Annotated in this window: 120 protein-coding genes, 1 tRNA gene and 2 pseudogenes (2 of these 123 cut by a window edge); 92 read left to right on the forward strand and 31 right to left on the reverse strand. The window is 56.8% G+C overall.

The features are described from left to right. The 44 genes from RA28_RS02340 to RA28_RS02560 all read left to right on the forward strand — a co-directional run. Positions 1-116 carry the 3' end of a 50S ribosomal protein L23 gene (locus tag RA28_RS02340; RefSeq protein WP_039523333.1) on the forward strand. It extends 181 nt beyond the left edge of the window, so the window shows 116 of its 297 coding nt (coding positions 182-297); its start codon lies off the left edge, out of view; it ends in the stop codon at positions 114-116. Further along, the gene (locus RA28_RS02345; RefSeq protein ID WP_039523335.1) at positions 113-745 is read left to right on the forward strand and encodes a hypothetical protein; all 633 of its coding nucleotides are present in this window, start codon (positions 113-115) and stop codon (positions 743-745) included. Before RA28_RS02340 ends, RA28_RS02345 begins: the two co-directional genes overlap by 4 nt. Before the next feature lie 199 nt (positions 746-944). Then, positions 945-2,630 (forward strand): AIPR family protein, encoded by a 1,686-nt coding sequence (locus RA28_RS02350; protein ID WP_039523338.1) that lies wholly within the window; start codon positions 945-947, stop codon positions 2,628-2,630. Positions 2,631-2,801: 171 nt separating this feature from the next. Then, positions 2,802-3,644 carry a 50S ribosomal protein L2 gene (rplB, locus tag RA28_RS02355; RefSeq protein ID WP_039523341.1) on the forward strand — a complete coding sequence of 281 codons (843 nt, stop codon included), beginning with the start codon at positions 2,802-2,804 and terminating at the stop codon, positions 3,642-3,644. A 3-nt stretch (positions 3,645-3,647) separates the two neighbouring features. Next, positions 3,648-3,926, forward strand: coding sequence for a 30S ribosomal protein S19 (rpsS, locus tag RA28_RS02360; RefSeq protein ID WP_005980699.1), 279 nt, complete (start codon positions 3,648-3,650; stop codon positions 3,924-3,926). A gap of 3 nt (positions 3,927-3,929) precedes the next feature. Continuing rightward, positions 3,930-4,310: a 50S ribosomal protein L22 gene (rplV, locus tag RA28_RS02365; protein WP_039523348.1), complete on the forward strand. Its 381-nt coding sequence runs from the start codon at positions 3,930-3,932 to the stop codon at positions 4,308-4,310. Continuing rightward, positions 4,310-5,020 carry a 30S ribosomal protein S3 gene (gene rpsC, locus RA28_RS02370; RefSeq protein ID WP_039523351.1) on the forward strand — a complete coding sequence of 237 codons (711 nt, stop codon included), beginning with the start codon at positions 4,310-4,312 and terminating at the stop codon, positions 5,018-5,020. The genes rplV and rpsC overlap by 1 nt, the downstream gene beginning before the upstream one ends. Before the next feature lie 12 nt (positions 5,021-5,032). Further along, positions 5,033-5,446 (forward strand): 50S ribosomal protein L16, encoded by a 414-nt coding sequence (gene rplP, locus RA28_RS02375; RefSeq protein ID WP_010437070.1) that lies wholly within the window; start codon positions 5,033-5,035, stop codon positions 5,444-5,446. 265 nt (positions 5,447-5,711) lie between these two features. After that, positions 5,712-6,200: a CBS domain-containing protein gene (locus tag RA28_RS02380; protein ID WP_082029701.1), complete on the forward strand. Its 489-nt coding sequence runs from the start codon at positions 5,712-5,714 to the stop codon at positions 6,198-6,200. 23 nt (positions 6,201-6,223) lie between these two features. Then, on the forward strand, positions 6,224-7,591 hold the full coding sequence (locus tag RA28_RS02385; protein WP_039523360.1) for an ArsB/NhaD family transporter: 1,368 nt from the start codon (positions 6,224-6,226) through the stop codon (positions 7,589-7,591). A 73-nt stretch (positions 7,592-7,664) separates the two neighbouring features. Further along, entirely contained in the window at positions 7,665-8,285 is a 621-nt protein-coding gene (locus RA28_RS02390; protein ID WP_039523363.1) for a TIGR02466 family protein, read from the forward strand. Positions 8,286-8,463: 178 nt separating this feature from the next. Continuing rightward, positions 8,464-8,649, forward strand: a complete 186-nt coding sequence (locus RA28_RS02395) for a hypothetical protein (protein WP_152611990.1) — start codon at positions 8,464-8,466, stop codon at positions 8,647-8,649. A gap of 76 nt (positions 8,650-8,725) precedes the next feature. Further along, positions 8,726-9,025, forward strand: coding sequence for a type II toxin-antitoxin system death-on-curing family toxin (locus tag RA28_RS02400; protein ID WP_052261236.1), 300 nt, complete (start codon positions 8,726-8,728; stop codon positions 9,023-9,025). A 185-nt stretch (positions 9,026-9,210) separates the two neighbouring features. Beyond that, positions 9,211-9,417 carry a 50S ribosomal protein L29 gene (rpmC, locus tag RA28_RS02405; protein WP_010437082.1) on the forward strand — a complete coding sequence of 69 codons (207 nt, stop codon included), beginning with the start codon at positions 9,211-9,213 and terminating at the stop codon, positions 9,415-9,417. 4 nt (positions 9,418-9,421) lie between these two features. Next, positions 9,422-9,652: a 30S ribosomal protein S17 gene (gene rpsQ, locus RA28_RS02410; RefSeq protein WP_039523369.1), complete on the forward strand. Its 231-nt coding sequence runs from the start codon at positions 9,422-9,424 to the stop codon at positions 9,650-9,652. 76 nt (positions 9,653-9,728) lie between these two features. Further along, positions 9,729-10,097: a 50S ribosomal protein L14 gene (rplN, locus tag RA28_RS02415; protein WP_039523372.1), complete on the forward strand. Its 369-nt coding sequence runs from the start codon at positions 9,729-9,731 to the stop codon at positions 10,095-10,097. Positions 10,098-10,099: 2 nt separating this feature from the next. After that, entirely contained in the window at positions 10,100-10,411 is a 312-nt protein-coding gene (gene rplX / locus RA28_RS02420; RefSeq protein WP_039523375.1) for a 50S ribosomal protein L24, read from the forward strand. Further along, positions 10,404-10,964 (forward strand): 50S ribosomal protein L5, encoded by a 561-nt coding sequence (gene rplE, locus RA28_RS02425; RefSeq protein ID WP_039523378.1) that lies wholly within the window; start codon positions 10,404-10,406, stop codon positions 10,962-10,964. The genes rplX and rplE overlap by 8 nt, the downstream gene beginning before the upstream one ends. A 19-nt stretch (positions 10,965-10,983) precedes the next feature. Beyond that, a complete protein-coding gene (rpsN, locus tag RA28_RS02430; RefSeq protein WP_010437098.1) occupies positions 10,984-11,289 on the forward strand; it encodes a 30S ribosomal protein S14 in 306 nt (101 codons plus the stop codon). A 13-nt stretch (positions 11,290-11,302) separates the two neighbouring features. Beyond that, positions 11,303-11,695: a 30S ribosomal protein S8 gene (gene rpsH / locus RA28_RS02435; RefSeq protein WP_039523381.1), complete on the forward strand. Its 393-nt coding sequence runs from the start codon at positions 11,303-11,305 to the stop codon at positions 11,693-11,695. Positions 11,696-11,706: 11 nt separating this feature from the next. After that, a complete protein-coding gene (rplF, locus tag RA28_RS02440; protein ID WP_039523384.1) occupies positions 11,707-12,240 on the forward strand; it encodes a 50S ribosomal protein L6 in 534 nt (177 codons plus the stop codon). 11 nt (positions 12,241-12,251) lie between these two features. After that, the gene (gene rplR / locus RA28_RS02445; protein ID WP_039523386.1) at positions 12,252-12,611 is read left to right on the forward strand and encodes a 50S ribosomal protein L18; all 360 of its coding nucleotides are present in this window, start codon (positions 12,252-12,254) and stop codon (positions 12,609-12,611) included. 173 nt (positions 12,612-12,784) lie between these two features. Continuing rightward, positions 12,785-13,363, forward strand: a complete 579-nt coding sequence (rpsE, locus tag RA28_RS02450) for a 30S ribosomal protein S5 (RefSeq protein WP_039523389.1) — start codon at positions 12,785-12,787, stop codon at positions 13,361-13,363. A gap of 12 nt (positions 13,364-13,375) precedes the next feature. Next, positions 13,376-13,564, forward strand: coding sequence for a 50S ribosomal protein L30 (rpmD, locus tag RA28_RS02455; protein WP_039523392.1), 189 nt, complete (start codon positions 13,376-13,378; stop codon positions 13,562-13,564). 167 nt (positions 13,565-13,731) lie between these two features. Next, positions 13,732-14,064: a hypothetical protein gene (locus RA28_RS02460; protein ID WP_039523395.1), complete on the forward strand. Its 333-nt coding sequence runs from the start codon at positions 13,732-13,734 to the stop codon at positions 14,062-14,064. 183 nt (positions 14,065-14,247) lie between these two features. Then, complete coding sequence (locus tag RA28_RS22385) at positions 14,248-14,670, forward strand: GFA family protein (protein ID WP_082029703.1); 423 nt, start codon at positions 14,248-14,250, stop codon at positions 14,668-14,670. A gap of 181 nt (positions 14,671-14,851) precedes the next feature. Continuing rightward, positions 14,852-15,067, forward strand: a complete 216-nt coding sequence (locus RA28_RS02470; protein WP_039525558.1) for a DUF1127 domain-containing protein — start codon at positions 14,852-14,854, stop codon at positions 15,065-15,067. A 213-nt stretch (positions 15,068-15,280) separates the two neighbouring features. Next, positions 15,281-15,754: a 50S ribosomal protein L15 gene (gene rplO, locus RA28_RS02475; RefSeq protein ID WP_039523401.1), complete on the forward strand. Its 474-nt coding sequence runs from the start codon at positions 15,281-15,283 to the stop codon at positions 15,752-15,754. A 109-nt stretch (positions 15,755-15,863) separates the two neighbouring features. Continuing rightward, positions 15,864-17,228, forward strand: a complete 1,365-nt coding sequence (secY, locus tag RA28_RS02480; protein ID WP_039523404.1) for a preprotein translocase subunit SecY — start codon at positions 15,864-15,866, stop codon at positions 17,226-17,228. Continuing rightward, positions 17,225-17,800: an adenylate kinase gene (locus RA28_RS02485; RefSeq protein ID WP_039523407.1), complete on the forward strand. Its 576-nt coding sequence runs from the start codon at positions 17,225-17,227 to the stop codon at positions 17,798-17,800. Before secY ends, RA28_RS02485 begins: the two co-directional genes overlap by 4 nt. A gap of 572 nt (positions 17,801-18,372) precedes the next feature. Further along, positions 18,373-18,741: a 30S ribosomal protein S13 gene (gene rpsM / locus RA28_RS02495; RefSeq protein ID WP_039523412.1), complete on the forward strand. Its 369-nt coding sequence runs from the start codon at positions 18,373-18,375 to the stop codon at positions 18,739-18,741. A gap of 15 nt (positions 18,742-18,756) precedes the next feature. Then, positions 18,757-19,146 (forward strand): 30S ribosomal protein S11, encoded by a 390-nt coding sequence (rpsK, locus tag RA28_RS02500; RefSeq protein ID WP_008757289.1) that lies wholly within the window; start codon positions 18,757-18,759, stop codon positions 19,144-19,146. Positions 19,147-19,261: 115 nt separating this feature from the next. After that, positions 19,262-20,278 (forward strand): DNA-directed RNA polymerase subunit alpha, encoded by a 1,017-nt coding sequence (locus tag RA28_RS02505; protein WP_039525561.1) that lies wholly within the window; start codon positions 19,262-19,264, stop codon positions 20,276-20,278. A gap of 163 nt (positions 20,279-20,441) precedes the next feature. Continuing rightward, on the forward strand, positions 20,442-20,864 hold the full coding sequence (gene rplQ, locus RA28_RS02510) for a 50S ribosomal protein L17 (protein WP_039523418.1): 423 nt from the start codon (positions 20,442-20,444) through the stop codon (positions 20,862-20,864). A 180-nt stretch (positions 20,865-21,044) separates the two neighbouring features. Continuing rightward, positions 21,045-22,100, forward strand: coding sequence for a TauD/TfdA family dioxygenase (locus tag RA28_RS02515; protein WP_039525563.1), 1,056 nt, complete (start codon positions 21,045-21,047; stop codon positions 22,098-22,100). A gap of 77 nt (positions 22,101-22,177) precedes the next feature. Further along, positions 22,178-23,563: a trypsin-like peptidase domain-containing protein gene (locus RA28_RS02520; protein WP_039523421.1), complete on the forward strand. Its 1,386-nt coding sequence runs from the start codon at positions 22,178-22,180 to the stop codon at positions 23,561-23,563. A gap of 3 nt (positions 23,564-23,566) precedes the next feature. Beyond that, a complete protein-coding gene (locus RA28_RS02525; protein WP_039523426.1) occupies positions 23,567-24,880 on the forward strand; it encodes a replication-associated recombination protein A in 1,314 nt (437 codons plus the stop codon). Between the two features lie 108 nt (positions 24,881-24,988). Next, on the forward strand, positions 24,989-26,032 hold the full coding sequence (locus RA28_RS02530; protein WP_039525565.1) for an RluA family pseudouridine synthase: 1,044 nt from the start codon (positions 24,989-24,991) through the stop codon (positions 26,030-26,032). After that, the gene (locus RA28_RS02535) at positions 26,029-26,712 is read left to right on the forward strand and encodes an HAD-IA family hydrolase (RefSeq protein ID WP_039523429.1); all 684 of its coding nucleotides are present in this window, start codon (positions 26,029-26,031) and stop codon (positions 26,710-26,712) included. The genes RA28_RS02530 and RA28_RS02535 overlap by 4 nt, the downstream gene beginning before the upstream one ends. Further along, positions 26,705-27,412, forward strand: coding sequence for an ATP12 family chaperone protein (locus tag RA28_RS02540; protein WP_039523431.1), 708 nt, complete (start codon positions 26,705-26,707; stop codon positions 27,410-27,412). Before RA28_RS02535 ends, RA28_RS02540 begins: the two co-directional genes overlap by 8 nt. A 206-nt stretch (positions 27,413-27,618) precedes the next feature. After that, positions 27,619-28,635, forward strand: coding sequence for an amino acid ABC transporter substrate-binding protein (locus RA28_RS02545; RefSeq protein ID WP_039525567.1), 1,017 nt, complete (start codon positions 27,619-27,621; stop codon positions 28,633-28,635). Between the two features lie 125 nt (positions 28,636-28,760). Further along, complete coding sequence (locus tag RA28_RS02550; RefSeq protein ID WP_039523433.1) at positions 28,761-29,993, forward strand: amino acid ABC transporter permease; 1,233 nt, start codon at positions 28,761-28,763, stop codon at positions 29,991-29,993. A 3-nt stretch (positions 29,994-29,996) separates the two neighbouring features. Then, positions 29,997-31,295, forward strand: coding sequence for an amino acid ABC transporter permease (locus tag RA28_RS02555; RefSeq protein WP_039523436.1), 1,299 nt, complete (start codon positions 29,997-29,999; stop codon positions 31,293-31,295). 12 nt (positions 31,296-31,307) lie between these two features. Continuing rightward, positions 31,308-32,099: an amino acid ABC transporter ATP-binding protein gene (locus tag RA28_RS02560; protein ID WP_039523439.1), complete on the forward strand. Its 792-nt coding sequence runs from the start codon at positions 31,308-31,310 to the stop codon at positions 32,097-32,099. A 45-nt stretch (positions 32,100-32,144) separates the two neighbouring features. On the opposite strand, the gene RA28_RS02565 is transcribed toward RA28_RS02560, so the two are convergent. From RA28_RS02565 to rpmH, 13 genes are all read right to left on the reverse strand, one after another. After that, positions 32,145-32,642, reverse strand: a complete 498-nt coding sequence (locus RA28_RS02565) for a SixA phosphatase family protein (RefSeq protein WP_039523444.1) — start codon at positions 32,640-32,642, stop codon at positions 32,145-32,147. Continuing rightward, positions 32,639-33,316, reverse strand: coding sequence for a ferredoxin (locus RA28_RS02570; protein WP_039523447.1), 678 nt, complete (start codon positions 33,314-33,316; stop codon positions 32,639-32,641). Before RA28_RS02570 ends, RA28_RS02565 begins: the two co-directional genes overlap by 4 nt. 17 nt (positions 33,317-33,333) lie before the next feature. Further along, on the reverse strand, positions 33,334-34,197 hold the full coding sequence (gene argB, locus RA28_RS02575; RefSeq protein ID WP_039523450.1) for an acetylglutamate kinase: 864 nt from the start codon (positions 34,195-34,197) through the stop codon (positions 33,334-33,336). A 105-nt stretch (positions 34,198-34,302) separates the two neighbouring features. Continuing rightward, positions 34,303-35,706, reverse strand: a complete 1,404-nt coding sequence (locus RA28_RS02580; protein WP_039523453.1) for a PepSY-associated TM helix domain-containing protein — start codon at positions 35,704-35,706, stop codon at positions 34,303-34,305. A 68-nt stretch (positions 35,707-35,774) separates the two neighbouring features. After that, entirely contained in the window at positions 35,775-36,143 is a 369-nt protein-coding gene (locus RA28_RS02585; RefSeq protein WP_039523457.1) for a hypothetical protein, read from the reverse strand. Next, entirely contained in the window at positions 36,140-36,793 is a 654-nt protein-coding gene (gene yihA / locus RA28_RS02590; protein WP_039523460.1) for a ribosome biogenesis GTP-binding protein YihA/YsxC, read from the reverse strand. The genes RA28_RS02585 and yihA overlap by 4 nt, the downstream gene beginning before the upstream one ends. Beyond that, positions 36,790-37,527, reverse strand: coding sequence for an MOSC domain-containing protein (locus RA28_RS02595; RefSeq protein ID WP_039523462.1), 738 nt, complete (start codon positions 37,525-37,527; stop codon positions 36,790-36,792). The genes yihA and RA28_RS02595 overlap by 4 nt, the downstream gene beginning before the upstream one ends. Next, complete coding sequence (yidC, locus tag RA28_RS02600; RefSeq protein WP_039523464.1) at positions 37,524-39,326, reverse strand: membrane protein insertase YidC; 1,803 nt, start codon at positions 39,324-39,326, stop codon at positions 37,524-37,526. The genes RA28_RS02595 and yidC overlap by 4 nt, the downstream gene beginning before the upstream one ends. A gap of 126 nt (positions 39,327-39,452) precedes the next feature. Then, complete coding sequence (locus RA28_RS02605; protein WP_039523467.1) at positions 39,453-40,994, reverse strand: bifunctional diguanylate cyclase/phosphodiesterase; 1,542 nt, start codon at positions 40,992-40,994, stop codon at positions 39,453-39,455. Between the two features lie 70 nt (positions 40,995-41,064). Then, positions 41,065-41,958 carry a tRNA 2-thiocytidine(32) synthetase TtcA gene (gene ttcA / locus RA28_RS02610; protein ID WP_039523470.1) on the reverse strand — a complete coding sequence of 298 codons (894 nt, stop codon included), beginning with the start codon at positions 41,956-41,958 and terminating at the stop codon, positions 41,065-41,067. Positions 41,959-42,001: 43 nt separating this feature from the next. After that, positions 42,002-42,238, reverse strand: a complete 237-nt coding sequence (gene yidD, locus RA28_RS02615) for a membrane protein insertion efficiency factor YidD (protein ID WP_039523474.1) — start codon at positions 42,236-42,238, stop codon at positions 42,002-42,004. Continuing rightward, positions 42,235-42,660 (reverse strand): ribonuclease P protein component, encoded by a 426-nt coding sequence (rnpA, locus tag RA28_RS02620; protein ID WP_039523479.1) that lies wholly within the window; start codon positions 42,658-42,660, stop codon positions 42,235-42,237. The genes yidD and rnpA overlap by 4 nt, the downstream gene beginning before the upstream one ends. Positions 42,661-42,688: 28 nt before the next feature. Next, positions 42,689-42,823, reverse strand: a complete 135-nt coding sequence (gene rpmH / locus RA28_RS02625) for a 50S ribosomal protein L34 (protein WP_005980833.1) — start codon at positions 42,821-42,823, stop codon at positions 42,689-42,691. A gap of 296 nt (positions 42,824-43,119) precedes the next feature. Here rpmH and RA28_RS02630 point away from each other — a divergent pair, with 296 nt between their 5' ends. The 5 genes and pseudogenes from RA28_RS02630 to RA28_RS22390 form a co-directional block, all read left to right on the forward strand. Next, positions 43,120-43,851, forward strand: a complete 732-nt coding sequence (locus tag RA28_RS02630; RefSeq protein ID WP_039525570.1) for a TVP38/TMEM64 family protein — start codon at positions 43,120-43,122, stop codon at positions 43,849-43,851. 3 nt (positions 43,852-43,854) lie between these two features. Beyond that, a complete protein-coding gene (locus tag RA28_RS02635; protein WP_039523488.1) occupies positions 43,855-45,273 on the forward strand; it encodes a dihydrolipoyl dehydrogenase family protein in 1,419 nt (472 codons plus the stop codon). Positions 45,274-45,291: 18 nt separating this feature from the next. Beyond that, positions 45,292-46,674 (forward strand): ATP-binding protein, encoded by a 1,383-nt coding sequence (locus RA28_RS02640; protein WP_039523492.1) that lies wholly within the window; start codon positions 45,292-45,294, stop codon positions 46,672-46,674. Positions 46,675-46,738: 64 nt separating this feature from the next. Next, positions 46,739-46,815: transfer RNA gene (locus tag RA28_RS02645), tRNA-Arg, on the forward strand. Between the two features lie 337 nt (positions 46,816-47,152). Then, positions 47,153-47,329: pseudogene (locus tag RA28_RS22390) on the forward strand (IS5/IS1182 family transposase); the annotation flags it as partial. Between the two features lie 115 nt (positions 47,330-47,444). On the opposite strand, the gene RA28_RS02650 reads toward RA28_RS22390, so the two are convergent. The 3 genes from RA28_RS02650 to RA28_RS02660 all read right to left on the reverse strand — a co-directional run bounded on the left by RA28_RS02650 (position 47,445) and on the right by RA28_RS02660 (position 48,993). Continuing rightward, positions 47,445-47,765, reverse strand: coding sequence for a c-type cytochrome (locus RA28_RS02650; RefSeq protein ID WP_039523496.1), 321 nt, complete (start codon positions 47,763-47,765; stop codon positions 47,445-47,447). Positions 47,766-47,861: 96 nt separating this feature from the next. Continuing rightward, positions 47,862-48,587 (reverse strand): VIT1/CCC1 transporter family protein, encoded by a 726-nt coding sequence (locus tag RA28_RS02655; protein WP_039523498.1) that lies wholly within the window; start codon positions 48,585-48,587, stop codon positions 47,862-47,864. Positions 48,588-48,723: 136 nt separating this feature from the next. After that, entirely contained in the window at positions 48,724-48,993 is a 270-nt protein-coding gene (locus tag RA28_RS02660; RefSeq protein WP_039523500.1) for an HlyU family transcriptional regulator, read from the reverse strand. 611 nt (positions 48,994-49,604) lie between these two features. Here RA28_RS02660 and RA28_RS02665 point away from each other — a divergent pair. The 3 genes from RA28_RS02665 to RA28_RS02675 all read left to right on the forward strand — a co-directional run bounded on the left by RA28_RS02665 (position 49,605) and on the right by RA28_RS02675 (position 52,418). Further along, on the forward strand, positions 49,605-50,588 hold the full coding sequence (locus tag RA28_RS02665; RefSeq protein WP_039523503.1) for a C4-dicarboxylate TRAP transporter substrate-binding protein: 984 nt from the start codon (positions 49,605-49,607) through the stop codon (positions 50,586-50,588). A gap of 69 nt (positions 50,589-50,657) precedes the next feature. Further along, positions 50,658-51,119 carry a TRAP transporter small permease gene (locus RA28_RS02670; RefSeq protein ID WP_206539609.1) on the forward strand — a complete coding sequence of 154 codons (462 nt, stop codon included), beginning with the start codon at positions 50,658-50,660 and terminating at the stop codon, positions 51,117-51,119. A 15-nt stretch (positions 51,120-51,134) separates the two neighbouring features. Continuing rightward, positions 51,135-52,418: a TRAP transporter large permease gene (locus RA28_RS02675; RefSeq protein WP_039523506.1), complete on the forward strand. Its 1,284-nt coding sequence runs from the start codon at positions 51,135-51,137 to the stop codon at positions 52,416-52,418. Between the two features lie 277 nt (positions 52,419-52,695). Here the strand turns inward: RA28_RS02675 and RA28_RS02680 are convergent, their stop codons facing one another. After that, entirely contained in the window at positions 52,696-53,844 is a 1,149-nt protein-coding gene (locus RA28_RS02680) for an aromatic ring-hydroxylating oxygenase subunit alpha (protein WP_039523509.1), read from the reverse strand. A 93-nt stretch (positions 53,845-53,937) separates the two neighbouring features. On the opposite strand from RA28_RS02680, the gene RA28_RS02685 reads away from it, so the two are divergent. Next, positions 53,938-54,549 (forward strand): TetR/AcrR family transcriptional regulator, encoded by a 612-nt coding sequence (locus RA28_RS02685; RefSeq protein ID WP_052261237.1) that lies wholly within the window; start codon positions 53,938-53,940, stop codon positions 54,547-54,549. A gap of 3 nt (positions 54,550-54,552) precedes the next feature. On the opposite strand, the gene RA28_RS02690 is transcribed toward RA28_RS02685, so the two are convergent. From RA28_RS02690 to RA28_RS02700, 3 genes are all read right to left on the reverse strand, one after another. Further along, positions 54,553-55,515: an ion transporter gene (locus RA28_RS02690; protein WP_052261238.1), complete on the reverse strand. Its 963-nt coding sequence runs from the start codon at positions 55,513-55,515 to the stop codon at positions 54,553-54,555. After that, complete coding sequence (locus tag RA28_RS02695) at positions 55,508-56,698, reverse strand: low temperature requirement protein A (RefSeq protein WP_039525580.1); 1,191 nt, start codon at positions 56,696-56,698, stop codon at positions 55,508-55,510. Before RA28_RS02695 ends, RA28_RS02690 begins: the two co-directional genes overlap by 8 nt. Before the next feature lie 516 nt (positions 56,699-57,214). Then, a complete protein-coding gene (locus tag RA28_RS02700; RefSeq protein ID WP_193747339.1) occupies positions 57,215-58,075 on the reverse strand; it encodes a LysR family transcriptional regulator in 861 nt (286 codons plus the stop codon). Positions 58,076-58,204: 129 nt separating this feature from the next. Here RA28_RS02700 and RA28_RS22135 point away from each other — a divergent pair, with 129 nt between their 5' ends. Together RA28_RS22135 and RA28_RS02710 are read left to right on the forward strand one after the other, a co-directional pair. Further along, on the forward strand, positions 58,205-58,849 hold the full coding sequence (locus RA28_RS22135) for an NADPH-dependent F420 reductase (RefSeq protein WP_052261239.1): 645 nt from the start codon (positions 58,205-58,207) through the stop codon (positions 58,847-58,849). 12 nt (positions 58,850-58,861) lie between these two features. Continuing rightward, positions 58,862-59,593 (forward strand): SDR family oxidoreductase, encoded by a 732-nt coding sequence (locus RA28_RS02710; RefSeq protein WP_039523514.1) that lies wholly within the window; start codon positions 58,862-58,864, stop codon positions 59,591-59,593. A 185-nt stretch (positions 59,594-59,778) separates the two neighbouring features. Here the strand turns inward: RA28_RS02710 and RA28_RS02715 are convergent, their stop codons facing one another. Then, the gene (locus tag RA28_RS02715) at positions 59,779-60,807 is read right to left on the reverse strand and encodes an L-idonate 5-dehydrogenase (protein ID WP_039523517.1); all 1,029 of its coding nucleotides are present in this window, start codon (positions 60,805-60,807) and stop codon (positions 59,779-59,781) included. Positions 60,808-60,814: 7 nt separating this feature from the next. After that, positions 60,815-61,762, reverse strand: coding sequence for a 2-hydroxyacid dehydrogenase (locus tag RA28_RS02720; protein WP_039523521.1), 948 nt, complete (start codon positions 61,760-61,762; stop codon positions 60,815-60,817). 108 nt (positions 61,763-61,870) lie between these two features. On the opposite strand from RA28_RS02720, the gene RA28_RS02725 reads away from it, so the two are divergent. Genes RA28_RS02725 through RA28_RS02745 form a run of 5 tightly spaced genes read left to right on the forward strand, consistent with a single transcriptional unit; the run spans position 61,871 to position 65,371 of the window. Further along, positions 61,871-62,635 (forward strand): SDR family oxidoreductase, encoded by a 765-nt coding sequence (locus tag RA28_RS02725; protein WP_039523524.1) that lies wholly within the window; start codon positions 61,871-61,873, stop codon positions 62,633-62,635. After that, positions 62,635-63,135 (forward strand): gluconokinase, encoded by a 501-nt coding sequence (locus RA28_RS02730; protein ID WP_039523527.1) that lies wholly within the window; start codon positions 62,635-62,637, stop codon positions 63,133-63,135. Before RA28_RS02725 ends, RA28_RS02730 begins: the two co-directional genes overlap by 1 nt. Then, positions 63,132-64,019: an NAD(P)-dependent oxidoreductase gene (locus RA28_RS02735; RefSeq protein ID WP_039523531.1), complete on the forward strand. Its 888-nt coding sequence runs from the start codon at positions 63,132-63,134 to the stop codon at positions 64,017-64,019. Before RA28_RS02730 ends, RA28_RS02735 begins: the two co-directional genes overlap by 4 nt. Beyond that, on the forward strand, positions 64,016-64,348 hold the full coding sequence (locus RA28_RS02740; protein ID WP_039523534.1) for a hypothetical protein: 333 nt from the start codon (positions 64,016-64,018) through the stop codon (positions 64,346-64,348). Before RA28_RS02735 ends, RA28_RS02740 begins: the two co-directional genes overlap by 4 nt. Before the next feature lie 15 nt (positions 64,349-64,363). Then, the gene (locus tag RA28_RS02745) at positions 64,364-65,371 is read left to right on the forward strand and encodes a LacI family DNA-binding transcriptional regulator (RefSeq protein WP_039523538.1); all 1,008 of its coding nucleotides are present in this window, start codon (positions 64,364-64,366) and stop codon (positions 65,369-65,371) included. On the opposite strand, the gene RA28_RS02750 is transcribed toward RA28_RS02745, so the two are convergent. Next, a complete protein-coding gene (locus RA28_RS02750) occupies positions 65,368-66,405 on the reverse strand; it encodes a LacI family DNA-binding transcriptional regulator (protein ID WP_039523542.1) in 1,038 nt (345 codons plus the stop codon). The two genes, RA28_RS02745 and RA28_RS02750, sit on opposite strands and share 4 nt — an antisense overlap. Positions 66,406-66,528: 123 nt before the next feature. On the opposite strand from RA28_RS02750, the gene RA28_RS02755 reads away from it, so the two are divergent. The 13 genes from RA28_RS02755 (at position 66,529) to RA28_RS02815 (ending at position 80,652) form a co-directional block, all read left to right on the forward strand. Then, entirely contained in the window at positions 66,529-68,055 is a 1,527-nt protein-coding gene (locus RA28_RS02755) for a sugar ABC transporter ATP-binding protein (protein WP_039523546.1), read from the forward strand. Further along, positions 68,042-69,064, forward strand: coding sequence for an ABC transporter permease (locus RA28_RS02760; RefSeq protein ID WP_039523550.1), 1,023 nt, complete (start codon positions 68,042-68,044; stop codon positions 69,062-69,064). The genes RA28_RS02755 and RA28_RS02760 overlap by 14 nt, the downstream gene beginning before the upstream one ends. Before the next feature lie 26 nt (positions 69,065-69,090). After that, a complete protein-coding gene (locus RA28_RS02765; RefSeq protein ID WP_039523552.1) occupies positions 69,091-70,140 on the forward strand; it encodes a substrate-binding domain-containing protein in 1,050 nt (349 codons plus the stop codon). Between the two features lie 148 nt (positions 70,141-70,288). Beyond that, positions 70,289-71,047, forward strand: a complete 759-nt coding sequence (locus tag RA28_RS02770) for an ATP-binding cassette domain-containing protein (RefSeq protein ID WP_052261240.1) — start codon at positions 70,289-70,291, stop codon at positions 71,045-71,047. After that, the gene (locus RA28_RS02775) at positions 71,047-72,165 is read left to right on the forward strand and encodes an ABC transporter permease (protein WP_039523558.1); all 1,119 of its coding nucleotides are present in this window, start codon (positions 71,047-71,049) and stop codon (positions 72,163-72,165) included. The genes RA28_RS02770 and RA28_RS02775 overlap by 1 nt, the downstream gene beginning before the upstream one ends. An 86-nt stretch (positions 72,166-72,251) precedes the next feature. Beyond that, positions 72,252-73,391, forward strand: coding sequence for a substrate-binding domain-containing protein (locus RA28_RS02780; RefSeq protein WP_039523561.1), 1,140 nt, complete (start codon positions 72,252-72,254; stop codon positions 73,389-73,391). Positions 73,392-73,523: 132 nt separating this feature from the next. Next, positions 73,524-74,528: a LacI family DNA-binding transcriptional regulator gene (locus tag RA28_RS02785; RefSeq protein ID WP_052261241.1), complete on the forward strand. Its 1,005-nt coding sequence runs from the start codon at positions 73,524-73,526 to the stop codon at positions 74,526-74,528. 102 nt (positions 74,529-74,630) lie between these two features. Then, positions 74,631-75,719 (forward strand): ABC transporter ATP-binding protein, encoded by a 1,089-nt coding sequence (locus RA28_RS02790; protein WP_039523564.1) that lies wholly within the window; start codon positions 74,631-74,633, stop codon positions 75,717-75,719. Between the two features lie 31 nt (positions 75,720-75,750). After that, positions 75,751-77,079 carry an extracellular solute-binding protein gene (locus RA28_RS02795; protein ID WP_039523565.1) on the forward strand — a complete coding sequence of 443 codons (1,329 nt, stop codon included), beginning with the start codon at positions 75,751-75,753 and terminating at the stop codon, positions 77,077-77,079. 79 nt (positions 77,080-77,158) lie between these two features. Further along, positions 77,159-78,070 (forward strand): carbohydrate ABC transporter permease, encoded by a 912-nt coding sequence (locus tag RA28_RS02800; RefSeq protein ID WP_039523568.1) that lies wholly within the window; start codon positions 77,159-77,161, stop codon positions 78,068-78,070. Beyond that, positions 78,070-79,005, forward strand: a complete 936-nt coding sequence (locus tag RA28_RS02805; RefSeq protein ID WP_039523570.1) for a carbohydrate ABC transporter permease — start codon at positions 78,070-78,072, stop codon at positions 79,003-79,005. Before RA28_RS02800 ends, RA28_RS02805 begins: the two co-directional genes overlap by 1 nt. Then, positions 79,005-79,766, forward strand: a complete 762-nt coding sequence (locus RA28_RS02810; RefSeq protein ID WP_193747340.1) for a cytochrome b561 domain-containing protein — start codon at positions 79,005-79,007, stop codon at positions 79,764-79,766. The genes RA28_RS02805 and RA28_RS02810 overlap by 1 nt, the downstream gene beginning before the upstream one ends. Next, positions 79,726-80,652: an SMP-30/gluconolactonase/LRE family protein gene (locus RA28_RS02815; protein WP_039523572.1), complete on the forward strand. Its 927-nt coding sequence runs from the start codon at positions 79,726-79,728 to the stop codon at positions 80,650-80,652. Before RA28_RS02810 ends, RA28_RS02815 begins: the two co-directional genes overlap by 41 nt. Here RA28_RS02815 and gndA read toward each other — a convergent pair. Continuing rightward, complete coding sequence (gene gndA, locus RA28_RS02820) at positions 80,641-82,065, reverse strand: NADP-dependent phosphogluconate dehydrogenase (protein WP_039523574.1); 1,425 nt, start codon at positions 82,063-82,065, stop codon at positions 80,641-80,643. The genes RA28_RS02815 and gndA overlap by 12 nt on opposite strands. A 73-nt stretch (positions 82,066-82,138) precedes the next feature. Here gndA and RA28_RS02825 point away from each other — a divergent pair, with 73 nt between their 5' ends. After that, the gene (locus RA28_RS02825; RefSeq protein ID WP_039523577.1) at positions 82,139-82,549 is read left to right on the forward strand and encodes a GlcG/HbpS family heme-binding protein; all 411 of its coding nucleotides are present in this window, start codon (positions 82,139-82,141) and stop codon (positions 82,547-82,549) included. A gap of 55 nt (positions 82,550-82,604) precedes the next feature. Here RA28_RS02825 and RA28_RS02830 read toward each other — a convergent pair whose 3' ends face one another. The 3 genes from RA28_RS02830 to RA28_RS02845 all read right to left on the reverse strand — a co-directional run bounded on the left by RA28_RS02830 (position 82,605) and on the right by RA28_RS02845 (position 86,160). Continuing rightward, on the reverse strand, positions 82,605-83,360 hold the full coding sequence (locus RA28_RS02830; protein ID WP_039523579.1) for a sulfotransferase-like domain-containing protein: 756 nt from the start codon (positions 83,358-83,360) through the stop codon (positions 82,605-82,607). Positions 83,361-83,362: 2 nt separating this feature from the next. Continuing rightward, positions 83,363-84,079, reverse strand: coding sequence for a hypothetical protein (locus RA28_RS02835; protein WP_241481046.1), 717 nt, complete (start codon positions 84,077-84,079; stop codon positions 83,363-83,365). A gap of 770 nt (positions 84,080-84,849) precedes the next feature. Then, positions 84,850-86,160, reverse strand: a complete 1,311-nt coding sequence (locus tag RA28_RS02845) for a serine hydroxymethyltransferase (RefSeq protein WP_039525588.1) — start codon at positions 86,158-86,160, stop codon at positions 84,850-84,852. A gap of 99 nt (positions 86,161-86,259) precedes the next feature. Here RA28_RS02845 and RA28_RS02850 point away from each other — a divergent pair, with 99 nt between their 5' ends. From RA28_RS02850 to RA28_RS22620, 8 genes and pseudogenes are all read left to right on the forward strand, one after another. After that, positions 86,260-87,132, forward strand: coding sequence for a LysR family transcriptional regulator (locus RA28_RS02850; protein ID WP_039523590.1), 873 nt, complete (start codon positions 86,260-86,262; stop codon positions 87,130-87,132). 598 nt (positions 87,133-87,730) lie between these two features. Beyond that, complete coding sequence (gene budA, locus RA28_RS02855) at positions 87,731-88,519, forward strand: acetolactate decarboxylase (RefSeq protein WP_039523591.1); 789 nt, start codon at positions 87,731-87,733, stop codon at positions 88,517-88,519. A 63-nt stretch (positions 88,520-88,582) separates the two neighbouring features. Beyond that, positions 88,583-88,720 (forward strand): annotated as a pseudogene (locus RA28_RS22615) (IS5/IS1182 family transposase); the annotation flags it as partial. 35 nt (positions 88,721-88,755) lie between these two features. Then, the gene (locus tag RA28_RS02860; protein WP_241481047.1) at positions 88,756-89,172 is read left to right on the forward strand and encodes a GNAT family N-acetyltransferase; all 417 of its coding nucleotides are present in this window, start codon (positions 88,756-88,758) and stop codon (positions 89,170-89,172) included. 237 nt (positions 89,173-89,409) lie between these two features. Beyond that, positions 89,410-90,600 carry a winged helix-turn-helix domain-containing protein gene (locus RA28_RS02865; protein ID WP_039523593.1) on the forward strand — a complete coding sequence of 397 codons (1,191 nt, stop codon included), beginning with the start codon at positions 89,410-89,412 and terminating at the stop codon, positions 90,598-90,600. Between the two features lie 120 nt (positions 90,601-90,720). Further along, on the forward strand, positions 90,721-91,380 hold the full coding sequence (locus RA28_RS02870; protein WP_039523596.1) for a peroxiredoxin: 660 nt from the start codon (positions 90,721-90,723) through the stop codon (positions 91,378-91,380). Positions 91,381-91,402: 22 nt separating this feature from the next. Next, a complete protein-coding gene (locus RA28_RS02875; protein ID WP_039523597.1) occupies positions 91,403-92,293 on the forward strand; it encodes a sulfurtransferase in 891 nt (296 codons plus the stop codon). 318 nt (positions 92,294-92,611) lie between these two features. Next, a complete protein-coding gene (locus tag RA28_RS22620; protein WP_152611994.1) occupies positions 92,612-93,049 on the forward strand; it encodes a hypothetical protein in 438 nt (145 codons plus the stop codon). A 351-nt stretch (positions 93,050-93,400) separates the two neighbouring features. Here the strand turns inward: RA28_RS22620 and RA28_RS02880 are convergent, their stop codons facing one another. Continuing rightward, on the reverse strand, positions 93,401-94,573 hold the full coding sequence (locus RA28_RS02880) for a calcium-binding protein (protein ID WP_193747341.1): 1,173 nt from the start codon (positions 94,571-94,573) through the stop codon (positions 93,401-93,403). Between the two features lie 513 nt (positions 94,574-95,086). On the opposite strand from RA28_RS02880, the gene RA28_RS02885 reads away from it, so the two are divergent. The 6 genes from RA28_RS02885 to RA28_RS02910 all read left to right on the forward strand — a co-directional run bounded on the left by RA28_RS02885 (position 95,087) and on the right by RA28_RS02910 (position 101,414). Beyond that, entirely contained in the window at positions 95,087-96,169 is a 1,083-nt protein-coding gene (locus RA28_RS02885) for an N-acetylneuraminate synthase family protein (RefSeq protein WP_152611996.1), read from the forward strand. A gap of 3 nt (positions 96,170-96,172) precedes the next feature. Next, positions 96,173-96,892: an acylneuraminate cytidylyltransferase family protein gene (locus RA28_RS02890; RefSeq protein ID WP_052261242.1), complete on the forward strand. Its 720-nt coding sequence runs from the start codon at positions 96,173-96,175 to the stop codon at positions 96,890-96,892. 50 nt (positions 96,893-96,942) lie between these two features. Further along, positions 96,943-97,992: a UDP-2,4-diacetamido-2,4,6-trideoxy-beta-L-altropyranose hydrolase gene (gene pseG / locus RA28_RS02895; RefSeq protein ID WP_241481085.1), complete on the forward strand. Its 1,050-nt coding sequence runs from the start codon at positions 96,943-96,945 to the stop codon at positions 97,990-97,992. 96 nt (positions 97,993-98,088) lie between these two features. Next, positions 98,089-99,174, forward strand: a complete 1,086-nt coding sequence (gene pseI, locus RA28_RS02900) for a pseudaminic acid synthase (RefSeq protein ID WP_039523605.1) — start codon at positions 98,089-98,091, stop codon at positions 99,172-99,174. A gap of 250 nt (positions 99,175-99,424) precedes the next feature. After that, positions 99,425-99,928 carry a GNAT family N-acetyltransferase gene (locus RA28_RS22140; protein WP_052261243.1) on the forward strand — a complete coding sequence of 168 codons (504 nt, stop codon included), beginning with the start codon at positions 99,425-99,427 and terminating at the stop codon, positions 99,926-99,928. 328 nt (positions 99,929-100,256) lie between these two features. Continuing rightward, complete coding sequence (locus RA28_RS02910; protein WP_039523609.1) at positions 100,257-101,414, forward strand: flavin monoamine oxidase family protein; 1,158 nt, start codon at positions 100,257-100,259, stop codon at positions 101,412-101,414. A gap of 59 nt (positions 101,415-101,473) precedes the next feature. On the opposite strand, the gene RA28_RS02915 is transcribed toward RA28_RS02910, so the two are convergent. Beyond that, positions 101,474-102,388: an AraC family transcriptional regulator gene (locus RA28_RS02915; protein WP_241481048.1), complete on the reverse strand. Its 915-nt coding sequence runs from the start codon at positions 102,386-102,388 to the stop codon at positions 101,474-101,476. A 135-nt stretch (positions 102,389-102,523) separates the two neighbouring features. Here RA28_RS02915 and RA28_RS02920 point away from each other — a divergent pair, with 135 nt between their 5' ends. Beyond that, entirely contained in the window at positions 102,524-103,474 is a 951-nt protein-coding gene (locus RA28_RS02920) for an SDR family oxidoreductase (RefSeq protein WP_039523612.1), read from the forward strand. 75 nt (positions 103,475-103,549) lie between these two features. Here RA28_RS02920 and RA28_RS02925 read toward each other — a convergent pair whose 3' ends face one another. Together RA28_RS02925 and RA28_RS02930 are read right to left on the reverse strand one after the other, a co-directional pair. After that, the gene (locus tag RA28_RS02925) at positions 103,550-106,693 is read right to left on the reverse strand and encodes an efflux RND transporter permease subunit (protein ID WP_039523614.1); all 3,144 of its coding nucleotides are present in this window, start codon (positions 106,691-106,693) and stop codon (positions 103,550-103,552) included. Positions 106,694-106,705: 12 nt separating this feature from the next. Beyond that, positions 106,706-107,866 (reverse strand): efflux RND transporter periplasmic adaptor subunit, encoded by a 1,161-nt coding sequence (locus RA28_RS02930; RefSeq protein ID WP_052261244.1) that lies wholly within the window; start codon positions 107,864-107,866, stop codon positions 106,706-106,708. A gap of 87 nt (positions 107,867-107,953) precedes the next feature. On the opposite strand from RA28_RS02930, the gene RA28_RS02935 reads away from it, so the two are divergent. From RA28_RS02935 to RA28_RS02945, 3 genes are all read left to right on the forward strand, one after another. Continuing rightward, positions 107,954-108,595 carry a TetR/AcrR family transcriptional regulator gene (locus RA28_RS02935; RefSeq protein ID WP_052261245.1) on the forward strand — a complete coding sequence of 214 codons (642 nt, stop codon included), beginning with the start codon at positions 107,954-107,956 and terminating at the stop codon, positions 108,593-108,595. A 383-nt stretch (positions 108,596-108,978) separates the two neighbouring features. Continuing rightward, positions 108,979-111,054, forward strand: a complete 2,076-nt coding sequence (locus tag RA28_RS02940) for a hydantoinase/oxoprolinase family protein (RefSeq protein WP_241481049.1) — start codon at positions 108,979-108,981, stop codon at positions 111,052-111,054. Beyond that, on the forward strand, positions 111,051-111,675 hold the beginning of the coding sequence (locus tag RA28_RS02945; protein ID WP_039523619.1) for a hydantoinase B/oxoprolinase family protein. Its footprint extends 1,025 nt past the window's final position; the window shows 625 of its 1,650 coding nt (coding positions 1-625); it begins with the start codon at positions 111,051-111,053; the stop codon falls past the right edge of the window. Before RA28_RS02940 ends, RA28_RS02945 begins: the two co-directional genes overlap by 4 nt.

A 111,675-nucleotide genomic window follows, 5' to 3' on the forward strand; every position in this document is an offset into this window, starting at 1 on the left:
TGACCAAAGGCAAGGTCAAGCGGTTCCGCGGCCAACTGGGCAAGCGGAAAGACGTCAAAAAAGCATATGTGACCCTGGAAGAGGGCAACACAATCGACGTGAGCACCGGTCTTTGATCCGACGCTTACTGCGACTATTCACGGCCCCGGCGGTTCAACCCGCCGGGGCCGATTTCGTTTCAGACCCTGAATCTGTGCGTGCGCAGGTTTTGGACCAGATGCGGGATTTCAGCGTCGAGCCCTATTTTCAGATTGCCGATGAGAAGCTGGGGCTGCTTTCGGTTTTCGATGATCTGAAATATGACCGGGCGGATGTGGACATGATCTCTCCGGCGATGCGCAAGCATGTGGTCGGTAAGCTCGCCCCGCTTGGGTTCCGCCAGATTTCAGGCACGGTTCTGGAGCATGCCGAGTCAGACATGCGCGTCCACATGCCCAAGTTCCACGCCCTCGGCGCGTCGCCCTTCGACATCACGCGCTATACCGAGAAACGCCCGCAGGATTACTGCCTGCTGACGCCCACGCAGGTGGCCTGTCAGTACGTGGATCACTACGCGCTGGACGACGCGGTGCAGCGGATCGAGGGGTTGATTGCGAAACACCCGATCAACCTGCTCAAACTGGCGGACTATCTGGAAGGCAAACCCAAACACCGCGCCTTTCGCGAGGTTCTAGGGCATATCAAACTCAAGCAGAGGATCGCGGTGGAGTCCGAGCCGCTGTGCCGCAGGCGATCCCTCGGATAAGAGCGCAAGCCGCGCCAGCAACTGCCCGTGGGATGGCGCTGCACGGGCTGATCAGAGCGCTTTATAGTGCCAAGTACATCCTACGCTAAAGTCTATTTCTTAGGGTTGATCCATGTTTTTAGTATTTCAACCTATTATCATTGCACCCATTCCAACATTCTGCGAATAAAAGCAAAATCTCATGTTGATAGGTTGATATATGTCTTCGAACGCAAAACAAATTTTGGGCGATATTGTAGATCAAAGAAGGCAAGAAAGCTTACCTGACATGTCTCTTCAAGACTATTTTGAAGTATTTGCTGCAGAACAAATTACCAAAGACTTCTCGCTTACATTTGAGGAACTTGAAAACGGTATTGTTGATGGCGAGCACGACGGAGGCATTGATGCCGTCTATGTTTTCGTAAACGGTGATCTGGTACGAGAGGACACCGACGTAACAATTTACAAAAAGAACATTGAAATTGAACTTGTCGTCGTTCAAAGCAAAACGGCCGGTGGTTTTTCGGAAGATCCGATCAATCGATTGAAATCATCTCTTAGCCGTCTTCTAGACCTGACGTCAGACTACGACCAACTTCCGCAGTATAGCGCGACTGTTAAAGAGGCGCTGGAGTTGTTCCGCACAACTTATCGCAGGTTGGCGGCGAGGTTCCCTCGCCTGAGCATCCGAATGATCTATGCCGCGATGAACGCCGACAGTGAAATTCATGCGAATCTCGGATTAAAGCGAGATGAGATTGTCGCTGAAGTGCAGGCGATGTTCGAAGAAGCCTCAATCGACTTTTCGTTCCTCGGAGCGCGTGAGCTACTGGCGCTTGCACGACAGCAGCCCAACCAGTCCTTTGAACTGAAGTTTGTCAAAGCAGTGCCCGGCGACAACGGCTACGTGGTATTGTCGCTTTTGAAAGACTACAATGGGTTTTTGAGAAACGGTGGGGCAACCGTTCGTAACGATTTGTTCGATGCAAACGTCCGCGACTACCAGGGTTCAACGGAAGTAAACTCGGAGATCAGTCATACGCTAGAAGGGCCAAAAGATGTGGACTTCTGGTGGTTAAACAACGGTGTAACGATACTTGCCAGCCAAGCTACCCAAGCGGGAAGCGGTGTGACAATCGAGAATCCACAGATTGTAAACGGACTGCAAACCAGCTCTCAAATTGCCAAGTACTTTGATGAGGGAGGCGAAGATGATGACAGGATGGTGATGGTTAAGATCGTCGCCTCGGAGGACGAAGCGGTTCGAGACCAGATAATCAAAGCCACGAACAGCCAGAACGCTGTTCCTCCAGCTTCATTGAGAGCTACGGACAAGGTTCAAAGAGACATTGAGCATGCGCTTAAAATGGGTGGTTATTATTATGACCGCCGAAAAAACTACTACAAAAACCAAGGGCGGCCAGCCGCCAAGATTGTGAGTATTCCGCTCTTGGCACAGGCTATGATGTCTCTGCTTCGCGCAGAGCCGGACAATGCGCGGGCACGACCTTCATCTCTGATCAAAGATGACGCGGTGTATGGATCGTTGTTTTCTGAGACATATCCTATCGATTGCTATTTAGTGGCTTCGGATTTGATCAAGCGGCTTGAGGTAGCCTTAAAAGCTAGAGCGACGTTTACCGCTGCAGACAGAAACAACTTGAGATTCTATTGCTTGTTTTGGATTGCCGGTTGGGTCGCCAAATCTTCTTCATTGTCTGCGACCAAAGTCGCCGAATTGAAGGATAAAGTTACCGGTGCCGATATTGAGCAGGCCATAGACAGGGTGGCGACGGAGTTTCGAAATGCGGGCGGCACAGACAAAGTTGCAAAGGGGTCTGATTTCAAAGATCATTTGATCAGTAAGCTCGCAGAAGAAATAAGAGTTCACTTTACTAGCTAGACACCCACCCCCAACCCTGTTACACGCTCCCAATCTTGCGGCCTCGGATTCGTTCCGGGGCTTCTGATATTTGTAACCGGGGACCTTCGGGGCCCTATACCCTTGGCACCTACGGGGGCCTATCACATAGCAGGGAAACCCCCTGCACTTGCTAAACGGAAGACAGAAAGCATGGCACTCAAGTCGTACAAGCCGACGACGCCGGGCCAGCGCGGGCTGGTGCTGATCGACCGTTCGGAGCTTTGGAAAGGACGTCCGGTCAAGTCTCTCACAGAGGGTTTGACCAAATCGGGCGGCCGGAACAACACCGGACGGATCACTTCACGCCGCCGCGGCGGTGGCGCAAAGCGTCTCTACCGGATCGTTGACTTCAAACGGAACAAAATGGATGTCGCGGCAACCGTCGAGCGGATCGAATACGATCCGAACCGGACCGCATTCATCGCATTGGTCAAATACGAAGACGGCGAGCAGGCCTATATCCTCGCTCCGCAGCGTCTGGCAGCCGGTGACAAGGTCATCGCGTCGGCCAAGGCCGACATTAAGCCGGGCAACGCGATGCCGTTCTCGGGCATGCCCATCGGTACCATCGTCCACAACATCGAGATGAAGCCCGGCAAGGGCGGTCAGATCGCACGTGCGGCCGGTACATACGCGCAATTCGTGGGCCGCGACGGTGGCTACGCTCAGATCCGTCTGAGCTCGGGCGAGCTGCGCATGGTCCGTCAGGAATGCATGGCCACCATCGGTGCCGTGTCCAACCCCGACAACTCGAACCAGAACCTCGGCAAAGCCGGTCGTATGCGCCACAAGGGTGTGCGCCCGTCGGTTCGTGGTGTTGCGATGAACCCGATCGATCACCCGCACGGTGGTGGTGAAGGTCGCACCTCGGGTGGCCGTACACCGGTTACGCCGTGGGGTAAGGACACCAAGGGTAAGCGTACCCGCAACAAGAACAAAGCGTCCCAGAAGCTGATCATCCGCTCGCGGCACGCCAAGAAGAAGGGACGTTAACTCATGTCTCGCTCTGTTTGGAAGGGTCCTTTCGTCGATGCTTACGTGCTGAAAAAAGCCGAAGCAGCGCGCGAGTCGGGCCGCAACGAAGTCATCAAAATCTGGTCGCGTCGTTCCACCATTCTGCCCCAGTTCGTGGGTCTGACCTTTGGTGTGTACAACGGCCAGAAGCACATTCCCGTCAACGTCTCGGAAGACATGATTGGTCAGAAGTTCGGTGAATACTCGCCGACCCGCACCTATTATGGCCACGCCGCAGACAAAAAAGCGAAGCGGAAGTAAGTCATGGGCAAGGAAAAGAACCCCCGCCGCGTGGCCGAAAACGAAGCAATGGCAAAGACCCGTATGCTTCGCACCAGCCCGCAGAAACTGAACCTGGTTGCAGCGATGATCCGCGGCAAGAAAGTCGAGAAGGCGCTGACCGACCTGACTTTCTCGAACAAGCGTATCGCGCAGGACGTGAAGAAATGCCTTCAGTCCGCAATCGCCAACGCCGAGAACAACCACAACCTGGACGTCGACGAGCTGATCGTCGCCGAAGCCTGGGTTGGCAAGAATCTGGTCATGAAGCGCGGTCGTCCGCGGGCCCGTGGCCGGTTCGGCAAGATCATGAAGCCGTTCTCGGAGATCACCATCAAGGTGCGTCAAGTTGAGGAGCAAGCCTAATGGGACATAAAGTCAATCCGATCGGCATGCGCCTTCAGGTCAACCGCACCTGGGACAGCCGCTGGTACGCAGACACCAAAGACTATGGTGACCTGCTGCTGGAAGACCTCAAGATCCGTGAGTTCATCCAGAAAGAGTGCAAGCAGGCCGGTGTTGCCCGTGTGATCATCGAACGTCCGCACAAGAAGTGCCGCGTGACGATCCACACCGCGCGCCCCGGTGTCATCATCGGCAAGAAAGGCGCAGACATCGAAGTTCTGCGCAAAAAGCTTGCTCGTATGACCGACAGCGAACTGCACCTGAACATCGTCGAAGTGCGCAAGCCCGAGCTTGACGCGCAGCTGGTTGCCGAGTCCATCGCTCAGCAGCTTGAGCGTCGCGTCTCGTTCCGCCGCGCGATGAAGCGGTCGGTTCAGAATGCCATGCGCATGGGCGCCCTGGGTATCCGGGTGAACGTCGCTGGCCGTCTGGGTGGCGCCGAAATCGCACGGACCGAGTGGTATCGCGAAGGCCGCGTGCCTCTGCACACCCTGCGTGCCGACATCGATTACGCACATGCCGAAGCGATGACCCCCTACGGGATCATCGGGATCAAGGTCTGGATCTTCAAAGGTGAGATCATGGAGCACGATCCGCAGGCACGTGACCGTAAAGCACAGGAACTCCAGGACGGCCCTGCACCTCGTGGTGCTGGTGGCGGTCGTCGCTAAGGAGGGAAAGATATGCTTCAACCAAAGCGTACTAAATTCCGCAAGATGCACAAAGGCCGGATCAAGGGTCTCGCCAAGGGCGGCTCTGATCTGAACTTTGGCACCTACGGCCTGAAAGCTCTTGAGCCTGAGCGCGTAACCGCGCGCCAGATCGAAGCTGCACGTCGTGCCATGACGCGTCACATGAAGCGTCAGGGCCGCGTCTGGATCCGCATCTTCCCCGACACTCCGGTCACGGCCAAGCCGATCGAAGTTCGTATGGGTAAAGGTAAAGGTTCGGTCGACCGCTGGGCCTGCAAAGTCAAGCCTGGCCGCGTGATGTTCGAGATCGACGGCGTCAATGATGACATCGCCCGCGAGGCGCTGCGCCTGGCCGCGATGAAGCTGCCGATCAAGACCCGCGTCGTGATCCGCGAAGACTGGTAAGATCGACAAGTCTTTTGAAAAAAGAAAACCCCGCCGGTCAGGCGGGGTTTTTTGTTTCGCGGGGAGTGCGCAGTCATTTCACAATTCCAAAAATCAATAACGGCTTTGCAAAAATTACGTGACTCGGGGGGTGGCAAAACCTTGCTGTTGATGAAATGAAACGCGCGGCACAAATCCGTTTCGCAGGGTCGGGCGCCCGCCACAGTTCGCGTTGGTAGCTTGCTGACCCAATCCTTGCGAACCCGCAAGAAAACCGAGGATACCTATGGGCCTTACATGCCGGGACGTTATGGTCCCTCCCGAAAGACAACGGACAATCCATCCCGATGACACAGTCGCCAAGGCGTTCGAGATCATCCGCGACAGTCGCGCAAGGTTCCTTCCGGTGGTAGACCGTGATGGAAAATTCGAAGGTGTTTTCACCGCACCGACACTGATCAAGATGATCCTGCCCAAGGCGGCCCTGATCGGGATGAGCTCGGACGCGACCCGTGTACCGATCAGCAATCTCAGCTTCATGGACCTGACCAAGCAGGATTTCCGCGAACAAATCGAGCGTCTGAACGAGGAGCGGGTCGGAGACCATATGTCGAACCCGGCCAATATCCCGGTGACCGCGCCTGATACGCCGGTGATGGAAGGCATCTTCCTGATCCACAGGTTCAAGCGTCATGTCATCCTTGTCGAGCCTGAAACCAGCCAGTTTGTCGGCACCGTCAGCGCCAACTCGCTGATCGATCACGCGCTCAGCTAACTCTTACATACCGGATCAGAAAATTGACCGAACATTCCGCTTCGCATGGGGAACACGCGTTCTCCGTCCCTCAACTTTTGGGCATTGATCCGCTCTGGGTCGCCACCGGCATCCTGATTGCCGTCTATGCGGTGCTTATTACCGAAAAAGTGAACCGCGCGATCCTCGCCGTGCTCGGCGCCTCGCTGATGGTGCTGTTCGGTATCCTCAATCAGGAACAGGCCGTGGCTGGGGTCGACGCCAACACGCTGGCGCTGCTGATCGGCATGATGGTGATCGTTGGCATCACCAGCAAATGCGGGCTGTTTCAATACGTGGCGATCAAGGCGGCCAAGGTGGTCAAGGCCAACCCGACCGGCATCCTGATCATGCTGACGCTGATTACCGCCGTGTTTTCCGCGCTCTTGGACAACGTGACCACGGTGCTTTTGATTGCGCCGATCACCCTGCTGATCACAGACGCGCTGGACACCCCGGTGTTTCCGTTTTTCTTTGCCGAGATTCTGGCCTCGAACGTGGGTGGCACCGCCACTCTGATCGGTGACCCGCCCAACATCATCATCGGCTCGGCTGCGGGGCTCAGCTTTAACGAGTTCGTGGTCAACCTGGCCCCGATCTCGGCCATTTGTCTGGTTGTGCTGACCGGGATCATTTATCTGATGAACCGCCGAACGCTGGCGGCAATTCCACAGTCGGCCAGCGAAAAGATCATGCGTTTCAATGAAAATGAGGCGATCACCGACATTGGCCTGATGATCAAATCCCTGTCCGTTCTGGCATTGGTTCTGTTGGGGTTCACGTTGGGCCACAGCTATGGGGTTCAGCCCGGCACCTCCGCGCTGGCCGGGGCGGCGCTGCTGATGCTGCTGGCCTACGGCCATCAAAGCGGCGAGGCGCAATCCGAATCCGTGCATCACATCTTTGGTGAGGTCGAATGGGTCACGATCTTCTTCTTCGGCGGTTTGTTCGTGATCGTCGCGGGGGTCGAGCATGTGGGCCTGCTGGATTTCTTTGGTCAGAAGGTTCTGGAATTGACCGAAGGCGACATGATGTGGACCGCGTTCTTCATCTTCTGGGCGTCGGGCATCCTGTCGGCCATTCTCGACAACATCCCCTTTGTGGCCACGATGATCCCGCTGATCGAATCCACCGCAGACACGTTTGGCGGCCCCGATGCGATTGAGCCGCTGTGGTGGTCACTGGCCTTGGGCGCTTGTTTGGGTGGCAACGGCACTTTGCTGGGGGCCAGCGCCAACCTGACCGTGGCGGCCTTTGCCGAAAAGGCCAAGCAGCCGATCGGTTTCGTCAAGTTCGCGATCATGGCCTTCCCGATCATGATCCTGACCCTGATGATCGCCAACGTCTATATCTGGCTGCGCTACTTCTACTAAGTCGCACCTGACCAGCCGCTTTTATCGGGCGGCTGGTCTCGCCCTTGCCGACCGGCTGGTTTATAGCCGGGGCATGGCACAGATTGAATCACTCTTCGTCACCCGTCTCTACCGCGCAGCTTTGTCCGAGTTCGATCCCAGGATCGACGCGGGCGAACTGGAAAGCTCTTGCCTTGTGATCGCCGGGGATGATGAGGCCGGACAGGACTGGTGCGAGGAGAACGGCTATTCCGGCTATACAAGCTATGCCTCGCTGACCGATCTGCCGTGGCGGTTTCCGATCTTCGCCGATCTGGTTGCGGTGCTCGATCAGCACGTCGCGGCCTTTGCCAAGGATCTGGAATTCGATCTGGGTGAGGGGGAGTTGAAGCTCGAAGACCTGTGGATCAATATCCTGCCCGAAGGCGGTATGCATTCCAGCCACCTGCACCCGCACAGCGTGATCTCGGGCACCACTTATGTGGCCATGCCCGAAGGGGCGAGTGCGCTGAAACTGGAAGACCCCCGCTCCGGCCGCATGATGGCTGCACCCACGCGCCTGAAAGGCGGGCGGCGGGATCTACGGCCGTTCATCTATGTAAAGCCTGCGGTGGGCGATGTCCTGCTGTGGGAAAGCTGGCTGCGCCACGAGGTGCCGATGAACATGGCCGAGGATGAGCGGATTTCGGTGAGCTTTAATTATAAGTGGGAGTGAGCCGCGACCCGCGAAGCGGCAATCGCTCCAGTGGAGCGATTGAGGGGCGAATGGGCGGAGCCTGGCACATCGAAAACAAGGTATTGTTAACGATCTCTTCATCAATTCGGTTTAAGTGATGCGGTCTTGCGAATGCGGAGAGCGCCGTCCATATTACAGCTATGTCGAGGAAAGTATTATGGCTGAGAACGCAAAGAAAAACCCGGTAAAAGGCGGCTATATTGCTCGCAGCGCTGTCTCCGGGCGTTTTGTCGAGGTCGGCTCGTCCTCGGGCGTCAAGAAGGCTGCGCCCAAATCTGTTTCGGTCGTGAAGGAAGCTTCGTCAAGGCGCAAATCTGCGTTGAAGCGGTTGGCAAATCGGTAGATCGCATTATCGCGTCACGCTTGCTGACGCCATTACTGCACATGATGAGGCTTTGACTTATGGTGGTCGCGACGGTGTGACCAGTCTTGACCTTATCGAGTCTGCGTTGGGTCGGCCTTATTCTGGATATCATCGCGCGATTTCCCGAAAAGCTGCGGCGCTTCTGCAAAGCATGGTCGGCAATCATGGCTTTGTGGATGGCAATAAAAGAACCGCGTGGTTGCTTGTCGAAATTCTTGTCGAGCGGAGCGGATACCGGCTCGAAATCGACGATGACGAGCCAATTGATGATCTGGTTGTTGCAGTCGCCGCAAGAGAACTGGATTTTGACGATCTCAATTCGTGGTTCAGGTCGCGATTGTCTAAGGTAGATTGAGAAGACACCAGTCCCTGACCTTCACCACAAACTACCCCTTGCCACCCACCCCCTAAACCCTTATACGGCGGCATCCTGCGATCACCCGGCCGAGTCGGGCGATTCGTATGTCTATCATTCATCCACCAGGTCCAAGGTGACCCTGTAAGGGGGCCTTCTGGTGTTTTGAGCAAAGGAAAAAGGCGATGAACGCCCAAGAACTGCGTGACAAGACCCCGGACCAGCTCCGCGAGGAACTGGCCAACCTGAAGAAAGAAAGCTTTAACCTGCGCTTTCAACAGGCCACCGGTCAGCTGGAAAACACAGCCGGCATCAAAGCGGCCCGCCGCAATGCGGCCCGTGTCAAAACCATTCTGAACGAAAAGGCCGCTGCCGCGGCATCCGAGGAGTAATCAGATGCCCAAGCGTATCCTTTCCGGCATCGTGACCAGCGACGCCAACGAACAGACCGTAACCGTATCCGTCGAGCGCCGCTTTACGCATCCGGTTCTGAAGAAAACCATCCGTAAGTCCAAGAAATACCGGGCTCACGATGAAAAGAACGCCTTCAAGGTCGGCGACACAGTCCGCATCATCGAATGCGCGCCGAAATCGAAGACGAAACGCTGGGAGGTTCTGGAGGCGTAAGCCACCAGGACCTTTCCATTTGTCGAAACCCTGGGGGATCTAATCAGAACAGCCCCCACAGGTCGGGAGAAACCACATGATCCAGATGCAGACCAATCTGGATGTCGCTGACAACTCCGGCGCACGCCGAGTTCAGTGCATCAAGGTCCTGGGTGGTTCCAAGCGTAAATACGCCTCCGTCGGCGACATCATTGTCGTCTCGGTGAAGGAAGCCATCCCGCGCGGCCGCGTAAAGAAAGGGGACGTCCGCAAGGCCGTCGTCGTACGCACCGCCAAGGAAGTCCGTCGCGAAGACGGCACCGCGATCCGTTTCGATCGCAACGCCGCCGTCATCCTGAACAACAACAACGAGCCGATCGGTACCCGTATCTTTGGCCCCGTTGTGCGTGAACTGCGCGGCAAGAACTTCATGAAAATCATCTCGCTGGCTCCGGAGGTGCTGTAATCATGGCTGCTAAACTCCGCAAAGGCGACAAGGTCGTCGTGCTGGCCGGCAAGGACAAGGGCAAAGAGGGCACCATTTCCTCGGTTGACCCGAAGGCCGGAAAAGCTGTTGTTGACGGCATCAATATTGCCATCCGCCACACCCGCCAGTCGCAAACCTCGCAAGGTGGTCGTTTGCCTCAGGCAAACCCGATCGACCTGTCGAACCTGGCACTGCTGGACAAGAACGGCAAAGCAACCCGCGTTGGCTTCCGCATGGAAGGCGACAAGAAGGTGCGCTTCGCCAAGACCACGGGGGACGTGATCGATGCTTGATAACGCAACCTACACCCCGCGTCTGAAAGCTCAGTACGCTGAAACCATCCGCCCTGCTCTGAAAGAAGAGTTCGGCTACAAGAACGACATGCAGCTGCCCAAGCTGGAAAAAATCGTTCTGAACATCGGCTGTGGTGCTGAGGCTGTCAAAGACTCGAAGAAAGCGAAAGCGGCTGTCGAGGATCTGACTGCAATTGCAGGCCAGCAGGCCGTTTCGACCAAGGCGAAGAAGTCGATCGCGGGTTTCCGCGTCCGTGAAGACATGCCGCTGGGCGCAAAAGTGACCCTGCGCGGCGACCGGATGTATGAATTCCTGGATCGTCTGATCACCATCGCGCTGCCGCGCGTGCGTGACTTCCGTGGTGTGAAACCGTCTTTCGATGGTCGTGGCAACTTTGCCATGGGCATGAAAGAGCACATCGTGTTCCCGGAAATCGACTTCGACAAGGTCGACGAGGTCTGGGGCCTGGATATCGTAATTGCCACCACAGCGAAAACCGACGCTGAAGCAAAGGCATTGTTGAAAGCGTTCAACATGCCGTTCAACGCGTAAGCGCCGGGAGGATTGAGACATGGCTAAGAAAGCAATGATCGAACGCGAGAAGAAGCGCGAACGCCTGGTGGCCAAATATGCCGCAAAGCGTGCCGAGCTGAAAGAAATCGCGAATGACGAGAGCAAGCCGATGGAAGAGCGTTTCAAAGCGCGTCTGAAACTGGCGAAACTGCCGCGCAACAGCTCGGCTACCCGTCTGCACAACCGTTGTCAGCTGACCGGTCGTCCCCACGCTTACTACCGTAAGCTGAAGGTCAGCCGTATCGCGCTGCGCGAGCTGGGTTCTGCTGGTCAGATCCCCGGCATGGTGAAATCGAGCTGGTAAGGGAGACATAGATATGAATGATCCTATCGGCGATATGCTCACCCGTATCCGCAACGCGCAAATGCGCGGCAAGTCCACCGTATCCACCCCGGCATCCAAGCTGCGCGGTTGGGTTCTGGACGTGCTGGCGGACGAAGGCTACATCCGTGGCTATGAAAAGACGACCGGTGAAAACGGTCATCCGGCCATCGAAATCAGCCTGAAATACTACGAAGGCACCCCTGTTATTCGCGAACTGAAGCGGGTTTCGAAGCCCGGTCGTCGTGTCTACATGGGCGTCAATGACATCCCGCAGGTCCGTCAGGGTCTGGGTGTGTCGATTGTCAGCACTCCGAAAGGTGTGATGTCGGATCAGAACGCGCGCTCCAACAATGTTGGCGGCGAAGTGCTCTGCACCGTCTTCTAAGGAGGTCTGCAATGTCTCGTATTGGTAAAAAACCGGTCGAGCTGCCCAGCGGCGTTACCGCCTCTGTGTCCGGCCAGACCATCGAAGTCAAAGGTCCGAAAGGCACCCGCAGCTTCACCGCCACCGACGACGTGACGCTGTCGGTAGAAGACAACGTGGTCAAGATCGACCCCCGTGGCATGTCCAAGCGTGCCCGCCAGCAATGGGGCATGAGCCGCACCATGGTTGCCAACCTGGTAACCGGTGTGACCGAGGGCTTCAAAAAAGAGCTGGAGATCCAGGGTGTTGGTTACCGGGCTCAGATGCAGGGCAACACCCTGAAGCTGAACCTGGGCTACAGCCACGATGTTGATTTCACTGCCCCGGAAGGTGTCACCATCACCGCGCCGAAGCAGACCGAGATCGTTGTGGAAGGCATCGACCAGCAGCTGGTGGGCGAAACCGCGGCCAAAATCCGCGAGTGGCGCCGTCCCGAGCCGTACAAAGGCAAGGGCATCCGCTATAAGGGCGAGTTCATCTTCCGCAAGGAAGGCAAGAAGAAGTAAGGACGCAAACAATGGCAAACAGCAAAAGAACCCTGTTTCTGAAGCGCCGCCTGCGCGTTCGGAACAAACTTCGCAAGGTCAACGCAGGCCGTGTACGCCTGTCGGTTCACCGTTCGAACAAGAACATCAGCGTTCAGTTGATCGACGACGTTCGTGGCGTGACCCTGGCCTCGGCCTCGACCCTGGAAAAAGATCTGGGTGTTGTTGGCAAGAACAACGTCGAAGCGGCCACCAAAGTGGGCGCGGCCATCGCCGAGCGTGCCAAGAAGGCAGGCGTCGAAGAGGCCTATTTCGATCGTGGTGGCTTCCTGTTCCACGGCAAGGTGAAGGCAGTCGCCGACGCCGCGCGTGAAGGTGGTCTGAAGATCTGATGGTTTGCCGGGCTGAAGCCCGGCCTACCTGAAACACCGCCGTAGGCCGGGCTTCAGCCCGGCACCGGCAAACCTGAAGGCGGGTCTGCCCGCCTCGATGATCGGGGAGCTTGCACGCTCACTTCGATTGAGAAAACGGCGCCGCAAGCGCCACATGAGAAAAGGGATGCCAAATGGCAGAACGTGAAAACCGTCGGGGCCGTGGCCGCGACCGTGAAGAAGCACCGGAATTTGCCGATCGCCTGGTCGCAATCAACCGCGTGTCGAAAACCGTAAAAGGCGGTAAGCGCTTTGGCTTCGCCGCTCTGGTGGTTGTTGGCGATCAGAAAGGCCGCGTCGGCTTTGGTAAAGGTAAAGCGAAAGAAGTGCCCGAGGCCATCCGCAAGGCGACTGAGCAAGCCAAGCGTCAGATGATCCGCGTGCAACTACGCGAAGGTCGGACCCTGCACCACGACATCGAGGGCCGTCACGGCGCTGGTAAAGTGGTCATGCGCACCGCACCTGAAGGTACCGGTATCATCGCCGGTGGTCCGATGCGTGCCGTGTTCGAAATGCTGGGCGTGAAGGACGTTGTGTCCAAGTCGCTGGGCTCGCAGAACCCGTACAACATGATCCGTGCCACCATCAACGGCCTGCAGAAAGAGCAGAGCCCGCGTTCGGTTGCCGCACGTCGTGGCAAGAAAGTTGCCGACATCCTGCCCAAGCGTGACGAAGCCCCTGCGGCCGAAGCGCCCGCCGAAGCCGAAGCGTAAGGAGAGCGAACAATGGCAAAAACCATCGTCGTCAAGCAGATCGGTTCCCCGATCCGCCGCCCCGCCGAACAGCGCGCGACCCTGATCGGCCTGGGCCTGAACAAGATGAACAAAACCCGTGAGCTGGAAGACACCCCTTCCATTCGCGGCATGGTCAACAAGATCCCGCATCTGGTTGAGATCATCGAAGAGCGCGGCTAAGCGCGACCAAGACAATGTAAGAAACGCCTCCGATACATTCGGGGGCGTTTTTCTTTTTTTGCTCGAAATTCCTGCTGACCGGCTGAACGGATGCATTGCAACCCGTTCATTGCCATGCATACTCACCTTAGAGTTGAAAGGAATTGATTTTGCAAACCACTATTTTGATGTCCGCCGTACTATTGCTCGGTGTTTCCCTGACCGCGTGCACAACCAAAGGTGCACTGGATTACGGTTCAGAACCGACAACGTCGAACTATACCGAACCTTATGTTTCCGGTCTGCGTGCCGGAAAGCCCTATCCGTCTGCCGAGGACGTCTGTCAGACGATTGAGCCGAACAAGGCGACACGCGAACTGGACAAGGCCGGGTTCTTTCTCATCGGTTGTCCCAAACATGAAAGAGGCGCGATTGCAGACCGGGTTGCCGAGGGCGCAAGCATCGTGGCGCAATCCAGACACTGGACGCGTCTTCAATTGCCGGATCAGGCCAGCTTGTAGAATTTCGCGTTGACCGCCTCACATCCTTGCTTACTGACGTTCCTGTAACCGTCATGTCGCGTTTGAACAGAAGTCTTCCTTGAAAACGGGCAGGTTTCTTTTGGGTGATCATAGCCGTGTCCGTTCGCAGAACGTCAGGCGCAGGCAGCCCGAACTGGTAAACGACTACGACAGGAGAAGCGCATGACGACTCGGGGGCATTGTTTGTGCTGCCAGACCCGGTGGGAATACGAAGGTGAGGTCAATTGGGCCTGCTATTGCCATTGTGACGATTGTCGACGCAACTGCGCCGCTCCGGTCGTTGCGTGGCTTGGCGTTCCACTGAAGAACTTCCGCTGGCTGGGACTGGCGCCAAAAACACTGGAAAGCTCAAAGGGCGTTTTTCGGCACTTTTGCAGGGAATGCGGGTCGCCGTTGGGTTTCGAGGCCGCCCACTATCCCGGCGGGATGCATCTTTACGCGGCATCTTTGGAGAAACCCGAAGACTTTGAGCCAACGTTCCACGTGAACTTCGAAAGCAAGCTTCCGTGGCTTCATATGGATGACGAACTGCCGAAATATAAGGGCACGCTCTTGAATGCGCCGAGCGATCTCAGAGAGTATTGAAGCGGCGGCCAAGGTTTCACGGTGGGAAATCAAACCACCTGCTGCCATTCCTTCTATGCATATCGGCTAGACCGAAACTTGCATTGTTAGCGTTAGCAACCGCGCCTATCTGATCCTTGTCCCACTAAGGAACGTCTAAGCAATTCGGGGAATGCGCCCCGATACAGAAAGGAACAAAGATATGGCACATACAGCTACACTGACACATAGCGGCTTCAACCTCAGCGGCCGCATCGCGGGGTTTATCGCGAAGGTCAAAGAACAAAACGCACTGCGCGCCGAATACAGCCGCACCTATTCGGAACTGCAGAGCCTGAGCGATCGCGAACTGGACGACATCGGCGTGCGTCGCTGCGACATTCGTGACATCGCTCACGGTCACGTCTATTGCTCGTAAGCTCAGATCGCAGAGTATGAACCAGAGGCGCCGTTTGGCGCCTCTTTTGTGTTTAAACAGTCTGTGAACGCTTCAAAGCGATCATTGCTTGCAAACGGGGCGATGACACTGTAACCCGCCTCAGTGGCGTTTTCGCCGCGAGAATCAAAACCAAGAAACGCCGTGGTTGGCCCATCACGCTTCGGGGGTCACATCCGGCTAAGGAGAAGCGATATGAAACTGCACGAATTGCGCGACAATCCCGGCGCTGCACCGAAACGCACCCGTGTTGGCCGTGGTCCCGGCTCCGGCAAGGGTAAAATGGGTGGCCGTGGTATCAAAGGTCAGAAATCCCGTTCGGGTGTGGCCATCAACGGCTATGAAGGCGGCCAGATGCCGCTCTATCAGCGCCTGCCAAAGCGTGGCTTCAACAAGCCGAACCGCAAGGCATTTGCCGTTATCAACCTGGGCCTGATCCAGAAGTTCGTCGATGCCGGCAAGCTGGATGCGTCCGCTGCGATCACCGAGGATGCGCTGGTTGCTTCCGGACTGGTGCGCCGCAAGCTGGATGGCGTTCGCGTTCTGGCCAAGGGCGAAATCACCGCCAAAGTGAACCTGGAAGTCACCGGAGCATCGAAGTCTGCCGTGGAAGCAGTCGAAAAAGCGGGCGGTTCACTGACGGTCACAAAAGCTGCTGCGGCAGAGTAAGCGCTTGTGAGCGGGCCAAGACCCGCTTACATAGACCTCAGAGTTTTCCAAGACGCCGCCCGAGCCGGAAAACGGTTCCGGGCGGTGTTTGCATAAGAGAGACCGATTTATGGTATCAGCAGCAGAACAAATGGCAGCCAACACAAGCTGGTCTGCCTTGGGCAAAGCCACCGATCTGCGCAACCGCATCCTGTTCACGCTCGCATTGCTGATCGTCTATCGCCTGGGCACCTTCATTCCGGTGCCGGGGATCGACGGTCAGGCGCTGCGTGAATTCATGGAGCAGGCGGGGCAGGGCATCGGCGGCATGGTTTCGATGTTCACCGGCGGGGCGCTGGGGCGGATGGGTATATTTGCCCTCGGCATCATGCCCTACATCTCGGCATCGATCATTGTGCAGCTGCTAACATCCATGGTTCCCGCGCTCGAACAGCTCAAGAAAGAGGGCGAGCAGGGCCGCAAGAAAATCAACCAATATACACGCTTCGGCACCGTGGCTCTGGCCACCGTTCAGGCCTATGGTCTGGCCGTTTCGCTGGAATCGGGCGATCTGGCGACCGATCCGGGGCTCTATTTCCGCTTCTCGACGATGATCACGCTGGTGGGCGGCACCATGTTCCTGATGTGGCTGGGTGAGCAGATCACCGCGCGCGGCATCGGCAACGGCATTTCGCTGATCATCTTCGTCGGCATCATTGCCGAGGTCCCGGCCGCGCTGGCGCAGTTCTTTGCATCGGGCCGCAGCGGTGCGATCAGCCCCGCCGTGATCGTTGGTGTGATTATCATGGTCATCGCCGTGATCACCTTTGTGGTGTTCATGGAACGGGCGCTGCGAAAGATCCACATCCAGTATCCGCGCCGTCAAGCCGGCATGAAAGTCTATGAAGGCGGCTCCAGCCACCTGCCTGTCAAGGTCAACCCGTCGGGCGTTATCCCTGCGATCTTCGCAAGTTCACTGCTGCTGCTGCCGGTAACGATCTCGACCTTCTCGTCGGGCGCAACCAACGGACCCGTGATGTCGTGGCTGCTGGCCAACTTTGGCCCCGGACAGCCGCTCTATCTGCTGTTCTTCGCGTCGATGATCATCTTCTTCGCCTATTTCTACACGTTCAACGTGGCCTTCAAGCCGGACGATGTGGCGGAAAACCTGAAAAAGCAGAACGGGTTTGTACCGGGTATTCGGCCCGGCAAGAAGACCAGCGAATACCTGGAATACGTGGTCAACCGCGTTCTGGTCCTGGGCTCCGGTTATCTGGCCGCGGTCTGCCTGTTGCCTGAAATCCTGCGGGGGCAGTTCGCCATTCCATTCTATTTCGGCGGCACATCGGTTCTGATTATCGTCTCTGTGACCATGGATACGATCCAACAGGTGCAGAGTCATTTGCTGGCGCACCAATACGAAGGGCTGATTGAAAAGTCCCAGCTGCGCGGCAAAAGCAAGAAACGCGGCAGAAAGGGAGCTGCTCGTCGATGAACATCATTCTTCTCGGCCCGCCGGGGGCAGGCAAAGGCACGCAGGCGCAGCATCTGGTTGAAACCCGCGGCATGGTGCAGCTGAGCACCGGCGATATGCTGCGCGAGGCCAAGACCAGCGGAACAGAGATGGGCAAGAAGGTTGCGGCCATCATGGACGCGGGCAAGCTGGTCACTGACGAGATCGTCATTGGCCTGATCGAAGAGAAGCTGATGACCGAAAAAGGCGCAGGCTTCATCTTTGACGGCTTTCCGCGCACGCTGGCACAGGCCGATGCGCTGGCCGCGCTGCTGACCAAGGTGGGCCAGTCGCTTCATACCGTGATCGAAATGCGCGTCGATGACGAAACGCTAGTTCAGCGCATCGTTGGCCGCGCCGAAGAAGCCCGCGCCGCGGGCCAGCCCGTGCGCGCGGATGATAACGAGGAAAGCGTGCGTATCCGCCTGATGGAGTACTACAAGAAAACCGCTCCGCTGATCGGGTATTACCACGCCAAGGGCGATCTGCGCCCGGTCAATGGTCTTGCCAGCATCGAAGAAGTCACCGGGTCGATTGAGGCGGTTCTGGGTTGAGCAAGGACGCGATCGCGCCGATACCTGCAGATCTAAAGGACGCGTTTAGTCGTTACAGGGAACTGCTGCGATCACAGTTGCGACTTTTGATTTGGGTTATGCTCGCATTTGGGCTGTCCGCTATGCCCGTTTTTATGGTTATGAAATCGTTCGTTTCTGAATTGGTGCGTGCGGGGAATTGGCCTACTACAATCTATTTTTCGATTGCCCTTATAGGTCACGTTGTTTTTTGGTTGGTGGCCATGAACTTGGTTTTCCGTCCAACCGAAGAGAAAAAGAACGAAATCGAAAAGAGATTTGAAAAACAGAACCTAATAATAAGTAAGCGGGGCTTCACAAAGGTTCACGTCGAAAGCGTTAAGAGTTAATGGCCGCATCAGACGCCTTGACGCCCCGCAAAAAACTCTCTACGCACCCCCATCCCTAAAGGGAATCAAGACCGCATGCGGGATTCGTCCCAATTGCCCCGACCACCTCGAATAATGCTGAACCCTCTGGCGACACTGCCACGGTAAAGCGTTGTGAAAAAAGGTTCTGGAGTTACGGAACCGCAACGAAAAGGAAAGTGACACGTGGCACGTATTGCCGGCGTAAACATCCCGACTGCCAAGCGGGTACCTATCGCCCTCACATATATCACCGGTATCGGCAACACCTCGGCCAAAGCGATTTGCGAAGCCGTTGGCATTGATGCGGCTCGTCGCGTCAATGAACTGTCGGATGCCGAAGTTCTGGCCATCCGTGAACATATCGACGCCAACTACACCGTCGAAGGTGACCTGCGTCGTGAAGTTCAGATGAACGTCAAGCGTCTGATGGACCTGGGCTGCTATCGCGGTCTGCGTCACCGCCGCAACCTGCCGGTTCGCGGTCAGCGCACCCACACCAACGCTCGTACCCGCAAAGGCCCTGCAAAGGCCATTGCCGGTAAGAAGAAATAAGAGGGGGTCTGACTGATGGCACGTGACAAGACTCGCGTTAAGCGCAAAGAGCGCAAGAACATCGCATCGGGCGTTGCCCATGTGAACTCGACCTTCAACAACACCAAGATCCTGATCTCGGACGTACAGGGCAACGCCATCTCGTGGTCGTCTGCCGGTACCATGGGCTTCAAAGGGTCGCGGAAGTCGACGCCTTATGCTGCCCAGATGGCTGCGGAAGATGCAGGCAAGAAGGCGCAGGAACATGGCGTCAAGACGCTGGAAGTCGAAGTTCAGGGCCCTGGTTCGGGTCGTGAATCGGCACTGCGCGCGCTGGCTGCCGTGGGCTTCAACATCACGTCGATCCGCGACGTGACCCCGATTGCTCACAACGGCTGCCGCCCGCCGAAGCGCCGCCGCGTCTAAGCGATTTTGAATTGAGCTGGGGCCCGCGTTTTTGCACGGCCCCAGCACGTCATTTTGAACCTCGGGCGTCTGCACCTTGTTGGTCATGGGGCGCGGACAGGAATGGAGGGATTACATGATCCACAAGAATTGGGCAGAATTGATCAAACCGACCCAGCTTGACGGCAAGCCGGGCAACGATCCCGCACGTCAGGCAACTCTGGTTGCTGAACCGCTGGAGCGTGGCTTTGGTCTGACCCTGGGCAACGCGCTGCGCCGCGTGTTGATGAGCTCGCTGCAAGGCGCGGCCATCACCAGCGTTCAGATCGACAACGTCCTGCACGAGTTCTCCTCTGTCGCAGGTGTGCGTGAAGATGTCACCGACATCATCCTGAACCTCAAAGGCGTGTCGCTGCGCATGGAGGTCGAAGGCCCCAAGCGCCTGTCGATCAACGCCAAAGGCCCCGCCGTTGTCACCGCAGGCGACATCAGCGAAAGCGCCGGTATCGAGGTTCTGAACCGCGATCACGTCATCTGTCACCTGGACGATGGTGCCGACCTGTTCATGGAACTGACCGTCAACACCGGCAAGGGCTATGTCTCGGCTGAGAAGAACAAGCCCGAGGACGCGCCGATCGGCCTGATCCCGATCGACGCGATCTATTCGCCGGTCAAAAAGGTTGCCTATGACGTTCAGCCGACCCGCGAAGGTCAGGTTCTGGACTACGACAAGCTGACCCTCAAGATCGAAACCGATGGCTCGATCACGCCCGAGGATGCGCTGGCCTTCGCAGCCCGTATCCTGCAGGATCAGCTGTCGATCTTCGTCAACTTCGACGAGCCGGAATCGGCTGGCCGCCAGGACGAGGACGATGGTCTGGAGTTCAACCCGCTGCTGCTGAAGAAAGTGGACGAGCTGGAGCTGTCGGTCCGTTCGGCAAACTGCCTGAAGAACGACAACATCGTTTACATCGGCGATCTGATCCAGAAGACCGAAGCCGAGATGCTGCGCACCCCGAACTTCGGCCGCAAATCGCTGAACGAGATCAAAGAAGTGCTGTCCGGCATGGGTCTGCACCTCGGCATGGATGTCGAGGACTGGCCACCCGACAATATCGAAGATCTGGCGAAGAAATTCGAAGACGCCTTTTAAGCCGGTGCCGGGCTGAAGCCCGGCCTACAAGGTTGTACAACACGGACGTTCCGCCTTGTGCGGGGCGTACAACACGAAAGACCCGGGCAATCCCGCCCCAAGGAGAGTCGGTGACACGCATCGCCGACCAGACAAAGCAAAATGCGAAAGAAGGATTAAGAAAATGCGTCACGCACGTGGTTACCGCCGCCTGAACCGTACTCATGAGCACCGCAAGGCTCTGTTTGCGAACATGGCTGGCTCGCTCATCGAACATGAGCAGATCAAAACAACTCTGCCCAAGGCAAAAGAACTGCGCCCGGTCATCGAAAAGCTGATCACTCTGGGCAAACGCGGCGACCTGCACGCGCGCCGTCAGGCCGCATCGCAGCTGAAAGAAGACAAGGATGTCGCCAAGCTGTTCGACGTTCTTGGCCCGCGCTATGCCGAGCGTCAGGGCGGTTATGTCCGCATCCTGAAAGCAGGCTTCCGCTATGGCGACATGGCCCCGATGGCGATCATCGAATTTGTTGATCGTGACATCGACGCCAAAGGCGCTGCCGACAAGGCCCGCGTTGCCGCCGAAGAGGCCGCAGACGACGAATAAGAAAACCCGGTTTTCTGATTTGAGCCCCCGTGCCACCGGCGCGGGGGTTTTTTCGTTTGCGGTACCAAGGCAGAACGATCTGCGCCTGTTCTGTCGCATTTGAAGCATTTCCGGTGATTTCGGATGATGAAAGGAAATCGCCCTGAGGTCAGGCTGATCGCGAAGCGTGGAGGGCTGACGATGTCGATACTTTCCGAAACCCCGAACCAGATTACCGGACCGTCGGTCTGGACCGGTCTTGAAATGGCCGAACGCCAGAACGAATGGATTGTCGATCTGAGCGCAGATGACATCGCCGATCTTGAACAGGCGGCGCACCATTACCTGAGCCTGAACCGCGATATCGGTGAGATCAGGAAAGAAGACTTCCCGTTGCGCCGCTTCGGCCAGCATCTCGCAGAGTTGCGCAAAACGCTGATCAACGGCGTCGGCTTCGAGATCATCCGCGGCTTGCCGGTCGACGGCTATTCCCAGGAAATGGCTGCGGCGATCTTTTGCGGTGTTGGCGCTCATCTGGGATCAGCGCGATCTCAGAATGCACAGGGTCATATTCTGGGCCATGTCCGGGATATCGGCGCGGATGCGAGTGATCCCAATACGCGGATTTATCAGACACACGAAAGGCAAACGTTTCACACCGACAGCGCCGATATCGTTGGGCTGTTGTGCCTGCGTGATGCGAAGGAAGGCGGTGATTCACTGCTGGTGAGCGCCGAGACGATCTACAATCGCATGCGCGCAGAATGCCCGGAGTTGCTGGAGCGCCTGTTCGATCCGATCGCAACTGATCGGCGGGGTGAAGTGCCCGAAGGGATGCAGCCGTTCATGACCATTCCGCCGTTTAGCTGGCATGACGGCAGACTGACAGTGTTTTACCAGCGGCAATACATCGACAGCGCGCAGCGGTTCCCCGACGCGATGCGCCTGACGCCGGGCCATGTCGCAGCGTTGGATCGCTTCGATGCGCTGGCAAACGACCCCGCGCTTTACCTGACCATGCGTCTGCAACCGGGCGACATGCAGTTTGTCTATAACCATTCCCAGCTGCACGACCGCACAGGGTTTGTTGATTGGCCTGACCCATCCGATCGTCGCCACTTGTTTCGGCTCTGGCTCTCACCAGAAGGAGATCGCGAATTGCCGGACGTCTTCAGGCAACGGTACGGCAATATCGATATCGGCAATCGAGGCGGTATCATAACCAAGGGAACGCGGCTGCACGCGCCTCTGGACTAACAGACGACCCAAGCACCTGCTTGCATTCGTGGCCCGCTAATCGCATATCCAACGCAGTTTTGCTGGTTGAGGTCCTCATGCTGCGCGCGACGCTAATCGCTTTCTCCCTTGCAAACGCCACGATGGGCGTGGCCGAAACGCGTGTCCCGACATCGCAGGCCGAGATTTCGCTGGGTTTTGCACCTGTCGTCAAAGAGGCGGCCCCGGCAGTTGTGAATATCTACGCCAAGATCGTGCGGCAGGGCCGGGCAAATCCGTTTTTCTCGGATCCGTTTTTTCAGGATTTCTTCGGTCGTGGGTTCGGTGAACCGCGTCGACGGGTGCAGAATTCATTGGGGTCAGGGGTGATCCTGTCCGAAGATGGTTATGTTGTTTCCAATTACCATGTTGTGGGCACGGCCACCGAAATTCGCGTCGTGACAACGGACCGGCGCGAGTTTTCGGCACAGGTAGTTCTTGGTGACAAGGAAAGCGATATCGCCATCCTTCGGTTGGACGACGCCAATGATTTGCCTTTCCTAAAGCTTCGGGATTCCGATCAAGTCGAGGTTGGTGAACTGGCGTTGGCGATCGGCAACCCCTTCGGGGTCGGGCAGACAGTGTCATCGGGCATCATCTCGGGTCTGGCACGTACGGGAACGGCAACGGGCAATGCGCGCGGGTATTTCATTCAGACCGATGCGGCGATCAATCCCGGCAATTCGGGTGGTGCGCTGATCGACGTGAATGGCGATCTGATTGGGATCAATACTTCGATTCTGACGCGCTCGGGCGGGTCGAATGGCATCGGTTTTGCAATCCCGGCCAATCTGGTGGCCGAGTTTTTGCGTCAGGCCCAGAACGGCAACACGTCATTCGTCAGCCCTTGGGCGGGTATGGCTGGCCAGCACATGAGCGCCGACATCGCCGAGTCTCTGGGGTTGGTTATCCCGCTTGGCGTCGTTATCTCTGATCTTCATGCGCTCAGCCCATTGGCCGACGCCGGCCTGCGCGTCGGAGATGTGGTGACCCATGTCGACGGAGACGAAGTGAATTCACCGGCAGAGATGAAGTTTCGCATGTCGGTGGCGGGTGTTGGCGGTAACTCGGTTCTGACGCTGATGAGGGGCGAAGAAAGCCTTGATGTCGAGGTCGCGCTGATCAAAGCGCCGGACACGCCCGCAGCCGAGGAAACAACGCTCGACGAAGAAACCGTCTTGCCGGACCTGACTGTCGCGCGTGTCAACCCGGAAGTGATTTCGCGCCTGGGTCTGTTGCTGTCCCAGACTGGGGTGGCTGTGGTTGACCCGGGGCCCTATGGGGGCCGCGCCGGCTTGCGGGTCGGAGACGTGCTGGTCGGCATCAATGGGGAGGAGATGGAGCGCCCCGAAGATGTGGTCAACGCGCTGACCGATCCCGGGCGTCGACTGAACCTGGACGTTTTGCGGGGTGGACGATCCGTTTCGCTGCGGTTCCGGCTATGAGCTATGGCTGACCTTTTCGACACCAATTCACCCCAGCCAGCCGATGCCCCACATCGCCCGCTGGCTGATCGGTTGAGACCTCAGACCTTGGCCGAGGTGATCGGGCAGCAGCAGGTCTTGGGGCCCGAAGCGCCGCTGGGTGTCATGCTGGCGTCGGGCAGTTTGTCCAGCCTGATTTTCTGGGGGCCACCGGGGGTCGGAAAGACCACCATTGCGCGGTTGCTGGCCAAGGAAACCGATCTGCATTTTGTGCAGATCAGCGCGATATTCACAGGTGTCCCGGACCTCAAGAAGGTCTTTGAAGCAGCCAAGATCCGACGGCAGAACGGACAGGGCACGCTGCTGTTTGTCGACGAGATACACCGGTTCAACAAGGCACAGCAGGACGGTTTCCTGCCGCACATGGAGGATGGGACCATCCTCTTGGTTGGTGCGACGACCGAAAACCCATCCTTCGAACTGAATGCCGCTGTGCTCAGCCGGGCACAGGTTTTGGTACTTGAGCGGCTTGGTCTGGCCGATCTGGAGCGTTTGACCCAGCGCGCCGAGAAAGAGCTTGGTCGCGCGCTGCCGCTTACGCCCGCGGCGCGGGACGCGCTGCAGGAAATGGCTGACGGGGACGGGCGGGCGCTGCTTAACCTGTCGGAACAGATCGCGGCATGGTCGGTCGACGCGCCGTTGGACCCAGAGGCATTGTCCAAAAGACTGATGCGGCGGGCTGCGAAGTATGACAAGTCGGGTGACGAACACTACAACCTGATTTCCGCGCTGCACAAATCGGTGCGGGGATCAGACCCGGACGCGGCGCTGTACTGGTTTGCGCGAATGCTGGCAGGGGGCGAGGACCCACGTTACCTGGCGCGTCGGATCACTCGAATGGCGGTCGAAGACATTGGACTTGCGGACCCGCAGGCGCAGGCGATCTGCCTACAGTCGTGGGAAACCTATGAGAGGCTGGGTTCGCCTGAGGGGGAACTGGCGCTCGCTCAGGCGCTTGTCTATCTGGCGCTGGCGCCGAAATCGAATGGTGCCTATGTGGGCTTTAAAGCGGCGATGCGACTTGCCACACAATCTGGCAGCGAACCGCCGCCCAAGCATATCCTGAATGCGCCAACATCGTTGATGAAGGATCAGGGGTATGGCGCGGGCTACGCGTATGACCACGATGCGGAAGATGGGTTCTCGGGTCAGAACTACTTCCCCGATGGCATGAAACGACCAGTTTTGTATCAACCCGTTGAGCGAGGTTTCGAGCGTGAGCTGAAAAAACGGCTCGAGTATTTCGGCAAGTTGCGGGCGCAACGAAACTCTGACTAGGACGGCTTGACTCTGCGTCCGATGCGCGCGACAGACGCGCATGTTTTCAAGGGCACTGACACAGATGCGAGCCGGGCGGGACAGCCGCGCGGGGCAAGGGGCAATGGCATGAGTGGCGTACAAATGATCACAGTCGCCGAAGGTGACAGCGACCAGCGCGTTGATCGCTGGTTGCGTCGCATGTTCCCGCATGTCGGTCAGGGCCGCATCGAAAAGATGTGCCGCAAGGGCGAACTGCGCGTAGACGGGAGCCGGGTAAAGGCGTCAACCCGTTTGGAGACCGGTCAGGTCGTTCGCGTCCCACCGCTTCCGGACGCTGACCACAAACCTGCCGAGGTCAAACGTCGGATTTCCGAAGCCGATGCCAATATGATCCAGGCCTGCGTGATTTACCGCGATGACCACATACTGGCCCTGAACAAGCCACATGGGTTGCCCGTTCAGGGCGGCAGCGGTCAAACCCGTCATGTGGACAGCCTCTCCGAAGCGCTGCGCTTTGGATATGATGAGAATCCGCGCCTTGTGCATCGGCTTGATAAGGATACGTCAGGCGTTCTGCTGATGGCCCGGACGCGCGAGGCTGCCAAAGGGTTGACCGCAGCGTTTCGGCATCGAAACACACGCAAAATCTATTGGGCGCTGGTTGCTGGCGTACCCACACCATATTTGGGCGAGATCAAGACGGGGCTGGTCAAGGCCCCGGGTCGCGGAAAGCAGGGCGAGGGCGAAAAGATGATCCCGATACACCTGTCCGAGGTGGACAATACGCCCGGCGCGAAACGCGCACACACGCTTTATGCAACGCTTTACCGTGTCGCGGGCCGTGCCGCCTGGGTCGCGATGGAGCCGGTCACCGGTCGCACGCATCAGTTGCGTGCGCATATGGCGGGCATCGGACATCCGATCATCGGCGACGGCAAGTACGGCGGTTCAGGTCAGGAGAACCTCGGTGACGGTTGGGGTGCACAGCTGGGCGGCGTCATCAGTCGCAAGCTGCACCTGCACGCGCGCCGCCTGTCGTTTGAGCATCCGGTCACGCACAAACCGGTCACAATAACAGCGCCCTTGCCGGATCATATGAAAGACAGTTGGACAACACTGGGCTGGACCGAAGACCTGGCATCTGATGACCCGTTTGAGGCGCTGCAATGACGTCACCCCTGCGGTTGGTGTTGTTCGATGTCGATGGCACGCTGGTTGACAGTCAGGGCAGTATCGTTTCCGCCATGTCGGCAAGTTTTGACGCCCTGTCGCTGCCCGCCCCAGAGAGAGAGGCGACACTGTCCATAGTGGGCCTGTCGCTGCCTCAGGCCATTGCCCGTCTCGCGCCCGAGCAGTCCAGCGACCAACAAGCGCTTTTGGTGGAAGGGTACAAAAAGGCCTATCATGCGCAGCGACTGTCGCAGGGGGCGGCAAGCTCTCCGCTTTACCCCGGCGCACGTGAGGTGATCGAGACTTTGCATGCAACGCCCGAGATTTTGCTGGGCGTGGCCACCGGCAAATCGCAGCGCGGGCTGGATGCGTTGCTGGACGCGCATGATTTGGCGCAGTTTTTTGTAACCCGGCAAGTGGCTGACCACCATCCATCAAAGCCGCACCCATCGATGATCGAAACGGCATTGTCCGAGACCGGTATAGCCCCAAAGAATACCGTGATGATCGGAGACACCAGCTTTGACATGGAGATGGCCGCCGCTGCGGGCGTCGCCGCTGTGGGCGTGAGTTGGGGCTATCATGAGCCATCTGCCCTGACATCTGCCGCAGATGTTATCGACAGTTTTGAAGCTTTGCCGGATGTCCTGAACAGGATTTGGGAACAAGAAGATGAGTGATTGGAAGCCAAAACGCTTTTGGACAGAGAGTGTCGTTGTCGCGACCGATGGCGGACATACCGTAGAACTGGATGGCCGCCGGGTCAAAACGCCGGCGAAGGCCGCCCTGATTTTGCCGACGCATGCCATGGCGCAGGCGGTTGCTGCCGAATGGGACGCGCAAGAGACCGAAGTGGACCCGACCACTATGCCATTCACGCGCTCGGCCAATGCCGCGATCGACAAAGTGCAAATTCAGCATGCTGAGGTCGCAGACATGCTGGCCGATTACGGTGATTCCGACCTGTTGTGTTATCGCGCGGCCTATCCCGAAGCGTTGCAGCAGCGTCAGGCTGCTCAGTGGGACCCTGCATTGGACTGGGCAGCGGAGGCGTTGAACGCGCGACTGGTCCCTGTGGCCGGCGTATTGCATCAGCCGCAACCGGCCGAAGCGCTCCAAACTCTCAGGCAGCAAGTTCACGGCTTGGATGCATTCCAACTTGCCGCGTTTCATGACCTAGTCAGCCTGTCTGGCAGTTTGATCCTCGGCTTTGCCGCCGCGCGTGGTTGGCGCAGTGCAGATGAGATTTGGGAAATCTCGCGCCTTGACGAGAACTGGCAGGTCGAACAGTGGGGCCACGATGACGAAGCCCACACCGTTGCCGAGACCAAAAAAGCTGCTTTTTTGCATGCCAAACGCTTCTTTGATCTATCGAATTGATCCTTGTGGCCTGTTTTTAGTGCATGACAACAAAAACCTGCGCCGTTGACCTATTGATTTACCTGATCCCACCCTTGACGTTTGTTGATGAATGCGCCCAAACTCGGGCCACTAAAGGGGAGACACCTTTTGGGTAACCTTTCCGGCATGGGAGTGTCGGATAGAACCGCTCCTTCAAGGGGGTGGAAAATCAGGAAGAGGTAAAAATGAAAAAATCCGTAATCTTGGGCGCGGCGACGATTGCCGGTCTGGCTGCAGGCGCAGCTGTGGCGGGCACTGTGGACGACGTCAAAGCGCGCGGCAAGCTGAACTGTGGCGTGACCACTGGTCTTGTTGGATTCGCTGCACCCGACGCAAATGGTGAGTGGAAAGGCTTTGACGTTTCGCTTTGCCGCGCTGTTGCTGCAGCCGTTCTGGGCGATGCAAGCGCTGTTGAATTTGTTCCGACCACCGGTAAGACACGCTTTACTGCGCTGGCATCCGGCGAGATCGACATGCTGGCCCGTAACACCACCTGGACCTTCAGCCGCGACGTGGACCTGAAGTTCGAATTCACAGGTGTGAACTACTATGACGGCCAGGGCTTCATGGTTCCCAAGGCACTGGGCGTAAGCTCGGCCAAGGAACTGGACGGCGCAACCGTCTGCATCCAGACCGGCACCACGACCGAGCTAAACCTGGCGGATTTCTTCCGCTCGAACAACATCAGCTACGAGCCGGTTCCGATCGAAACCAACGCTGAAGCGCAGCAGCAGTATCTGGCTGGCGCATGTGACGTTTACACCACCGACGCTTCGGGCCTGGCCGCAACCCGCGCCACGTTCGAAAACCCAGGTGACCACGTCCTGCTGCCCGAAATCATCTCGAAAGAGCCGCTGGGCCCGCTGGTCCGTCATGGCGATCACGAGTGGGGCGATGTTGTCCGTTGGACTCTAAACGCGCTGGTTTCTGCAGAAGAGCTGGGTGTGACATCGGCCAATATCGACGAGATGGCCGCTGGTACGGACAACCCCGAAGTGAACCGCCTGCTGGGTACCGAAGGTACGCTGGGCGAAATGCTGGGGCTGGACGCTGACTGGGCCGCGAAAGCGATCAAAGCCGGCGGTAACTATGGCGAGATCTTCGCCCAGAACATCGGTGAAGAAACTCCGATCGGTCTGGCGCGCGGCTTGAACGCACAGTGGACCGAAGGCGGCCTGCTGTATTCGCCGCCGTTCCGCTAAATATCGACGGAAAAGGGCGTGGGGCAACCCGCGCCCTTTTTCTTAACTAAAAGCTGCGGACAGACGAAGAGTGGGGACAACCCCACCACGACAGAAGAATCCGCAAGCCACGGGGACTCCATAATATGTCGACTATGACAGATCCGCCGAAAGCTGATTTTCGGTTGTCGATGCTCATTAACGATACCCGCTATCGCTCGTTAACATTTCAGGTGATTGCGGCAATCGTTATTGCGCTCAGCATTTGGTATCTGGGTAACAACCTGATCCAGAACCTCAGGGCCGCTGGCCTCAACATTTCCTACGCCTTTCTGGGCGATTCTTCCGGATACGACATCAACCAGCGTCTGATCGAATATGACAGCCAGTCTTCGCATGGTCGAGCGGCTGTTGTCGGGATACTCAACACGCTTTTGGTTGCTTTCCTGGCGTGTATCACGGCCACGATTTTTGGTGTAATCGCGGGTGTTTTGCGCCTGTCGAACAACTGGCTCGTGTCCAAGCTGATGGCGGTCTATGTCGAGATCTTTCGGAATATTCCGGTTCTGATCTGGATCATCATCATCTTCACGATCATGACCGCGGTGCTTCCGGGACCGCGCGCGTTCAGAGGGGACAATCCAACATCCAGTATGTTGTTTGACCTGTTCGCCTTTACGAACCGAGGCGTCTATGTCCCGCGGCCTGAATTCGCGCATGGGCTTTTTGGCCCAGCCGTTTTGAACTGGATTTTGGTCCTCGCCGTTCTGGTCGGATCATGGTTCGCCACGCGTGAGATCGACAAACGGGCAACCAAGACACAGGAAGAAACCGGCGAACGTCCCAAGACAACGCTGTTGAACCTTGCCGTCTGGCTTGTGCCGTTCGTCATTCTGATGTTCCTGATGGGACTGACCTGGAATGTCCCCGAGTTGAAAGGCTTCAACTTCAGTGGCGGCATCAAGGTTGGTGGCCCGCTGATTGCGCTTTGGTTTGCCCTGTCAATCTACACCGGTGCCTTCATCGCCGAAAACGTGCGGGCCGGTATTCAGGCGATTTCCAAGGGCCAGACCGAGGCCGCCGCCGCGCTGGGCTTGCGCCCCGGACGGATCATGAACCTCGTGATCCTGCCTCAGGCGTTGCGGGTCATCATACCGCCGCTGATCTCGCAATATCTCAACATCACCAAGAACTCGTCACTGGCAATTGCCGTGGGTTACGCGGATATCACCGCGACCTTGGGTGGCATTACGCTGAACCAGACCGGTCGCGCGATCGAATGTGTTCTGCTGCTGATGCTGTTCTACCTGACGGCCTCGTTGCTGATCTCGATGGTGATGAACATCTACAACGCATCCGTCAAGTTGAAGGAGCGCTGAGCCATGGCTGATCAAACAACAAACCCGATCGCCTTTGTGGCCGACGGCACCATTCCTCCGTCGCCGCCACCAGCGAGCCAGACGGGAATTATTAAGTGGATGCGCGAGAACCTGTTCTCGGGTGTCACCAACACGATCCTGACGGTTCTGTCGCTGATGTTGATCTACGTCCTGCTCAGGAACACGTTACCGTGGATCTTGAACGGCGTTTGGAATGCGGACTCGCTGGCGCAATGTCGCGAGATTCTGGACGGCAAGACCGGGGCCTGTTTCGCGGTCCTGACCGAGCGTTGGCACCAACTGATCTACGGGTTCAAATACCCGGATGATGCCTACTGGCGACCCAATCTGGCCTTTGTGCTGATGCTGGTCGCGGCAGCACCCGTGCTGTTCTTTGATCTGCCGCGTAAAATGCTGCTGTTCACCGCCCTGTATCCGTTCGTTGCCTTTTGGCTGATCTGGGGTGGCGCGATCATGGTGCCCGTCGTAGCGCTGTTGGGCTGCGTCGCGGCAGGTGCCGTGTTCCAGAAGTTTGGCCGCAACAGCTTTGCCACCGGCTTCTTCGGCGCAATTATCGTGGCGTTGGTCGTTTGGAATGTCGGCGGTGCTCTGATTCCGGAAGATGCCAATGAGGGCGCCATGCTCTCGGCGGTGCCCAGCCGTGATCTGGGTGGCTTCATGCTGAACCTGATGCTGGGTGTGACCTGTGTGTCGCTGTCCTTGCCGTTGGGCATTGCATTGGCCTTGGGCCGTCAGTCCGACATGCCGCTGATCAAATGGGTCTGCGTCATCTTCATCGAATTCATCCGCGGCGTGCCTTTGATCACGCTGCTGTTCGTGGCTTCGGTGATGCTGGCCTATTTCTTCCCGCCTGACAGCACGGTCGACCTGTTCTTGCGCGTTGTGATCATGATCACCATGTTCTCGGCCGCCTACATCGCCGAGGTGATCCGCGGCGGTCTGGCCGCACTTCCCCGTGGACAGTACGAGGCAGCAGATAGTCTGGGCTTGGATTACCCGCAGGCGATGCGGTTGATCATCCTGCCGCAGGCTCTGAAGATCTCGATCCCCGGGATCGTGAACGTGGCCGTGGGCCTGTTCAAGGACACCACACTGGTTTCGGTCATCTCGATGTTCGATCTGGTGGGCATGATCCGGGGTCCCATCCTGGCGTCGACCGAATGGAACGGCGTCTATTGGGAGCTTCTGGGCTTTGCCGCGCTTCTGTTCTTCGTCGTCTGTTATGGCATCTCTCAATATTCCCAGTGGCTCGAGCGTCGCCTTGCCACGGATCATCACTAAGGGGTTCAACACATGTCTGAACTTGCAGTAGAACGCGAAATCGACCGCTCCAAAATGCAGGTGAGCGACGAGGTCGCCATCGAAATCAACAACATGAACAAGTGGTACGGGTCCTTCCATGTGCTGCGCGACATCAATCTGACCGTCAATCAAGGCGAGCGGATCGTGATCGCGGGTCCGTCTGGGTCAGGCAAGTCGACTCTGATCCGCTGCCTGAACGCGCTGGAAGAGCATCAGCAGGGCACGATCGTTGTGGACGGAACCGAGCTGTCGAATGACCTCAAGAACATCGACAAGATCCGGTCCGAGGTTGGGATGGTGTTCCAGCACTTCAACCTGTTCCCACATCTGACCATTCTGGAAAACTGCACGCTGGCCCCGATCTGGGTGCGCAAGACGCCCAAGAAAGAGGCCGAAGACCGCGCGATGCATTTCCTTGAAAAGGTGAAGATCCCGGATCAGGCGCTGAAATATCCCGGTCAGCTCTCTGGTGGTCAGCAGCAGCGTGTGGCGATTGCCCGCTCGCTGTGCATGATGCCGCGGATCATGTTGTTCGATGAACCGACATCGGCGCTGGACCCAGAGATGATCAAAGAGGTGCTCGACACCATGATCGAACTGGCCGAGGAAGGCATGACCATGCTGTGCGTGACCCACGAAATGGGCTTTGCCCGTCAGGTCGCCAACCGCGTGATCTTTATGGATGCCGGTCAGATCGTGGAACAGAACGAACCCGAAGAGTTCTTCAACAACCCGCAAAGCGAGCGGACCAAGCTGTTCCTGAGCCAGATTCTTGGGCACTGATCCCAAGGCAAAGTCGATCAAGGCGGGGTTTTGCCCCGCCTTTTTCTATTCTTCCAGCTCGCGTGGGATTGCGAACCCAAGAACCGTGCCGCTGCTCCATCGGATCTGCGCCCATGTGTCGATATCGAACCGGATCACGGTCGTTGCACATGTGGGGTAGTCATGAAACCGCGCGTGGTTTGGGGCTTGCCGAACTATTTGTTCGGCGAATATCGCTGTTCCGGGGTTGTGGCCCAGCATCAATACCCTAAGCCCCGAAGCGCCCGACAGTTCGTTCAGTATATCTTCTGCGTCCGCATGGTAGAGGGCGCGATGAAAGCACACCTTTTCGGCCTCCAACGCCATCCGATCCCATGTCTCGCGGGTGCGTGCGGACGTCGAACTCAGGACTTCATCCGGCAACCAGTCGTTTTTGCGCAGCCATTCAGCGACCAATCGCGCGGACCTGCGACCACGTTTGTTCAGTGGGCGGTCATGATCAGCGAGACGCAGGTCATTCCAACTGGATTTTGCGTGACGGGTCAGGATCAGAGTGCGCGTCATGACGGATGAAATGCTTTCATGTGGTGGGCCGATTGCTCGGGATCACGCCCTGCGCCTGCACTGAGCGGGCAAGACAACCGGGCCAGACAACCGCCAGTCATGCAGGTCTGACCTTCTTTCGTGGACAAGTGGCCGTGACATGCATCGACGTTGTAAAAGTCGTGGCTGTTCAATGCGCCGACCGGACAGGTTTGGGCGCATGGGGCGGCGCACGTCAAGCAAGGTGACACCCCATCCGCCTCGGGGATGGCAAACTCATCCTCAAAGTGCAGCGCGCCGCGAAATGAGATCATCATACCGACCGTGTCATGCACCAGCGCCCCTACCGGGCTGCTGAAGGTACGCCCCGATTTGAGCGCCCAGTCGATGAAAGGTGTGTAAGGTGGGCCACCAAACGGGAAATAGGCGACTGCGGTCATATCGCGGGCCAAGTCCCCGATCACACGCTCGGACCAACGATCCACCGGATCGGCCCCATGCCATTCGGGCGAGGATTTCAGCGTTGGCCAGAAAGACGCACCTGCGCCGAGCAGGATCAGCGTTCCCCGATCCAGTTGCTTGGCGTCTGCCAGGCGTGGATGCAACGCACCCATAACGATCAGACCAACCTGTTCCGCAGCGCGTAGAACCCCGTTGTATGAACCAAGAGAAGAGGGTTGGGCGAAATCGGGCATCTCTCCTCTCTGTGTCCTCAATCGGGGCGGATCAACGAACCGGCGCCGTGCTCGGTGAACAGTTCCAATAGTACGGCGTTCGGTGCGCGCCCGTCCAGAATAACAACCGCGCGCACCCCGCTGTGCAGTGCGTCCAATGCGGTTTCGGTTTTGGGGATCATTCCGCCGGCAATAGTCCCGTCCATTGTCATTTCACGGATCTGACCGGCCTTAAGCTCGGTCACAACATCGCCGCCTGCGTTTTTCACGCCCGAGACATCTGTAAGTAAGAGCAGCCGGTCCGCCTTAAGTGCTGACGCAATCGCGCCGGCGGCCGTATCGCCGTTGACATTGAATGTCTCGCCGTTCTTGCCCGCACCCAGCGGCGCGATAACGGGGATCACATCGTGCGAAAACAAGTCGTGCAAGATTTTAGGGTCCATGTCGGACGGAGAACCCACAAAACCCAGCGATGGATCGGCCTGATCGCAGATCATGAGGTTTGCATCCTTGCCCGAAAGACCAACCGCCGAGCCACCTTGCGAATTGATCGCCTGTACGATGCGTTTGTTCACAAGGCCGGACAGGACCATCTCAACCACTTCGACAGTTGCCTGATCGGTCACCCGTTTTCCGTTCACGAACTCGGACTGAATGCTCAACTTGTCCAGCATCGCGTTGATCATCGGTCCGCCGCCATGCACGATCACCGGATTGATCCCGACTTGTCGCATTAGGACGACGTCGCGGGCGAAGCTTTCCATGGCTTCGTCGCTGCCCATTGCGTGCCCGCCCAGTTTGATGACAACAATCGCGCCGTCATAGCGTTGCAAGTAAGGCAGCGCGCTGTTCAAGGTGGCGGCGGTGGCGATCCAATCCCGGTTCATATCTCGTGTCTTCATGGCAAAAGTCCCTTTGAAATCCCGTGTTAGGGATTTTGGCAAGGGCTGCCAAGCCCGGAACGTCGAAATTGGCCGCACCGAACGCGCCGGTGCGGCCGGGCCATATCAGCTCATGGCGCGTTTCACCGCCGGGATATTGCTGACCAGCAGCAAGTCAAACGCCAGCACGGCCAATAGTGTCAGACCGACCAGCGGAAAGGCCATTGCGGTAAACAGGCCGATCAGAACTGCACCTTTCCACAATGGCAGTTCAGAAGGCATTGGCGGTGCAGCCAGACGACCGGCGCCATAAGGGCGGCGTTTCAGCCACATCACTACACCGGATACGCATACAAAGATGACCGCCAGGCAAAACAGCACATTCAGAATGAAATTCCATGTGCCCATCAGCCCCATATGCAGCGGAATACCGACTGCCATGGACTTACCCATCAGCGAGTAATCCGCGTACCGGACATCCGCAAGAATGTTGCCGGTGTACTGGTCGACGTGGACGGTGCGGTCATTCACCGGGTCGGTGGAGTCGCTGCTCATGCTATCCCTGTTCAAGGTCCAGACACCGGTGGCACCGCTTGGGTATGCGACTCGGAACCGGCCCGTCATATCCAGTTGAGTGCCCAACGCCACAAGTGCATCAATATCCACTTCCGTACCGTCCGGGATTCCGACAATGCCGGCCTCGGATCCCGAAGCGGGCATCGGCGTTTGTTCCAGCGCCCAGGGAACATCGTTCTGGTGGCCATCATTCATACTGGCGTGGGTTTCGTCCGAAAGGGGCACATTGTCCCATTTCTCAGCTGGAAAACTGCTCCAGGGCTGGACCAGCATACCGCCCCAAACACCCGCCCAGGACAGGCCCGAGATCATGAAGACAACCAACAGAAGCGACATCCAAAACCCGACAACCGCATGCAGTGATTTCCACAAGAACCGCCCGCGTGCGCGAAGGTTTGGGACAAGCGCCGCCATTGCATTGCCTCTTGGCCACCACATGTAAAGACCCGTAAAGACAAGCAGCAGGCTTAGCCCTGCGGCGATCTCAAGGATGCGGTCACCCGTGGTACCGATCAACAGGGTCGAATGCATGTTGTCAGCCAGTTCATACCAACCCTCGCGACGGTTCCAGACGTCCAATACTTCACCTGCATAGGGGTCAACGGCCACAAGGCGTTGTCCGTCGTCGGTTTTGATACGAAAGACCGTGGCCAGATCCGGGGCCTTGGGCCCGATCCATTCCACGACCGCGCCGGGCACCTCGGCAAGCGCGACATTGGCCTGTTGTGAAACAGGCAGGGTGGTGCCTTGAACTTCGACCGCGATCTTCTCGCCGTCGCGACCTTCGAACTGAGTAATAAACATCATCGTCAACCCGGTAGCTGCCAGGATGATCAGGAAGGGAATGACAAATATCCCTGCATAGAAGTGCCACCGCCAGGCGGCGAAGTAAAACTTTTGCGCAGCAGTGTTTTGCGCCGGGGTTTCCCCCACGGTTTGGCTATCCAATGCCATGATAAATCTCCGGATTCGAGAATTGCCCCGCGCAGCACCTGCGCGAGTTCAAGCTGTGTCGTCGAGAATCAGGAGAATACTGGGGGGCCGCGTGCGTCGTAGTGCGGGTAGAAGCCCGCGCTTCGATGCGTAAAGTCGCTTTGCGACCATCGGGGTTTAATCGGCGTGACAAAGGGAATGATGTCACCAACTGCGGGCACACCCAGATCGGCTGTTAACCCTGCGAAGGGACACAAGACCCGTTCGTCTGTGTCGTCATGAACCGGGTCTTCACCATCCAGATCGACCCATTCTTCGACGGCGCCTGCGCCGGAACACAGGACAAGCAGAACCTTGCCGTCATTGCCCATCGCAGGCATCCAACCCTGCGGGATAGACCCTGTTACCAACACGGCCAGCACGGTCAGAACCGAGAAGAAACAGCGCGCCCGGGTCATTCCAAACGCGCGATAATTGATCGCAATGTCGGAATGCCATCACCCTTTTCGGACGAGGTCAGCACGATCTCGGGGAAGGCTGCCGGGTGTTTCGACAGAGCCCCGCGCACCTGATCCAATACCTGTTCGCGGTCTTTCGCTTTGACTTTGTCGGCCTTGGTCAGAACGCATTGAAACGTCACGGCACTAGTGTCCAGCAGCTTCATGATCTCATCGTCCACGGGCTTCACCCCATGGCGCGAGTCGATCAGGACAAATGCCCGACGCAGCGTCTGTCGACCGCTGAGATATTGCTTTAGCAGTTTTTGCCACTTCTCCACCACCTTGACCGGCGCGTTGGCGTAACCATAGCCCGGAAGATCGACCAAATAAAGATCAAGTCCTTGAGTGAAATAGTTTATTTCCTGCGTGCGACCGGGTGTATTGGATGCTCGCGCCAATCCCTTTGTCCCGGTAAGCGCGTTGATCAGGCTGGACTTGCCAACATTTGAACGGCCCGCAAAGCAGACCTCGAGCCGATCGGGGTCGGGCAGCCCATTCATCGCCACGACGCCTTTGACAAACTCGGATTGTCCGGCAAACAATTTACGCCCGGTTTCGAGGCTGATCGCGTCGGGGTCTTCGGCCAAAGGGAAAGGAAGAGTCGTCATACCAGTTGGACCTTGTCGCCGACTTCTATCTTTCCGCCCTGCAACACCACGGCGCAGACGCCGAAATTCTGATGATTCCAACTGTCCAGCGCGCCCAGCGTATCGGCATCCCGCTTACCGGTTTCCGGGTTGGCGGTCGTGGCGAGGCAGCGGGTGATATTTTCCCGCACGCTCAGTATGCATTCGCCGATCTGGATTTCGCGACCAACCCAGTCAAACTCTTCCCATAGTGGCGGCCCGTCGATCCAGATATTTCCCCGCCAGCGGTGGATGGAAATATCCAGGCCCAGTCTTTGAGCGACGGCACGATGGGACGCCATGTTGCACAGGCTGATCGACGGGAAATCGCTGTCTGTCATACCGCGGCCTGGAACGCGCACGATTCGGGCAGACGCGGCCCGATCGCTTGGCATCAGCGGTTTGACCCAGTCCAGAAAAACCTTTTGTTCGGTATCCGGCCGGAATGTCAGGTCGGGTCGATCCGGATGACTTAGCGTGACCGTATCGCCTGTCATACTGGCGGAAATCGCCATCAATTCCGGAGCTTTCGCAGCGCGGCTGAAATTGGCGCAAGGCGCCCATTCCGAACCGTCTGCTTTCGACGCTTCATGCGCGATGGCCCAAACGCGATCCCCGGGCATGGTCTGCCCGGGGGTCATGGTTACGTCATTCAGCGGCTCGCGCCCATGCGCTTTGATCGGATGTCGCCACAGGCTGGAGACCGAGCCACTCATTTGTCATCCGTCTTTGGCGTTCGCTTGAAACTTGATTTGATGTTGCCAAAAACGTCGGGTTTGTAACCCTGGCTGCGCATGATCAGGTATTGCTGCGTGAACGTGATCGTGTTGTTGGCAATCCAGTAGACAACCAGCCCGCTGGCAAAGCTGCCGAGCATGAACATGAATACCCACGGCATCCAGGCAAAGATCATCGCTTGCGTCGGATCGGTTGGTGCTGGGTTCAGCTTCTGTTGCAGCCACATCGAGATGCCCAACAGGATCGGCAGGATTCCAAGGAAGATCAGCGCCATGAATGTGTCCGGTTGGGGACCGGCCCAGGGCAGCAGGCCAAACAGATTCATGATCGAGGTCGGGTCAGGCGCACTGAGGTCCTGGAACGGGCCAAACCACGGGGCCTGGCGCAGTTCGATGGTGACAAAGATCACCTTGTACAGCGAAAAGAAGATCGGGATCTGCATCAGGATTGGCAGACAGCCCGCGGCTGGGTTTACCTTTTCCTTCTTGTACAGCTCCATCATGCCCTGTTGCATTTTCTGGCGGTCATCACCCGCGGCCTCTTTCAGGGCCTCCATCTGGGGCTGAAGTTCCTTCATCTTGGCCATCGAGACATACGACTTGAACGCCAGCGGGAACAGGATTGCCTTGATGATCAGCGTCAGACCAATAATGGACCAGCCCATATTGCCGATCAGGACATTGATGTTGTGGAGCAGCCAGAAAATCGGCTTGGTCAGGAAAAAGAACCAGCCCCAATCGATGCTGTCGATGAACTTTTGCACGCCCTCAGCCTGGTATTCCCGAATGGCGTCCCACTCTTTTGCGCCAGCAAAAAGACGCGTGGTAACCTGCGCGCTTTCCCCGGCAGCGACCGTCAGCGTGGGGGTTTTGATATCCGCCTGATAGACTTTGTTTTGGGTGTTGAACCCGGCTGATGCAGTGAATTCCGTGCCTTGTTCCGGGATCAAGGTCGTCATCCAGTAATGATCGGTAAAACCGATCCAACCTTCATTTATGCCTTCCAGGCTTTCGACACCGTCTTGGATGTCGCCATAGTCGACCTCGTTCAGAGTGCCATCAGCCATGCTGATCAGGCCCTCGTGCAAGATGAAGAAGTTCTTCAACTCGGGAATGTCGCCATCTTCACCGATACCGTGGCGTGCCAGGATGCCATAGGGAGCCATCGCAACAGAGGCGTTGGACGCGTTTTCCACGGATTGAGTGACCGAGAACATGTAGTTTTCGTCGACGGAAACTGTGCGGCGGAACGTCAAACCATTTCCGTTGTCCCAAACCAGCGTGATCGGGCTGTCCACGCCCAGCGTTTCACCCTGTTCCACGCTCCACAGCGTGTTGGGTCCCGGAACGTCTGTGCCGCTCAGACCCGCGCCGGGGGCCCAGCCATAAAGCGCGTAGTAGGCAGACTCGGACCCCACGGGTGACAGAAGCTCGACGATTGGCGCGTCTTCAGCCAGTGAAACCTTGTAGTCTTTCAGGAAAAGCTCATCAATTCGACCACCCGACAGGGACAGGCTGCCGGACAGGCGCGGAGTGTCAATCTGCACGCGTGGGGCCTGCGCCTCGGGCTGTGCTTCCGCAGCAGCAGCCGTTGTTTCATCCACCGTTGTCGTGCCTGCGGCGCTGGGTGTTTGAACCTCGGTTTCCGCAGTGGTGCTGATTTCGGTGGAGTCCGGGGTCGTTGTCTGTTCCGGCGGAGGGAACAGCACGAACCACACGAGGATCACCAGAAAGCTGAGTGCGGTTGCGAGGATGAGGTTCTTATTCTGATCGTCCATCGGGGACAGCCACCTTGCGCAGTGAAAGACACCCGGTGGGTTCAACAGAGTGCAGCCCCAAAGGTCAAGTGGAATCGCCTTAAAATCGCAAGTGACATTGAGTTCCCGCGCGTGGGTCTGCGTTTTCTATCCCGTTTTGCGCCCGATTTTTGGCGCACCCTTGAGTTTCACGCGATGCGCGGCAATCCAGTCCAAAGTCTTTTCAAAAGGCATTGGTTTGCCCACGCCGAACCCTTGAACATGGTCGGCACCCAGTTGAGCCATCAGCGCGTGTTCGCCCGCTGTCTCAACGCCCTCGGCGAGTGTTTCGAGGTTCAGACGCTCCGCCATTGTCAGGATGGCACTGACAAGCTGTTGCTGGCTTGGATCCCGATCTGATTTGGTCACAAAGGCACGGTCGATTTTGATGCGCGACACATCGAAACGCTTGATCGACGCGATTGATGCGTGGCCCGTACCAAAGTCGTCCAAATCGATACAGCAACCAAGGGCCGCAAGCCCGGTCACGTTCCGGGTGATAACGTCATCCGGTCGCTTTGAAAACACGGTTTCCAGCACCTCGACCGCCAGTCGATCAGGTGTCAGATCGAATTGATCCAATTCCCACTTGAGGCGATCAATCAGGCCGGGATTGCGTAGCTCGTCCGACGAGAAGTTCACCCCTATGCGTGGGATGATGGCACCGGCTGAGTCCCATTCATGCATCGCCGCGAAAGCGTGGTGTCGAATGACCTGTCCGAAACGCTCCATCAAATCGGCTTGCTCCGCGAATGGCAGGAATACCTGCGGACCCATTATCCCCTTTGTGGGGTGTTCCCAACGGGCCAGCGCCTCGAACCCAGTAATGTCGCCGGTATCGGTGGAAATCTGAGGTTGAAACCACGGGCGGATCTCGCTGGATTCCAAAGCGGCAACAAAGTCCCGCCGCAGATTTGCGCGAACCAATGTGCGTCGCCGCGTTTCGGAAGAGTAGGCGCGGATCGTTGATGGCCCGTTACGCTGCGCCTCGGACAGCGCGGCGGCGGCGGCATCTGTCCAGTCCTCTGCGCTGCCATCCGGCAGACCAGACAGCAGGCAAAAACCGATCGAACAGGACAGGTAAACGCTGGCCCCGTTCAATAAAAACGGTTCTTCAAGCGTGGTCTGAACGCGTCCCGACATTTGCACGCAGGCTTCCAGATCAAGTTGGGCCGAAGGGGTAAGGCCAATCAGAAATCGGTTTTGGCTGACTTGTGAGAACAAATCCTGAGTGCGAATTGTCGACAACACGCGGTCACTGAACTGGACCGCAACATGGCTTGCCGCTGCTGGTCCATGCAGACCCAGAATGTCCGCATAGTCATCAATCGAAAAGGCAACACAGGCGGCGTTCTGACCAGTTTTTTCGGCTTGAAACCGGATGGCCTGCATCTCGTCCATGAATGTATCGGGCGGGACCGAACCACTGGGTCGTGACCCTGCTGCTTTGGCTGTCAGGACCTGATTGTGGGACTTGCCCAGTACGGCATAAATCAGCGGCAGGCCAAGTGCGGTTCCCATCAGCGCCACTTCACCGCCCAGCCAAAAGGCAGACAAACAGGCGGCCGGAACAAAAGCCAGCGCCGGTGGGCCTGTCAGCCCCAAGCGCAGCGCTTCGATAAATCGTTCGACGGTGAGTTTTGTCCGCATCGGTTCTACGGCCTTCAACTTAGGCAGGGATCGTATGGATCGACCGTAGGCAACCAATCTGAGTCAGACGTTAACGCAAATCGGGTATTTCCCCCGAATTTTCGTCTATTTTGCTGGGACTTAATGAAAGGTTCGCAAAGTCGAACAGTTTCGGGTCCAAAAGATGGGATGGCCGGGCATTGGTCAACGCCCTGAACATAACCTGCCGGCGTCCGGGCGTGTTCTTTTCCCATTGATCCAGAATCTGTTTGACTTGCTGGCGCTGCAAACCGTCCTGACTGCCGCACAGATCACAGGGGATGATCGGGTAATTCATCGCTTTCGCGAACTTCTCGCAATCAGCCTCTGCCACATGTGCCAGCGGTCGGAAGACGAACAGATCGCCCTCTTCGTTGACCAGCTTTGGGGGCATTGTGGCCAAGCGGCCCCCGTGGAACAAATTCATAAAGAATGTCTCGAGGATATCGTCGCGGTGATGGCCCAGTACCACGGCGGTACATCTCTCTTCGCGGGCGATCCGATACAGATTGCCACGCCGCAAGCGTGAGCAGAGCGCACAATAGGTACGGCCCTGCGGAACCTTGTCGACGACAATGGAATAGGTGTCCTGAAACTCGATCCGATGAGGAACCTGCATCTGTTCGAGAAAGGCGGGAAGGACGGTCGCGGGGAATCCTGGCTGGCCCTGATCCAGATTGCACGCCAACAAATCGACAGGCAACAGGCCGCGCCATTTCAGCTCGTAAAGCACGGCAAGGAGCGTATAAGAGTCCTTGCCACCAGACAGACAGACCAGCCAGCGCGGTGGTTTGCCGTCTTTGCTGTGCGCGGACGGATCAACCATCCCGTATTGCTCGATCGCCTCACGGGTCTGCCGCACAATGCGTTTGCGCAGCTTTTTGAACTCGGTGGTCGAGGGGGCGCCGGCGAACAGCGGGTGGATATCGTCTGCGTCGTCAAACATGCGCCGGCCCTACAGCAGATGAGACCACCGGGCAAGAGTGCGCTCAGTCTTTACAACACTTCTTGGGCACCGGATCATAACCGTCCCCGCCCCATGGATGGCACCGCCCAATGCGTTTTGCCGCAAGCCATGCGCCTTTTATTGCACCGTGCTTTTCCAGCGCTTCCAGCGCATAAGCGGAACAGGTTGGTTGATACCGGCAATTGAACCCCACCCAAGGACTGAAGATCAGACGATAGGCACGCACGGGCAGGGCCAGAATATGCGCGAACAAAGTCATGTCCGATCTCCGTGAAGCTTGCGCAATGCATAGCTTAGATCGTCCAGCAAATCCAAGAAAGCGCGATCAGCTGTCACCTGCGCACGGCCGATCAGGACATAGTCCCAGCCGTTTTGGCCCTTAACCGGTAAAATGGCCCGCGCAGCCTCGCGCAGCCTGCGCTTTGCGCGGTTTCGGGCGACAGCGTTCCCCACTTTTTTGGAGCAGGTAAAACCGACACGAATCCCGTCAGCCTCGCCCTTTGCACGTTTGCGCGCCTGCACCATCATCGACGATGTTCCCTGTCTTCGGGCGCGCGCCGCCTTTAGAAAGTCCGACCGCTTCGTCAACACCGTCAGGGATACAGGCGCACAAACGGACGCCGCCGGGGGCGTTTCCCGGGGTTGGCGTTTACCATCCTCAGGGGCCTCCGGCGGCGTCATGTTCGTCAGAACCTTGTCGGTGGGCGGTTTACGCGCTCAGCGACTTGCGACCGCGGGCGCGGCGAGCGTTCAGGATCTTGCGGCCGGCCTTGGTGGCCATGCGCGCGCGGAAACCGTGGCGGCGTTTGCGAACCAGGTTCGAAGGCTGATAGGTGCGTTTCATCGCTCCGTCTCCATTCTTTGGCGGTCGGGTACGGCGCGGATTCGCCTGCCCGTAGTGTTCGAAGCCCGTCCTCTACTGGGTCGAGGTGGGTAAGTCAAACCCCAAGGTGGGGGTTTTCGCGCCTTTTGCAACAATTCTGTAACCCGCTGGGCCGAAAGGTTTCAGAAATCCGGTTTGAGACACAAATCCCTCACATTCCGGGCCACAAAGTTCAAGGCCGCGTGAGCCCTCTGTTGTCAAAGACGGAAGCAGCGCATGTTAGGGTCAGCATGAAGCAGCTAAAAGCGAACAGCCAAATGAGCGACACCACCCAGACCCCGCGCAGCGGGTTTGCGCGGCATATCCCATTGCTCGTTATTCTCTCCGTCGCATTGGTGGGGTTTTTCACCTTGGGGGACTATCTGACCTTCGAAACGCTGCGTGACAACCGCGAAGCGCTGCTGAACTGGCGCGACACCCATTACTGGGCGATGGTGGCGGTATTTGTGTCCGTCTATATCGTGATCGTTGCCTTTTCCTTGCCCGGCGCGGCGGTTGCATCAATGACCGGCGGATTTCTGTTCGGTTTGTTGGCAGGGACGGCATTTAACGTTGTTGCGGCGACGATCGGAGCGTCAGCTATCTTTCTGGCCGCCCGTTGGGGATTGGGCGCGTCGCTGAGCGCCAAACTGGAAGCGTCAGAAGGTACCGTGAAAAAGTTGAAAGAAGGACTGCGCGAGAACGAGATCTCGGTCCTGTTCCTGCTGCGGCTTGTTCCCGTGGTGCCGTTCTTCGTGGCCAATCTGGTTCCGGCCCTAGTGGGCGTCAAGTTCCGCAACTTCCTGCTGACAACTGCCTTGGGCATCATCCCCGGCGGCATTGTCTATACCTGGATCGGCGTCGGTCTGGGCGAGGTCTTCGACCGAGGCGAAACGCCGGATGTTTCGCTGCTGTGGGAACCCTTCGTGATCGGCCCCATCTTAGGTTTGTGCCTGCTTGCGGCCCTGCCGATCGCCATCAAGTCCATCCGAGGCAAAAAGGACGCCTGACCCATGACAGAGCTGAAGACCGATATCCTGGTAATCGGGGCCGGGTCGGGCGGGTTGTCCGTTGCTGCCGGTGCCAGCCAAATGGGCGCCGATGTTGTTCTGCTGGAAGGGCACAAGATGGGCGGCGATTGTCTGAATTTTGGCTGCGTCCCGTCCAAGGCTCTTATAGCAAGCGGCAAGGCAGCCTATGCACACGCACATTCGTCCGCGTTTGGCATCGGGGACACTGTTCCGCAGGTTGATTTCGCTGCGGCCAAGGATCACGTGCGGGACGTTATCGCGCAAATCGAGCCCATGGACAGCCAAGAAAGGTTTGAGGGCTTTGGTGTCAAAGTGATCCGGGAATTCGGATCCTTTGTCTCGGCGACGCAGGTGCAGGCTGGCCACTATACGATCACCGCGCGGCGTATCGTCATTGCAACCGGTTCGTCGCCGCTTGTGCCGCCAATTCCCGGTCTAGATCAGGTGCCGTACTACACGAACGAAACCGTTTTTGACCTGCGCGACAAGCCCGATCACCTGTTGATCATTGGCGGCGGTCCGATTGGTATGGAAATGGCACAAGCACATGCCCGGTTGGGCAGCAAGGTGACTGTTATCGAGGGCATGCAGGCGCTCGGCAAAGATGACCCCGAAGCGGCGGCGGTCGTTGTGGAAACGTTGCGCAACGAAGGTGTCGCGATCCATGAGCAGTCGCTGGTCGCCCAAATACGAGGCTCGGAAGGCGCTGTTGAGGTCGTGACCGAGAATGGCGAGATCCACAAAGGCTCGCACTTGCTGCTGGCCGTAGGGCGCAAGGCCAATGTCGATCAACTGAATCTTGAGGCTGCCGGCATCGAACAAATGCGAAATGGGATCAGGGTGGATGACGCTTTAAGAACAACGAACCGCAAGGTTTATGCGATTGGCGACGTTGCCGGCGGAATGCAGTTCACCCACGTTGCGGGATACCATGCCGGTATCATCATCCGTTCGGCCTTGTTCGGCCTGCCGTCCAAAGCAAAGACGGCGCACATTCCGTGGGCGACGTATACGGCCCCGGAGCTGGCGCAGGTTGGAATGACCGAAACACAGGCGCGCGCAGAATACGGCGACAGACTGGAGGTCGCGCGTTTCGATTACCATCACAATGATCGCGCGGTGGCCGAGCGAAAGACCAAGGGCTTCATCAAGGTTATGGTCGTCAAAGGTCGTCCTGTTGGTGCCACAATCGTCGGGCATCAGGCGGGCGAATTGATCAACTTGTGGTCGCTGGCGCTGGCCAATAACCTAAAGATGGGTCAGATCGCCGCGATGGTTTCGCCTTACCCGACGATCGGAGAGCTTAACAAACGCGTTGCGGGTGCCTATTTCTCGCCAAGGCTGTTTGAGAATCAGACGGTTAAGAACGTGGTCAGGTTGGTCCAGCGCTGGATTCCCTGACCAAGAAGGGAGAGCAGATTGAACTCGCTGTCAGGCCGTTTTTTGATCCTGACTACGGTCTTCGTGATGTTGGCCGAGATTTTGATTTTTGTGCCTTCAATCGCGCGCTTTCGCGAAGACTTCCTGCTTAACCGGCTTGAGCGGGCCCAGATTGCCTCGCTGGCGTTGCTGGCAGACGATATGCTGGCCGAAGACCTGGAGGCCGAATTGTTGGCCAACGCGGGTGTCTACAACGTTGTCCTGCGACGTGACGAGGTCAGGCAATTGATGCTGTCCTCGCCCATACCGGATCAGATCGTGAAGACCTACGATTTGCGCGATGCCGGACCATGGGTGCTGATCCGCGACGCCATGATCCGCTTTTTCACCGTAGAAAACGAAGTCATCCGAGTGATCGGTGAGCCGGTCAAAGGTGCCGGGTCGCTGATCGAGGTCACCATCGACAGTGCGCCACTGCGTATGGCGATGACAGATTATGGCTTGCGTATTCTTGGCCTGTCCTTTGTCATATCCATAATCACAGCTTCGCTTTTGTTTCTTGCCGTCCGCGTTGTGCTGGTACGTCCAATCAAGGGCGTGGTCGGGTACATGCAGCGGTATGCCAGTGCCCCTGAAGATGCGCGGGGGATCATTTCGCCCAACTCCAAAGTGACGGAACTGCGTGAGGCGGAGGAGGCTTTGCAAACCCTGCAAACGGATCTGACGCAAGCCCTCAAACAACGTGAACGACTGGCCCAGCTTGGTGGTGCGGTTGCAAAGGTCAGTCACGACCTGCGGAACATTCTGACGTCGGCGCAATTGTTCACCGACCGGATCGAGGCCAGCGACGATCCTTTGGTCCGGCGCATGGCGCCCAAACTGGTGAATTCGATCACCCGCGCGGTTTCTTTGTGCGAAAGCACTCTGGCCTTCGGGCGTGCGGAAGAACCCGCGCCCACATTGACGATGGTGCGCCTGCGGGAAATTGCCGCCGACGTCGCATCCAGCGAGCAATTGGCCGTTGCGGATGCCTGTGTCGAAATCCTGAACAACGTGCCCGAGGACCTGGTTGTGCGCGCCGATCCCGAGCAGATGTTCCGAGTTGTCCTGAACCTTGTGCGAAACGCGCGGCAGGCCTTGGTGGCCTCCGGAAAAGCCGGGCGTGTCACGATTTCGGGCTCGGATTGCGAGGACAGCTGGTGCATCGAAATCAGCGACACGGGACCGGGCCTGCCACCGAAAGCCCAGGAGAATTTGTTCACCCCGTTTCAGGGCGGCGTGCGCAAGGGCGGATCTGGTCTTGGTCTGGCTATTTCACAGGAACTGGTGCGCGGTCATGGCGGTGATCTTGTTCTGAAAGAAACAGGACCCGAGGGCACGACCTTCGAAATCAGGCTGCCTCGCGGTGACGGGACTATTTGAAAGATTTTTGAAGAATCGCCTTGCACGTTCCCGGAGGTGGGTCTAAACAGCGCCTCACCAACGCGGACCGATAGCTCAGCTGGATAGAGTACTTGACTACGAATCAAGGGGTCGGGGGTTCGAATCCTCCTCGGTCCGCCACTTGGTAAAATTCCCTCTAAATCAATTTCTTAGCTTCCAATTTTGCTCAAGAATTCGCGACCTGAATTTGTTTCGCTCCCGAAGCATCCACTTTAAGCATGCGTTTCCTGTCCGCTTTCTTGGTGTAGCGCTCGGCTTCTCCTGGGGTTTCATGGACCGACGACGTCATAAGCTGGTGAGACGTTGCCCCATACTCAGCCCGCCTTGTGCAGCGGTCATCACGCAGCCCGCAGAAGGCCCGGAATATTCAAATTCAGACTGCAGTCTTTTGAACGCTCATCAGCAGAACACGCTGATACACGAAAGAACAGGTGCCTGTCTCACTGACTGATAGCAACGCAAGAAAACTGTTAAACACGGCAAGCGCCGATATCAGCGACGCAACCGGGTCGAAATCATGTTTGGCAGGCTCTAGGATTGGCGACGCACGGCTACCCGCCAGGGCAGATGCCCGAGGGTTTTGGTTTCAGTCATCGCCCTCGCTGCGACCGTCACATATTGGCTTGTATCCTGATCTTAGTAACTGCGGAGGTCAGGGCTGACCGCAACTGTCCGAGGAAACCGGCACGACGTGTTCTGCGCTGAGAAGGCGCCCTCGACCGTGTATCCATGGCCCAAGTCAATCTAAGTCAGTTTTCCAAAGATACGATATATTCAACCATATCATCGATATTGCCGCTGATCATGTAGTCCGAGTAGCGGGGCATGTCCTGATGTCGTGGGCTTTCTATCAGCTGTTTTATCTGTTGTTGCGACCTAAATTTCGCAATTGCCGCGAAGCTTGGCGGGTCCATTTTGAGTTTCCCATCGGCTCCAATGCTATGGCATTGAACACAGTATTCTTCCGCTATGCTGCGACCCATTTCAATGTCGCCTGCTTCAGCATGATGCGCGGGGATGCCCACCAATAAACCAACTGTCAGCAGTGCACTGTGCCTCACTGGTGCCATGGAATTACCTTCAGTCAAACATTCCCACATCAACCCACGATAGCTTTACGCGGCTTGCAAGACAAACTTCGGCGGCAGCATAGACAGCCATTGCGATCAAACAGCGGTACTCCGCGCCTCAAACAAAGTCCCGACAAAGTAGGCGATCCCGGCAGCAATGCCTCCGATCAGCAGGGTCTCAACTGCGGATCGCCACCAAGGAATGATGGACCAAAAGCTCTTTAGCGCTCCGATCACAAAAAATGTGGCCGCAGTCATGACTGCTGAGGTGAGAAATGCCTTTTCCAGCCCCAGAATAAACGGGGCAAGAGGGACTACGCCTGCGCACAAAAACGACAGGAAAGTCGTGGCAGCTGATTTTGTCGGGTGAGGATCAACGCCTCCCAACCCGTATTCACCCTGCATCATCAAAGCGATCCAGGTTTCGCGATCTTGAGTTACAGCTTCCGTTGCCTGGTCCAAGGCTTGATCAGATAATCCCATCTTCGCGAAGATTTCTTTGACTTCAAGGCGCTCACCTTCTGGATAATCCTGGATGTGGCGTTCTTCGATCATTCTGATGCGACGCACATTGTCCCGTTCTGCCTTGGTGCCTGAGTAGTTGGCCGCCGCCATCGAAAACCCATCGGCCAACACGTTGGCTATTCCCAAAGCCACTACAATAAATGGAGATAACCCGGCGCCTGCAACGCCCGCTACAATGGCAAATGTTGTTACAGCACCGTCAATTGCGCCATAAACCGCGTCGCGCAGCACACCACGCCCTGGCGGGGAGCCAATTCTTTCCGCGATCTCACTCGGGGTATGACCGTGCTCTGGCAAATTACGACTCCTTTGACTTCAGGGTAGAGCCGTCACCCGCCATCGCTTTAACTTAGATCAATGCCGACAGCGGGATCCGTTGAACACTGATCAGTTCGCAGTACCTGTTTTAACCGGTGAAATCCGCAGACGTTCCTTAGTCGAAAATACGTTCGCCCTGCTCGTCAATCACCTGTTTCGCCTTGGCGATGCTAAAGCTCTCGGCCTGTTCCCGGCTGTCAAAGACATCCGCCCGGATTACGGAATAGGTCTTGCGATCTCCGTCTATGGTCTTTTCGATACGGGCCAACAGGCGGAATTTGCGACCCTCGGCCATCAGGTCGGGGAAGATCTCGAACCCTTTGTACGAAACCGGCTCCGGTGCAGACTTTTCACCGCCACCAAAGAGTTTTGAAAAGAGGGACATAGGCGGCTCCTTTCCGCGTTGCACGGCTCACAGACTAGCGCCGCTCCCGGTCGGAGTGAAGCACATCGCGCGGTCAGTCCTCTGGTTCCTCTATCCGAAAGCGCCCGCCGTGCTTGGTCAAAGTGCCCCAACAACGGCGAAGGACCCGAACCAAAGGATAAACAGGGCGGCCATAATTGTGTCTGATCAAGTACCGAATTGAGTTCTACACTTCCGTTTCTGCACAGGTCGAAATTCAACGCTGAATAGTGGGCGCTGTTGAGCAGCGATACCTGGATTGCCCAACAACTCTGATCTGCAGTTCAGTGGCGGGGATGAACCAGCTTTGCTTTTTAACCTGTGTATTCGCACTCTGTCGGGCGCGAGATAATTTCTTGCAAAGCTGGACGAAACCGAATGAAAATGCCCTAGGGAGGAGATTTGCGCAAACATTGCGCGGCAATTGGGGCCGTTGGGCAGCCCTTATGGGGTTGCCAAAAAACGATTGGTGCCAAAACGAACATACCGCAACAACAACATGCGCCGGTGCCAGCCCTGTAAGCGTCTTACTTAGTTACGAAAAAGAATAATTTCTTGCCCTCGTGCAAGCCAAACACGGAGAGGAAACTGAGATGATCAAACAACTTACCGCAGCGGCCTTTGGTGCTTTGCTGACCGCGCAGGCCGTCGCAGCCGACGAAATTCAAATCAACATGAGTTTGATTTTCCAGGAATCTGAGTTGCTGACTCAAGAACTGATTAAGGTGACCGACAAAATTCGAGAGCGCACAAACGGCGATGTCGACATCCAGGTTTTCCCCGGCGGCCAACTACCGACATACAAGGACAATCTCGAACAGGTCGTCAATGGTGCCGATTGGATCGCTGTTGAGGATCTGACATATGTGGGTGACTATGTGCCGGATTTTGGCGCGCTCGCCGGGCCGATGCTTTACGACAGCTATGACGAATACCTGGCAATGATGGATACCGACCTCGTCGCTGACTTGACGGCGCAGGCCGAAGAGAAAGGTATCAAGATCATTAACGCCGATTACATGTTCGGCTTTCGGCACATGATCACCAATAAACCCATCGAAACGCCTGCAGATTTGGAGGGAATGAAGATCCGGGTGCCCGGCAGCCAGATTTTCATCAGCACCCTCGACGCAATGGGCGCCTCTCCGCAGGCCATACCGTTCACGGAAACATATTCCGGTGTGCAGCAAGGGGTTGTCGAGGGGCTCGAAGGGTCGATCCTCACAATGTACTCAACCAAGATCTACGAAGTGGCCAACGTCATGACCATGACGAAGCACTTTCTGGGGACTGTTGGAATCTACATCTCCCCTTCCGTCTGGGACAAGCTTACCCCAGAACAACAAGCGATAGTGGAAGAGGAATTTGCTGCTGGCGCGGAGTCAAACACGGCAAACCTGATCAAGCTTGATGAGGAGTATCGGGCGCTGCTCGAAGAGCAGGGTGTCACCTTTGTCGAAGCCGATACTGCCGCCTTCAGTGAACTGACGGCAAGCGTCTATAATGAATTCCCTGCGTGGAGCGAGGACATTCGCGCTGTCATTGGCGCCGAGTTAGAGAAGATCCGCGGTAACTGAGGATCAATTGACGCAGCCCGGGCCGAATGTGCGCCGGGCTGCTTCACCCCAAAAACAGGCAGAATAGCTTTGATTACGGTCGTAAAGAACCTTGAAGAGATACTCGCTTCGATCGCTATCAGCATCACCGTTGTTTTGGTGATCATTAACGTCGTATTGCGTTACGGATTTGGATTTACGCTGCCCTGGGGGCAGGAACTTTCGGTTATCTGTTTCATCTGGGCAGTCTATCTGGGCATTAGTTCGTGCTATAAAAACAAATTGCATATGGGCGTCGACGCAATCCTTGCGATCTTGCCAGAACGTGCGCTCGTTCCGTTTAATATACTGATTTATTTGTTTTTACTCGGGCTGAATTGCCTTCTGTGTTACCTGAGCTTTCAATACACCATGCTCTCCAATAAGACCACGCCCGTGATGGGGATGCCCTATTTCTGGGTCAACATTGTTTTGGTTTTGTCCTTCGGACTGATGGCGCTTCACACCATCCGTTTGATCCTGGACGAGCTGAAGGAACTCAGAGAAGCATAGAAGGGTTGCTGGAGCATGGAAGACTACATTCCTATGATCTTGTTGTTCGTCTTCTTCCTGATGAACATCCCCATTGCGTTTTCGTTGATTGCAGCGGCAATGGTATATTTCCTTTTCATCAATAACTCTTTGCCGATTGCGTTGGTCATGCAGCGGTTTATCACGTCCGCGGAATCCTTCCCGTTATTGGCTATTCCTTTTTTCATTATGGTCGGCTCCGTAATGAATTTTTCCGGAATCAGCCGCAGTCTGCTGGGATTTGCGGATTCGCTCATCGGGCACAAGACCGGCGGGCTGGCGCAGGTCAATGTCATTCTGAGCACCATGATGGGCGGTATCTCCGGCTCTGCGAATGCCGATGCGGCCATGCAATCGAAAATCCTGGCGCCTGAAATGACAAAACGTGGTTATGATCTGCCTTTTACCGCGGCAGTCACCGCTGCTTCGTCCTGCATCAGTCCCGTGATCCCCCCGGGCATCAATCTAATTATTTTTGCATTGCTGGCGAACGTATCTGTGCACAGCATGTTCATTGCCGGCTACGTCCCGGCGCTGTTGATGGCATTGGCGCTGATGGGAACCATAGCCGTGATTGCCAACCGCCGCGGCTACAAGCCTTCGCGGTCCGAACCGGCCCCGGCCAGCGAGCGCCTTCGGTACTTTGGAAAGGCCATACCGGCGCTTCTCATCCCATTCGGCGTCATATTGGGAATGCGGTTTGGGCTCTTCACCCCGACCGAAGCCGGCGCTGTCGCGGTGCTTCTTTGCACCTTGATTGGGTTCTTTGTCTATAAAGAGCTGAAGATAAGGGACTTCGCGCCAATTCTGAGAGAGACCGTTCAGGGCACCAGCACCGTGATGTTCATTATCATTGGCGCATTGCTGTTTGGCTACTACATGACGCTGGAGCGGATCCCGCACAATATTGCGTCTGCGCTCATCGAATTGACTGACAGCAAGCTGATGCTCTTGCTGCTCATCAACGCGTTGCTGCTGGTCGTAGGCATGTTCATCGAAGGCGGCGCCGCGATGATTATTCTGACTCCCCTCCTTTTACCGGCCGTGCTCAATTTGGGCGTTAATCCCGTTCATTTTGGCGTCATCGTGATTGTGAACATTATGATAGGTGGCGTAACGCCGCCATTTGGATCAATGATGTTTACGGTATGCTCGATCCTAAAGGTCAAAGTCGTGGATTTTGTCCGGGAAGTGATCCCACTTCTGCTCGCGCTTTTGGCGGTGCTGTTGTTGCTGACTTATTCCGAGGGGCTCGTGTTGTTCCTGCCCAACCTTCTGTAAATTCCTTGGTGGATGTTAGGTTATTTGCTGCGCGTTCAAGTTGTCAGCAATCATGTGCCCGTGCGAAAGAGCGCAGCGCGAGCAGAGCCCGAACTAGGGTCAACGGTTGAAGGAAGCCAAGCTTGGAAGATGGTCGCCATCTTGGCCTTTCGTCTTTGCACTGTTTTGTTTTGACCTCCGACAAGAACATTTAGGCAGAGTAGCTCAATCGGACCCGGGTTGGTGGTTGTTCAGTTGCGTCAAAACCAGCCCGGAAATCCTCCGCTTGAACGGCGTTTCAGTTCGCAATCATTTCTTCGACGTACAGGTTAAACCGGTTCAACGCTCCTTCGAAACGCCCAAACAGGTGGCTTGGATTGCCGCGAGAGGCAAAGCCGGACTGGATTTCCTCGCCCAACTCAAAATCCTCCTTTAGGGCGGTCACGGTGATTTTCTGGTTCTTGTCCCAATGCGCTTGCATCTCCTCTGTCTCTGGAAACGATCTCGGAACCAGAGTTGCCATACGAACATGGGTCAGTTCATGGGTAACAGGCTCGAAATGGAACCACATGACATGATCCTGCTGCACAAGAAGCTGCGTGTTTGTCATCAGTGTAAAAACCATATTGGCGTCGCGCCGGATTTCCCATTTCTCCTCGGGCGTATTGCGAAGGTCCGGCATTGAAATTCGAGGCAGAATTGCGCGCATGTGAGGGCCGAACATTTGATAGGTCAGCAGGTTGTCGGGGAAATAGGGGCCAATAGTGTTTTTATGTGCAACCCGAAAGTGATAGGCCTCCATCCCGCCTTCCATCAACAGTTTCCAATTTGCCTTGATGTCAATCTCTTCGATCGCGGCGATGCGGTGTTGATCCAGCCCGATCCAATCCAAATCGCCATTGATACCGGCAAGCCAGCTGTCAATACCCGGCATCTCGACGATATCGGGGTTCGCAATCATCCAGATGAAACCGTGCGCCTCGGTGCAAGGCAATCGGCGAAGGCCCCGTTTCGCGCGTGGCAGATCGGGAAAGCCCTGAAATTCTTGTGGTACGGCACGAAGTTCACCTTCGTTGGTCCAACTCCAGGCATGGTAAGGGCACGTAAAGATACGTTTGCAGCCTTTGGCCTCTCTTTCCAACGTTGCGCCACGGTGGCGGCAGACGTTCAGAAAGGCGCGGACATCGCCGTTTTCATCGCGTGTCAACAATACGGGTAAGTCCAAAAACCGCTTGGTCAGGAATGCGCGGGATCCTTCCAGCTCTGAGCTTTGTGCGACAATGACCGGGCGACGATGAAAGATCATGGCCCGCTCACGCTCGAACCGTTCCGGGCTGGAATACCGTGAAATCGGGGAATGGGTGATCGCGTCGTCAAGGAAAGCCGACTTCTGTTCTGCGAGCCCAATAATCTCTTTTATCAACGTGATTTCGGTTTGCCTGTCCATTGAACGATCCTTTGCTTACCAAATGGTAAGGTACTTACCACTTGGTAAGCTCTAATGCATCTGATACGTAACGTCATTAACGGAGCGTGTTAGATGGACAAGCAGAACGATCCAAGGGCAGGTTATCTGACGATTGCCGCCAAACAATTTGCAGCCAACGGTTACCATGGCGTCAGTCTTGCTGCTTTGGCGGAAGAAGCGGGTGTGTCAAAACAGGCTTTACTGCATTTCTTCGGGACAAAACAAAGGCTGTATTCCGAGGTTCTGTCCGGTCTTGCCAGTCGGCAACTTACTGAAATTGAATCGGCGAAGCAGGCCGACCCGATGATGCATCTGAAAGTCTATTTCAATCGATTTCTGGCATCCAATTTGTCCCGCCCGGATGATGCACGCCTGACTGTTCGCGCTTTGCTGGACGTTCACGAGAACGCAAGGGTTTGGCCAATGAAGGCTTATCTCGACAGATTACTGGAGATTTCCAGCCGTACGCCGGTTGGCTTGAGCGCAGGTCAATCAGACCTTCAAGCCCGAGTCTTTCATGTGATCGGAGCGGTTCAATATTTTGCCATTTCGTTGGATGCGATTTCCGGGATGTACGGAAAAGCAAACGCCAAGAAACTGGCGGGCAGTTTTTCCCATCAAATCTCGGACACGTTGGACAACTTGCTAGGCGCGGACAATGCAACCGATACCCCGTCCAAATGATCGCTATGACTTCGTCTTTTGATCCGTCGGTTGACCGCAGGTCGGACAGTGATCGACCATCGACAACGTTTCGGCATGCACCCGGTCTCGGATATGATCGGCTGAGCGGCGAGACAAGCCCAACTGCTTGCGAACGGCTTCGATGTCGGCCTCGTCCGCCTCGCAAATATCGCCATCTTCAAGGGCTTTTCGAAATTCACGCTCAAGGCTGGCGCGACGGCGGTGCAACTGGTCATTCAGGCCGCTGGCGATGATACCAGCTGGCAACGCGGCCATACCGATGCCGATCACCGTGATCGCGGCGCCGAAAATCTTGCCGGCGACCGTGACCGGGGTCACGTCACCATAGCCGACCGTGGTCAACGTCGCCATTGCCCACCACATTGCTGCCGGGATCGAGCCAAATGCCTCCGGTTGCGCTTTGTGTTCTGCCAGCCAAGCGCCGCTTGCGGCAAAGATCAGCATCACCATGAGAATAAAGAAACCGGCGAAAAACGCACCGGCTTCTTCCTCGAACACGGCAAGCAACATGCCGAGTGCCGGCGAGTACCGTGTGAGTTTAAGGAGCCGCAACATGCGGAAAGTTCGAAGCAGACGCAGGTCAATCGGGAACAAAAGGTAAAGCAGCGCGGGCAATATCGCCAGCAGGTCAATCAAAGCGATCGGTGAAACGGCCCACGCGCCGCGCGTTTTGTAATTTGGGTTTTCTGTCGCGACCCAAAGCCTTGCAGCGTATTCCACCACGAATACAAATAACGACAGCCCTTCAAACAGGTTGAGGGCGAAACCCCAGCGGGCGTAGATGGAATCAACCGTCTCAAGAATGACTGCGGCCACGTTTAGCGTGATCAGGGCGATAAGAGCTATTTCCAGTAACCAAGGGCCGGTGGCACCCCGGTCTGGGCGCTCGAGCCACCAATACACCTTCTTCCTTAGACAGTTCGAACCTATGGCCGCCTCACTCATGTTGAAACTTCGTCCAAGCGCGTATCAAGGGAATTGCAATTTGCGACAGCAAGGCCGTACCCCAGATCAGGTTGCCTACCAACGAAGGGACATGTGGGACGGCATAGAAACAGCCAATTGCCAGGGCGATTCCAAACACCCGCACATCCCAGCGCCCAAATTCTGAGGCGACCCGGTGTTCGATCACGTTTTGAAGCACCCATAGCATCGCGATGTAACCGGCAAGGCCAAAACAGCCAATAGCGGCATATTCGGTCGGGTAGGGTTCCCAAAAGCCGACTTTGACCTCTGCGGCCAGGGCGACGCCAACCATAACGCCGCACAACATCAAGACAAGGTGTGCAAGCCACCAGGTAACCAGGGTTGAGACCTTTTTGTCTTTTGGTTTGGCGTTGCCGACAAAGTCGAAATAGATCCAGCACATCACGAACATCGAAACGCCGCCGATGACGAAGTTGACCAGCACGTCGGGTGAAACCTTGTAGATGCCTTTTTCGGACAGGGTGACGACAAGTTTGAAGAACCCCTCGCCCAAAACGATCAGCGTAAGCAGGGCAAACCGTTCGGCCATATGACCAAGGCGCGGGACGAACCGTTCAAAACGCAGGACAGTGACGCCGGGGATCATGTACATCGCTTGTGTGGCGACGATCGCAGCGGCAAAAGCCCAATAGGCGAATGGTTTAGGCAGAAACGCCGTGATGGCAAAAATCACCGCAAAGACCGTGAAATTGCGAATCTGCGCCGTCGACATCGATTCCCCTGACGAATTCGCCCGCCGTGCGCGATAGTACAGCGCGGCAATCATGGCTCTGTTTGCGGCAAATCCTAACGCAAAGAAAACCCACCCCTTGCCGTCAATGGCGGGTATGGCTGCGGCCATGAACATCACTGTGCAGATCATCACCGACATTATGAGGCGATGCCAGAAGTCCGTGCTGACGTAGATCGAGTTGAAAATGCTGAGTTCACCCCAAGCGTACCAGAGCGTGATGAACACCCCTGAAAAAACAAGAAATCCGTGGATGTCCAAGTGATGCGACAGGTAGTTGCCCAGCAGGAAAATCGTCACCACATGGATCAAGTCGTAAAACAGCTCGGCCCAGTGCACATGATCATGCGCGCGATCAAGGTCCTGGTGATGCTGGGGCTTTCGCCACATAGGGTGGTTATGCAGAGCCATGGTCGGAACCCGTGTATTTGAATGCGTGTAGCGGCCGCAATACGACCAACCGGAATGCTTTGTCGATCCAATCACTAGGTTGTCTTGGTGGCTGGTACGATGCAACCCGGACATTGATCGACAATTGGATTTTGCCGGGTGATGCTCAGTTGAGTATTGGACTTTCCATGCTACCAATTCCAGCGCCACATCATGCACAATTGTCCGAAAAAACCTGCCGAGATCACGCCTTGTCTTGACCAAGCTGTGCCAAGCGCGACACAGGCGTTCGATCATCCAGCCAACCAACTGAACCACATGTGCATGCCGTGTCAGAGCTCCTAGCGCCAAAGTCGTTACAACCCAAATGATCGGGTTTCGGGCCAGGTGCAGGGCTGCCAAGGTCATCCGGTTGCACAAGGATCAAACGGGGGCTGATCGCAACCAGTTGTTGTTCGTCAAAGCGATCCGCAGAAAATTGGCTATGAAGAAGAATCACATTCGCATTGACCATCAACCTAAAGTGAAACCCGTCTTTCACGAAGCAACAGCGATACGTGCGACGAGTGACCTGAGCCAAATGTGCGCTGGGTCGTTTTGACGGCGCGGATGCCACAAAAGATCTACGGCGAAGCTGGGGGATTGGAACGGGAGATCAAACTGGTCCACGAGACCTTTGTGAAGTTCGGCAAGTCGTAGTGGCACGAGTGCGACAAGATCCGAGCCTGCGACAAGCGTGGGCGCAAGCAGAAAGCTCGGCACGGAAAAAACAACTCTGCGGGAACGGCCAGTTTCCGCCAGTGTTTTGTCCGTCGCTCCGACAAATCCGCCTCCTTCGGGCGAAACCAGCAGGTGCTCTTGTGCGCAAAACGTGTCGAGCGAAAATGGTGACATTCCTCGCGGGTGACCTTTTCGTTGAATCACTGTGAACTCTTCTAAGAAACCGGGACGCTGTCGCGCCTCGGGCAAGTTCATTCCTGTGACGAGAGCCAAGTCAGTATCGTCTTGTTCTAGGTTCTGCCAAACCGTCAACGGTTCGAACGCCCGAAAGGCTAGCCTTGCGTTTGGAGCTTCCTGAACAAATGCCTGCAACAGGGCTGTCGATAAAACGGCGTGCACGTAGTCTGTGGCCAGAAGGCTGAAGGTTCGATCTGTCTTGCTCGGGTCGAACTCAACTGACTCGCGAACAAGCAGATCGAGGTCGGCCAGCAGCAACCTCAACGGCTGTTTGATTTCAAGGGCTCGTATCGTCGGAACAAGTTTTCTTCCCGAAGACGTCAGCAAGGGGTCGTTGAAGAGTGAACGAAGACGAGCCAATTGCGCGGACATCGCAGGCTGGCTTACACCAAGCGTCTGCGCCGCCGCCGTCACGCTTTCATGTTCCAGAAGCGCATCCAAAGCGACCAGCAAGCCAATGTCGGATTTCTTTAAATCCATTTATGTTATGCCAAATATAAGTAGCATCGATTTTATTTATGCATGAAAGGTCACTAGATTTCCAGCATCGCTGAATGCAGGAGAAAAAAAATGAAGATTGGTTTTGTGGGTGCTGGAGGAATGGCTAAGGCGCTTGCCGGAAAGTGGACCGGCAAACACGACGTAATGTTGTCTGGACGCACACCGGACAAGACCCGCGTTGCCGCAAACTCTATTGGTGCTTTGGCAGGCACGGCAAGCGAGGCGGTGGCGTTTGCCGACGTTGTCGTCTTGGCAACCAGATGGGAGGACGTTTTTGAGGCGATTGAAGCAGCCGGCGGGTCTGCGGCTTTTGACGGCAAGATTGTTGTGGACATCAATAACCCGGTCAGCATCGAGACGTTTTTGACCACGCGCGAAGACAATCGCTCTCTCACGCAGGCAATCGCAGACGCTCTGCCCGGTGCACATGTCGGCAAAGCCTTCAACATGGCACAGGTTGCAGTGTGGGAGGACCCTAGCAAAACCTATGACGGGCGGAAGATGGTCACGCTGTATACGGCTGACGCGGGGGCGAATGAAGCGATAGCCGAATTGATTGCCGATGTCGGCGCCGAGCCCTTGCTTTTGGGAGGCAACGAACACGCCTATCAACTGGAAGCTGCCGCCGCCATCGTCATCAAGTTTCTTTTTGCCGGTGCCGATCCGCAGACGATCTTCAATTTCATTCGGCCCGAAACAAAACCAGTCCGCTAAGGAGAAAAAGACATGGCAATCAAAGGAAAAACAATTGTCGTGGTCGGCGGAGGGTCGGGTATCGGAAAAGCTATCGCCGTCAAATCAGCCGCAGCGGGTGCTGACGTTATTATTTCGAGCCGCAACGTTGCCAAACTGGAAGCGGCAGTAACGGAGTTGAGGGCTGGCTCCGCACTGCCTCTGGATATGACAGATGCCGGTTCGCTCGCGTCATGGGCAGATGCTCTGCCAGACGTGGATCACCTGGTGATTTCCGCCTCCAGCGCCGCGCATGGACGCTTTTCTGACCTACCAGAGGATAGCCTGCGCGGCATGTTCGATGCCAAGTTTTTTGGACCTTACGCAACCGCAAAGGCTGCGCTGAACAAATTGAACAAAAATGGGTCGATCACGCTGTTTTCGGGCGTTCTGTCAAGACGTCCCGGATTGAATTGCTCTGGTTTGGGGGCGGTGAACGGCGCGATTGAGGCACTGACCAGAGGCCTGGCCTTGGAATTGGGGCCAGACCTGAGGGTCAACTGTTTGTCGCCTGGAATGGTGCGATCCGAAGCCTACGCAGGAATGGAGCGCGAGACCCGAGAAGCAATGTATGAGGCGACCGGTGAGTCACTTCCAATTGGCCGGGTCGGCGATGTCGAAGAGGTGGCCGAAGCCGCGTTGTTCCTTATGGAGAATACTTACACTACCGGAATCGTTTTGGATGTCGATGGCGGGCATATGATCCGGCAATACGCCAAAAGGTAGGATCTGCTAAACGAGCGTGTCATTGAAGTCTGCCATGAAGTTGCGCGCCAGCAGTTGATTGGGGGCCGACATCGGAATGCAGGACGCCATCCGATGTTGCCAGCAAACAAGTCAGTACGGTCACAAAGCGTGGGTGCGGGATGAACAGCCCGAAGCGATCTACTCATCGCGTTGGGACGCGGTCGCTAGAACGCAAGCAGCACCTTAACGGCCTGTGTACGATCGCCTGCCAGTTCGAAGGCCTCTACGGCCTCGGACATGGGAAAACTGTGTGTGAGCAGCGGCGAAACATCGAGCCTGCCTCGTTGCATCATCTCAACAGACGCGAAGAACTCGCTGTGAAACCGGAATGAGCCGGTCAGGCGAAGTTCCTTTGCGGTCATTGCCTGCATCGGCAAGGTCATGTCCCCGCCAAGACCCAGTTGCACGATGGTCGCTCCAGGTCGCATAGCCGGTACAGCCGCCGCGAGTGCCGCCGCGACCCCGCTGCATTCGAACATCGCATCGAAATGACCTTTGTCCTCTGAAAACTCGGAAAGGGCGCTGGAGGTTTCCGCGACATTGATCGCGATGTCAGCACCTGCTTTCTTTGCCATGGCAAGCGTGAAAGGGGTGATATCTGTAGCGACGATTTCAATCGCTCCGGCCTGTCGTGCGACGAGGACGGCAAGCAGGCCGATCGGGCCGCATCCGGTGACAAGAACCCGCTTGCCCATCAGATCGCCTGCCTGCTTTGCCGCGTGCAGGACCACAGACAACGGCTCGGCCATGGCGGCTTCGCCCGTTGTCAGACCATCGGCCACTGCGCATTGCGTAGCGTCGGCAACGAGGTATTCGCGGAAGGCCCCCTGAATATGTGGGAATGGCATGGCTGAGCCGTAAAACCGCATGTTCAGGCAGTGGTTCTGTGCGCCTGCCTGACAATACTTGCAGGTGCCGCAGGGACGTGAAGGCGAAACAGCGACAAGTTGGCCTTCGCGCAGGCCAGCGACGCCCTCACCTAAAGAGGCAATGTGGCCCGAGACTTCGTGGCCGAGGATCATTGGTTCTTTCAGCTGGATCGGGCCAAAGCCACCGTGATTGTAATAGTGCAGATCCGATCCGCAAATGCCACCTGCGGCCATCTTGATAAGCACCTGGTTCGGGCCCGGTTGGGGCACGTCTCGATTTTCTATCCGAAGGTCTTTGGCGGCGTGTGCAACAATGGTTTTCATATCAGCCTCAGAGTACGGGGGTAAGCAAATCTTGACCGGCGAAGTGAGCGCTCAGATTGTCGCGCATCAACTGTCCCATTGCCTTGCGGGTTTCGATTGTGCCGGAGGCGTGGTGTGGCTGCAGCAGAACGTTGTCTTGCTCCAGAAATCGGGGATCCAGCGCGGGCTCTCCTTCGAATACATCCAACGCGGCAGAGCCGAGTGTTCCATCCTGAAGAGCGGCGATCAGGGCGTCTTCGTCGATGTTTGACGCGCGCGAGATGTTAATGATCATGCCATCAGGGCCAACTGCCTCGATCATGTCATGGTTGACGATATGCCGCGTTTCAGCAGACGCGGCAAGCGTGACGAACAGGAAATCCGAATGATGCGCCAGTTCCAACGGATCAGCCAGATAAGTCCAGTCGGGTGCGTAATCCTTCGCGGCGATATCGGTATAGGCGATATCCATATCGAAGCCGGCCAAGCGCTTGCCTACCTCATACCCGATCCTGCCAAGACCAAGAATACCCGCTTTTCGCCCGAAAACGCGCCGTTTCAACGGGTACAAACCTTTGCTGACCCATGATCCGTCGCGTACCCAGCCTTCGGCACCAATCATGCCGCGCGACTGACACAGCATCATCGCGACGCCCAGGTCCGCGACATCCTGCGTAAGGACGTCCGGTGTGTTGGTCACGCGGATGCCACGCGCGCGACACGCGTCCAGGTCAACCGCATCGAAACCGACGCCATAGACTGAAATCACTTCGAGCTGGGGGCACGCGGCTATCATGGCGCGGTCTGCGCCAAGCTCGCCCCGTGTCGCGATCGCACGCACGTCAGGTCCATGTTCTCCAAGAAATGCCGCTTTATCGGTGGCCTCGAACAGACGCTTGACCTCGAACGCGCTTTCAAGGGGTTTCTGGTCCCATTCAGGATAGGGTCCGACTTGTAGAATGACTGGTTTCGACACGAGAGAATCCCTGCTTGACAAGTTTTGTTATCGGTAACATGTTATCGGTACCACAAAGGCCAAGTCAATGTCTGAGTCAATGTGTGTCTGCGTAACAAAGGAACCGATATGACCAATCTTTTTTCTCTTTCGGGCCGTCGCGCCTTGATTACCGGTTCTTCGCAAGGGATCGGATACGCGCTCGCGCGCGGCATGGCAGAAGCAGGGGCCGAGATTGTTCTGAATGGACGCGATGCGGCCAAGCTGGGCACTGCTGCGGAAAGCCTGCGCTCCGAAGGGGCAACCGTGCACCAACTGGCCTTTGACGCGACGGATCACGAAGGTGTGCGGGCTGCGGTGGACGCGTTTGAAAGTGGTACTGGCGCTATTGATATTCTGGTGAACAATGCGGGCATGCAGCATCGGACCGAGTTGGAGAATTTTCCGGCGGATGCGTTCGAGAAGCTGTTACAGACCAATGTTGCCAGTGTTTTTCACGTCGGTCAGGCAGCAGCCCGGCATATGATCGGACGAGGAAAAGGTAAGATCATCAACATAGCCTCAGTGCAAACATCGCTCGCACGGCCGGGAATTGCACCATACACGGCCACCAAAGGGGCGGTGGGCAACCTTACGAAGGGCATGGCGACAGATTGGGCAAAACACGGGCTGCAATGCAACGCCATTGCGCCTGGCTACTTTGACACTCCTTTGAATGCAGCCCTTGTGGCTGATCCCGAATTCTCGGCCTGGCTGGAAAAGCGAACGCCAGCGGGCCGATGGGGGCAGGTTGAGGAACTTGTGGGCGCCTGTGTGTTTCTGGCCTCGGACGCGTCAAGTTTTGTAAATGGCCATACGCTTTACGTGGATGGCGGCATCACGGCGTCGCTCTGATGCGGTGCTATGTTCTCATGGGCGTATCAGGTTGCGGCAAGTCTTCTGTCGGGGTCGCCTTGTCGGCCTTGTGTCAGATGGAATTCATCGACGGAGATGATCTGCATCCCCGTGTGAATATCGACAAGATGGCCAGCGGCCAGCCTTTGGATGACGCGGACCGCGCGCCCTGGCTCGCGGCCGTTGGCCGGGTGATGGCCCAAAGCTCGGGTCCCGTGGTCATCGGCTGTTCGGCGCTAAAGAAGAAATACCGCGACTGGATCAGAAACGAAGTGCCAGAGCCGGTTCATTTCCTGCATCTGGACGCGCCGCGGGACGTTCTGGCGCGACGGGTCGCGTCACGGTCTGGACACTTCATGCCGCCATCGCTGCTGGACAGTCAATTTGCCGCGCTTGAACGTCTGGATGCAGATGAATGGGGTGGTGAGATCGACATTACGCATTCGTACCAGGAGGTCATCGCGCAGTCCGAAGACTATGTGAGGGAGACGTTGATATGAGCGAGAAGGTCGCTTTGATCGGGGCGGGCGCCATGGGTGGTGCCATTGGGACCAGACTTTTGGAGACGGGCAACCAGCTGCAAGTCTTCGATCTGGATGAGGAAAAAGTCGCTGCCTTGGTCGCCAAGGGCGGCATAGCGGCCTCGTCGGCAGCAGACGCAAGTCGCGGCGTCGATTTTGTCATAACCAGCCTGAACGCGTCCCGCATTGTCGGCCTGGCGGCCTTTGGCAAGGACGGCATAGCGGATGGCGCGTCGGAAGGAACCGTTATCATCGATATGTCCTCGATCGAGCCGGACGCCACCCGGAAGTTTGCCAAGATGGCGGCAGAGCGCGGTTTGGCCTGGGTGGATAGCCCCTTGTCCGGCGGTGCGCCAAAGGCGCTGATCGGGGAACTGACGTTGATGGCGGGCGGAGAAGTTGCAGACGTTCAACGCGCGCACCAGGTCCTGCAGCACGTGGCGTCCAACTATACCCATATGGGACCATCCGGGGCAGGGCAGACCACCAAGTTGATAAATCAGGTTCTGTGCGGGATCGGGTTTCTTGCCGTGGCCGAGGCCACTCAGCTGGCGTTGGATGCCGGTGTCGATGCAGTGAAGATACCACAGGCCCTGAAGGGCGGACGGGCGGACAGCGCGCTTTTGCAGGAATATCTTCCGCGCTTCGCCACCAAAGACTATCGGCGCACGGGGCGGATCGACAACATGGTCAAGGACCTGAACGCGGTCAACGATTTGGCCCGGCAGACGGGAACGTCGATGCCAATGACGGCGATCTGTACCGAAATTCACCGGATGCTTACCGCAGCAGGCCTAGGTGGTGAGGATGAAGCGGCCGTGATGGAGTTCTTCAAAGGTGCAAAAGAGGAGATCGTACAATGATCACACGGTTCGCAATGTTTGAAGGATCGGTAGCCGCCGGGAAGACGTCGGCGTTTCGCGCTGCGGTCCGGGATCGTTTAGTCCCACTGTGGACGCAGTTTCCGGGAAACACGGATGTCCGGGTTATGTTCGGCGATGATCGGGATGCGGGCGCACCGGAATTTCCCCTGATTCTGGCGATCAGCTATCCGGATGCCGACACGATGAACGCCGCGCTGGCCTCGCCCGCGCGGCATGAATCCAAGGAGGTTACAGGTCAGATCGTGAACGAGTTCTTTGAAGGGCGCATCCATCATCACGTAACGGAACAGCATGAATTTGTTTCGTAAACCAAGGGCTTTGGAATGAGTCACCGCGTCACCATGCGCGATGTTGCGCGGGCCGTGGGCGTTTCGCCCATGACCGTGTCGCGTGCGTTGCGCGACGATGAAACGGTGAATGCCAAGACCCGCCACAAGATCAGGCAGGTCGCCAACGATCTCGGATATGTCTACGACACCACCGCTCAGGCGTTTCGGACGCAAAAAAGCGGGTTTGTCGCGGTCACGCTGCCGTCCATCAACAACGCGAACTTTGCAGAAACGTTCCGGGGCCTTTCGGAAGGCCTGGGGCAGAGCGGGATGCAGCTTTTGCTGGGCAGCACCAACTATCAGGTGGACAAGGAAGAGGAACTGGTCCGCCAGCTGTTGACAAGGAACCCCGAGGCGATCGTTCTGACCGGCGGGCATCATACCGACGAAACGCGCGCCTTGCTGAGTGCGCGAAATCTACCTGTGATCGAGATTTGGGATTTGCCCGCCGCGCCTTTGGGCCATGTCGTCGGGTTTTCCAATGCGTCCGCGATGGCCAAGGTCGTGACACATCTTGCCGAGAAAGGCAGATACCGGCTTGGGTTTGTCGGCGCCTCCGAGAATACAGACCTGCGTGGTGCGTCCCGGCGCGCGGGCGTCATCGCCGCTGCTGCAGAACTTGGCCTGCCGGATGTTACGATCATTGATGCAGGGTCAGCGCCCGTGTCGATGCGGCATGGAGCGCAGGCCGTGTCCGATTTGGGAGACGCGGTTTCGGAATTGGATGCTTTGGTCTGCGTTTCCGACCCTGTTGCATTCGGTGCTCTGAGCGAGTGTCGCCGCAGGGGCCTCAAAGTGCCGTCCGACATTGCCGTAACAGGCTTTGGCAATTTTGAGGTCGCATCGGTCTCGGATCCGAGGATTACGACGGTTGGCGTGACCGCCAGAGAAATAGGCATGCAGGTGGCCGCGCTGTTGGATGATCTTTTTGCGGGCGAGGCTGGGGATTTGCCCCGCATCGTCGATGTCGGATCCCGGCTTGTGCCCGGTGAGACCAGCTAGGCCTTGTCCGGGTTGCGGACGGTGGTTCCAGGGATCAGGCGAAAACCGATGTCCTTGAAATTCTCCACCGGTTCGTCGCTGAGCCGACCGATCATCATCGCCGCTGCGGTCTGCCCCAGCTTGAGGTGCGGCACGTGCATCGACGTCAGTCGATGGGTGATGACCGAGGCGATTGGAAGATCGCCCCAGCCTGCAATTCCGATGTCATTGGGCACATTCATGCCCTTTGAACTGCAATATTGCAGCCCGCCAAAGGCCATCGCGTCATTCTGATAGAAAATGCATTCGACGTCGCTTGATGACGCCAAAAGCTGCTCGGTTCCATAGAAGCCCGGGTAATAGGTTGCCGTGTCATGCAGGCAAAGCTGTTTCACAACCTTTCCTCCACCGCCTTCAACCGCCCTGCAGAAACCGTCAAGCCGCGTTGTCGCGGCGTTGGCCGTATCATGTGAGGTGCCGACATACCCTATGTTCGTATACCCGCAGCTCATCAAATAACGGCCCATGTCAAAGCCGCTGTCGAAGTGATTGATGCCCACCGACATATCCAGCGGGCTGCTGTTGAGGTCCCAGATTTCGACGATCGGGATACCGGCGTTCCGCAGCATCTCGGTGGCGCGGGGTGAGTGGTAGCGACCGGTCAGGATCAGTCCCGCAGGCTGCCAGGAGAGAACGGTTTTTATCCAGTTTTCCTCCTCCTGATGGGTGTGTTGCGTCAGGCCCAGAACCGTCTGGTGACCAAACGACCCGAGCTTGCGGTCGATACCCTCCAGCACTTGGGCAAAAACCTCGTTACCGAGGTCGGGAATCGAGACACCGACAAAGGTTGAACTCTGATCACCGGCAAAAACTGTGGCCAGACGATTCGGCAGGTAACCAAGCTGATCGACCTTCGCCATGACCTTGTCGCGGGTTTTTTCCGAATACCCGCCTTCACCGCGCAAAACGCGGCTCGCGGTCATCTTTGAGACTCCCGCCGCCCGCGCCACCTCAGACAGGCTTACCCTGTTGTTTTTACTGCTTTTTTCCTTCATCTTCTCAATCTTACGTTACGGGTAACTTAAGTCTTGACAGAATGGCCTCTCACGCGAAACACTAGCGCAATGTTACGGGTAACTCAACGGGAGGGTTGAGACCCGGACAAGGGAGGACCCCAAATGCAGAACCTGCACTCAGGGCTGTTCTTTGATGGCATCGACAAGCATTTCGGCGGCACCTATGCGCTGAAAGATGTGTCGCTGACAGTGGGCCGCGGTGAGATCGTGGCGCTGCTGGGCGAGAACGGTGCCGGCAAATCCACCCTTATCAAAGTGCTGGGCGGCATCCATCAACCGGACGCAGGACGCGTGTTGATTGACGGCGAGCCGTACTCTCATCGACCGGCCGGTTTCGGCGAGCGCCAGAAAGTAGCCTTCATCCATCAGGATCTGGGACTGATCGAATGGATGACGGTTGCCGAGAACATTGCGCTGGCGCTGGGATTTTCCCGCAAGAACGGGCTGATCCAGTGGGGAAGTGTCGAAACCTTTGCCGCTGACGCGCTGCGCAAGGTCGATTGCGATTTCGACCCGACAACGCGCGTCGAGAACCTTTCGCGCACCGAGAAATCGCTGGTTGCGATTGCACGGGCGTTGGCGGTCGACAGCGAGTTTCTGGTGTTGGATGAACCCACCGCTTCGCTGCCTGCGGATGAAGTGGGACGGCTGTTCGCGGCACTTCGCCCACTGCGGGAGCGCGGTGTCGGCATGATCTATGTCAGCCATCGCCTGGACGAGATTTTTCAGATTGCCGACCGCGTGGCTGTTTTGCGCGATGGCGCAATGGTCGGGGTGCGCAGTATCGAACACACGACGCCGGAAGAACTGGTGCAAAAGATCGTCGGGCGCAAGACGCGCGAGACGGTTAAAAGTACCGATGCCCCCGGTGCCCCAGTATTGACCCTGGATCAGTTCCGGGTCGATGACGTTGGGCCGTTGAACTTCAATCTGTGCAGAAACGAGATTGTCGGGCTTGTGGGCCTGCGCGGTGCCGGCCACGAATTAATCTCGCGCGCGATGTTCGGTCTGGAGGGTTATACCGGGCAGGTTACACTTGCAGGCGGGGCACCAGACCTGTCGACACCGCAGCGTGCGCTGGCCGCCGGTGTCGGGCTGGTCGCCAAGGACCGCACCGAGGAATCCGTTGCGATGAGCCTCTCGATCCGCGAGAACACGTTCCTCAACCCCGAGGGTATCGGACGCAAATTGCTCAATCTGCTGTCGCCAAAGACCGAGGCAGAACAAGCCGCGATCATTGGGGCGGAACTGGGCTTGTCGCCAAATGATCCCAGTCTTGCCATCGAGGCGCTTTCGGGCGGCAATCAGCAAAAGGTTGTTATCGGTCGCTGGCTGGCCACCAAACGCAAGCTACTGATCTGCGAGGACCCGACCGCAGGCGTGGACGTGGGTGCGAAGTCCGAGATTTATGCGCTGTTGAATCAGGCGCTGGCAGATGGATTGGGGATACTTGTTGTATCCACCGACTTCGAAGAGATCGCAACAATCTGTCACCGGGCCATCGTGTTCAGCCAGGGGGCGATTGTCGATGAGTTGAGCGGCACGCGTCTGACCACCGAAAATCTGATTCAGTCGGCCTCGGCCGGGAATATCGCCACCATAGAGGACAGCAGAAATGCAATCGCTTGAATCCAGCGCATTGGAACCGACAAAGGCCGAACTCAAGGGGCTGAGCTTTGGCAAGCGCCTGACCCGGTTTCTTCCGGTTTACGGGCTGGTCATCCTGACGGTCCTTTTGATCGGGCTGTTTTCAGTGCTGTTGCCGAATACGTTTCCCACAATGTTGAATTTGCGTGCGATTGTGTCGGACAAGGCGATCATCGCGTTGCTGTCGCTTGGGGCAATGATCCCAATGGCGGCCGGGCGTATCGACCTGACGGTCGGATACGGGATCGTGTTGTGGCACATTCTGGCGATCAGCCTGCAAACAATGATGGGCCTGCCGTGGCCCATGGCCGTGGCCGTGGTGCTCATCCTCGGGGCAGTGACCGGGTTTCTGAACGGGCTTCTGGTCGAGGTGGCCAAGATCGACAGCTTCATTGCCACACTCGGCACCGGCACGGTCCTTTATGCGCTGGCGCTGTGGCATACCGGCGGTCGTCAGATGGTGGGCGTTCTCCCTGACGGGTTCTACGCGCTCAACAGCACGTTTGTCTTTGGCCTGCCAATCACCGGGTACTACCTGATCGTCATTACCGTCGTGATGTGGATCGTGCTCGAATACACGCCGGTCGGCCGGTACCTCTATGCAATTGGTGCCAACCAACGCGCTGCGCAATTGAACGGTATTCCCACCCGCAAATATGTGATCGGTGCATTTGTCGCCTCGGGCACAATGACCGCGCTGGCCGGGGTGCTGTTGGCATCGAAGCTGCGGATTGGGCAGGCCTCGGTCGGGCTGGAGTTTCTGCTGCCCGCACTGGTGGGGGCGTTTCTGGGTTCAACAACCATCAAACCGGGGCGGGTCAATGTCTGGGGCACTGTCGTTGGTGTCGCCATTCTGGCGGTCGGCATCTCGGGCATACAACAATTCGGCGGCTCCTTCTGGGTCGAGCCGCTGTTCAACGGAGTGACCCTGCTGATTGCCATCGGCATCGCAGGATATGCACAGCGCAGAAAAGGTGCAGAAAAGCGCTGATCACACACATGCAAAGGGAGGATACTATGAAAAGGAAAACCTGTCTGAACGCGATACTGGCAAGCACGATTCTTGCGGGTCTGGGCGCGGCCGCATTGGCAGAAACCGCGTGGGACGGACCGACCACAGGGCCGAAAGCCGCTGAAGGCAAGTCCATCGTGGTTGTTGCGGGCGACCTGAAGAACGGTGGCATCCTCGGGGTGACCACCGGGGTCGAGGAGGCCGCCGAGACAATCGGCTGGGACGTTCGGGTTCTTGACGGCGCGGGTTCTATCCAGGGGCGCACGGCGGCCATTGGGCAAGCGCTGGCGCTGAAGCCGGACGGGATGATCATCAACGGATTTGATGCGGTTGAACAGCAGGCGGCCCTGGAAGGTGTCGTTGGTGCCAGCATTCCGATGGTGGCCTGGCATTCGGGTCCGAAAATCGGATGTGATGCCCCCGGCGGGATCTTTGCCAACGTCTCGACCGATGCAATGACCGTGTCCGAGGTGGCAGCGGAATGGGCAATGGGAGATGGCGGCGACAATGTAGGGGCGGTGATCTTTACCGACTCGACCTATCAGATCGCAATCGACAAGGCGGACCGTATCAAGGAAACCATCGAGGCTGCGGGCGGCACCGTTCTGGAATATGTGGATACACCGATTGCCGATACGTCCAGCCGGATGGGGCCGCTGACGACATCGCTGTTGCAAAAACACGGCGACAGTTGGACCCATGCCTTGGCGATCAACGATCTTTACTTTGACTTCATGGGTCCGGCGCTGGCCGCGGCTGGCATTCCCGGAGATGGATCGCCCAAGGCCGGTTCGGCCGGTGACGGATCGGAGGCGGCGTTCCAGCGTATTCGCGGCGGTCAGTACCAGACGATCACGGTCGCAGAACCCCTGAACCTTCAGGGCTGGCAACTGGTCGACGAACTGAACCGCGCCATTCAGGGCGAGGCGTGCTCGGGATATGTCACGTCACCGGCGCTGGTGACACAGGAAGGGTTGGCCAAGCTGGGCGACAGCAACCAGTTCGACCCCGACTCGCCCTATCGCGAGGCCTATTCAGACATCTGGGGCAAGTAGGTGGTTTCTCCCCGGGCTCCTTGACCAGAGATGGTCAGGGGCCCACCGGAGGTATTTTGAATCTGGAAAACACCCCTCGATCTGGTGGGGCAACGGGTCGGTTGCGACCGGCTGCACCGGAGAATTCTACTTAATCAAGGAGTATCTCATGCCAAACACCCCGCTTGTTCAAATGCGTGGTATCACCAAACGGTTCGGTGGCGTGACAGCCTTGTCCAATGTTGACCTCGACGCATACGCCGGAGAAGTACTGGCCATCGTCGGCGACAACGGTGCCGGAAAATCGACGCTTATCAAGGTACTGACCGGTGTGTACCAACCCACGGAAGGAGAGATCTTTCTGGCGGGCGAAAAGGTCGACTTCAGCAGCCATGCAGATGCAATCGAACTGGGCATTGATGCAGTATACCAGACACTTGCGCTTGCCGATCACCTTGACCCGGCGGCGAACATGTTTTTGGGCAATGAACTCACGCGCAAGGTGCTGGGCATCACGATGCTCGACAACAAGCGCATGCGGACAGAGACCGAACGCGTTTTGATGGAGCGTCTTGGCGTGCGACTGAAATCGCTGGACGCGCCGACCGAGAGCCTTTCAGGCGGTCAGCGTCAAGCCGTGGCAATCGCCCGCGCGGTATATCACGAAGGATTGCGTGTGCTGGTCATGGACGAACCCACCGCGGCGCTTGGTCCGCAGGAAACGGCGCGTACATTGAAGCTGATCAAAACGCTCAAGGCTCAGGGCCTGGCGGTCATTCTTATCAGCCACTCACTGGACGACGTTTTCGAGGTCTCGGACCGAATTCACGTTCAGCGGCGCGGGCAATGCGTCGGGGTGGTGCAAGCATCCGAAAGCAACACGCAAGAGGTTCTGGGCCTGATCGTGGGTGCAGAGGAGGCAGCATAATGGCGACGGCAATGGCAAACAAATCACTTTCGGAACGGCTGGAACCCTATGTCGCGATCATCGGCCCAATGGTGATGATCCTGGCGATTCTGCTATTCATGGCGCTTGCCGAACCTGCGCGTTACTTCAGAGTCACCAACCTGAACCTTATTCTGTTGGACGCGGCGCTTTACATGCCAATGGCGATGGCGATGACCTTTGTCATCACGCAGCGCGGGATCGACCTGTCAATCGGGTCCATCGCGGCGCTCAGCGGCATCATCATGGCCTTTCTGATCAAGCAATACGGGTTTTCCGTCTATGTGGCGGTGCCGATCGCGATCATGCTTGGCGCGACGATGGGCCTTATCAACGGTCTGATCATCACTCGGTTCAATGTGCCCGATCTGATTGGGACGCTGGCAATGGATCTTGTGTATCGCGGGTTTGCGCTTGTCCTGGCCAAGGGGCTCGTGCTGGCGCGTTTCCCCGAGTTCCTGACCGAGATCGGACGAGGGCAGATCCCCGGTTTCATTCCGATCCCGGTCATCATCGGCATCGCAACGATGATTGCGGGTTATATTCTGCTGACACGCACGTATTTCGGTCGTTACACGATCGCAATTGGATCAAACCCCGAAGCAGCCGAGCTGACCGGTATCTCGGTCAACCGGCACAAGGTCTATGCCTATGTTCTGATGGGGGCATGCGCGGCGCTGGCGGGGGTTATGCTGACTGGCAAACTCAATGCCATTCAGGCAACTTCAGCGCCCTACTTCAACCTGCATGTTATTGCGGCTGTGGTTGTAGGCGGTACATCGCTCTTTGGTGGCCGCGCTTCGATGCTGGGGTCGTTTGCGGGCGTGCTTTTGCTGAGCATGATGATCAACGCGCTGGTAACGCTGCGGATCGAATTCTTCTGGCAGTCCGTGGCATCGGGTGTCGTAATTGTCAGCTCTGTCGCGCTGTACACCTGGATGCAGAAGAAAGATCGGGATGGGGCCGGCGGCATGTTCGCCGGTTTGATGACCCCGGATGGGCAGAAAATGCTGCGTTTCAGTGCAGCTTTGATTGGTGTGCTGATCGCGCTTCTGGCGATTGGGGCATTGTTTGCCGGGGACCCGAATCCAAGCGGGTAAACGGCTGAATCGCGGGTTGGTCGAGCCAGGGGGTGCAGCCCCGGCCCGACCGATGGCTCCGCACTCATGCAAAGGGAGGAACCGAAATGAGGTTAACAACAACTATCGCACTTGTGGCAAGCATGGCGCTTACTGGCGTCGCCCTGGCTGAGGGTAATTTGCCACTGAAAGAGCTGCCCGACATTGCCGACCGGGATTACTGGGTCCCGGCAGAGGTGAATGCCGAAGGCAAGCTTGAAGCCTTGCAGGCAGTCGTCGGGTCCGAGGCGGTGCCCTATTCAGGAACGCTGGATGATCCGATCCAAATCGCACTGATCTATCCTTCGGCGGATACGTCCGATTTTTGGGCACGCAACTACCTGGCATTGACAAAGCGGCTGGAAGAACTGGGCATCGCCTATGAAACCACCGAGTTTGCCAGCCGCCAGATCGAACACTCGCTGCAATCGACCTATGCCAATCAGGTGGAGCAGGATGCGGACCTGTACGACTACGTCATATTTGGCCCGTCGGAGCTTGCGATTCAGGCCGACAACATCGACAAACTGTCAGGAAACGACGGGTTCTCGACTTATGTGTGGGCGTTCCATACGCCGATGAAGGATCTGAAGAACCAACCGGATGCTTGGTTCGACTTTTCGTCGGCTGCAGGCGCATTGACCATGTGTGACTACATGCTGGGTCGCCTTGGCAACGATGTCACAATGGCGATGAACCGGGGCATTCCGGGGATTACGGACAACCAGCGCTCTGGTGATTTCAAGGCCTGTGTGGAAGAGAAAGGCAATTGGACAACCGCCTATGAGCACTATGGTGAGTATCAGCGAGAAGGTGGTTTTGAAGGCACCAGCCTGATCATGCAGGCCTATCCCGAGGCCACGATCATCCACAACGCCAATACCGCCATGGCGATGGGCTCGGTCGAGGCGCAGGTCTCTCAGGGCAAAGAGAAGGATATCTTCTCGACCGGCTGGGGCGGCACTGGCCTGGAACTGGAGGCCATTCGCCGAGGTGAGTTGGATGCCACACCGATGCGCATGGGCGATGACGTGGGTGCAGCGACCGCGGAAGCGATCCGCGCCGATCTGGAAGGTCGCGCCGATGAACTGCCGCTTGTCTTCCTTGGTCGGATCACCGTCGCCCATGACCAGATGAGTGCCGAGGAAATCGACGCGCTGGAACAGGAAGCGTTCCGTTTCTCGGGCGTGGGCGCGCTTGAGCGCTGAAGCCAACCAGAGGCGCTGCACCCAATGCGGCGCCTCTTGAAACACTGCGGACCATGACGCATTCTGTGACCGATAACAGAATTGTCGGTTGGCAGCGTGTCAAATTCACCAAAAACACAGTCTCCGGTCACCATGCGCGATGTCGCCCGCGCGGCGGGTGTCTCGCGCATGACAGTGTCCCGCGCATTGAAGCAGGACAGCCCGATTTCGAAGGAAACACGCGAGCGTATCCTGAAGGTCGTGCGCGACATGAACTATGTTCCTGACCAAATGGCCGGCAGTCTGACGACAAAACGATCGGGTTTTGTCGCCGTTTTGGTGCCATCGCTGAACAATCTCCATTTTGCCGAAACCGTGCAGGCGCTGACCGAAGAACTGGAGGGGATCGGGCAACAGATTCTGCTTGGATACACCGATTACTCGGCCGAGCGGGAAGAGACGCTGGTCGAGACCATGTTGCGCCGAAGACCCGAGGCGGTTGTTCTGTCTTATGACGGCCATTCGGATCGCACGGTTCAATTGCTGGGCGACGCAAATGTGCCCGTAATCGAATTGTGGGAGCGGCCCGAAGACCCAATCGGGCATACGATCGGCTTTTCCAACCGCGCCGCCGCCGCCGAGATGACGTGTGCCTTGATCGCGCGAGGTTACCGCAACATTGCCTTTCTGGGCGAAGCTGATGACGATTGGACCCGCGGTGCAGCGCGCCGGGCGGGATTCATTGATGCAATGGGCCAGGCGGGTTTGTCAGCACACCGTGTTCTGAAGATCGGCAAGCCGCCGCTGTCCATCGAAGACGGGGCAGCTGCCGCGCCTGAATTGCTTGCGCTATTTCCAGACGCGGATTGCATCTTCTGCGTGTCCGATGCTCCGGCGTTTGGGGTGCTGTCCGCCTTGACCGCGCAGGGCAGGCGCGTGCCGGATGAGATCGGCATTGCCGGCTTTGGAAACTTCGAAGTGTCGCGTTTTGCCAACCCGGCCATAACGACTGTGATGGTCGATCCAAGGGGTATCGGGCGTGCCACTGGCCGGTTGATTGCGGAGCTTTTTGACGAGCCGTCAGAAGCCCCGGTGATTCCCCGTCACGTCAAGATTGAAGCGCAGCCATTTTTCAGAGGCTCTACCAAGCCAACTTGATTGACTGGTTTCAATGGCTTACGCCGACATGCGTTTTTTCTTGTGTTACCGGTCACAATTGATAATGTGACCGGTAACAATTGCAATCGAGACTGCGCCCCTATGCCGAACATCCATCTTGAAAACCTCATAAAGCGTTATGGCAATGTCGAGGTCCTGCACGGGATCGATCTTGAGATGGCTGATAATGAATTCACCGTGCTGGTCGGTCCTTCGGGCTGTGGGAAATCCACCACGCTGCGAATGATCGCCGGGCTTGAGGATGTCTCCGAAGGCGAAATCTATATCGGCGGCAAGCCTGTGAGCCGTCTGGAACCAAAGGATCGCGATCTGGCGATGGTGTTTCAGGACTATGCGCTTTACCCGCACATGAATGTGGCGCGAAACATGTCCTTTGCTCTGCGTTTGCAAAAACGTCCACAGGCCGAGATCGACAAAAAGGTCCGGGATGTTGCGGCAACACTGGGGCTTACAGACTATCTGGCGCGCAAGCCGGGCGAATTGTCGGGTGGCCAGCGTCAGCGCGTGGCCATGGGGCGGGCGTTGACCCGCGATGCGGCAACCTTTCTGTTTGATGAACCGCTGTCCAACCTCGACGCGAAGCTGCGTGGTCAGATGCGGGCCGAACTCGCGTTGATGAGCCAGCGGGTACAGAAAAACATGATCTATGTGACCCACGATCAGATCGAGGCGATGACGCTGGCGGATCGGATCGTTGTGATGCACGGCGGATACATTCAGCAACAGGGCACGCCCGAAGAGCTGTTCAAGCGTCCGGTCAACAAATTCGTAGCGGGTTTTCTTGGCATGCCGCCGATGAATTTTCTCGAAGGCGAGATCGAGGAACGTTCGGAAGCTATCTATGTCAAAGGCGATGGCTTCGATCTGCGGCTACAAGGCGAAAAAACCCAATCCATCCGGCAGCACAAAAACAAAGAGGTCATTCTGGGCGTCCGGCCCTCGGACCTCAATTATGATCAGAATGCAAGCGCGGAAAATACCCTGACACTTGATGTGATGGTTTCGGAATATGTCGGCGCCCAATCCGTCCTGCTGTGCAAATGCGGACCAGCCAAGGTCATGGTCGAGGTCAATTCCGAAACACCTGTGGCCTTGGGCCAGAAACTGACATTCGCGGTCAATCCGAATGGGGTGCACTTGTTCGACCGCAAAAGCGAGGTCGCGATCTAGCGGCCCGATTTTCATGCAAAGGGAGGAACGCATGTCAAATTCACTGAAATCAACAGTCGTTGGCCTGGCGGCTACGGCTTGTATGGCGGGTTCGGCACTGGCCAACCCGTATGAAGACTACGCGGGCACGACCCTGATCGTAAATTTCCCGGCCCATCCACATTACGATGCGGTTATGAAGATCCTGCCGGAATTCACCGAGGAAACCGGGATCGAGGTGGAAGTGGATCAGCTTCCATACCTCAAAATGCGCGAACGTCAGACGCTGGAACTGGGTCAGGACGAAGGCGAGTATGACCTGATCGCCTATGTGGTGTTTTCCAAGGCCGACTATGTCTTCGCTGATCAATTGGAAAACCTGGCCAAGTACTTCATGAACCCCAAACTGGCCGACCCCAGTTATGACGCGGGCGATCTGATTGATGGCTATGTCTACAACATCGGCTTTGCGGGCGGCGACAAAGGGTATCTTGAAGGCGCGACCGGGTCCTTGTTCGGGATTCCCTATGGTTCCGAAACCTCGGTTCTTGGTTATCGCAAGGACATCTTCGAAAAACATGGCCTCGAGGTGCCCGAGACCTATGATGAATTGCTTGAGATTGCCTGCAAGATCCCCGAGTTGGAGCCGGGCATGGGCGGGTTGTCATCGCGCGCCGCCTCAGGTCATCACGCGGCCCACGCGTTCCTGTTGCACCTTAACCCGCTGGGCGGGGCGATCTTTGACGACCAGTGGAACCCGGTCGTGAACAACGAGGCGGGCGTCAAAGCGGCCGAGGCGTTGAAGACCATTGTCGACTGCGGACCCGAAGGCGCGACCAATTTCGGCTTCGGCGAGGCGCTGGGTTCATTCCTGAACGGGGACACGGCGATGTTCCTGGATACCACGGTCGTTGCCGGTCAGATCGACGATCCGGCCAAAAGCCAGGTCGTCGGCAAGGTCGGTTGGGCGCTGCATCCCATGGGCGTTGAACGGGCCAGCCAGACCGGCGGCTTCGGTATCGGCATTCCGTCCAACGCTGAAAACAAAGAGGCCGCTTTTCTGTTGATGCAATGGCTGACATCGAAAGAGGGCGACAAGCTGGTTGCCATGGCGGGCGGCAATCCATCCCGGTTCTCGACCCATGCCGATGCGGACGTGAACGCCAAATATCCGCATATGGCGACCTTTGGCGAGGCGCTGAAGCATGCGGATCCCGACTGGCGTCCGATCATTCCGGTTTGGGGCAAGATCAACGCTGATCTGGGCACGACACTGTCCAAAGTTCTGACCGAAGATCTGGATATCCAGGAAGCGCTGGACGGCGTGGCCGAGCGCACGAAGGATGTGATGACTGAGGCAGGGTACTACACCTGGAACTAACCTAACTGACCCAAGAAGGTCAGAACCCGGGGCGTCCGCGCCCCGGTTCGACAGAGAGAATTCCGAAGGAAACCCGCCAATGCAACGTGCCATGGCCAATCGTTTGACGCCGTATATGTTCATGGCCCCGGCTGTTGTGATCATGGTGATCGCACTGCTCTATCCGTTGGGTTATATGGTCTGGGGCAGTTTCCGGGACTGGGATCCCAGCCAGACGATCGGCGAGGCCGAGTTTGTCGGCCTCAAGAACTACATCACCCTCTGGCACGACCCCAATTTCCGCGAAAGCCTGGGCGTCACGCTCAGTTTTGCGTTTTTTGTGGTCACGTTCGAGATGATCATAGGCGTCGGACTGGCGCTGCTGCTGGACCGCAACATTCGCGGTATGTCGGTGCTGCGCACCTTGTTCATACTGCCGATGATGATCGCCCCGGTCGTGGTTGGTCTGATGTGGCGGTACATGTACCACCCCACTGTGGGAACCTTTAACCGGTTCTTTGAGAGCATCGGTTTGCCATCGGTGGACTGGCTGGGCGCGAATGCGTTGATGTCGGTCATTATCGCCGACATCTGGCAATGGACGCCCTTCATCTTCATTTTGTCGCTTGCCGCGCTGCAATCGCTGCCGCGGTCTGCGCTGGAAGCGGCGCGCATTGATGGTGCAACCGGGTGGCAACAAATCATCCACATCAAACTGCCGCTGATGATGCCGGTTCTGATTGTCACGGGCCTTCTGCGCCTGATTGATGCTTTCAAGGTACTTGAGGTCATTTTGGTAATGACCGAGGGCGGCCCTGGTCTGAGCACAGAGATTTTGGCCCTGCGTATCTCGCGCACAGCAACCGAATTCCGTGAATTGGGCGTGGCAGCCGCCATGTCGAACTATCTGCTGATCCTGCTGCTGTTCATCACGCTGATGATGTTCGCCTTCACGCGCTGGCAGGAAATGCGGACCAACCGCCTGCGTGCCGCGGCGGAGGAGGATGAATAATGTCCACCACGTATGACAGACAGCAGCCCGCGTTCTACGCGCTGATCGCCGCCCTGGTTGTGATGTCGGTTGGGCCGGTTCTGCTGATGTTCGTCAACTCTTTCAAACTGGACGTAGACATCATATCAGGCACCTCGGGCATGATCTTCCTGCCGACGATCCAGAATTACGAAACCGCACTGTGCGACGTACTGTGGTACAAGCCCGATCATGTGGATCATTGTTCGCTGAAATTTGGCAACGCGTTCATCAACTCGTTGATCATCGCACTGGTCTCAACGATTCTGACATTGGTGATTGGGTGCATGGCGGCCTACGCGCTGGTGCGATTTCGTTTCATGGGACGGGATTCAGTGTCGCTGACGACGCTGATGGTGCGCATGGTGCCGCCCGCCGTGCTGCTGGTTCCGGTCTTCGGGCTCTGGAACAACGAGTTCTGCATCGACAAGACAAGCTATGTCGGCAGCGCGATCCGGGACACATTCGGTGGCCGGGGCGACGTTTGCCTGGCAGGCACGCATTCGGGCATCATTCTGGTCTATATCGCAATGAATCTGCCCTTCGTCATCTGGATTTTGCAAAGCTTCATCGTGCAGGTGCCGCGCTCATTGGAAGAGGCCGCGCGTGTCGATGGCGCAGGTCCATTTCAGGTGTTTTTCAAAGTGGTTCTGCCGCTGATAAAGCCGGGGCTGGCGGCGGCCGCAATCTTTACCTTCCGCATCGCGTGGAACGAATACTTGCTGGCCTCGGCGCTGTCGGACCGGAATACCAAAACCGTTCCGATCCTGATCGTGAACAACATGTCAGAGTTCAACGTCGAATGGGGTGTCATCATGGCCACCGGTATGCTGCTGGCCATTCCGCCGATCATTTTCACGCTGTTCGCGTCGCGGCAGATCATTACCGGTATGACAGCGGGTGCGGTGAAGGGCTGATGTGGGACTGGCTGCTTTCCCCGATTGACCCTGGCCGCGTACATGAGGTGGGATTCGCCGTTTCGTGGCATGCCCGCAGCATGGTTCTGAGCTGGGGCGTACTGGCGCCACTTGCAGTCATCGCAGCGCGGTTTTTCAAGATCATGCCGGGGCAGGACTGGCCCAGAGAACTGGATAACCAAAGCTGGTGGCGCAGTCATTGGATGGGGCAGGCCTTGGTGGTTGGACTTTCCATTTTTGGGCTCGCGTTGGTCCTGCCAAGCCGCCTGACCGAAATGAGCCTGCACAACTGGCTTGGCTATGCGGTCCTGCTTGGTTTGATCCTGCAGGTATTGCTGGGCCAGTTTCGGGGCAGCAAGGGCGGTCCGACCGCGCCGGCCGCGGATGGCAGTTTGCGCGGAGACCACTATGATATGACCCCTTGGCGCCGCGCCTTTGAACATCTGCACAAAACCCTGGGCTATACCCTGCTGTTACTTGCTTCGGTCACAATCGTTCTGGGCCTTTGGAAGGCGAACGCGCTTGTTTGGATGTGGCTGGTCCTTTCCATCTGGTGGGTTCTTTTGATTGCCGCTTTCGTGCATATGCAAAGGCGCGGCATGGCTGTTGACACCTATCAGGCAATCTGGGGGGATGATCCGATCCACCCCGGGAACCAGCGGCCCGCGCCTGGCTGGGGTATGCGCCAACCGGGTAAGGACATTGAAAAAGGAGACGAGGATGTTCGGAGTGATCGACGGGACCGGGTTCGAGGTCATTGATCCGGCCTTCGAGGCTTGTCTCATAGGCCACGCACGGGTCGAGCGCCTTTGGACCGGCGCGCGATGGGTCGAAGGCCCGGTCTGGTTTGCAGCCGGGCGCTATTTGTTGTTCTCTGACATTCCGAACAATCGGATCATGCGGTTTGACGAAACCGACGGATCGGTCTCTGTTTTTCGCGAACCCAGCAACAACGCGAACGGCCACACGGTCGACCGGCAGGGACGGCTAGTCAGCTGCGAACATCTTACGCGTCGCGTTACCCGGACGGAGTTTGACGGATCAATCACTGTGATTGCAGACCGGTTCGAGGGTAAACGCCTGAACTCACCCAATGACGTTATCGTCAAATCCGACGGCACCATCTGGTTCACTGATCCCAGCTATGGCATTTTGATGGACTACGAAGGCGAGCGCGCCGAAAGCGAAATCGGAGCCTGCCATGTCTACCGAGTCGAACCCGAAACCGGTCACATAACGATTGTGGCCGATGACTATGTAAAACCCAACGGACTGGCGTTTTCGCCGGATGAAAGCGTTTTGTATATCGCCGATACCGGCATCACCCACACGCCCGGAGGACCCGCACATATCCGAGGGCATCACGTCGCGGCGGACGGAAGCCTGTCTGGCGGGCAGGTGGTCGCCGACTGCTCCAACGGTGTTTTTGACGGCTTCCGGACGGACCGGGCTGGGCGCATCTGGAGTTCCGCCGCTGACGGTGTTCATTGCCTTGCGCCCGACGGGACCCTGATTGGCAAAATCCTGATCCCCGAGATGGTGTCGAATGTCTGTTTCGGCGGGCCAAAGCTGAACCGGTTGTTCATCACCGGTACAACCTCGCTCTATTCCGTTTATCTGAACGTAAACGGCGTCTCACCCGTCTAGATGCTGGTCAAGCCAGGGACCATGATGTCCGTCTCCGGCTTGGTCAACGCGCTCAAAGCCGTGTGCGCCGAAAAAGTCGCGCTGCGCTTGCAACATGTTCGCCGTTGTTCGGGCCGTGGTGAGCGTATCGAAATAGGCCAGTGCCGAGGATAGGGCCGGCACCGGCAAACCCGCGGTTTGCGCTGTGATGGCAGTTTTCCGCAGCCCGCCAATATTGGCGGTGATCAGCTTTCTGAAATAGGGTGCAAGGATCAGGTTGCGCCCGGCATCCTCGGCCAACGCCACGGCCATATCGTTCAACATGGCCGAGCGGATGATGCAACCTTCGCGCCAGGTTTCCGCGATTTGTGGCATCGGCAACGCCCAACCGTATTCAGCCCCGGCTTTGCCAAGCAAGTCGAAGCCCTGCGCGTAGCACAGAATTTTGCCAGCAATCAGCGCCTGTTCGAGATCAGCGATACTGATGGCGTCCGAAGCCAGCGATCTGTCTGACCCGCCGTAGGCAGACACGCCGGCAAGGCGCAGGTCGCGCATCGCCGAAAGGTTCCGCGCGGTGACCGCAGCCTCGACGACCGGAACCGGTGCGCCCAGCATCTGGCTTTCGATAACAGTCCAGCGTCCGGTTCCTTTCTGACCCGCCCGATCCAGGATAACATCCAGCATCGGCGTGTTGGTTGCAGGGTCAGTGGCGCCAGAAACTTTGCCGGAAATTTCGATCAGGTAGCTTTGGAGCGTACCTTCGTTCCAGCGATCAAACACAGCGCCACAGTCCTTCGCAGCCATGCCCAACCCATCCCGCATCACGCCATAGACTTCCGCGATCAATTGCATGTCGGCATACTCGATGCCGTTGTGGACCGTTTTCACGAAATGGCCGGCGCCACCTTCACCCATCCAGGTTGCGCATGGCGTCCCTTGATACTTTGCGGAAATTGCCGACAGAATGTGTGCGATGCGATCCCAGCTGCTTTTTTCTCCGCCGCCCATGATCGAAGGGCCAAACCGAGCGCCTTCGGCCCCACCGGATACGCCAATTCCAAGGAAGGGGCGGCCCGCCGCATTTGCCGCCTGTGCACGTCGCTGCGTATCATGGAAATTTGCGTTTCCCGCGTCGATGATCATGTCCTTTGCGTCCAGCAATGGCAGCAGTTTTGCGATCTGTTGATCGACGGCTTCTCCTGCCGGAACCATCAGGATGATGTTGCGTGGTTTCGCAAGGCTGGCCACCAGCTCCTGCAGGTCTTCGCATGGCGTGAGTTTGGCGGTCAGAGCGCCGGCCTGATCCATGAACGCCTTTGTGCGTTCAGTGGTACGGTTATACACCGAGACCGAAAATCCGTGGTCTGCAATGTTCAGCGCCAGCATCGCGCCCATTGTACCAAGTCCAATCAGCCCGATATCCGAATGCGGCATGCTCTTTCCCCCGATCAGTTGCTCTGTTATGTTACCGATAACAATTCAGCGTCACGGGGGAAAGGCGAAAGTCATGTACGTGGAACAAACTCTGAGGCTGACCGATGCGGCCATTCTGAAGATGCTCACCGCTGCAGTCGCCAAGGCGACCGAGATTGGGCAGCCGCAATGCATCGTCATCGTTGACGCCAGCGGCGTAACTCTGGGCCAAATCCGCATGACAGGTGCCAAGTATCTGAGCCTCAAAAGCGCATGTGCAAAAGCCCGAACGTCAGCCTCGATCGGTGCCGAGACAACGACCATCCCCGAACATGTCGGCTTGCCCATTGCAGCGGCAACTTCAGGCGACGTCACACGGCTTGGCGGTGGGCTGCCCATCGTGATTGATGGACAGGTTGTTGGCGGGATCGGCGTGGGTTCAGGAACGCCCGAACAGGACCTTGCCGTAGCGCGCGCCGCGCAGGACGCAATTGAGGCGAACTGAACTGAGGCTTGACCAATACAGGGTCTGAAGTGCCTTAGATTCCGTATTCTCAGGGCTAATCCGGCATTCGACCCAATTGGACGCGATGCCGATACAGGTGGTCATAATGTGGTTTCATCCGGCGGTGTACCTGCCGGACACGTTCCGGCGCGTTTTCCAGATCAATGTATTTGCGTTTCTGTGGGGTCAGCCCTGTCGACTTCGCCAGATTGGAATGGAAAGACCCGCCGTCCCACCAACTGTGGGCGGATGGGTCGCCGCCTGCTTCCCAACTCAGCGCGGCTTCGATGAATGGCAAGTCGACCGCGGAGCAGAACGCCCGTGTCATGTCAGCGGGCGCTTCAAGCAGATCGTCACTATCAATCACAGGCGGCGTTGTTCCGTTCAAAGCCGTCAGCAGATCAAAAAGAGCGCGCTGTTCGGGAAACCCGACCTCCAATTCGTCGAAGTCGGGCCACTTGTGGTGCATTGACGTGATCGTTTTGGCAGGATCGCGGATCAGGAAAGCGTGCGTGAAATGCGACAGGAACTCGGGGTTCCACAGATGGTTGATGTAGTGCGGAAAGTCTTTGATGAAGACCGGCCCGATGTTCGCGCGGCGTTGTATGTCCTCCCAAACGCTTTCCAGTGTCAGTCCGGGCGTGGTCTTGTCGCCCTCCTTGAACCGCGGCCAGAGTGGGTTTTCCCCCTGATACCAGGCTTCACCGAACGGTTCGTGCAAACAGTCAAGATCTCCGCGTTGCCGCATCATCCATTCGAAAGCGGTGGAGGTGGAGCGTGGTATGGCCCAAAGGGCAACGATCTTGTGCATGGCTAGTCTTTCAATGATGATAGCAAGCTGCCGTGTTCGGTTTCCGGTGCAACGCCAAGCGTTTTGAAGATCCGCCAGTAAAGCGCGATGTCGTGACCGATGACCGGTTTTCCAAGACGCTCTTCCAACGCAGCGGCATAATGCACCGGGCGCTGCGCTATCCCATCGGATGGACGCCGATAATTGCTCATTCCATTGATCAGATAGGCATCAACTCTCGGCGCTTTTTCGGCGGTGTAGTCAAATGACTTCCAGATCAGTTCCTCATCGAAACACCAAATGCAATCATCGACGTCCTGTTGCGAGGCAAACCAACCCTGGTCGTAGAAATTTCCGGCCCACACCACGTCAAATCCGGCCTCTTTCAGGAAACCTTCCGTGCCTCTGTACCAGCTTTCAGGGTGATAACATGCGTTCAGTGCCACCTTCTCAACATTGCTCGCGCGCAAGGCTTCCACCATGGCGTAGCCCGCCATGTGAAATGGCGTCTCGTACTTTTCACTCAGCATTTCGCAATGTTGGCGAATTCCTTCGACCCCAAGGCCCGATGCATGCACCCAGTTCGAGCCGACCTGGCCGCAAACATCGGCGCCATTGTTGGCCATGCATTCCAGAAAATCCTCGAGCATGCCAAAGTTCTGTTTCCTTTGGTCCAGTCGGTGCGCGTAGTCGGGTACGTGCAGCATCCACCCATGAACGCCAACGCTCCTCGGCGCCATGCGGAGAAAGTCCGTTGGGGCCGCATCGAAGTCATGAGGTGGACACGTAAAGCCGACCTGATGCGGGAAGAGCTTGACTAGTGGATCGGCCCATTTGTGGGGCTTTGAGTAGCCGCTCAATTCACAAGCCCCTAGTTACAGTGAGTTGTGAGGTGTTTGGCAGCTTGGCAGAGGACGCTACGCTTTTGTCAGGCGATCCGCAATTCGGTCGGGCCCGCAGCCCGCTCATTGCAATGGACAAATCCGCAACCGAAAGGATGCCGGATTCCAATTCCTGATCAGCGGTTCCGTCTTGCGCCAAGCAGGTTTTGGCGATGGTTAAATGAACACAAGAAGCCAATATTCGGGCCATGGACAAATCCTCAGTTGTTTCAGCCTACCGAGAGAGACGGCCGGATCAATCTTAAAAAGTTTGATCCAGGAGACTTTGCCCACCGGCAAGTGGTCGATGAAATCCAGCGGCTGAATGTATTGGGTCGAACTCATCATACTTGCACTGCTTTGGCTTGCTGGCCTCGGTGCCCTGTCGATTGGAACGCCGGGCCGAGCACAATCCGCGCGGTCATCGACGGGCTGTCTCTGGCGTCGGTGGTCCTGTTGACGATCGGTCTCAAATCGGATCAGACACCGAGCTACCTTGCCGTTGCGACCCTGATGGGTGTCGTCGAATTTGGGCGTACGTCGGTATTTTCATCGACAGGTTCGAAAACCCGGTTTTGCCACCGCTCCAGATGAAGACCTGAAGTCTTCAGCGTTTAATCCGGGCAGAACTATCCATGAACAAAGTGCAAATCCGAAAAGTCGCGCCGCCAGGCGGCCACTTCAGCGGCGACATCGTCACCCTTCAATCCCCGCGCAATCAGAGATGCGAGTCTGTCTGCGTGGTCGGACGTCATGCCCCATCTTACCAACTCTGGTGTGCCGATGCGCAGGCCATTCATATCACCGTCGACTTCGGGAACGGGCAGACCGATACCGCAAGCCAAGAACCCTGCTTCGCGCAGTGTTTTGGATGCAGACTGTCCTCCGCCAAACTGTTCCGCCAGCACGGCAAACTGGTGAGAGTTTGTAAAGCCCTCGCGCCCGGCAAATACTGGGACGCCGTAATCATCGAGGCTCCGCGCCAATGCTTGGGACATTGCGATCATCTCTGCCGCATAGTCGCGTCCGTACTCACGCCAATCCAGCATCGTCACCGCCAGAGCAGCCGATTTCGCAGCATCGAAGTTTGCCGTCATGCCGGGAAATGCAATGGCATCCAAAGCCTTCGCAATCTCTGCGTCGTTAGTGACAATCAGCCCTCCGGCCGGTCCTCCAAGGCTTTTGTACGTGCTCATGGTCATGAAATGCGCGCCTTCGGCCAGAGGGTTGCGCCACGCCATTCCTGCGATGATCCCGCACTGATGAGCCGCGTCAAACATGACTTTGGCACCGATTTCATCAGCAATCGCACGGACATCACTGACCGGGTGCTCAAAAAGATTGAGGCTGCCACCAATGGTTATCAACTTGGGGCGCTCTTTTCGCGCAAGTGCGCGCAGCTCTTCAAGATCAACAGTGTAGCCGTCAGTATCGGTGGGTGCCTCTAGGGTGCGCAATCCAAACAACCCGGCGCACCCGGCGATGTGGTGCGTGACGTGCCCTCCGATCGATGCCGGTGGGGCAATAATCGTTTCACCAGCCTTGCAGGTGGCCATGAAGCCATAAAGGTTTGCAATCGCACCGGATGGAACGCGGATCTCTGCAAACTTCGCGTCGAAAACTTCCGCGCATAGTTCGGCAGAGATGACCTCGATCTCTTCTATGGCTTCAAGGCCCATCTCATATTTTTCGCCCGGATATCCCAGCGACGGGCGAGACCCAATGCCGGAAGACAGCAGCGCCTCGGCCCGTGGGTTCATCACATTTGTTGCGGGGTTGAGGTTGAAGCACTCTTTCTCGTGGATTTCCCGATTGCGGGCCGCAAGATCCTCAATTCTATCAAGCAGGACGTTGGATGATGCGTGTGATGTGTCGGCTGCAATCTTCTGGACCATTGCCTCGCTTACGGCTGGCACCCAGTTTCTCGTTTGTAGCGTCATCGCCTGAACCTCCTTGGTTGCGAATAGATTGGACAGATTGCATGACAACGCAAACCAGTTTTGCTATTTCTTGGCATAGAAAAACTAAGTCTGAGATCTATGGCTGTCGTACCGCGTCGCCCAAAGGGACCGCCGCTAAACGCTTTGCGCGCTTTCGAGGCCGCGGCAAGGTTGGAAAGCTTCGTCTTGGCTGCCGAGGAGTTGGGCGTTACCGCTGGCGCAATATCGCAGCATATAAAGGCTCTGGAAACTTGGGCGGGAACGTCTCTGTTTGAAAGACGGGCACAAGGAGTCTCTCTGTCCGCTTCTGGTCGCAAGCTGAGAGAAGAGTTCACACAGGCTTTCGATCTACTTTCGGCTGCGACGCAGAGTCTGCGAAATCTGGCACCCAACCCGGAGATCCACATTGCCGCCTTGCCCGCAATTGCACAACTTTGGTTGCCGGAACGATTGGGCAAGCTGCGCGAAAAATACCCCGACCTGAATGTCTCCGTGACCGCAATGGAGTCTCCTCCCAGCCTGGCGAGGGAGCTTTTTGATCTTTCGGTGTTCTTTTCTGTCCCGCCTGAAGCAAAGAACCCGATCGTGCTTGCGCAAGATACAATATTGCCCGTTTGCGCACCGGCGTTAGTGGATGGTCTCGATCTGGAGAGTGTCCAACTGCTGCACGATCAGACGTGGCAGGACGACTGGCTCATGTGGTCAGAGGCGACGGGTGTCGCGGTCGGTGATCCGGCCAGGGGGCCGCGGTACTCACTCTATGCCCTTGCCTTGGAAGAAGCGAAATCCGGCGCGGGTGTACTGATGGGCCACGTTTGCCTGATCGAGAAGGCGCTTCAATCTGGCGCGCTCAAGCGTGTTTCATCCCAAGGCATCAGAACAGGTAAAGTTTTGTCTCTTGAGCTTCCACACAAATCGCGGCGGCATCCCAGGATCGACGAAGTCGTTCGCTTGCTTCGAGAGGAGGAATAGCCGGGACTTTTGGGGGCGCAGGTGTGTCCGTATTCCGTACAAGCCGGGCATTGGGGGTTTTTATGGTATTGAAAATAAGGGAGTAAAACCGACGGTGACCGTCTCAGATTGAAATTGGTGTTTTTTTCCTCGTCCACTGCGAGGAAGACTGATTTGAATCCGATTCTGCGGCGAGAAAAATGAAATTCACAAAAAACAACGCGCCAAAACCGTTGTCGTCACATTCATAATTTTCGTTTGCGTTGTGCCATTGAATAACGTGCCGTTGCCCGTCTTTCGGAAGTTTGCATTTTAAGTGGTGTCTTTTCCGGCTCGCTATTCCTGCTTGTCGCTTCTGGGGATTGGATCGCTTTATTTCGACATCAAGTCCAAAATGAACGAATAAGCACACCCTGCGGTGATGAATTTCCACGGTGCTCGATAGGTCTCTAAGCCCGTATTCATAGCGTTCGTCACAAACCTCTTGGAAGTCTTGCATGAGCCAGTGCGGATTTCGGTGTTGCCTGATGGTATTGAGGGCGAGATACTGAGTAATACCTCTGCCAATCCGAATTCCAACAAAATGTCCCGAAACACCCAATGGTGGAAACTAATGACTATGGACACAGAGCTCACCTTTGCGACGGCTGCCGCCAGCCACAGCAAAGAACAGCGATTTCAACCGAATGAACATGCGCACGAGTATTATCAGGCGTCGCTGCTGAGCGCTGTGATGCAGGGTGTTTACGACGGCACGGTCACTATTGGTGAGTTGCTGACACACGGAAACTTTGGTCTCGGCACGTTCAATGCGCTTGATGGCGAGATGATTGTGGCGGACGGCGTGGCGTACCGGCTGGATGGTGAAGGAAAGGCAACAGTAGCGCGTAACACTGCGCTTACACCTTATGCCGCCGTCATCAATTTTGAACCGACTGTGTCGATGTCGCTGGATAAGACAACCGACAAACACTCGTTTGAAAGTCAATTGGATGGATTGGCAGAAGCGAAGAACCTGTTTTACGCCGTTCGATTTGTTGGTCGTATCAAGCACATAAAGTACAGGAATGTTTTGCGGCAGGACAAACCCTATAAACCTCTGTTGGAGGTCGTGAAGACCCAGGCAGAATTTGAGCTGAATGATGTGGATGGCACTATTTTAGGTTTTCGTTGCCCGGACTATGCGGTCGGTATCGGTGTGCCGGGCTACCACCTACATTTCATTTCCAGCGACTTGAAAAAAGGTGGGCACGTATTGGATTACACCCTGTCCAACGGCCGACTGGATATTGACCATACGTCTTCTCTGCACCTCGAACTGCCGGAAACCAAGTCTTTTTCTGATGCCGATCTGACCGCAGGCGCTTCGGCCGACGGAATTTTGAAGGCGGAAAGCAACGATAAATAGGCACACGTCTAGGCGTCCGCCGACCATTTTGTGGATGGTCGACCGCTCACTTTTTGGTCTGCAAATCGGGTCGAGAGATGCTTCAACAAATGGAAGAACTCTCGGCGCGTGACGACCCGATACGACAAGACAACCGAAAGTTATCTCAGCTTTGTAGACATCAATTCGAATCGCCTCCGGGTCCGCCTTTTGTCAGCATGAACTAGGTTGCCGAGCACTCAACAAGGTCATCAGATGTGAATATTCGGGATTTCAGGACAGACGATGCAGCCTTTCTTGCCTCAATCTATCATGAGGCGGTGCAAAAGGTGGGGCGAGACTATTATGCTCCGGACCAGGTTCAGGTTTGGAGCCCACAGCCCGTTTCGACCGAAACGTTTATTGCGCGGGTGTCAGATGGCCGATCGGTTTTTGTCGCGGTTGATGACGAAGACAAGCCGATTGCGTTCATTGAGCTGGAATTCGACGGCCACATTGACTGCTTTTATTGCCATCACGACTTTGTTGGAACCGGGGTGGGGGCCGCGCTGTATGACCGGCTCGAACGCGCCGCGCGTTCGGCAGGCATAGCGCGTCTGTTCGTCGAAGCCAGCGAAGCTGCGCGGCTTCTTCCTGCGAAAGGGCTTCCGCCTCATCGAGCGCCGGGAATTTGAGCGAAGCAATGTGTTGATTCATAACTATTCAATGGAAAAAGCGTTGATCTGAAAACCTGTGCCCTTTCAAGCCATCTGGTAATGGAAATTGCCTGCCGCATGGTGCAATTTTCACTGCACAGAATATCGCGGAGTTCACAAAAAGTTGTCCATAGGTCGCGCTTGGGTGGGGTTTTCCCGACTTTTGTCTGACACTATTCGCTCGCATATTCTGCCAAATTTCTTCTGGTGAATTTAATGCAACTGTTGATCGATGATTGGCGTGTGGACGTAGCCGCAAGAACGGCGACACGCGGGGGCGAGAAAAGACAGCTTTCGCCTCGGGCAATCAAGCTACTGCAAATCTTGGCACAGGCGGAAGGCGCGGTGGTATCGCGCGACCAGCTTCTGGAACAGATTTGGCCAAACGTGTTTGTAAGCGACGAAAGCCTGACTCAGGTCGTTTCCGAGCTTCGCCGCGTCCTGAAGGACCGTGGCATCGTCGCGACCGTGCCGCGCGGCGGTTACCGGTTGACGCGGCCGGTACGCGAACGGGCACGTGATGGTTTCGAGTTAACGGATCTGGATACCTCGGGGCTGGAGGCCAGAGCACTTTGTCTGGAGGCCAGGGATGAGCTCGTGCGTTGCGGACCCGGTGCCATTCAGCATGCTGAGACCCTGACGGCCGAGGCTATAGACCTCTGCCCAGACTCATCCGAAATCCGCACGGAGCGCGCTGTCGCCCTCATCCGGTCGCACCTGTACTGGTCCGAGGGACGCAACACGCTGCCCCAAGCGCTATGCGACGCCCAGTTTGCCGTTAGGGTTGCTCCAACCTCTGCGCCCGCCCATTCCGCATTAGGGTATGCCCACAGTTCGGCGGGCCATTGGGACGCGGCTGAGGCCGCCCATCAGCGGGCTTTAGCCTCTGACCCACATTGCGCTTCGGCCTACCACTTTGCGGCCTGGTTCCTGATGTCGCGCCGACGCCTTCGCCCTGCCATCAGATTCTTTGAACAGGTTGGCAATCTGGAACCGGCGAACATCAAGGGCTATCTCCATGCAGCCCAGTTGTCTTCTGTGCGCGAGCCTGAGCGCTGTCGGCGCAATGCGGAACGCGTTCTGGTGCGCGCCAGGCACCGGTTTGAGGCCGACCCATCGGACACACGGGCCCTTGTGGCGATCGCATGTGCGATGGCGTTGCTTGGCGAGAACGCATCCGCGTTTGCCACAATTGAATCGATTGACACGACTGGCAGCGCGCAAGCCGTTTATCTGGCGTCCGCGCTGTCGACGATAGGGGAAAGAGATCGGGCAATCTTGACGCTCGAGGAACTGTTCGACCACGGTTGGCGGGATCTGGATTGGCTCTTTGTCGATCCAGCATTCGTGTCTTTGTCATCGGATCGCCGTTTCACACGGATGCGCGACAGCCTCAAAGCGGCTTGAGACACGTTTCAGAACTCCTTCAGATTTCTTTCAGGTATCGATGCGCCGCCACGTTTAGGTGACCGGAACCGGCCCGTTTCGTCGGGCAAATTCTGACAAGAGATTAAGGAAGGAAGAAAGATGCCTCTGGCAATCAACAGCGAAGCGCCGAATTTTCTGGCCAATTCAACCGAAGGCATGATCCATTTCCACAATTGGATCGGAGACAGCTGGTGTGTTCTGTTCTCGCACCCAAAGGACTTTACTCCGGTTTGCACGACCGAACTGGGCGTCGTGGCGCGCATGAAGGCCGATTTCGAACGCCGCGGGGTCAAGATTATCGGCCTGTCGATAGACCCGGTCGAAGAACACGAACGCTGGGCCGAGGACATCTGTTCGGCAACGGGACAAGCGCCGAACTACCCTTTGGTTGGCGACAGCGATCTGAAGATTGCCAAGCTGTACGGCATGTTGCCTGCGGACACGGACGGGTCAGCCGGGGCCAGAACTGCGATGGACAACGCAACGGCACGTACGTTGTTCATCATTGGTCCCGACAAGAAGATCAAACTGACGATCTCTTACCCGATGACCACCGGGCGCGATTTCAACGAAGTGCTGCGTGTCATCGACAGCCTGCAACTGACCGCACGTCAGCAGCTGGCGACACCCGCAAACTGGAAGCAGGGCGAAGATGTCGTGATCGTCCCATCCGTTTCGGATGAGGAAGCACGCAAGCGATACCCAGATGGCTGGAAGGCACCTGTGCCGTACCTCCGTCTTGTGGAAATGCCCTACTAACGAAAGACTTTGGAGAAGATTTATGGAACCGAAACTGAGCCGCAGAGCCTTCGGTGCTCTTGCTCTGAGCACGACAGTCCTGGCCATCCCAAAACTCGGCCGTGCAACGACGCAAGTGTATGCAAACCCGAGCCTTTTGGTTGAACCGGAAGACCTGGCCAAAACCCTGTCATCCATGCCAGATGTGGACTTTGTGTTGGTCGACGTGCGCCCCCGCGAAGAATACGACGCGGGCCACGTTCCAGGTGCGCGGCATCTTGACCCAAACGCCGTGGTGGCAAAACAAAGCCCCGTTCCCGGAGCATTGCAGAGTTTTGCCGATATCGAAGAACTGCTGGGCAATATTGGCATATCTGCCGACCGCAGGGTTGTCTTTTACGACGATCGGGGCGGCTTCCACGCCGCACGCATGCTGTGGTTGATGGAGTATATGGGTCATCGCGACGTCGCCGTGCTGAACGGTGGTTGGTCGTCGTGGCTGGAGGTCGGCGGAACGGTATCCACCGATCCTGAGCCATATGACACCGCAGTTTATCAGGCGGCGCTTAGCCCGCGGCGCCATGCATCGGCTGCGGATGTTCTGAACCACCGCAATGCCTCAGACGCGGTGTTGATCGACGTTCGTCCCACCAAGATGTTTGACGAAGGCCATGTGCCTTGGGCGGTCAACATCCCATGGGCCAAAAACCTTGGGGAAAACGGGCGTTTTCGCTCAACGGACGAGCTGTTGGCGCATTTTGAAGCCAATGGTGTGACGCCAGAGAATGACGTCATCATGCATTGCCAAAACGGTCTGGCATCGGCGCACAGCTATGTCGCGCTGCGCCTTTTGGGCTTCCCGCGCGTTCGGGTGTATCACCGCTCATGGGCAGAATGGGGCAGTGATCCTGCGTTGCCCAAAGCCACGTCCTGACCGCACGGTGCGCGCATGAAAATGCGCGCACTTTCCGGCATATAGGGGTCGATTCCGCCCGAGACAGAATCTGAGCCTAAGATAATCCGACTACGGGGTATTATTTGAACCCACCGGTGTCTCCTTATCGTAACCCTTTGATTTCGCTGGTGCGGACATCGTCGCAGTGAGATACTTGTTCAAGTGGAAATTCAAATTCCGACTGGCGAACGAAGTTGTCCTTCGTGGCGAACTCGACTATCCCGGTTCCCTGCGCTCAAGGTAGCAGGGGCATGGATTGCGATTTTCGTGCCATTTTTCCCCGGTTCGGAGTTCAACATGGCGCGACGTAAAGAATTGCAGGGCATATGCAATGATTTGCTCGATAGCTTTATAAGCAGATACAATGATCTGGATGGATATTGGGCTCTGGGAAAGTTCCAAACCTACCTTCAGTCCAGCGCCGGGCAGAAGCTGACGTTTTCGCTTGCTGGAACAGCAACAGAAAAAAGCCCGTTTACTCAGACACAACTGTACTATCGGCAAGCACTTTGTAGGCACCTGGCAATCAGAAAAATGCAATCTTCTTGGGTCGGAAAAGCAAATTTATGCGTGCGAAAGCATTCGCGGACGAAATTAAAATGCACGCTCAGGGCGACGACTGGTCTTGGCCGAGAGTTCACTGCGACCGCATGTGTTTTTGCACGACCTCATGATCCGCAAATGGAATTGCGCTCAGGCGTAAAACACGGGCCCAGTCGTCAGAAGGGACTGTGAAGAAGTGTCGATTTCGCCAGTTATGAAACGAGTGGGGTGAGCTCAAGGCGGACATTTTCCGCATCCCTGAGTGTCCAAGGCTTGTGATACGATCCTGACCACGATCAGAACCGAACCCATTTGGGTGACGCACGAGCAGTCCACAGCGCTTGTTTTCGGTCTACGGTTTCGAGCATTTGAAAACATGCCCCGCATTTGTGAATGACCCCAACCTGTTCCGACGGAGTATTCGTCGACCAATGCGCGCGAAAGCGTCGGTATTATGCGTAATCGTGGTCTGGGCGAACGCAAATCGCGGGAATGCTTGAAACATCCCCGCGACGTCCAACCAATGGTTCGGACAGGCTGTGACTAAAGTATCAGATCTTCCACCAGAACGGTCTGGTCCATAAAGACCAGAATGTCGATGTCCTGCAGGCGGTCAAAGCCTTCGTCCACGCCATCAGCGCCACCGCCAGCTGAGTCCGTGATCCGCAACTCTTGTACAAATTCGTCGCGTGCGCCGTTGTAGACTTCAACGAATTCAAAGGTGTAGTCGCTCATATTGCCTGCATAAACAGCCGTGTCGCCAAAGTCATCACCTGCCGCACTTCGGCCGAAGCCAAAGATAAAGTCATCGCCTTCGCCACCAAAGAGCGTGTCAGCTCCGCCGCCGCCCATGATGTCATCGCTGCCTGCGTTGCCCTTGACGATGTCATTGCCCAGATCACCGATCACAAGGTCGTTTCCTGTGCCGCCTTCAAGGTAATCCTGGCCATCGCCACCAAGAACGGTGTCGTTTCCGTCGCCGCCAAACACCAGGTCATTCCCGCCGAAACCCTTCAACAGATCATTCCCGCCGTTGCCCAAAATGATGTCGAAGTCGTCGGTCCCTCTCAGGCTGTCATTGGCGTCATCCCCAATCAAGCCCGCGTCTTGTTCGGAACTGCCGGAGACCAGGGACTCGAAGGTAACCGTCCTATCCGCAAAGACCAGATGTTCAACGTCCATCAGAACGTCGGTGCCTTCATCGACGCCATCGTCCGTGTTGTTGTCAGTGATGCGAACCGCCAAGACCTTTTCATCGCGCGCACCATTGTACTTTTCGAACACCTCGATGGTGTAGTCGTTCATGTTGCCTGCATAGATTGCGGCGTCGTCGTCCGGGATCTCATCCCCGACGCTGCGGGCGTGGCCGTAGATCTCGTCGTCGCCTTCGCCGCCAATGATGACGTCAGACCCAGGCCCCGCCATGATCAGATCATCGCCCGCGCCTGCATCAACGAAATCGTCGCCCAAATCCGAAAACAGACGATCATCGCCGCTGCCGCCGAGGAGGAGATCCTCGCCGTCGCCACCGATCACCAGATCATTGCCGTCGCCACCGGAAAGGAAGTCATTTCCCGCAAATCCTTTCAGTTCATCGTCGTCACCTGCGCCAACGAGGAAGTCGTCGAAAATAGTGCCGCGCAAGCGATCAAACACCTCGCTTCCGTTGCGAATAACACCCAAACTGATACTATTGATGCTGTTGAAATCTGACATTCTTCTATCCTTTTCAGAGGGATCGCATGCGCAAAAGGGCGACATGCAAACGAAATCGCAGCTCAGATGCGCCAAGTAGTAGATCAGAACGTTCAAGCGAGGCAGGTCATCCACACATCAGATTGCGCCAAATAGCCCTCAGAAACTGTAGGCTGGCGGTCGGTGTCCGAGCGTGAGGATCGTAACCAGCAAATTCCGGTCGCTGCGAATGTGACCGCTGATGGAAAACCTAGGAACTTCGGTCGTAACGGGTCGCAACCCGCCTTGGCTCCCATTTCGCAAATTGCATCAGGTGGGATTGCAACCTCAATTTTTGGCGATTCTCGAATGCAGGACGATTTCTTAAACAGACCGACATCGGTGCCATCTCAGTATCTTGGGGTGAGTTGGACGACCGTAAGTAAGGTCACAACGCTGGTGCGCTGATGTGTTTGAACTGGTAAATTTGGTTGGAATTTGCGGGCCATTTGGATACTTGTTTCAAACACAAGCAAGGCCGAGCAGGGCCATGTCATGATCATACTCTATCTAGCCCTAAAGAAGGACCAGACTATGGCACATGTCCAAATAGGCGACCGCGAAATAGGCGAAGGCCGTCCGATCTTCATAATGGCCGATCTTGGTTTGACGAACGGAGGCGACTTGGGCCGCGCCAAGGAATTGATCGCCGTTGCGGCGGATATTGGTGTGGATGCCGTCAAATTCCAGATGATCGAAGCTGAGAGGCTCTTGGGAGATCATAGTATTGAATACACGTATCCCACGCTCGCGCACGGGCCGCGCACAGAAAACATGTTGGAAATGTTCAAAGGGCTGGAATTTTCCGATGAGGAATGGGCGGAAATCGTAGCTACCGCGCGCAGCCACGGCATCGATATCATAATAACATCACACTACGAAGGCGCCGTTGCTCGCTGCAATTCATTGGATCTCACTATCAACAAGATTTGCACGTGGAGCCTTAGCCACCGTCGAATGATCGAAATGCTGGCCGAAAACGGTAAGCCGCTGATGTTTGATACCGGCACAATTACCCAGTTCGAACTGCTTAAGCTGGAGGATATCTATCGCAAGGCTGGTGGCGGGCCATTGATTGTTCTGCATGACTTCCACACACCGGAAGAAGAAGACATGAACTTTCGCGCCTTTGAAGTCTATCGCCAGTTGGGCATGGTTGCTGGTTACACGCCGCAGGGTCGCAGCGACTGGCTGGACTACATGAGCGTTGGATTGGGTGCCAAAGTGCTCGAAAAAAGACTGACTCTGGATCGAAATACACCCGCAAACGGTCATTGGAAAGCGCACGAGCCTGAGGAGTTCAAAGACTGGTTGGCCAATGTACGCCGTTGCGAAACGGCCCTGGGAAGGCCGGTCGTCGAGCCTACCAGGATTGATCGGCGCGATACGAAGCTTTACTATAAATCCGCATTTCTATTGCGTGACGTTGAGGCGGGCGCACCCATTCGCCAAGAAGATCTTGAATTCAAGCGGCCTGGCCACGGTGTCAGTTCTCATCAGGTTACCGAGAGGCTTGTGGGTTTTCCCTATCCACGCGCCTTCAAGGCAGGTGAAATGCTGGAATGGGGACAAGACTAGAAAGTGAACAAGCCCGAGCACAAACAAATTGCTGTGCTTCCTGCGCGGGGCGGTTCAAAACGTATTCCACGCAAGAACATTGTTGATATCTGCGGTCGGCCTTTGTTGTCTTACCCCATCGAAACCTGCCACTCGGCCGGTATTTTCTCAGAGATTATTGTTTCAACAGATGACGAAGAGATCGCGGACGTCGCCCGCGAATGGGGCGCGACGGCCGACATGCGGCCGCCCCAACTGGCAGAAGACCGAGTTCCAGCGGCCCAAGTCTGCGCAGAACTGCTTGAGCGCAAATTTGCGCCGGAAGATCGGCCGGAAACGTTTTGCCTTGTCTACCCGATGGCAGCCTTCATGAGTGCCGAAGATTTGATTGAAAGCGCCCGCACTTTAGAAGGGCAAGATGCGGTTCTCGGCGTATCGCACTATCCGTTGCATCCTTACAAGGCACTCGTGGCAAGAAATGGCCACCTTCATCCTCTTTGGCCCGAAGAAAACAAGCGCCAGTCGCAGACTTACCCCGAGGCATTTGCTGCCAACGGGTCGTTTTGTTGGGTGCGGACCGAACCCTTTCTGAAGGCTCTTAGCTTTTACCCGTCTCGATTGGCAGGGCATGTCATGCCACCAGACCGAGCGGTGGATATAGATACGCCTGACGATCTGGCGCGTGCGCGTCAACTCATGCGCTTGCGTCAGCTTGCTGAAGCCGGGGAAGATCACCTTCCATGAGGGTTGCTTTTCGGGTCGACGCGTCGCTGGTGATTGGTACTGGGCATGTCATGCGCTGCCTTACACTGGCGCGAATGCTGGAGGCCCACGGGGCCAGGTGCCATTTCATATGTGCCGATCTGCCCGGGAACCTTGGTCAGTTCCTCTGTCAAAATGGCGTGTCATTGACACTCTTACCTGCGCCACGGGGCGATGCCGCTGCTCCGCTCGACTATTCCAGTTGGTCGGGGCTCACTTGGGCGGATGATGCTGAAGCGACGGCTCGGGAATTGCAAAAACAGCCTGCGGATTGGTTGGTTGTGGATCATTACGGGCTGGATGCGCAGTGGGAGGCCGCAGTGCTGCGCGCCACCGGTGCAAAATGCCTGATTATTGATGATCTCGCCAATCGTCCACATCTCGGCCGTTGGTTGCTGGATCCTGGCCCGCAACGTACATCCGCTGACTACAAACAGTTTGTGCCGTCAGACTGTGATCTTTTGCTTGGGCCCAGATACGCACTATTGCGCCCTGAGTTTTCGGAACTGCGTGATCGTGTTCTGCCGACCCGCAAGAAGCGTTCATTGCGCCATGTTCTTGTGACAATGGGGGGCGTAGATCTTCCCAACGCAAGCAGCGCTATCTTGTCCTGCCTTGATCGTCTCACGCTTCCTGAAGGGTTCCATGTAACGCTCGTGCTGGGAGGCACAGCTCCGCATTTGGAAAATTTGCGCGCAAGAGCTGAAGAACTGTCATTTCCTTGCGACATAAAAGTGGATGTTCGGGACTTACATCATCTTATGGCCAAGGCCGATTTGGCAATTGGCGCGGCCGGCGGAACAGCTTGGGAACGGTGCGTCCTTGGGCTGCCATCATTGATGCTTAGTACGGCCGAGAACCAAATTCCCGCGGCCCGAGCGCTTGAACAGGCAGGCGCGGCGGTGTCTTTGGGTTTTCTCGCAGATGGGGATGGTTGGGTTGATACTTTAGCTGAGTCTCTGCAACGGGTCCGCAACCCAAGGGTTTTGGCCGAACTGGCCCGCAACTCGAGCTCTCTTTGTGATGGGAAAGGTGCGATACGGGTTGAGAAACGGATGCGAGCAGCACTCGAGACGAGCTAACAACGCGTCTGCGCCCTAGTGCTCATAGAGTTGCATGAAAGGTTGATTTCGACCAGAACGGGGCGCAGTCGTTAAAGAGCGGGGAGCGGCAAGACGATGAAAACAGTCAACGACATCAACATCGACGGCAGACCAATAGGGCAGAGCCATCCTCCGTACGTAATTGCCGAGCTGTCCGCAAATCACAACGGTGATCTCTATACTGCACTCTTGCTGATCGACAAGGCGGTGGAAGCAGGCGCTGATGCGATCAAGATTCAGACCTACCGCGCCGACACAATCACACTTCCATCAGAGAAGCCGGAATTTCAGATCAATTCCGGGCTGTGGAAAGGACGCACGTTGCACGAGCTTTATGAGTGGGCGCATACGCCTTGGGACTGGCACCAAGCGCTTTTTGATCACGCTCGGGAACGCGGCATCACAATGTTCAGTTCTCCTTTCGACAAGACGGCCGTTGATTTCCTGGATGAATTGTCTGCGCCTGCCTTTAAGATTGCCTCATTCGAGGCCATCGATCTGCCGCTGATCCGCTATGTGGCCGGGAAGGGAAAGCCCATGATCATATCTACAGGCATGGCTGATCGTGACGAAATCGCCGAAGCGATCACTGCGGCGCGTGACGGTGGTTGCAAAGAGCTGGTTTTGCTTCATTGTGTATCGGGTTATCCTGCTCCGCCTTCGGACTACAACCTGTCAACTATGGCGGATATTGCAGCCAGGTTTGACGTGCTTACAGGCCTTTCGGACCACACGATAGACAACACGACGGCTGTAGCTTCTGTTGCGCTTGGTGGTGTGGTGATCGAAAAGCACTTGACGCTTGACCGCGACGGTGGTGGGCCTGACGATAGTTTCTCCCTAGAGCCAGTGGATCTTGCGGCACTGTGTCGTGATGCGCGAACTGCTTGGGAAGCAATCGGCCACGTCGACTATGGCCGCAAATCCTCCGAACGTGAAAACGTCAAGTTTCGTCGCTCGCTTTACTTCTGCGAGGATATCGAGGCTGGACAAACGATCACCGAAGCCATGGTGCGCAGCGTGCGTCCGGGGTATGGATTGGCGCCGAAGTATTTGAATGAAGTGATAGGCAGCCAAGCAACCGTGGCCATAAAGAAGTATACAGCTGTGGCTTGGGATATGATTTCCGCAGGAACACAACGAACGAAAAACCCGTCTTGAGACTGGAACGTATGAACCGCTTTCAGTCTGTATCGTCGGATGTGGCGCGTCTACATTCGTTCCGATGGCGTAAACTTCTGATCAGGAAACCGTTTACTTGGCCAGAGTCTTCACTGCCCCTATAAAAAAATTACTTTGAATAACTTGTTTCGTCGCGTTCCTTGTTCAGCGAAGGTGTGTGCAGGTTTGATGTCTTGACTTGCTAGGCAATCGGCCATCATTGGATTGAATTGAAACAAGGCGATGAGAAATGGCGACCTTCAATACACCCGCTTCAGCGATCGAGGTTAGGCTCGCTTTAGAAGAAGACAGTCGTTGGATTTTTTCTTGGCGAAATGACCCTGTCACACGCGAAATGTCTCATACCCACAATCCGATTTCCTGGGAAGATCACAGGGTTTGGTTCGACGAAGCGCTGAATAACCCTGCCCGCTGCCTGTTGATGTGTTCAAATGCTCAACGCAGGGTGGCTGTTACGAGGTTTGATCTACTTACGCACGAAGCTCTGGTTTCGATTAACCTTGATCCTGATTTGCGGGGCCAAGGATTGGGCAAAGTATCCCTTGAAGCGGCGATTGCCTATTTCAATGCGTTGCATGTCAAGTCTTATGATCTGCTGGCGGAAATCAAACGCCACAATCTGCCCAGCCGACGTGTCTTCGAAGCGTGTGAATTTATTCTTGAACGAGAAGACCAAGCAACAGCCTACTACAGGCGTCTAACGCGTGACCGAGCGGACAGAACTGGATTCTAAATGACAGCCAAAAAACTGAGTTTCTGCCTCTCTGTCTGAGCAGTTGGTGCAGGCGCCACTTTATTGTCCTGAAACATCTGTAAAAAACCAATCAGCGGCGGTTGTTATTCCTTCGAAAGTCGAAACACATTGTAGCATCAAAGGGTTTTGGTCCAGGTGCTCGGCAAGGCGGTTCTAATGACGCCGTTTGTTGAGTTTTCTCGATATCGGTGTTGATCTGATCCTATAGCCAGGTTTTTGGTTGCCGGATTGGCAGTAGCCTTAAGGCACACTATCTGCGCTGCACCATGCATTGACCCGCGCTCTGTTGGGATGTGATGGTTTTTGAATGATCAATCGAAGAAGATTCACAAGCGCGACGCTGGCTTTTGCAGCGGCAAGCCCAAACATCTTGCGGGCGGGGCGGCCTAACGGTGTTGTGGTTGTCGGAGCCGGAGCCGCCGGCTTAACGGCGGCTTACCACCTGAGGCGCGCGGGACTTGATGTGCAGTTGCTGGAAGCGTCAAATCGGTGGGGCGGGCGGATTCGGCGGCTTTCGGGCTTCTGTGATGTTCCATTGGACCTTGGCGCAGAATGGATTCACGACGACCCAACGGTGTTGGGTGAGATCATTGGTCAGGGGGCAGACACGCTGGGCATTGCAACCCTTGAGTACCGACCGGAAACCTACCAGTTCTGGCAGAACGGGCGGCTGCGTGATTTCAACCTGCTGCGTCATGCCTACGCCGAGGTAAAGTTCTATGACACAACCTGGTACGGCTTCTTTGAGCGCTTTGTGCTGCCAAGTGTCAAAGACACGCTTCGTTTGAACACTCCGGTAAGCCTCGTCGATCTGAGTGGTGATGGCGTTGCGGTGCGGACAATTTCGGGACAGGTTTTTCAAGCCGACAAAGTGCTGGTCACAGCGCCGCTCTCGATCTTGCAAACGGGGCAGATCATAATCTCTTCTGCGGCGACCAAGGCGCGGTTAAAAGAGCTTCGTAACATCCAGTTCGGTGTTGGCTTCAAGGTCTTCATGAAATTCCGTGAGCGTTTCTATCCCGACATTCTGTTTGAAGGATCGCGGCTGAGTGCGCTGTCCGATGGCTGGAATGAGAAAACCTATTATGACGCGGCCTTCGGCAAGCCCACGGATGAAAACCTTTTGGGGCTTTTTACGGCTTGGGACACGCCAATTCCAAGGTCTGCCCTGAGCCGGCCAGAGTTGGTCCAGGACGTTTTGCTGGAACTGGAAGAGATGTTTGGCGATGTCGTAGGCCAAAGCCTCGTTTCAGCGCAGGCGCAAAACTGGACCAAGGAGCCTTTCATAGAAGGCAGTTATTCGATGTCCAACTTCGGATCGTCGGACATACATGACATCCTGTCGCCGGTTTCGAACAAGCTCTATTTCGCGGGTGAGGCATTGGGGGGCGAGGCCCAATCCACGGTGCATGGCGCGGCGTTTTCTGCGATCGATACGGTCAGGGCCATTCTTGACCGTCAATAGGTTTGGCGACTTCCGTGGGATGCCAAACTCTGCGCGCAGCGCGTCAGCGTTTGGCAGTATCACGCAATACCCATCGGTGGTTTTTGAGCGTCCCCCCAACGCCGAGGGGATTGGCCGTACATCCGTTTGAACTCGCGGCTGAACTGAGAGGGGCTGACATAGCCTACGTCCATCGCCGCCTGGTTCACGGACACACCTCCGGCAATCATCATTGCCGCGTTGTTCAGGCGCATGGTTTTCACAAATTGGATCGGCGCCATGGTCGTCACTTGTTTGAATTTTCGATGAAATGCGGCGCGGCTCATGCCTGCATGTGCCGCCAAATCGTCGATGGACATCGGCGTACCCAAATGGGCTGAAACATGCGCGATAGACCGTGCAATTGCATTTCCTGCGCCAAAGGCCCGCCTTGCGAACATGCCTGCTTCGCCTTTCAGGATCGCATAGTACAGCTCTTGCAACCGCCCATCTCCCAGGATCGCTGTATCGGTTTGGTGGCCCCCGAGGCGCAGTAGCCGCAGCAGTGCTTCGGTGAAGTCGTTATCCCACCTTGCAAGCCGGATGCTCTGGTCGCGTAGTGTACCATTAAACGGGGGCAGGGTGCCTCCGGCGTTTTCCATCTCCATAGCGAGGTGGGACATCACGCGTGTGTCCAACGAGATTAGAACGCCGTAAAGCGGGTTTTGGGGTGACGCGGAAGGTGTGCCCGCCTTCACCGGCAGCGACATTGGGCAGCACAGATATTTGGTGTCGTCATAAAAATATCTGCGCCCGTCCAACACGGCCTCTTTTGCCCCGGCTACGATGGCTACGACACAAGGCTCGTAGACGGCTGGTACACAAGGAATCGCTTGAGTGGCCCGAAACAGACGTACGCCTTTGATACCGGTTTCCGTCAGACCATCTTCGCCAGCTTGGCCCATGATCAGCTGTTTGATCTCGTCTTTGTGCATGCGTCGATCAAAGCGCATCATAATGGCTCATTCAACAGCTCTGATACAATCGGGCAAAAATTAGAGGCAAAATGATCTATTCATGCACGCCAATGAGACATAATTGCATTTCCGAAATAGCAGCTCATAGACGCAGATGGAATAAGGAATTAGGCCATGCCGGACACGACATTTGGACCCAAAGGCTGGACACCGGAACGCCTCGGCAACCTTAAAGGAAAAGCCTTTTTGATCACCGGTGCCAACGCAGGCGCCGGATATCAGGCGGCCCGGACGCTTTTGAGCAAAGACGCCAAAGTCGTCATGCTGAACCGCTCGGTCGAGAAGTCGAAGGCCGCCATTTCGAACCTCAAGAACGAATTCGGTGAAACGGCAGAAGTGAGTTTCGTCAGAATGGATCTCGCCTCGCTCGCAAGCGTGCGCGAAGCCGCAGCGGAAATCCAAAGGACCGTCCCAAGTATTGACGCCCTGATCTGCAATGCTGCAATCGCCCAGGTGCCAACGCAGCGGTTTACCGAGGATGGTCATGAAAGCATGCTTGGCACCAACCACTACGGCCACTTTCTGTTATGCGGGCTCTTGTTTGAACGGATTGAGGCGTCGAAAGGACGGATCGTTGTTGTCAGCAGCCTAGGGTACAACATGGGGATCAAGACGATCCAGTTCGATGACTTGAACTGGGACAAGAACTACCACCAAAACCGCACGTATTGTCAAAGCAAGCTGGCGCAGATGATGTTTGCCTACGAGTTGCAGGACAGGCTTGTCGAATCTGGCAAAACAGGTGTCGAGGTTTATGTCTGTCATCCCGGCGCTTCGCGCACGTCCCTTGTCAAAACCAGTGCCGATCTGAAAACGCGCGTCATGTTTGGCATCATGTCGGTTTTGCCAATCGTGCAATCGGCCGAGAAAGGGTCGTGGCCCGAAGTCATGTGCGCGACGGCGGCTGGTTTGGATCAACGCGCGCTTTACGGCCCTACCGGCTTTTTGGAGTTTGTCGGCCCGGTTGGTCGAGGCACACTTCACGCCCACGCATGTGACAAGGCGGTCATGACTAGACTCTGGAAAGTATCCGAAAACGCGACGGGGCTAACCTGGCAGTTTTGAGTATGCTGACTCGCACTTAAGTGCTGCCTCCATTGCAACATCAGGGCTCCTCTTGATCGAAGGTGAACAAGAGCCTCATTCTGCTGCCAGCGATACCACTGATTTGCTTGGTTGCGCTCTATCAGACTCAAACATCTGCGTTCGTTTGAACTTACCCTGGTAAACAAGGGCAAACACCGGCGGTGTGAAATAGAACGACACTACGGTCGACAACAAGACCCCTCCGGCAATCGCCACGGCAAAAGGCGGCCAAAAGGCGCCACCGCCAAGGATCAGCGGAAGGAAACCACCAAACGTTGTCACCGTGGTCGAGATGATGTGCCGGCTCGAGCCGGTGACGACCCGCGCCATCGCATTTCGGTCGCCGCGACTTGCCTTAGGGTCTTGTTGCAAACCGGTCAGGATAATAATGGCGGCATTGATAGAAACGCCGATCGAACCAATCACACCAATGATGGCCTGAATGCCAAAGGGAAACTGCATGACCGCCAGCGACAGCATGGAAAGCCCGGCAGAAAGAACGCAGACAACCAAAGTCACCAGCGTCAGGCGGAACGAGTTGAACGTCAGAACAATCGTCGCGATCGACAATGTGACGATCAATCCAACCGAGGCCATCAGATTTCCCACGGTATTGGACCGCGCATCGCTGTCTCCACCCAGCGACATCGTATAGCCTGAAGGCAGCGCAAACCCGGACGCATCAAGTGCCGTCAACACATCCCCAAGCGCCTCTTCAGGCAGAACGCCGGGCACAATAAACGCCTGAATCGTGTTTTCGCGCACGCCGTCCGTTCGGGTTATGACGCTTTCCGCAGGTTCGATGATGGGCTCCGCCAACTCTGATAGTGGAACAGCCGGAAAGACACCGGTTGCCGAGGCCGCCGCCGCGTTTGGCAGGAGAATGGGCATGCTGACGATCGTGCTAAGGTCCGAGCGGATTTCGTCGCCCAGCCGAACGCGAACCGGCAGTTGCTCGGTCCCTTCGATCAGCGATCCGCCGGTAATCCCGACAAGCGCGGTATCCAGTTGACCTGCGATGTCAGCGACGTCCAGCCCAAGCAAACGCGCCTTGACCTCGTCGATTTCAAACCGGATCTGAGGGTTCCCGCCGTTGACGCTGGCCCGCGCTTGGGTCACCAGGTCTAAGTTGGCCATGATCGACCGCACCTCATCACCCAAATTGCGAAGTACGGCGATGTCTTGCCCTTGAATTTTCACCTCAACCGGCGCTGCGACCGGGGGGCCTTGCACAAGATTTCGCACTATGATCTGCGCGTCCGGGAAATCCGTGTCCAGCTGGCTTTGCAATGCCCCCACAAGCCGCGCGGCGTCGTCAGCGGTCTCGGTGGTGATCATGGCTTGCGCGAACCCCGGCTCGCGCGAGCGGTTGCCGACGATGTTGTAATAGAATGCCGGACCAGACTCTCCAACCGTCCAATACACGCTGGTGACACCGGCGTCGGCCAACAGTATCTCATCGATTTCCCGCGCGGTTGCTTCCGTGCTGGCGATGGATGTTCCGCCCGGCATATCGACCTCGATATAGAACTGGTTTCGGTCCACGCCGGGAAAGAACTGCGCTGTCAGCGTCGGAAACGCGGCAAAGCCGAGCACCGGCAGGATCAGTGCGAGCGCGATGGATCGAACCGGGTTGGCAACGGACAGGCGGATGGAAGCTTCGAACAATCGCGCAAGCGGGGGGATGCTGATACCCCGGCTGAGCATACCGGCGTCGGTTCTGTCAGAAAGGACCCACCCGGCAATTGCAGGCGTGACAGTAAGCGCAACGAACAACGACCAAACCAGCATGAGAACCACGGCGATGGCGATGGCACCGACGAAGTCACCGGCAGGACCGGGCAGCAGGATCATCGGCATGAAGGCCAGGGCTGTTGTAACAGTCGACGCCAATAGCGGCGCGGCCAGACGGCGAACAGCGTCCCGCACAGCGGCAATACGCTCCATCCCTTCCTGCAAGCGCCGCCGGATCTCGTCGGTCATCACAATCGCCGCGTCAACGAGCAATCCCAGGGCGACGATCAGACCGGTGACGGACATCTGGTGGATTGGCAGACCGATCATGTTCATTGTTGCCAACGTTGCCAAAGACACGACGGGCAGAACCAAGGCCACAATGGCGGCGGCGCGGAACCCAAGCGTGATGAACAAAACGGCGACGACAAGCGTCACCCCGATGGCCATGTTGATCCCGACTTCTGTCAGACGATCAGTTGTGTACTGGCTTTGGTCGAACAGCAGAAGCTCTTCGATGCCCAACGGGACCGACGCGGCGCCAGCTTCGAGTTCTTCGCGCAGGAAACCCGTCCATCGGTCGATCTGGACGCCGTCTTGTGCCAGGACCCCAACCAGTACAGCGGGCCTGCCATTGGCAAAGGCGATTGAGGATTGCGGGTTCCGTGCGCCCCTGTCCACGCTGGCTATGTCGCCCAACTGGACCACTGCACCGTCGTCACTTTCCCGCAAGACTATGTTTCGCAAACGGTCGAGCGTTTCGATTTCACCGCTGATATTGATGGTCAAATCGACGTCGGATTGCAGCCGACCGGATTGAACCTTTCCATCCGCTTCGGCAATGCGCCGGGAAATCTCGGCAGCACTCAGCCCCAGCGCGGCCGCCTTGTCCATATCCACACTGACCAGAACTTCTTCTTCAGGCTGACCGAAGTAATCCACTGCGCGTGTGGCGGGGATGGCCCGCAACCGGTCGCCCAAAGCTTCGGCATGACGCGAAAGCAACGTAACCGGATAGTCCGCATCGTCCGCCGCGACCGCGATGACCGCGGAATAGGCTGAGATACCTTCGGCGTCGAATTCGGGCGGAAGAACCCCGGCTGGAAAACTCTGCGTTGCGTCATCGACCGCGTCGCGCGCTTCGGCCCAGACCTGTTCGATAGTTGCCTCGTCCAATGTTTCCAGCAACTCCACCGACACCACCGAAACGCCGGATCGGGACACCGAACTCACTTCGTCGACCTCGGCGATTTTTCGAAGTTCTTCTTCGATCTCAGCGGTTACAAGGGCTTCGACCCGCTCGGGATCTGCGCCCGGGAACTGGGTTGTCACGGTCGCGAAAAGGTTCGTGATTGTTGGGTCCTCCTGCCGACCCAGTGACAGGAATGACGACAGGCCGGCAGAGACCAAAACCAAAACAATCAGCGCGACCAGTCTGGGGTGACGAAAGGTGAGGGTTTCCATGGCGCGTCTCCCTCACTGACCGTCGTCGAATGACACGCGCTGACCGACGGTCACACGTTGCGGGCCCTGGTCGATCAGAACGGTGCCATCCGGAAATACGCCTCTGACAAAAACGCGCTCATCTTCGGCGTGAAGCACTTCGACGGTTGCGACGCGTACCGTCTTTTGCGCATCCGCAACCAGAAGGGTCCATTGACCGCGCGAGCCTTCCTTGAGCGATGTTGTGGGTACCCATGTCCCGGCCCCTTCGACAGGATCGTTGACATGCACGCGTGCGGTCTGCCCGAAGGCCACATCCAGCCCGTCTTCCAGATCGAACAACGCCGTCCGGGTGCGCGTCAGCGGATCGATATCTGGCCTCAGAGTTGCAAGAGTTGCCCGGTAGTTGGTACCTGCTATTTCGATTTCGACATCGGACAAAAGCGTGTGGTCCACATCGAGTGGGATTCCGATCCGCACCTGCGGCGAAACAACCTCGACCATGCCCAGCACCAGCTCGCCCGCGCGCAGCGTCTCTCCGCCATCGACGTGACGAGAAGTGATCTGACCCGCAAAAGGCGCCTCGATACTGGATTTTTCAATGCGGACCGTGACATCGCGCAGCGCGGCGTCCAGCTCACCAATTCTGGACAGCAGCTCGTCTTGCAAGGCGACAGCTTCGTCCAATCGCGCCTGGCTTGTGAATCCTTGTTCGATGAGCTTTGCGTTTCGCTCGACGGTTTTCTGGGCAAAATCCAATTGAGCCGCTATCGCATCGCGCGAGGCGGTGAGACGATCACGCTCGACCTCCAGCAACGCGATATCCAGTGTGGCCAGCAACTGGCCTTTGGCAACTTCGTCGCCTTCATCGACCAGAATGTCTTCCAGTCTGCCATTCAGCTCGAACGAAACATCGGCAGAGCGTTGAGGTTCAACCTGACCGATGAAGACACGGTCAACGATATAAGTATTCTCTTGCGTGATCGGTGTTACGGACACCGGCGTCACGGCTGCTGCATCCGGGGCAGGTACCGCGTCCGCCCTTCGGGCCAATTCGGATGAACCGAAGTAAACCGCAGTTGCTGCGACGGCAATGACGCAGATTGTCAGTCCAAGCCGAATCCCACCATGAAAGAGGCGCGCAATCAGGCTTCGCTTGGCAACGGGAGAAGACGGAATATCAGGATTCGGCATTTGGGGACCTCATCAAGTTAGTGTCTCTAACATATGTTAGAAGTTCTCACTTTGACAAGTGATACGTGATCTGCCACATCTTGGATCATGACGACCACAAAAAACATTTCGACAACAGGCACCCAGTTTGAAGGCCAGCCGGTGGGCAAGAAAGCCTACCATCACGGCGATCTGCGCGCGGCATTGATCGAAGCGACCCGACAATTGGTCGAAAGCAAAGGACCCGACAGTTTTTCCGTGTCCGACGCGTGCAGACTGGCCGGAGTTTCCACTGCGGCACCCTATAAACACTTCAAAGATAAGACAGAAATGCTGGTTGCTGTCGTTCTTGAAGGTATGCAGCGACACCGCGCGAACATGCTGGCGGCCCTGGAAGGCATTCCCGAAGCGTCGCCAGAGCGGATTACAGCGATAGGCATGGAATACGTTGCGTTCGCCCTGAATGAGCCGGGGATCTTTCGCCTCAAATTCGGGGGGTTCACAGATCGGATTTCCGATCCCCGGCTGGAAGAAGGCGGGCAACAGAGTTTTGGAATTCTATTGTCGGAAGTCGCAAAATGTCGCGGAGAGACGGGAATCACCGAAGATGTTCGCCGCCGTGGTTTTCTGCTCTGGAGCTTTGTTCACGGCCTCTCGTTTATTCTGCACAATCAAGGTCTGGCGGACAAAGGCGGCGAGTTCGATCTGCATGACCTGTTGGAAGATGTTTCCGAACGAATGCTGAGTTAGAAGTTTTGCGCTTAGCAAATCTGCGGTTCTCGAACCTATCAAAAAAACACTTTATCGTGTGTTTTAGTCCCTTCGGGCAATTCTGACTGTCGCCGCGCGTCGACCGCGGCTTTCTTCGTGGGTTTCCCCCCGATTGATGGAAGGACGCCCCAGAGCAGGAATTTGTTGACGGGCTTGGTCCAACTCGTGCAAAGCTGCGTTCTGCAAGGCAAAGGAAACGGATCATGCTGATCGTTGTGTCCAACCCAATGATGCGCCGCGCCACGGGTGCGGATCTTGTCGCCTAAGCGGCATCTGCGCCGACCCGCTTGACGATCGGCCTTTGGGCCGCCCTGCAGATTTAATCAACAGACCTGTGCATGCAAAATGACCTCGGATTGCGTATGGCAATCGATATTGGTGGCACATTCACGGACACGGTGCTCGTCCAGGGCACGTCTCGGATCCTGGCCACGAACAAAACAGCCACCACGCCCAATCAACCCGCGCTTGGTGCGTTGGAAGGCGCCCGCCGCGTTTTGGCGATGGTTGGTCGGGAATGGCGACAGATTACCGGGATGATCCACGGAACGACCTTGGCAACAAATGCCCTGATTGAACGTCGCGGGGCGCGTGTTGCTTCGATAACCACCGCAGGTTTCCGCGATATTCTCGAGATTGCCTATGAAAGGCGCTATTCCCAATATGCGATCAACCTGGTCAAGCCGGATCTGCTTGTTCCGCGCACGCGTGCCTTGACGATCGGAGGACGCATGGACGTGCAGGGGCAAGAGCGCACACCGCTGGACGAAAGTGCCGTTGACGGGCTTGCCGCCGATATCCAACGGCTGGGGTGCGATGCGGTCGCGATATGCTTGATGCACGCCTATGCGAACCCCGCGCACGAGCTGCGTTTGCGCGAGTTGTTGCGCGAACGGATGCCGGGGTTGGTCATTTCTCTCAGTCACGAGGTCAGCCCCGAGGCGCGTGAATTCGACCGACTGTGCACGACAATCGCCAACGCTTACATTCAGCCGCTGATGGCGACATACCTCGCGGATTTCGCGTCGGGTTTTGCGGCGGAAGGTCTGGAATGCCCCATTCTGATGATGACGGCCGGGGGTGGGATGACCACGGTGCAGACTGCCGCAGAGCTGCCCGTTCGCTTGGTCGAGTCTGGCCCGGCCGGCGGTGCCATACTGGCCGCGCGGATCGCCCGGGAGGTCGGCGAGACCGAGGTTCTGTCCTTCGATATGGGAGGCACAACCGCGAAACTATGCCTGATTGATGACTATCGTCCTCAGACCGCGCGCAAGTTCGAAATCTCGCGGGCTGAACGGTTCATCAAGGGCTCGGGCATGCCTGTGCGCATTCCCGTGATCGAGATGATCGAAATCGGCGCTGGCGGAGGATCGATCGCAAGCGTCGACCGATTGAACCGGTTGGCCGTTGGGCCGCACAGCTCGGGCGCTGATCCCGGACCGGCAGGGTTTGGCAAGGGCGGCAGTAAGCCCACAGTCACCGACGCCGACATCGCCCAGGGATTGATCGACCCGACCCGCTTTGCCGAAGGGCGGTTGCAGATCGACAAGAACGCGTCTGAGACCGCGCTGGCGCATCACGTGGGACAAGGCCTGTCCTTGCAAGCGGATCAAGCCGCATTTGCAATCAGTGAAATCGTTGACGAGAACATGGCCAGCGCCGGTCGCATGCACGCTGTTGAGTCGGGCAAGGATCTACAGGCCCGTTTGATGATTGCCTTTGGCGGCAACGGCCCATTGCATGCAACACGTGTTGCCCGCCGCTGTCAGGCAGAGCGAATTCTGATCCCGCGGGACCCCGGTGTCGGGTCCGCCGTTGGGTTTCTGTTCGCCCCGGTTTCTTTTGAGATTATCCGGTCCCGGTACGCGACCCTCGATGCGCTGGAACTCGACCAAATGAACGCGTTTTTCCATCAGCTAAGGGACGAGGCTGAACGTGTGGTGCGCGCTGGCGCACCGGATGGACCGCTTGACGCGCGTCGTGTCGCGTTCATGCGGTATCACGGACAAGGGCACGAAATTGAGGTTGAATTGCCCGACCGAAATTTGACGACCCCAGACCTGTCGGACTTACGCCATGACTTCGAAGCCGAATATCGGCGTCAATTCAATCGCACCGTACCGGGAATGACTATCGAGATCATGAACTGGGGGTTGACCGTGTCTGCCCCTGTCATGGCCCCGCCAAAATACGTGAAAAAGGAAGAAGGCAGGTACATCGAGCCGTCGGAGACAACCGACATTTTGTGCGACGTCACGGGTGATTGGTGCAAGGCCGGTGTGTTCGAACGTGCCGCGCTGACAGACGGCGATTTGGTCAAGGGCCCCGCCCTGATCATCGAACCGCAAACAACCACGCTTGTCAGCGCAGACTATGATGCGCGAATAGACAGCACCGGGAACATCTGGCTGACCAAACTTGCGGAGGCACGCACATGACAACACCTCAAACCCGTCTGCAGGTCATGTGGAACCGGCTGCTGGCTGTTGTCGAGGAACAGGGGCAGGCCCTGGTCCGCGCGGCCTTCAGCCCGATTGTGCGCGAATGCGGCGATATCTCGGCCGGCATTTTCGACTTTGACGGTCGTATGATTGCGCAAGCTGTGACCGGCACACCGGGGCATATCAACACGATGGCCGAGGCCGTAAAGACACTGCGGGGACATTTCCCTGTTCAGGACATGCTGCCCGGCGACATCTACATGACAAACGATCCGTGGATCGCCTCGGGTCACCTGAACGATTTTCTTTTGATGATGCCGGTGTTCTTCGATGGTCAGGTTGTCGGTTTCACCTCCTGCACGTCTCATTTGATTGATCTGGGCGGATTGGGCATGGGGCCTGAGGGCGCGGATATCTATGATGAGGGTTTACTTATCCCGCCTTGCAAGCTGGTGGATCGGGGCGAGATCAACACCCTTTTGCTGGATATCGTCAAGGCCAACTCGCGCGAACCGATCGCGAATGAGGGCGACATCTATGCGCTGATCGCCTGTTGCGAGGCTGGTGCGTCCCGATTGTCGCAGATGATGGCCGAGTTCGGGCTTCTGGACCTGGCCG

Source organism: Ruegeria sp. ANG-S4, assembly GCF_000814005.1.
GTDB lineage: Bacteria > Pseudomonadota > Alphaproteobacteria > Rhodobacterales > Rhodobacteraceae > Ruegeria.

What these genes read in the sequence shown, in the direction of transcription:
- RA28_RS02350 (WP_039523338.1), top strand. Translation starts at nt 945, where the DNA reads ATGTCTTCGAACGCAAAACAAATTTTGGGCGATATTGTAGATCAAAGA.
- rplB (WP_039523341.1), top strand. Translation starts at nt 2,802, where the DNA reads ATGGCACTCAAGTCGTACAAGCCGACGACGCCGGGCCAGCGCGGGCTG.
- rpsS (WP_005980699.1), top strand. Translation starts at nt 3,648, where the DNA reads ATGTCTCGCTCTGTTTGGAAGGGTCCTTTCGTCGATGCTTACGTGCTG.
- rplV (WP_039523348.1), top strand. Translation starts at nt 3,930, where the DNA reads ATGGGCAAGGAAAAGAACCCCCGCCGCGTGGCCGAAAACGAAGCAATG.
- rpsC (WP_039523351.1), top strand. Translation starts at nt 4,310, where the DNA reads ATGGGACATAAAGTCAATCCGATCGGCATGCGCCTTCAGGTCAACCGC.
- rplP (WP_010437070.1), top strand. Translation starts at nt 5,033, where the DNA reads ATGCTTCAACCAAAGCGTACTAAATTCCGCAAGATGCACAAAGGCCGG.
- RA28_RS02380 (WP_082029701.1), top strand. Translation starts at nt 5,712, where the DNA reads ATGGGCCTTACATGCCGGGACGTTATGGTCCCTCCCGAAAGACAACGG.
- RA28_RS02390 (WP_039523363.1), top strand. Translation starts at nt 7,665, where the DNA reads ATGGCACAGATTGAATCACTCTTCGTCACCCGTCTCTACCGCGCAGCT.
- RA28_RS02395 (WP_152611990.1), top strand. Translation starts at nt 8,464, where the DNA reads ATGGCTGAGAACGCAAAGAAAAACCCGGTAAAAGGCGGCTATATTGCT.
- rpmC (WP_010437082.1), top strand. Translation starts at nt 9,211, where the DNA reads ATGAACGCCCAAGAACTGCGTGACAAGACCCCGGACCAGCTCCGCGAG.
- rpsQ (WP_039523369.1), top strand. Translation starts at nt 9,422, where the DNA reads ATGCCCAAGCGTATCCTTTCCGGCATCGTGACCAGCGACGCCAACGAA.
- rplN (WP_039523372.1), top strand. Translation starts at nt 9,729, where the DNA reads ATGATCCAGATGCAGACCAATCTGGATGTCGCTGACAACTCCGGCGCA.
- rplX (WP_039523375.1), top strand. Translation starts at nt 10,100, where the DNA reads ATGGCTGCTAAACTCCGCAAAGGCGACAAGGTCGTCGTGCTGGCCGGC.
- rplE (WP_039523378.1), top strand. Translation starts at nt 10,404, where the DNA reads ATGCTTGATAACGCAACCTACACCCCGCGTCTGAAAGCTCAGTACGCT.
- rpsN (WP_010437098.1), top strand. Translation starts at nt 10,984, where the DNA reads ATGGCTAAGAAAGCAATGATCGAACGCGAGAAGAAGCGCGAACGCCTG.
- rpsH (WP_039523381.1), top strand. Translation starts at nt 11,303, where the DNA reads ATGAATGATCCTATCGGCGATATGCTCACCCGTATCCGCAACGCGCAA.
- rplF (WP_039523384.1), top strand. Translation starts at nt 11,707, where the DNA reads ATGTCTCGTATTGGTAAAAAACCGGTCGAGCTGCCCAGCGGCGTTACC.
- rplR (WP_039523386.1), top strand. Translation starts at nt 12,252, where the DNA reads ATGGCAAACAGCAAAAGAACCCTGTTTCTGAAGCGCCGCCTGCGCGTT.
- rpsE (WP_039523389.1), top strand. Translation starts at nt 12,785, where the DNA reads ATGGCAGAACGTGAAAACCGTCGGGGCCGTGGCCGCGACCGTGAAGAA.
- rpmD (WP_039523392.1), top strand. Translation starts at nt 13,376, where the DNA reads ATGGCAAAAACCATCGTCGTCAAGCAGATCGGTTCCCCGATCCGCCGC.
- RA28_RS02460 (WP_039523395.1), top strand. Translation starts at nt 13,732, where the DNA reads ATGTCCGCCGTACTATTGCTCGGTGTTTCCCTGACCGCGTGCACAACC.
- RA28_RS22385 (WP_082029703.1), top strand. Translation starts at nt 14,248, where the DNA reads ATGACGACTCGGGGGCATTGTTTGTGCTGCCAGACCCGGTGGGAATAC.
- RA28_RS02470 (WP_039525558.1), top strand. Translation starts at nt 14,852, where the DNA reads ATGGCACATACAGCTACACTGACACATAGCGGCTTCAACCTCAGCGGC.
- rplO (WP_039523401.1), top strand. Translation starts at nt 15,281, where the DNA reads ATGAAACTGCACGAATTGCGCGACAATCCCGGCGCTGCACCGAAACGC.
- secY (WP_039523404.1), top strand. Translation starts at nt 15,864, where the DNA reads ATGGTATCAGCAGCAGAACAAATGGCAGCCAACACAAGCTGGTCTGCC.
- RA28_RS02485 (WP_039523407.1), top strand. Translation starts at nt 17,225, where the DNA reads ATGAACATCATTCTTCTCGGCCCGCCGGGGGCAGGCAAAGGCACGCAG.
- rpsK (WP_008757289.1), top strand. Translation starts at nt 18,757, where the DNA reads ATGGCACGTGACAAGACTCGCGTTAAGCGCAAAGAGCGCAAGAACATC.
- RA28_RS02505 (WP_039525561.1), top strand. Translation starts at nt 19,262, where the DNA reads ATGATCCACAAGAATTGGGCAGAATTGATCAAACCGACCCAGCTTGAC.
- rplQ (WP_039523418.1), top strand. Translation starts at nt 20,442, where the DNA reads ATGCGTCACGCACGTGGTTACCGCCGCCTGAACCGTACTCATGAGCAC.
- RA28_RS02515 (WP_039525563.1), top strand. Translation starts at nt 21,045, where the DNA reads ATGTCGATACTTTCCGAAACCCCGAACCAGATTACCGGACCGTCGGTC.
- RA28_RS02520 (WP_039523421.1), top strand. Translation starts at nt 22,178, where the DNA reads ATGCTGCGCGCGACGCTAATCGCTTTCTCCCTTGCAAACGCCACGATG.
- RA28_RS02525 (WP_039523426.1), top strand. Translation starts at nt 23,567, where the DNA reads ATGGCTGACCTTTTCGACACCAATTCACCCCAGCCAGCCGATGCCCCA.
- RA28_RS02530 (WP_039525565.1), top strand. Translation starts at nt 24,989, where the DNA reads ATGAGTGGCGTACAAATGATCACAGTCGCCGAAGGTGACAGCGACCAG.
- RA28_RS02535 (WP_039523429.1), top strand. Translation starts at nt 26,029, where the DNA reads ATGACGTCACCCCTGCGGTTGGTGTTGTTCGATGTCGATGGCACGCTG.
- RA28_RS02540 (WP_039523431.1), top strand. Translation starts at nt 26,705, where the DNA reads ATGAGTGATTGGAAGCCAAAACGCTTTTGGACAGAGAGTGTCGTTGTC.
- RA28_RS02545 (WP_039525567.1), top strand. Translation starts at nt 27,619, where the DNA reads ATGAAAAAATCCGTAATCTTGGGCGCGGCGACGATTGCCGGTCTGGCT.
- RA28_RS02550 (WP_039523433.1), top strand. Translation starts at nt 28,761, where the DNA reads ATGTCGACTATGACAGATCCGCCGAAAGCTGATTTTCGGTTGTCGATG.
- RA28_RS02555 (WP_039523436.1), top strand. Translation starts at nt 29,997, where the DNA reads ATGGCTGATCAAACAACAAACCCGATCGCCTTTGTGGCCGACGGCACC.
- RA28_RS02560 (WP_039523439.1), top strand. Translation starts at nt 31,308, where the DNA reads ATGTCTGAACTTGCAGTAGAACGCGAAATCGACCGCTCCAAAATGCAG.
- RA28_RS02565 (WP_039523444.1), bottom strand. Translation starts at nt 32,642, where the DNA reads ATGACGCGCACTCTGATCCTGACCCGTCACGCAAAATCCAGTTGGAAT.
- RA28_RS02570 (WP_039523447.1), bottom strand. Translation starts at nt 33,316, where the DNA reads ATGCCCGATTTCGCCCAACCCTCTTCTCTTGGTTCATACAACGGGGTT.
- argB (WP_039523450.1), bottom strand. Translation starts at nt 34,197, where the DNA reads ATGAAGACACGAGATATGAACCGGGATTGGATCGCCACCGCCGCCACC.
- RA28_RS02580 (WP_039523453.1), bottom strand. Translation starts at nt 35,706, where the DNA reads ATGGCATTGGATAGCCAAACCGTGGGGGAAACCCCGGCGCAAAACACT.
- RA28_RS02585 (WP_039523457.1), bottom strand. Translation starts at nt 36,143, where the DNA reads ATGACCCGGGCGCGCTGTTTCTTCTCGGTTCTGACCGTGCTGGCCGTG.
- yihA (WP_039523460.1), bottom strand. Translation starts at nt 36,793, where the DNA reads ATGACGACTCTTCCTTTCCCTTTGGCCGAAGACCCCGACGCGATCAGC.
- RA28_RS02595 (WP_039523462.1), bottom strand. Translation starts at nt 37,527, where the DNA reads ATGAGTGGCTCGGTCTCCAGCCTGTGGCGACATCCGATCAAAGCGCAT.
- yidC (WP_039523464.1), bottom strand. Translation starts at nt 39,326, where the DNA reads ATGGACGATCAGAATAAGAACCTCATCCTCGCAACCGCACTCAGCTTT.
- RA28_RS02605 (WP_039523467.1), bottom strand. Translation starts at nt 40,994, where the DNA reads ATGCGGACAAAACTCACCGTCGAACGATTTATCGAAGCGCTGCGCTTG.
- ttcA (WP_039523470.1), bottom strand. Translation starts at nt 41,958, where the DNA reads ATGTTTGACGACGCAGACGATATCCACCCGCTGTTCGCCGGCGCCCCC.
- yidD (WP_039523474.1), bottom strand. Translation starts at nt 42,238, where the DNA reads ATGACTTTGTTCGCGCATATTCTGGCCCTGCCCGTGCGTGCCTATCGT.
- rnpA (WP_039523479.1), bottom strand. Translation starts at nt 42,660, where the DNA reads ATGACGCCGCCGGAGGCCCCTGAGGATGGTAAACGCCAACCCCGGGAA.
- rpmH (WP_005980833.1), bottom strand. Translation starts at nt 42,823, where the DNA reads ATGAAACGCACCTATCAGCCTTCGAACCTGGTTCGCAAACGCCGCCAC.
- RA28_RS02630 (WP_039525570.1), top strand. Translation starts at nt 43,120, where the DNA reads ATGAGCGACACCACCCAGACCCCGCGCAGCGGGTTTGCGCGGCATATC.
- RA28_RS02635 (WP_039523488.1), top strand. Translation starts at nt 43,855, where the DNA reads ATGACAGAGCTGAAGACCGATATCCTGGTAATCGGGGCCGGGTCGGGC.
- RA28_RS02650 (WP_039523496.1), bottom strand. Translation starts at nt 47,765, where the DNA reads ATGGCACCAGTGAGGCACAGTGCACTGCTGACAGTTGGTTTATTGGTG.
- RA28_RS02660 (WP_039523500.1), bottom strand. Translation starts at nt 48,993, where the DNA reads ATGTCCCTCTTTTCAAAACTCTTTGGTGGCGGTGAAAAGTCTGCACCG.
- RA28_RS02665 (WP_039523503.1), top strand. Translation starts at nt 49,605, where the DNA reads ATGATCAAACAACTTACCGCAGCGGCCTTTGGTGCTTTGCTGACCGCG.
- RA28_RS02675 (WP_039523506.1), top strand. Translation starts at nt 51,135, where the DNA reads ATGGAAGACTACATTCCTATGATCTTGTTGTTCGTCTTCTTCCTGATG.
- RA28_RS02680 (WP_039523509.1), bottom strand. Translation starts at nt 53,844, where the DNA reads ATGGACAGGCAAACCGAAATCACGTTGATAAAAGAGATTATTGGGCTC.
- RA28_RS02685 (WP_052261237.1), top strand. Translation starts at nt 53,938, where the DNA reads ATGGACAAGCAGAACGATCCAAGGGCAGGTTATCTGACGATTGCCGCC.
- RA28_RS02690 (WP_052261238.1), bottom strand. Translation starts at nt 55,515, where the DNA reads ATGAGTGAGGCGGCCATAGGTTCGAACTGTCTAAGGAAGAAGGTGTAT.
- RA28_RS02695 (WP_039525580.1), bottom strand. Translation starts at nt 56,698, where the DNA reads ATGGCTCTGCATAACCACCCTATGTGGCGAAAGCCCCAGCATCACCAG.
- RA28_RS22135 (WP_052261239.1), top strand. Translation starts at nt 58,205, where the DNA reads ATGAAGATTGGTTTTGTGGGTGCTGGAGGAATGGCTAAGGCGCTTGCC.
- RA28_RS02710 (WP_039523514.1), top strand. Translation starts at nt 58,862, where the DNA reads ATGGCAATCAAAGGAAAAACAATTGTCGTGGTCGGCGGAGGGTCGGGT.
- RA28_RS02715 (WP_039523517.1), bottom strand. Translation starts at nt 60,807, where the DNA reads ATGAAAACCATTGTTGCACACGCCGCCAAAGACCTTCGGATAGAAAAT.
- RA28_RS02725 (WP_039523524.1), top strand. Translation starts at nt 61,871, where the DNA reads ATGACCAATCTTTTTTCTCTTTCGGGCCGTCGCGCCTTGATTACCGGT.
- RA28_RS02730 (WP_039523527.1), top strand. Translation starts at nt 62,635, where the DNA reads ATGCGGTGCTATGTTCTCATGGGCGTATCAGGTTGCGGCAAGTCTTCT.
- RA28_RS02735 (WP_039523531.1), top strand. Translation starts at nt 63,132, where the DNA reads ATGAGCGAGAAGGTCGCTTTGATCGGGGCGGGCGCCATGGGTGGTGCC.
- RA28_RS02740 (WP_039523534.1), top strand. Translation starts at nt 64,016, where the DNA reads ATGATCACACGGTTCGCAATGTTTGAAGGATCGGTAGCCGCCGGGAAG.
- RA28_RS02745 (WP_039523538.1), top strand. Translation starts at nt 64,364, where the DNA reads ATGAGTCACCGCGTCACCATGCGCGATGTTGCGCGGGCCGTGGGCGTT.
- RA28_RS02750 (WP_039523542.1), bottom strand. Translation starts at nt 66,405, where the DNA reads ATGAAGGAAAAAAGCAGTAAAAACAACAGGGTAAGCCTGTCTGAGGTG.
- RA28_RS02755 (WP_039523546.1), top strand. Translation starts at nt 66,529, where the DNA reads ATGCAGAACCTGCACTCAGGGCTGTTCTTTGATGGCATCGACAAGCAT.
- RA28_RS02760 (WP_039523550.1), top strand. Translation starts at nt 68,042, where the DNA reads ATGCAATCGCTTGAATCCAGCGCATTGGAACCGACAAAGGCCGAACTC.
- RA28_RS02765 (WP_039523552.1), top strand. Translation starts at nt 69,091, where the DNA reads ATGAAAAGGAAAACCTGTCTGAACGCGATACTGGCAAGCACGATTCTT.
- RA28_RS02770 (WP_052261240.1), top strand. Translation starts at nt 70,289, where the DNA reads ATGCCAAACACCCCGCTTGTTCAAATGCGTGGTATCACCAAACGGTTC.
- RA28_RS02775 (WP_039523558.1), top strand. Translation starts at nt 71,047, where the DNA reads ATGGCGACGGCAATGGCAAACAAATCACTTTCGGAACGGCTGGAACCC.
- RA28_RS02780 (WP_039523561.1), top strand. Translation starts at nt 72,252, where the DNA reads ATGAGGTTAACAACAACTATCGCACTTGTGGCAAGCATGGCGCTTACT.
- RA28_RS02785 (WP_052261241.1), top strand. Translation starts at nt 73,524, where the DNA reads ATGCGCGATGTCGCCCGCGCGGCGGGTGTCTCGCGCATGACAGTGTCC.
- RA28_RS02790 (WP_039523564.1), top strand. Translation starts at nt 74,631, where the DNA reads ATGCCGAACATCCATCTTGAAAACCTCATAAAGCGTTATGGCAATGTC.
- RA28_RS02795 (WP_039523565.1), top strand. Translation starts at nt 75,751, where the DNA reads ATGTCAAATTCACTGAAATCAACAGTCGTTGGCCTGGCGGCTACGGCT.
- RA28_RS02800 (WP_039523568.1), top strand. Translation starts at nt 77,159, where the DNA reads ATGCAACGTGCCATGGCCAATCGTTTGACGCCGTATATGTTCATGGCC.
- RA28_RS02805 (WP_039523570.1), top strand. Translation starts at nt 78,070, where the DNA reads ATGTCCACCACGTATGACAGACAGCAGCCCGCGTTCTACGCGCTGATC.
- RA28_RS02810 (WP_193747340.1), top strand. Translation starts at nt 79,005, where the DNA reads ATGTGGGACTGGCTGCTTTCCCCGATTGACCCTGGCCGCGTACATGAG.
- RA28_RS02815 (WP_039523572.1), top strand. Translation starts at nt 79,726, where the DNA reads ATGTTCGGAGTGATCGACGGGACCGGGTTCGAGGTCATTGATCCGGCC.
- gndA (WP_039523574.1), bottom strand. Translation starts at nt 82,065, where the DNA reads ATGCCGCATTCGGATATCGGGCTGATTGGACTTGGTACAATGGGCGCG.
- RA28_RS02825 (WP_039523577.1), top strand. Translation starts at nt 82,139, where the DNA reads ATGTACGTGGAACAAACTCTGAGGCTGACCGATGCGGCCATTCTGAAG.
- RA28_RS02830 (WP_039523579.1), bottom strand. Translation starts at nt 83,360, where the DNA reads ATGCACAAGATCGTTGCCCTTTGGGCCATACCACGCTCCACCTCCACC.
- RA28_RS02835 (WP_241481046.1), bottom strand. Translation starts at nt 84,079, where the DNA reads ATGGCGCCGAGGAGCGTTGGCGTTCATGGGTGGATGCTGCACGTACCC.
- RA28_RS02845 (WP_039525588.1), bottom strand. Translation starts at nt 86,160, where the DNA reads ATGACGCTACAAACGAGAAACTGGGTGCCAGCCGTAAGCGAGGCAATG.
- RA28_RS02850 (WP_039523590.1), top strand. Translation starts at nt 86,260, where the DNA reads ATGGCTGTCGTACCGCGTCGCCCAAAGGGACCGCCGCTAAACGCTTTG.
- budA (WP_039523591.1), top strand. Translation starts at nt 87,731, where the DNA reads ATGGACACAGAGCTCACCTTTGCGACGGCTGCCGCCAGCCACAGCAAA.
- RA28_RS02865 (WP_039523593.1), top strand. Translation starts at nt 89,410, where the DNA reads ATGCAACTGTTGATCGATGATTGGCGTGTGGACGTAGCCGCAAGAACG.
- RA28_RS02870 (WP_039523596.1), top strand. Translation starts at nt 90,721, where the DNA reads ATGCCTCTGGCAATCAACAGCGAAGCGCCGAATTTTCTGGCCAATTCA.
- RA28_RS02875 (WP_039523597.1), top strand. Translation starts at nt 91,403, where the DNA reads ATGGAACCGAAACTGAGCCGCAGAGCCTTCGGTGCTCTTGCTCTGAGC.
- RA28_RS22620 (WP_152611994.1), top strand. Translation starts at nt 92,612, where the DNA reads ATGGCGCGACGTAAAGAATTGCAGGGCATATGCAATGATTTGCTCGAT.
- RA28_RS02880 (WP_193747341.1), bottom strand. Translation starts at nt 94,573, where the DNA reads ATGTCAGATTTCAACAGCATCAATAGTATCAGTTTGGGTGTTATTCGC.
- RA28_RS02885 (WP_152611996.1), top strand. Translation starts at nt 95,087, where the DNA reads ATGATCATACTCTATCTAGCCCTAAAGAAGGACCAGACTATGGCACAT.
- pseG (WP_241481085.1), top strand. Translation starts at nt 96,943, where the DNA reads ATGCGCTGCCTTACACTGGCGCGAATGCTGGAGGCCCACGGGGCCAGG.
- pseI (WP_039523605.1), top strand. Translation starts at nt 98,089, where the DNA reads ATGAAAACAGTCAACGACATCAACATCGACGGCAGACCAATAGGGCAG.
- RA28_RS22140 (WP_052261243.1), top strand. Translation starts at nt 99,425, where the DNA reads ATGGCGACCTTCAATACACCCGCTTCAGCGATCGAGGTTAGGCTCGCT.
- RA28_RS02910 (WP_039523609.1), top strand. Translation starts at nt 100,257, where the DNA reads ATGATCAATCGAAGAAGATTCACAAGCGCGACGCTGGCTTTTGCAGCG.
- RA28_RS02915 (WP_241481048.1), bottom strand. Translation starts at nt 102,388, where the DNA reads ATGATGCGCTTTGATCGACGCATGCACAAAGACGAGATCAAACAGCTG.
- RA28_RS02920 (WP_039523612.1), top strand. Translation starts at nt 102,524, where the DNA reads ATGCCGGACACGACATTTGGACCCAAAGGCTGGACACCGGAACGCCTC.
- RA28_RS02925 (WP_039523614.1), bottom strand. Translation starts at nt 106,693, where the DNA reads ATGGAAACCCTCACCTTTCGTCACCCCAGACTGGTCGCGCTGATTGTT.
- RA28_RS02930 (WP_052261244.1), bottom strand. Translation starts at nt 107,866, where the DNA reads ATGCCGAATCCTGATATTCCGTCTTCTCCCGTTGCCAAGCGAAGCCTG.
- RA28_RS02935 (WP_052261245.1), top strand. Translation starts at nt 107,954, where the DNA reads ATGACGACCACAAAAAACATTTCGACAACAGGCACCCAGTTTGAAGGC.
- RA28_RS02940 (WP_241481049.1), top strand. Translation starts at nt 108,979, where the DNA reads ATGGCAATCGATATTGGTGGCACATTCACGGACACGGTGCTCGTCCAG.